Source organism: Mucilaginibacter sp. GW821-FHT07H05, assembly GCF_059418485.1.
Genome location: NZ_JBWKPY010000002.1, coordinates 115,343 through 230,685, shown reverse-complemented (window position 1 = coordinate 230,685; position 115,343 = coordinate 115,343). Strand labels below are relative to the sequence as shown.

Below are 115,343 nucleotides of genomic sequence, written 5' to 3'. Positions count from 1 at the left end.
ATTTGAATTAAGGTTCCCGGTTGTATAACACACAAAACATGAAGAAAATATTACTTGTTGAAGACGACCCCAACCTTGGGATGTTATTGCAGGACTACCTGCAACTAAAAGGTAAGTTTGATGTTGTTTTGTGTAAAGACGGCGACGAAGGCCTGCGCGAATTTACCAGGCAAAGCTACGACCTGCTGATACTGGACGTGATGATGCCTAAAAAGGATGGCTTTACCCTGGGGAAGGAGATCAGGAAAATGAATGCCGATGTGCCGATTATTTTTGCCACAGCCAAAGGGATGATCGAAGATAAAACCATGGCGTTTAACCTGGGCGGCGATGATTATATCACCAAGCCATTCCGTATTGAGGAGCTATTACTGCGTATTAACGCCCTGCTGAAAAGAATGGGCAGCGGCGACAAAAAGGAAGAGGATAAACAAACCCATTTCAATATCGGCCAGTACGTTTTCGATTTTACATCGCAGATGATCACCATTGGAGCTAATCTGCAAAAACTATCTACCAAAGAGGCGGAACTACTGCGCCTGCTATGCCTGCGTAAAAACGAGGTGCTTACCCGCGAGGAAGCCCTGCTGAACATCTGGCACGATGACAATTACTTTAACGGCCGCAGCATGGATGTGTTTTTAAGCAAGATCCGCAAATACTTGAAGGATGACCCGACTGTAGAGATCATTAACGTACACGGTAAGGGGTATAAATTGCTGGTGAATTAATTTAAATCCAGGTAATTGCGAGTTTTGGAATCCCGGCGGGACTTTGAAGGTGAAATGACGTTAAAAAGATTGTCATTGCGAGCGATAGCGTGGCAATCTCGTAGCTGTTCGGGTCTGCATTATGATTGACAGTCTGCTCAAGGCTGAAGAGGTCTATTACTTTTTTCTTGAAAAAAAAGTAACAAAACTGAGCGATAGCGACCTCATGAACGCCTTAAAAAAAACAAACGAAAGTGAATAAATTCAAGACAGCAAAAATGCTTCCTTTGCCGCACGTGGCCTTTGCCCTGCAAACCGGACAGAACCACAGGGCCGCACCTTGATGCCCCGCTTCGCACCCACAAGCCAGCGCTTCAGCATCAAGCTAATGCCCTTTCCAACCGCACAGGCCACGCTTGTTCTGCCCGCTTTCACCCGAAAGCTCTTTTGCTGTCGGGAAAACTAAAAGACAAACACGTCATGGATAGCGATAGCGCAGCAATCCCGTAGTAAGTATTTCGCTGATGCATAGCTATGAGATTGCCACGTCGCCCCAACGTACACCCTCATTCGCTCCTCGCAATGACAAGATTTTATATAAGTCTTATTCCCCCTGCGCCGGCATCAATTAATCCTCATCATCAGCCGTACTTTCGCCAAAGTGGATGATGTTGCCGTTATTATCAAGTATGCTAAACTGCTTCATCTGCCAGGGCATTTCTTTTAATGGTCCGTTGGGGTGCACAACGCCTTGTGGCAAATATTCGGCATATAGTTTTTCAACCTCGGTCACTCTCACATAACAGCCGGTGTTTTTGGGGATTTCCACATCGTTGGTAGGCCAAAGGTGGATATTAACACCATCGCGACTTAAGATGAGGTAACCATCCCAACTATTATGAAAGGTAAAGCCCAGCTTTTCGGTATAAAATTTAACGGTTTCTTTTTCATTTAACGAGGCAAGAATAGGTATGGCAAATTTTAACATGGTTATGGATTGTTGTTAGAAATAAATGTCGGCACTTTAGTTGAGATTTTGTTCGGTAATTTCAAAATGCACGCAAGCCTAAATATTAACCATTGCCACTTCCCTGTAACAAATTTGTTAGCCCAATTATAGCAATAGTGGGCACCCGTTTTTTTAAGTTTGTTTATCGCTAACTAAAACTGACAAACAAAATGAAAAAATCTTTACTTTTTACTTCCCTTTTGCTTGCTGCCGGTATTACGGGCACCGCCTTTGCGCAGGAACCTGTTGATGCCGCCATGAATGCAAAACTACGCGAGGAAGGATTGAACCACTCGAAGGTGATGGACATTGCCTTCCACATGACTGACGTTGCCGGTCCGCGTTTAACTAACTCGCCCGGCTTAAAAAAAGCGCAGGAATGGGCTGTTAAACAATTAACCAGCTACGGCCTGGTAAATGCCAAACGCGAACCATGGGGCACCAAATTTGGTAAGGGCTGGGAAGTGCAAAAAAACTATGCCGCTATTACCGTGCCTTACTATCACGCCATTATTGCGATACCTAAAGCCTGGACAGCTGGTACCAACGGCCCTATTAAAGGCGAGGTGGTATTAATGAAAGCTGATACCGTTACCGACCTGGAAAAATACAAAGGTAAGCTGGCCGGTAAAATTGTAATATTTGACGCAGCCGGATTACCTGAGCGTGCTATCCGTGCAGACATGTCGCGCTATACTGATGAGCAACTGGCCGAAATGGCTAAAGCAACCCTGCAGGGTGGTGGCCGCGGACAAGGCGGTGGCCCACGCCGTGGGGCGCCGGGCGCTCCGGGTGCTAATAACCCGTTTGCCGCTGCCATGCGTGCACGTGCGTTCCGTGGAACTCTTAATACATTTCTGGCGGGCGAAAAAGTTGGTTTAATATTAAGCCAGGGCCGCGGCAGCGATGGTACTACTTTCACTACCAATGGTGCATCGTACCTGGATACAGCTAAAATTGCAGGCGCTGAACTGGAAACCAGTACCGAAGATTACCAACGCATTTTACGCCTGGTTAAAGCCGGCGAAAAAGTGGTAATGGAAGCCGACGTTAAAACCCAGTTTTTCACTGATGATGCGATGGGTTATAACGTAGTAGCAGAAATACCGGGTACCGATAAAACCCTGAAAGAACAAGTGGTGATGATTGGTGGTCACTTCGACTCGTGGCATGGTGGTACCGGTGCAACAGATAACGCTGCCGGTAGCGCTGTAATGATGGAAGCCATGCGGATATTAAAAGCTGTAGGCTACAAACCCAAACGCACCCTGCGCATTGCTTTATGGAGCGGCGAGGAGCAAGGCCTATTTGGTTCACGCTATTATGTTGGCCAGCACTTTGGCGATCGTACAACCATGAAATTAACTCCTGAGCACGCTAAAATCTCGGCTTACTATAACCTGGATAACGGTACCGGGAAAATCCGCGGTATTTACCTGCAGGGCGATTCGGCTGCGCGCCCAATTTTCCAGGCCTGGTTAGATCCCTTTAAAGACCTTGGCGCAGGCACGGTTACCGTAGGCAACACAGGCGGTACCGACCACCAATCGTTCGATGCGCTGGGTATCCCGGGCTTCCAGTACATACAGGATGGTATGGACTACAACACCCGCACCCACCACAGTAACCAGGATACTTACGACCGCCTGGTTGAAAACGATTTGAAGCAGGCGGCTACCATTGTAGCATCATTTGTATACCATACTTCAGAGCGTAAGGATATGATCCCGCGTAAAGCATTACCTGCGGTGCCAACTCCACCGGCACCAGGTGCAGCAGGCGGCAGATAATATTTAGCCGAAAGCTAAAAAGACTAAAGCGAAAAGCTTTATCTGTATTAACACAAAGCGTCCCGATAACCGGGGCGCTTTTGTGTTTTTAAAACCTTTCGCCTTTAACCTTTCAGCTTTTACCTCCCTAAAAATTTATTTTATTTTTCTCTTGCATTTAAATAACTAAAGTATTAGTTTTGATTAACTAATCAATTAGTTATTGATTTCAATTAACTATTAAAACTAAAGACAATGAAACTACCTTCTTTTAAAAGCAGCCTGTTAGCCTTAATAGGCATGGCTTTATTTACCTTCAATGCGTCGGCACAAAAAAAGGCGAAGACCGATCCTAACCAGGTTTACACCGCGGTAGAACAATCGGCCGAGTTTCCGGGCGGGCAAAACAAGTTTGCATCGTATTTAGCCAAAACCATCCATTATCCCGCGGCTGCCCGTAATGGCAATGTACAGGGAAAAGTATTTGTGAGCTTTGTTGTAGAAAAAGATGGCTCGCTGGGACAATTAAAAGTAGTACGCGGCATAGGCTCGGGCTGCGACCAGGAAGCCGTTAGGGCATTAGCTGCCGGTCCCAAATGGAAACCCGGTAAACAAAATGGCAAGGTAGTAAGGCAACAATACACCGTCCCTATCAACTTCAGCTTAGTTAAAGCATAAAATATTAAACGCTCCACCTTAACCTAAACTTTACGTCTGCCTCCCGCCTCTCTGCGAAAAAGAGCAAGGTAGGGTGTAGAAAGCCGCTTTACCGGGATGGTAGGGCGGCTATTTTTTTATACCCCCCGCCCCCTAAAGGGGGGGCGTGAAACTAAAAATGCACTGTTCCGGTTCCCCCTTTAGGGGGTTAGGGGGCATTTCTGATGCTGAAAAGGTATCTCCACATTTTCGAAACCCTTTTCCTTCAACTTCGCGGCAAAATGCTGCTGCACTTCATATTCGCCGTGTACTAAAAATATCTTCTTTACCTTATCCGGGTCCTGGCCCGCGATGAAGTGCAGCAGGTCCTCGTAATCGCCGTGGGCACTCATAGATCTGATGGACTGCACATCGGCTACCACATCATACATTTCACCAAAGATATATACCTGTTTATCGCCGTTGATCAGGTGGCCGCCTAAGGAGCCCGGCTCACAGTACCCTACCATCAGGATGGTATTTTGGGGCTTACCGATATTGTTCTTGATATGGTGTTTTACCCGCCCGGCCTCGGCCATGCCCGATGAGGAGATAATCACACAGGGGCGCGGGTCGTTATTTAAAGAGATCGACTCCTCGGTCGATTCGATAAAACGCAGGCCCGTAAATGAAAAAGGATCGGCATCTGTTTTTAAAACCTCATTTACATTTCTGTTAAAAACTTCGGGATGGTCTTTTAACACCTGGGTAGCTTTGGTTGATAGGGGGCTGTCAACAAAATACGGCACATCGGGTAAAACGCCTTTCTGTTCCAGCGCGTTCAGGGCAAACAAAATTTCCTGCGTGCGGCCAACACTGAAAGCCGGGATAATCACTTTTCCCTTGCGTATTATACACGTTTGCCGGATGATCTCCAGCAAAGCGTCCTCTATCGGCCCGATATCCTTATGCAGCGAATCGCCGTAGGTTGATTCCAGCAGGATATAATCCGACTGGCGGAAATTCTGCGGGCTTTTCAATATCATATCGCCATAGCGGCCCACATCGCCGCTAAAGGTAATGTGGGTATCCTTGCCGTCTTCGGTTACGGTAAGGTGCATTACAGCGCTGCCTACTACGTGGCCCGCATCGGTAAAATAAAGCTTTACATCGGGCGTGATACTAAACTCTTCGTGGTATTCAACTATTTTAAACTGGCGCATAGCCCGTATGGCATCTTCCTCGGTATACAACACTTCCAGCGGGGGGAGGCCTTTTTTAGCGCGGTGCTTGTTGGTAAAACTGGTATCCTGCTCCTGTATCTTAGCCGAATCAAGCAACAGGATCCGGGCCAGGTCCATCGTTGCCGGGGTGCAGTAAATGGGGCCGCTAAAACCTTCGGCTACCAGGCGGGGTATTAAGCCGCAATGATCGATATGCGCGTGCGATAATACCAGGTGGTTCACCTTTTTGGGGTTAAACCCAAAATGCTCGTTCATATCGCCGGTTTGCTCGCCCATGCCCTGGAACATGCCGCAATCCAGCAAAATATTAGTGCCGTTATTTAACTGTAATAAGTGTTTACTGCCGGTTACGTGGCGGGCAGCGCCATGAAAGGTTATATGCATAGTTGGTAAGGAATAATTGGAACGACAAAATTGTTTGAAATGTGCAAATAAATTTGCGAAACTAAGATATTAGTTTTATGTTTATTTAATATTCTGAAATCCCCGTGCAATATGGGGAATTAAATTACTGATATTATGGAAATTAAAGAATTAACCCGTGCCGAAGAACAAATTATGCAGGTACTTTGGCAGCTGAAAAAGGGTTTTGTAAAAGATGTGATCGATATTTTGCCGGAGCCTAAACCTGCTTACAACACGGTATCCACCATTATCCGGATATTGGAAACTAAGGGGTTTATAGACCATACCGCGTTTGGCAAAAGCCACCAATACCATCCCATCATCAGCCGCGAGCAATACCAAAACTTTGCTACCGATAAACTGCTGAACGGATATTTTGACAATTCGGTAAAACGAATGTTCAGTTTCTTTGTACAAAAAGAAAAGATAGACCTGAAAGAAGCTGATGAAATTATGAAACTGATAGAAAGACTTAAAGAGAATTAATAAATAATTTATGACCTGGTGGCATTATTTATTACTGGCTAATGTGTACCTCACATTGTTTTTCCTGTTTTACGCATTGTTTTTGCGTAAGGAAACCTTTTTTAACCTGAACAGGGTTTACCTGGTAAGCTCGGCCTTATTGTCGTTCTTTATCCCCATTATCCAGTCGAGCTGGATAAAAAACCTGTTTATTACCCAACGGGTAAAAGAAACGATTTACCAGGTTGGCCCTACCGTAATGCATAGCTTTAAAGTAACCGCCAATGCCGCCACACACCATCAACAACTTACCTTAGGTCAAATTTTATTAGGCATTTATGTAACCGGGATACTGGTATTAACCGTTAAATTTATTTACCAGCTGGCTGTTATCAATTATGTCATCAGTCAGCCTAAATCAGATACATCCTATTCGTTTTTTAACCGCATCAGGATAGAAGAACGGGATACCGATAACGATGCCATAACCGCGCACGAACAGGTGCATGCCCGCCAGTGGCATTCGGCAGATGTGCTGCTGCTGGAAACCATCATGATCCTTAACTGGTTTAACCCGGTGGTATACCTTTACCGCAACGCTGTAAAATACATCCACGAGTTTATTGCCGACCGGGACGCCCTTAAAGCCGGCTTAAACAAGGCCGATTATGCGATGTTGCTGGTTAGCCAAACCTTTATTACGCCGCCTTATCACCTGGTTAATCCTTTTTTTAACAGTAGTTTGTTAAAGCAGCGCATCCAAATGCTGCATAAAGATAAATCGCACTGGGCCATGCTGATGAAGTACGGCCTGTCGGCGCCATTGTTTGCTTTGATGCTGGTATTATCATCGGCCACGGTAAACAACAGTAAAACCATCCAGGTTATAAACCAAACCGCATCTGATGTTTTTAAAACCCCCGCATCGCAAACCTTTAGCACAGGTGTGATATCCGAAGCCGATCAGGAAGATCTGGAGGCGGTAATTAAACAGCACCAGCAAGGCGCCGCTATGGCAGCAGTAACTGCCGATGGCACACAAACCGATGCATCCGGCAAGCAAATCGTATCCCGTATTGAACGCGGCGCCGAATTTCCCGGCGGCATCCAGGCTTTTGGCGATTATTTATCCGAAAATATCCGCTACCCGGTAGAGGCACGGCAAAAAAATGTTCAGGGTAAAGTATTCTGCAGTTTTATTGTAGAAAAAGATGGCAGTATCAGCGGCTTAAAAGTAGTGAGCGGTATTGGCAGCGGCGCTGATGAAGAGGCGATAAGGGTACTATCGGCTATGCCAAAATGGGAGCCGGGTACCCAAAACGGCGCCAATGTGAGGCAATTGTATACCGTGCCCATCAGTTTCTCCTTATCGGATACCCCGGCAAAACCGGTGAATGATACCGAGGTATTTACCGCGGTAGAGCAATCGGCTATGTTCCCCGGCGGGATGGATGCTTTTTCCAGGTATTTATCTAAAACTATCCGTTATCCTATGGAAGCCCGCGAAAAAAGGATCCAGGGTAAGGTGTTGTTAAACTTTATCGTTGAAAAAGACGGTTCCATATCTGATATCCGCGTAGCGCGCGAAACTGGCGGTGGTTTAAGCGATGAAGCCGTAAGGGTTGTAAAACAATCGCCCAGGTGGGTGCCGGCCATGCAAAACGGCGTACCGGTAAGGCAGCGTTATACTACCCCTATCAGTTTTTCGCTGACGGATGACCTGGTTGCCGATACCCGTAAAGATGCCGCTATGCAACCCAATACATTTATAATACCTGCTATTAACGAAAGGCTTGCTGATACCAGCAGCATGGAGGCCCGTTTTGTATCGCACATTAAAAGCCAAACTGCACCGGTAACCGATGCTAAAATTAATCAGCCGGTCGCTAAAGCTGGCGGCATTAAACCCCTTAATATATTAAAGGATAAAGCGGCAAAAAGCATGTTTAGTGAAAAAGCTACCAACGGCATTGTTTTGATGCTAACTAAACGCAAGCCCTTTTACGATCAGGAAAGCCTGGCAACCGACCGGTAATTAGTAACGATTGTGTTACATGTATGTTGATATATTAATACCTATCTTTAAGTATTAACCTCAATCATCATCATGAACCTTAAACTAATTATCCAACTATCCCTTTTTGGGCTTATTATGGCTTTTGCCACAGTTTCGCTGATCCCTGAAAAAATTGAATGGGTTTTCTGGCTCTTCATATTTGTGTTTGTTGCTTATGTAATTGCTAAAGTAGGCACGGGCAAATATTTTTTACACGGGCTGATGGTGAGTGTTTTTAACAGCATCTGGATAACGGCAGTACACTTTTTCTTTTTTAACAGCTGGGCGGCGCATCATCCGGATATGGCGCTGATGGGGAGCAATTCAGCCTATTTCGGTACCCACCCACGTGTTATGATGCTTTGCATGGCTTTACCCTTTGGTGTAGTGTTTGGCATTTTCCAGGGTTTGTTTGCACTCATTGCCTCTAAAGTGGTGAAACCGCGTGTGGTTTCATAGTCGGGTTTTACAATTAACTGCTCATAAGAACAAACACTGATCTATTATTTATCGGGTGCAGGTAATTGTTTTACAATTTTTCTAAGTTTGGGTGTATTCTTCAAAACACTACAAATTGCCGATATGCAACATAATATACTGATCATTGATGATGAAAGGAAACTGAATGGCCTGCTAACGCGCATTATTGGCTTAGAGGGCTATCAGGTTTTTCAGGCATACACCGGTAAAGAGGGTTTAAAAATAGTTGAGCAGGAAGATATCCATGTAGTGATCAGTGATGTTAAACTCCCCGATATTAACGGGATAGAACTGGTTAAGCTGATCAAAACAAAAAAGCCATACGTCGAAATTATTAACCTTACCGCTTTTGGCACCATAGCCGACGGTGTACTGTCCATCAAAAACGGCGCTTTTGACTACATCACCAAAGGCGATGATAATGATAAAATATTGCCCATGCTAAGCAAGGCAATGGATAAGGTATTGCTGCAATTGCGGGTATTGGAGCTGCAAAACAAAATAGTAAAGCAGTATACCTTCGAAAGTATCATCGGCCAATCAAAACCTATACTTGCCGCTATCGACCTGGCCAAAAAAGTCTCGGTAACCGATACTACCGTGATGCTGTTAGGCGAAACCGGTACCGGGAAAGAGGTTTTTGCAAACGCTATACACTACAACAGCCCGCGTAAGGCTAAAAATTTTGTAGCAGTTAACTGTAGTTCATTTACTAAAGAATTACTGGAGAGCGAATTATTTGGCCATAAGGCGGGCGCGTTTACCGGTGCATTAAAAGATAAAAAAGGATTGTTTGAAGAAGCCAACGAAGGCACGCTTTTTTTAGATGAGATTGGCGAAATGAATATAGACCTGCAAGCCAAAATACTAAGGGTAATTGAGCATGGCGAGTTTATAAAAGTAGGCGATACCAAAACCACAAAGGTTAATGTGCGCATGATAGCAGCTACCAACAGGGACCTGGAAGGAGAGATTGATGCAGGCAACTTCAGGCAGGACTTGTTTTACCGCCTGGCGGTTTTCCAGATCACGCTGCCATCCTTAAACAACCGGAAAGAGGATATTGCTTTACTGGCCGAGCATTACCTGGCCGAATATACCCGTAAAGTTGACCAAAAGATCTCGGGCATGGCCCCCGGGTTTGTAGCCTGTTTAGAGAAACATCACTGGAAAGGCAATATCAGGGAACTGAAAAATATGATTGAACGAGCGGTTATTATTTGTGATACCGATACCCTGACACCGGATTTGCTCCCGCTTAATTTTTATGATGAACCGGGCAACTCACCGGCATCGCTTAGCCTTGCCGCGGTTGAAAAGCATCACATTAGCAAAATCCTGCAGTATACAAATGGTAATAAAACAGAAGCGGCCCGCTTATTGGCCATCGGTTTAACAACCCTATACCGCAAAATAGAAGAATACCAGTTAAACTGATCCCCGTAAACTACTCGTCTCTACCGCCCCATTTTGAAAGGGACCATACCATTTTGAAATGGTTTGTCGCCGGTTAAAAAATTAAATATGCCGCTCAATGCGCTTATTTGCGGTTTTTAGATACTGGCATTGGGCTTGCCATGCACTTTGCTTATCATAAGCATTTGTACTAAAACATGAACACCCATCTAAAAAAATTATCCCTTGCGGGGATGCTGGTTACCCTTGGTATTATTTTCGGCGATATCGGCACATCTCCTTTATACGTTTTTCAAACCCTGCTGATAGAGGGGGGCAAAGTAGATACCGCGCTGGTATTGGGCTCTATCTCCTGCATCTTCTGGACACTCACCCTGCAAACCACCTTTAAGTACATCTTTATTACGCTGCAGGCAGATAATAAGGGCGAAGGCGGTATCTTTTCGCTTTATGCACTGGTTAGGCGTTATGGTAAATGGCTGGCCATACCTGCCATTATCGGCGCCGGTACTTTACTGGCCGATGGTATCATTACACCGCCTATATCTGTTACATCGGCCATTGAAGGTTTAAGTCTGGTACCGGCCCTGTCCACCGTTATTGTACCGGGCAACCACCTGGTATTGGGTATAGTAATTACCATTATGGTACTGTTGTTTGCATTTCAGCAGTTTGGCACTAAGGTAATTGGTTCGGCATTTGGCCCGGTCATGTTAATTTGGTTTGTTATGCTGGGCACCTTAGGCACTATACAGATACTGCATTACCCCGAAATATTTAAGGCTTTAAACCCTTATTATGGTATCAGGCTACTGGTTGATCATCCAAAAGGGTTTTGGCTGTTAGGCGCGGTTTTTTTATGTACTACGGGTGCCGAGGCCTTGTATTCAGACCTGGGCCATTGCGGGCGTAAAAATATCCAGGTAAGCTGGATGTTTGTTAAAACCACCTTAATGCTAAACTACCTGGGGCAGGGCGCCTGGGTATTAATGCAGCCGGCCGCTAAAGATTTTACCGGCGTAAACCCGTTTTTTGAAATAGTGCCGCATTTCTTTTTAATCCCCAGCATTGTCATAGCCACCTTAGCTACCATTATAGCCAGCCAGGCGCTCATCAGCGGCTCATTTACCCTCATCAGCGAGGCCGTGAGCATGAATTTCTGGCCGCGTATCACCATTAAATATCCGTCAAACATCCGCGGGCAAATATATATCCCCAGCATTAACTGGATATTGTGTTTTGGCTGTATAGCGGTTTCGTTGTATTTCCGCACATCGGTGGCCATGACGGCGGCCTACGGCTTCTCTATCACCATCGCCATGCTGATGACCACTATCCTGATGTCGTACTATATGCGTTATGTAAAGCACTGGCCGTTTTGGGTTGTAGTGCTGTTACTTTGCATTTTTTTAACTGTAGAATGCTCGTTCTTTGTAGCCAACGCGGTTAAAATAGTAAAAAGGCTGTTCTTCCTGGTATTTGAAGTTGGGCTGATATTCACCATGTATATCTGGTTCAGGGCACGGAAGATCAATAACCGGTTCCTGCATTTTGTAGATCTGAAAGATCAGTTGCCCATATTAAATGCCCTGACTAATGATGTATCTATTCCCAAGTACTCAACGCATTTAATCTATCTTACCAAAGCAAATAACAGTAAGCAAATTGAACAAAAGATCCTGTACTCAATCTTAAGCCGCAGGCCTAAGCGTGCGGATACTTATTGGTTTGTACATATTGAACGTACCGACGAACCATACACCATGGAGTATAGCGTTAACCCTATTGAAGAAGGAAAAGTGATCAGGGTAGAGTTTCGCCTGGGCTTCAGGATCCAGCCAAAAGTTAATGTGCTGTTCCGTAAGGTAGTGGAAGACATGGTTGTCCGGGGCGAGGTTGATATTACCAGCCGTTACCCATCATTACGGCATTACAACGTAGCCGCCGATTTCAGGTTTATCATTATGGAAAAATTCCTGTCGTACAATAACCTGTTCAGCGTTACCGAAGGGTTTATTTTACGCAGTTACTTCGCCATTAAAAAACTGGCGCAGTCAGAAGCAAAAGCATTTGGATTGGATACCAGCGAAACCCGGGTTGAAAAAATACCTTTGGTTGTTAAGCCGGTAACTAATATCGCGTTAAAAAGAGTTGACCCGGCTTTATAAAACCGAAGCAATAAATATCGATCTTGTAAATATTTCAAGTCATGAGCATTAAAAATAAATTGCGTGTGGGGATTACCTTTCTCTTTTTACTGGCACTGCTATGCTCGGGCTTCGCTGTTTACTACCTGCAAAAACTATCTGATGAAGCTAAAGTTATTTTGAAGGATAATTACAGCTCATTAAATTATGTAGAAAATATTGCTTCGGCCTTAGATAATCCCCAAATAACCAGGCAGCAGATTATCCAAACCATTAGTAAGGATTTAGCGGCCCAGCAACATAATGTTACCGAACACGGCGAAAAGCAATTAACTGACTCACTGCAGGTTTTATTTACACAATATAAAGGCGCTAATGATGTGGTAACAGTATCGGCTTTAAGTTTAAAAATGAGGCGCGTTATTTATGCTATTATGCAGCTAAACCGCAATGCCATTATGCAAAAAGGCAAAACGGCTAATGATACGGCTAACCACGCGCTCATCATCGTATCCATGATAGGGGCGGGTTGTTTTATGATAGGCTTTACCTTTATGGTTAATTTCCCGGATTATATAGCTACGCCCATTGATAAGCTTACCGATGACATGGAAGATATAACGCTAAAAAATAATGCTAAAACAAACTTTATCGCCACCATATCGCATGAACTGAAAACGCCGATATCGGCTATTAAAATGAGCTTGAAATTACTGGAAGATGAACGGGTGGGGCATATCAATATCGAACAAAGGCAATTACTGGAAAACATAAATGATGATACGCGCCGCCTGCTGCAAATTACCGGCGAACTGCTGGATTTGGCCCAGGCCGAGACGGGTAATATTAAACTTAATTTTGGTAGCACCCACCCGCAAAACATAGTTGAATATGCCGTTAAGGCCGTGAAATTTATTGCCGACCAGCGTAACGTAACCATCAGCACCCGCTATGATGAGGATTTACCCAACGTATTGGCCGACCTGGATAAATCAACCTGGGTATTGATCAACTTATTATCAAACGCTATTAAATACAGTCCCGAAAATGTTCCGGTTGAATTAAGTGTTTACCAAACGGGGCGCAGCATTGGGTTTGAAGTGAAAGACCACGGCCCGGGGATAGAGCCACAATACCTATCCCGGATATTCGACCGGTTTTTTAAGGTCCCGGGGGTAAATGCCGGACTAACCGGTACGGGGCTTGGTCTGGCCATAGCAAAGGATTTTATCGAGGCGCAATCGGGCAAAATCAGCGTAAAAAGCCAGATAGGCGCGGGCAGTACCTTTTGTTTTTTATTACCCGTAGGATAAAAACAATTGGCTTAAGCCGCAAAAACCTACCTTTGCCCTTATGATTGATGTTTTATTAAAGAAAGGTAAGGAGAAAGCAGTTTTACACCGCCACCCCTGGGTGTTTTCGGGCGCGATAGAAAAGGTAAAGGGCAAACCAGCCAATGGCGATGTGGTGCGGCTTACCGATGCCAAGGGTGTGTTTTTAGCTTACGGCTTTTATAACGATCAATCGCGCGTAGCGGTACGTTTATTGGAATGGGATGAAACGGCAGACATCAACGACGACTGGTACCGTGCGCGCGTGGTACAGGCCGTACAAAGCCGTGCCCATTTATTGGCTGATAAAAGCACCGATACCTGCCGCCTCATTTTTAGTGAGGCCGATTACCTGCCGGGACTGATCGTTGATAAATACGCCGCTTATCTTTCGGTACAGATCCTTACTTCGGGCATGGAACGGGTGATGCCGGTAATTATTGACGAATTGCAAAAGCTGCTAAAACCCGAAGGCATTTTTGATAAAAGCGATACCTCATCCCGCGCCCATGAAGGCCTGGGCGAATCTTTTGGTGTATTGGCCGGAAACCCGCCGCCTGATATAGTAATGGTGAAAGAGAACGACATTGAATACGGTATTAACATAGCCGAAGGGCAAAAATCAGGCTTCTATTGCGATCAGCGGGATAACCGCCGGATCCTGGCTGGTTATGTTGATGGTAAAACCGTGCTGGATTGTTTTTGCTATACCGGTGGCTTTACGCTGAACAGTTTAAAACAGGGGGCTACGGCCGTTACCAGCGTGGATAGCTCGGCATTGGCTATTGAGACTTTGAACGAAAATATTGTATTAAATAAGTTGGATGCTGCTAAGCATACCGCCATCAAATCCGACGTAAATAACCAGTTGCGCAAGTTCCGAGATGAGGATGCCCGGTTTGATGTGATCGTTCTCGATCCACCCAAATATGCGCCCTCGCGCTCGGCGCTCGACAGGGCATTGCGTGCTTATAAGGATTTGAACCGCCTGGCCATGTTGCTGCTAAATAAAGGTGGATTGTTGGCCACCTATTCCTGCTCAGGCGCTATGGATATGGAAACCTTTAAACAGGTGCTGGCCTGGGCCGCGCTTGATGCCGGCAAACAGGTGCAGTTTATCCACCAGTTTTGCCAGCCCGAAGATCACCCGGTAAGGTCGTCCTTCCCCGAAGGAGAGTATCTGAAAGGTTTATTGTGCAGGGTGTGGTAGGGTTTTAAGTTAACCTATAAAATAAAGCAGGTTACTTTGTATTTTGGAGCAAGTTTCATAGCATCAAACGTTCTGATGGAGCGTAAAAATGTATAATTAATAGTGTAAACTTTCTTTAGGGCGAGACATGATCTATTGTTCATTGCCGTCCCATTTATGGGACGGATAAACAGGTATCAACTATTGGCTTTAGCCAAACTGAACACCAGGTAAGGATAGAGGTTTGGCTAAAGCCAGGACTACTCGCATGTTATCCGTTGGCTGAAGCCAACGGCAATGAATAAGAACATGCAAGGAAATTCATTGCGGTTATTTATGGGTTAACTTAAAGGTAGGGTAAGCCGCGTAATCAGCCCTTGGCCAGCCAGTTCAAAAACTGGGAGGCTTTCCCCTTACTTACAATAATTTTATCGTTAAAGGGGATATTGAGATTTAACGACAGTTTTCTGGAAAAAAAGCTGGATACATCTATAATCGCCTTCCGGCAGATCAATGATTGCCTGTTTGCCCTGAAAAAGATATTGCCCGAAAGCTTTTCCAGCTCGTCCAGGTTTTTATTGGGAAAATAGCACTTACCCGAAAACGTTAGCAGATGAGTGATCTCGTTTTCGAGGTAAAATAATGCGATGTCTTCCATTTTTACAGGGATGATCTTATCCTGATGATAAACCAGCACCGACGCTGCCGTTTGGGTACCCCTGCCGGTAAGCATTTGCATCAGTGCGTCATATTGCGGGGTTTGATCGGCCGAGAATATCTTTTTAAGCTGCCTGTACTTTTGGAGCGCGCTATCCAGGGTTTGCCGGGTAAATGGCTTTAAGATATAATCTATCCCGTTCGCTTTAAATGCATCTAAGGCGTACTCGTCATACGCGGTACAAAAAATAACCGGCACAGCAACAGGTTCGGCCACAAAGATCTCAAAACTGAGCCCGTCCCCTAACTGGATATCACTGAAGATCAGATCGGGCGCATCGGCTTTTTTGAAGTAGGCAATCGCTTCCTTTACAGATTTAAGCTTGACGATCTCTACCGGCTCATCTATCAGTTTTTTAATATCCGCCTCCAGCTCATCGGCAACAATCGCTTCGTCCTCAATAATTACTATGTTCATTTTTTAATAATTTAATACTTACCGAAAAAGAGTTTTCATCTTCTTTAATCATAATGTCGTCCCCCGACCATAGGCGGTATCTTTCTGCCAGATTAGCCAAGCCATAATGGGTTGAAGCGGCCTGCATTTTCTTCTTTTGTATATTGTTACTGATAACCAGCCATTCGGCCGCCTGGCTGATGTTTACGATCAGTGGATCCTCCTGCGTGAAATTGTTATGCTTAATAGCGTTCTCCAATAACGGCTGCAGGGAAAATGAAGGCAGGTAGTAATTTTTTAAAGTTATATCCGGCAGGGCGATGGTGCAAACCAACGCTGTACCAAACCTGATCCGTTGCATCTCAAGGTAATCAGATAACAGCCTTACCTCATCTTCCAGCTTTGATACGTTAGACGCATGGTGAAAAATAGACGCCCTTAAAAAATTGGCCATGTGTACAATGTAAATATCGGCAGTTTGCGTGTCTTTGTGATACAGTGCCTTAAGCGTATTCAGCGCGTTAAACAAAAAATGCGGCTGGATCTGTTGCTTTAAAAGAATGTTAGAAGCCTCGGCATTGGCTGCTTTTAACCGTGAAAGCTCCAGCTCGCTATACAATTTATGTTCGTATAATAAAACCGAATCGTGCAGGATGATGATCATGGTGTTGATGACGATGCCCGATCCGACGAAGGCAAAAAATAAACCAACATCCTTAAACGACCATGCCGAGCCGGCCAGGCGGGCAAAAATTGGCCACAACACCAGGTAGATCATTATGCTGACAGGGTAAGTTAACAGACGCCGGTATAGCGTAAACTGCTTTGATCTGAAATTGAACTTTTTTGCTAAAAGAATCATAAAGCCAACATCGGCATAACCCACCGATACGATACCCAAAACCGTGAACAGCGTATAAACATAGATATGCTTTTGAGACCCATCGTGCGAAATAATGATATAAAAGATAATGCCAATAATGATTGACAGTAACCAGCTGAGGCGATTTAAACGTTTTACGGGTAAATTTTCGTCCATAAAGATAAAGTTACCTAATAGATAGCAGGTTAATTACGTTTTTAAACCAAAACGGGCAAATAGGAAGCCGGATGGTGCAAAACTCCGGTTGAACCAGTGAAATTTTATCAGGCCAAATACAGTTGTAGAAAATATACATCTAAACTCAATTCCAACAAAAAAGCCGCCTCATATACCTACGAGGCGGCTTTTTATTATATGCTCAACAATTAGTTATGTCCGTGTCCCCTGTTTGGGCGGCCATTACCTTTGCCGTGGTCATTGTCGTTACGGCCACGGTTATCACCCTTCCAATGGTTGCGGTATTTGTTGTCGCGGCTATCACGGATGATGGTTTGTCCCCTTTTACCTTTATAACGGGCATATTTGGCACGGATAGCTGCCTGGTTACGCCATGGCTCGGGCTGGTTAACTACTACTTTGTAACTGTTATACACATCAAAGTTGCGGTAACGGCTTGGTAAGTTAGTAGTACGTATCCAGGCGTTATTTTGCAGGTACACATACTGATGGCCCGGAACATAATAATAGGCATCAATATCAGGCATATAGTAATATTCTACGTGGTCGTAACCGGTTGGGCCCCATTCGGGCTGGCTGCCAATATTTAAATTAAAATTGACCTTTAACTGGGCATCGGCCTTAAAGGCGAAGCTGCTTAAAAGTAAAGCGGCCCCTAAAATTAACTTTTTCATAGTTTTGAATTTATTTGAAGGTATGACAATCAAACCCTGCAAAAGGTTTAGAAGATCTATTGTATAGGTTTGGTTACAAACGTCAAATTCACATTACTTAATCTCAAAAAGCTTGAAGTTGGCTGTATTATGTATTCAAAAATTTAGTTTACTTTATAAAAAACAAGGTAATGTAATACAATGGATCAAACGTTAATTGATTATCTGCAACTATTTAAGCCAATACCCGAACCCGATCAACAATTAATTGCTGCAGCTTTTACTCCAAGGATAGTAAAAGAAGGCGATACACTTTTTAACGGTGGTATATGCCGCGAGCGCTATTTTATCTGCCGTGGAATACTACGTATTATGGTGAATACCGAAGATGGCAGGCCGGTAACGCACTACTTTTTAAAAGAAAACCAATTTTGTACTATACTAAACAGTTTTAATAAACAGGAACCGGCCGAAGAGATCATTCAGGCGGCTTGTGACGCAGAAATTTTAGTAGCTACGCGTAACCGACTTCTGAAATTATATGAGCAGGTACCTTACTTAAAAGAACTGATGGATCAGATTATTCAGCAAGCTTTATTGGATAAGATCCGCATCCGTAATACTTATTTAGGGCATGATGCCACCACTCAATACAAACTATTCCTCATACAGCAGCCGGATATTGCTGCCCGTATATCGCTGAATGATATTGCATCATACCTTAGTATTACGCCCCAATCATTGAGCCGCATCCGTAAAAATATCCGCTGATCTTGATTTTTTACCATTTGGTAATTGCCGCCGGTTTTCGTGTGCCGAACTTTGCTGGCACAAACAATATCAAAATGAAAGACCAAACAACCAACGGATTATTGATTAATAAACGGGTTATCATATTAGGTGGTAGTTCGGGGATTGGGCTGGCTACGGCCAAAGCAGCCACAAATGAAGGCGCGAAAGTGATCATTGTATCCAGCAACCAGCAGCGCATTAAAGATGCGCTTAGTCAGTTACCGGCAAACAGCGAAGGTTATGCCACAGACTTAACCAGCGAAGCAGCGATTAAGGCGCTTTTTGAAAAAACGGGGAAAATTGATCACTTAGTATATACAGCAGGCGAAAACATTAAGTTAGGGGTGTTGAAAGACACTTTGATGGATGATGCCCGACATTACTTTACCCTGCGTTATTGGGGCGCTGTTACTGCGGTTAAATATGCTGCACCCCATATTAATACTAACGGATCAATTACATTAACAAGCGGCATAGCCAGCGTGCGGCCGCAAGCTGGCTGGGGCATGGGTGCCAGTATGTGCGCCGCTATGGAGGGATTTATGCGTGCTATGGCTATTGAATTAGCGCCCGTGCGGGTAAACCTGGTATCCCCGGGTTTCGTTCGCACGCCGCTTTGGGATGGCTTCCCTGAAACCGAACGCGAAGCAATGTATGCTTCGGTTGCTAATTCGCTGCCGGTTAAACATGTAGGCGCAGCCGATGAAATAGCGCAGAGTTATTTATACTTGATGAAGCAAACATTTAGCACCGGGCAGGTGGTAGTGGTTGATGGCGGTGCGGTATTAGTATAATGCGCAAGTTTTTAGCTGTCATTTTTACTGACAGACCAGGAAGGTAATGGCTGGTAAAGAGAAATCTTTTTCTTTAGATAGTGATTGTAAAAAAATTCTCTTTATCAGCCAACTTGCCAATGATATCTGATAACATTGTTATTGTTAAGATTAATTTTCGTTAGTCTCCGCCTTCTTACCCGCCATGGCCAAAACAGGCTTGCCAATTACCTTATAAGCGCCATCGCCTTTTAGTATGGCGGCTACCTGGTTTTTGTCCTGCATGGTTTTTACGGCGGTGGCCAGTTCCTTATCGTATTTAAAGTTTACCTGGTAACGGCCTTTTTCAAAATAGTAGCGGGCTACAATTTCGTTCTCCAGCACCTGCCTTATTTCTTCCTTATGCTGTTGCAGGTCGTTCTTTTTGCTGGCCATTAATTTGGTTTTCAGGGCATCATATTCGGTTTGTACCTCGGCAAATTGCTTGTCTTTGGTGGCCTCGGTTTTCAGGCTGGCCAATACTTTTTCGGTAGTGGTGCTGTAGGTGTAATTTTTATCTGCCAGGTATTTTACAAAATCGGCATAATCGGCATCGCTTAAACTAAATGATTTTACATCTGCAATTTGCGGATGGCTGTTGCGGTACTTATTGGCATAATCAAATATCAGCATTTTGCCAACCAGTGTTTGGGTAATATCGGCAAATTTCTCCTGTTTGATAAACAGGTCGGGGTAAACACCGCTGCCATCATAAACAGACCGGCCATCCCTGGTTTTAAACTCATGCATCAGCGAATCGGCAATTTTAGACAGGCTGCCATCATCTTTACGGTGGGCATAATCAATTTCCTGCACACAACGGCCCGATGGGATAAAGTACTTGGCGATAGTGATCTTTACCAGGCTATTATAAGGCAGGTTAAACGTTTGCTGTACCAGGCCTTTGCCATAACTGCGCTGACCGATAATAACGGCGCGGTCCAGGTCCTGCAATGCGCCGGCCACAATTTCTGATGCCGAGGCCGAGTGCCCGTTAACCAATACTACCAGCGGCAAATTGGGTTCCAGCGGTTCGCTAACAGTGCGATAGCTGTAATTTTTCTCCTTTACTTTTCCTTTTTGCGATACCACTTCCACATCCCTGGCCACAAAAAGGTTCACAATTTTTACAGCCTCCTGCAAAATACCGCCACCGTTTGATCGCAGGTCGAGGATAATACCGTTGGGGTTATTCTTTTTCAGGGATATCAATGCGCCGGTCACTTCATCGGCCGAGTTTTCCAGGAATTTATCCAGTTTGATATACCCCATATTGCCATCAACCATACCCGAATAGGTTACGTTGGGTTGTTTAATTTCTTCGCGCACCAGGTTCTTTTCAACCGGCGGGGTGGCGGCATCGCGCTTTAATAATACTTTAATGGCGGCGCCTTTAGCGCCTTTTAACAACAGGCTTACCTGATCGTTATTTTTACCGTTAAGATCGATGTCGTTAATTTTCAGGATCTGGTCGCCGGGGCGGATATCGGCTTTTTGGGCCGGGAAACCTTCAAATACTTCGGATACCAATACTTTATTATCGCGCACAAAAATACCGGCGCCAATACCACCATACTGGGTGCTTACATAACGCAGCTTATAGTCTTCAATTTCCGATTCGGGGACAAACTCGGTATAGGGATCCAGGTTATCCAGCATGGCATCTACGCCATTCTTCAGCATTTTTGCCGAATTGATATCATCAACATAATTAATATTTACCTCTTTGTACAACGAGGCAAATACATCCAGGTTTTTAGAAACCTGGAACAGATCGTCATTAAAACTCCACACCAGCAGGGCTAAACCAATTACCCCGCCCGAAAATCCAATCGCTTTATAGCTGCTTTTTACCTTTGCTATCTTTTTCATGCTCAATGCCTTTATCCTGAAAGATAAAGTTACAAAAAAGCATTAAGTTTTAATGATGTGATTAATTATCATCAAAATCATTACAATTAAATTAACTCGGCAGCGCGTTTGCTTTTGGTGCCCCGGAGGGGCTACCTGTTTGTAGCATTTGATCGAAGACAACGTCACAGCTCCGTAGGTGCTGCCCTCAATTGCAAATCGAATCATACATTTCGATATCGGGTAGCCTCTCCGAGGCATTTTCGCTCTTTTTTACTTACTACAAACAGGTAGCCCCCTACAGGGGCATGAAAAAGATATGGGTACATAGCAGCTTTCAAGAGGGAGAATCGCACGGGTCTCCGCGCTTAATAGATCCACCTATTTATTTTTAAACGCGTTCCATCCCTGTGCTTTTAATTCGTGTACGATACCTGTTTTGGTTATCAGGTTACGCCCGGCGGATGCTTCGGTGATATGGCCGATGATACTGATATCTGGGTGGTTTTTGATCTTATCGTAATCCGTTTGTTTAATGGTGAACAGCAGTTCGTAATCCTCGCCGCCGCTTAGCGCGCATACGGTAGGGTCGAGGTTAAACTCACGGGCCGTATCATAGGTCATGGGATCTATCGGGATCTTTTCTTCGTATAAATTACAGCCTTTATTACTTTGGGTACAAATATGTAATAACTCTGATGCCAGGCCGTCGGATATATCTATCATAGCGGTTGGCACTACTTCCCAGGCCTTCAACAGGTCGATGATATCTTTGCGCGCTTCCGGCTTTAGCTGGCGCTCAATAATATAGTCCTTACCTTCCAGGTCGGGTTGTATTTGCGGGTTTTCCAGGTAAACCAGTTTCTCGCGCTCTAACAGCTGCAGGCCGGTATAAGCCCCGCCCAAATCGCCGGATACGCAAATTAAATCGCCTTCCTGCGCGGTGTTGCGGTAAACGATATCTTTTTCATCGGCATAGCCTAAAACGGTTACGCTGATAATTAAGCCTTGTTTTGATGCCGATGTATCGCCGCCTATCAGATCTACATTGTACTTATCGCATGCCAGGTAAATACCCTGGTATAATTCTTCAACAGCCTCCAGCGGGAATTTGCTGGATACGCCTATCGTTACCGTAACCTGGCTTGGCGTGCCGTTCATGGCATAGATATCACTCAGGTTAACCTGTATAGCTTTGTAACCCAAATGCTTGAAAGGGGTATAAGCCAGATCGAAGTGGATGCCTTCCAGCAAAATATCGGTAGATACCAGTACTTTTTTGCCGCTGAAATCAAGCACCGCGGCGTCATCGCCAATACCTTTCAGGGTGCCGGCTTGTTTTATTTCTATATTTTTTGTCAGATGATCTATCAGGCCAAATTCGCCTAAATGCTCAATCCCTGTTGTTCCTTTATTATCAAACATATCCATTGCGCAAAAGTACAAAAACCTGCCTGTTATTGTTGCAAAGCGTAACCTTATGAGCCAAAGTTTCGTAATAGGATAAGTTATATTTACAATTTTGTTGCATTATTTTTTGCTAAAACGCATTTTGTTAATTGTAAGTTAATATTAAAACCACAAATTTGTAACCGGATACACTTTACCCATATTTATGAAATTAAACAAACTACTCATTTACCCCGCCGTCCTAATTGTTTTAATTGCAGCAAGTTGCCGTAAAAGCGACAACGGAATTCCAAACCCAGTCGATACTACACACACACCGGTTGTACCAAAATCTTACAAAATAACCGAAGATTTTGAAAGCGGTGTTAAAGCAGCTTATGCCGATGGCGATATTAATTTAGCCACCGGCATATGGGATTTTAACGATGCCCTGGTAGGCAGCACTGCCCCTGATGTTAAAAACGGCACCAAATCAGTCAGATTACGCACCGGCAGCATCACCATGAAATTTGATATCAGCGGTATTAAACAGATCAAGATCTATCACGCCAAATATGGCACGGATGCAACCTCTACCTGGCAGTTGCAAATGTCGGCCGATGGCGGTACTACCTTTACGGCATTAGGCAGCGCCATTAACGAAACATCAACCACGCTGGTGGCCGATTCATTCCAGGTGACCGCCACCACTAAGGTGCGTTTCCGGATCTTAAAATCAACCGGTACTACCCGCGTTAATATTGATGACGTGGTATTTACCGGCACCGGCGACCCGGGCTTTATTGTTGGCACGCCTGATACCGGCGGCGATACCGATACCGGCGGCGGCACCCCCGCAGGCTCAAGGCCTGTAGTGATTGGCGCGGATGCCCCACCCGCAACCGGCGATAACAGCAATATGCTTTTCGGGAACCCGTCGGGGGCACAGACTACGCTGGTTATGGGCGATAATTACCTGATCGATCAGGGATACTATGTAGAATCATACAACGCTACCCGGGGCGAACCTAACTGGGTAAGCTGGCACCTGGACCCAAGCAATACCACCAACGCAACCGGCCGCCTGGATAACTTTGCCGCCTGGAGCGGTTTACCAACCGGCTTTTACGCGGTGCAAAGCAATAGCTATTCGGGTTCGGGTTTTGACAGGGGGCACAATTGCCCGTCGGCCGACAGGACAAGCTCTGTCGCGGCTAATGGCGCTACTTTCCTGATGACCAATATGATTCCGCAAGCCCCGCAAAACAACCAGCAAACCTGGAATAACTTAGAATCGTACCTGCGCCTGCAAACGCTGCAGGGTTTCGAGGTTTATGTTATTATGGGCAGCTACGGTAGTGGCGGCACAGGCAGCAATGGTACAGCCACTACGATTAACAGCGGGCATATCACCGTTCCATCCAATGTGTGGAAGGTGGCGGTAATTATCCCGGTTGGCAATACCGATATCAACCGTGTAAGCGCTACTACCCGCATCATAGCGGTAAATACGCCAAACATCAACACCATCAACTCCGACTGGACCAAATACATTGTAACCGTGCGCAGTATTGAGCAGGCTACAGGTTATAACCTGCTTTCGGCCCTGCCACAGTCTGTACAGGATGCAGTAGAAGTAACTAAGGATTCGGGCTTGTAAGAAGACTTTCGATCTGATATTTTTTAAAGGCCTCTGATATTGATCAGGGGCCTTTTCTATGATCATATCTACGCCATAACAGCGTGGCCATCCCTGAAAACAGGACGGCTTTGCTCACCCAGCACAACATTTCAGAAATTTTAACGTCTTTTGATTTGATGAAAGGCCCCTTCCTGTCGATTGAACCGTGCGATGCGCTAAAGCAATATATAGCCTGCTATTATTTTATTAAGAGCGATGATTCCGGCTTTGTCAGCAGGCATTATTCCTTCCCGCATACGTATAACGCGCTGAATATTTATAAAGACAGTGCTTTTGAGGCTACCCCACTGCACTTTAAGGTGACCGAAAGCGCTATCCCCAATTACAGCACATTTATCCAAAAGAAGCAACAAGCCCCACTGATGGTGGATATTTCAGGCCGGATAAACCGGGCTACCATTTTGTTTAAGGATTTTGGCATTAACCATTTTATCAGTCAGCCTTTGGCGGGGGTAATGGGTTATGATGATAAACGGTTCAGGGAGTGGGACAGCGACCTACTATTTGCCCCGTTTATCGTCGACCTTTTTGCCACCGATGATATTAACCGCAAAAAGGAGATCCTGGACCATTTCCTGCTTCAAAAGCTAAACCCGGTTAACCTGGCCGACCTGGAGCAGGCGGTAGCGCTGCTTTGCAATTTTGAGCAAAACTGGTCTGTTGACGCCATTGCCCAACAGCTGGCGGTATCGATACGTACGTTTAACCGTTATTTTAAGGAAGCGCTTGGCGTTTCGCCTGTGGAGTACCGGCGCATTGCCCAGTTCAGGCGGTCGCTGAACGATAAGCTGCTGGTCAACCAGTTTAAAAGGCTGACCGAGATAGGCTATAACAGTAATTTTTACGATCAGTCGTACTTTATTAAGATGTATAAGAAACTAACCGGCAGCAACCCCAAAGCATTTTTTAACGCGGTAGAGAAATTAGGCGACGACCAACTGATCTTCCAATTTGTAAAAAAGTAAGCTGGCCGAAAAGTACAATTTTGTCGGCTTGCTGTATGCTTGTTTTGTATCAACTTAAAAACAAAAGCATGAACAAACTAATATTATTCTTCTCCCTCATCGTACTCTCATTCACCTCATTTGGTCAAAAAAAGATCAATCAAACGCTATCCAAACAAATCGATAGTCTGCGCGACGAAGACCAAAAACCGGTAAGCATGAAACCGGCAGACCGGGCCGCGGCCGAATTTCAATTGGTGATCCGCCGTAATTTCCCGCTGGTGAAAAGTATTATAGACCAATATGGTTTCCCGGGATATGATCTGGTAGGCAAGGAAAGTTCGCACAATTACTGGATGCTGGTGCAGCACAGCGACTTTGATCTGCCCTTTCAAAAACGCGCCCTAATATTAATGAAAGTACAACTGGATAAACATAACGCTTCGGGCCAGGATTATGCCTACCTGATAGACCGGATTGCCCTGAACGAAGGCCACCAGCAAGTTTACGGCACCCAAATTAACATGAGCGAAAAGGGCACTACCATAAAGCCTTGCATAGATACCCTTAACCTTGATAAAAGACGGTTATCGGTAGGGTTAAACCCGATAAAGGATTACTTAAAACGCTGTGATTCCGTCTATCATGAAATAAATAAGAAGCAGTAAAGGCATGGCTACCGCAGGTTTAGCATTGTGTAACCGTGGTAACATTGCCGGAAGTCTCAGACTTCAGGCATTCCCGGGCACAAGTTAACCTAGCGCACATTCCCGCCCTTAAACTTGCGCCAGCGGCGGTTGAACATTAGCTCCCCCTTTAGGGGGCCGGGGGGGTTAATGCGCTTCCAGCCAGTTTACGCCTGTACCAATTTCTACCATAATCGGCACTTCGGTTTTAATGGCGTTTTTCATGTGGTGTTCAATAATGGGTTTAATCTTTTCTACCTCGTGATGCGGTACGTCAAAAACCAACTCATCATGCACCTGCATGGTCATGCGGGCATCCATGTTTTGGGCTTTCAGTTCGCGGTGGATATTGATCATGGCTATCTTGATCATATCCGCGGCCGAACCCTGTATGGGGGCGTTAATGGCATTTCGTTCGGCAAAACCTCGCACGGTTTGGTTGGCCGAGTTAATATCGCGCAAATAGCGGCGGCGGCCCATCAGGGTACATACGTAGCCGTTCTCGCGGGCAAAATTCATGGTATCGGCCATGTAGTTTTTAATACCGGGGAACTGCGCGAAGTATTGCTCAATAATATCGGCAGCCTCCTTGCGGGGGATCCCCAAACTTTGCGACAGGCCAAAAGCTGATTGCCCGTAGATGATCCCGAAGTTAACCGCTTTGGCATTACGGCGCATGGTGCCGTCCACCTGATCCAACGGTACGCCGTATACGTTGGCGGCAGTTGCGGTGTGAATGTCCAGGTTATCAATAAATGCCTTGCGCATGTTCACATCTTTACTGATCTCGGCGATAATGCGCAGCTCTATTTGCGAGTAATCCGCAGATACCAGGATGTGGTTCTCATCGCGCGGAATAAAGGCTTTGCGCACCTCACGGCCGCGTTCGGTACGGATAGGGATATTTTGCAGGTTGGGGTTATTGGAGCTTAAGCGCCCGGTTGCTGCCACCGCCTGGTTATAGGAAGTATGCACCCGCCCGGTTTTTTTATTGATCATCAGCGGCAGCGCATCCACATAGGTTGATTTGAGTTTTTGCAACTGGCGGAAATCCAGGATATCGCGCACAATATCGCTTTTGTTGGCCAGGGCCAGCAACACATCCTCACCGGTTTGGTATTGGCCGGTCTTGGTTTTTTTAGCTTTTGGATCCAGCATCAGCTTCTCAAACAATACCTCGCCCAGTTGTTTTGGCGATGCGATATTGAACCGCACACCGGCTTTCTCGTAAACAGTTTTTTCCAGCACAATAATGTCGGTTTCCAGCGTTTTTGAGAAATCTTTCAGCGCGTTTTGATCTATCCGCACACCCTCGTATTCCATATCGGCTAAAACATATATCAGCGGATGTTCAATCTCGTGGATCAGCTTTTCGGCCTCGGCTTCTTTTAGTTTGCTTTCAAAAATACTTTTCAACTGCAGGGTAATATCGGCATCCTCGGCAGCATATTCTTTGATCTTTTCCAGTTCCACATCGCGCATGGTGCCCTGATTTTTGCCCTTGGGACCAATGAGCTCGGTAATGGAAACCGGTTTGTAACCCAGGTAATTTTCCGACAGGATATCCATATTATGCCGCGTATCCGGATCAATGATATAGTGCGCCATCATGGTATCAAACAGGTCGCCTTTTACCTCCACGCCGTACCATTTCAGGATCATGATATCGTATTTGATATTTTGCCCGGTTTTGGCAATGGCCGGGTTTTCCAGCACGGCCTTAAACTCGTTCACAATGTTTTGCGTCTCCGGCTGATCAACAGGAACCGGTACGTACCAGCCCTGCCCGGGTTTAATAGCGAACGACAAGCCCACCAACTCGCAATTATTGGCATCGGTACCGGTAGTTTCGGTATCAAAACAAATATGTGTTTGTTGAGCAAGCATCGTAATCAGTTCGGCGCGTTCGGCCGGGGTGTTCACTAAATGATATTCGTGCTCCACATTGTTAATGTTTTTAGCGGCATGGGTAGGGCTTTCGGCAATATCGGTCAGCTCCACCGTCATGGTGGTGCGGCCTTCGGCTACAGGGGCGCCAAACAAATCGGTTTGCATACCCACCATCCGGGTTTCGGTAATGCTAAAATCATCACCAAAAACACGGCGGCCCAGCGTACGGAATTCCAGCTCGGCAAAAAGCGGCTCTAACAGATCTTTGCTTGGGGCGCACATTTCCAACCCGGCCTCATCCAGTTCAACGGGCACGTTCAGGTTAATGGTGGCTAAACGTTTGGAGAGCAGGCCTTGCTCTGCAAAGTTCTCTACATTTTCGCGCTGCTTGCCTTTTAGCTCGTGGCTGTTGGCAATGATGTTTTCCATCGAGCCATATTGCTTAATGAGCGCCTTGGCTGTTTTCTCGCCAATACCGGGGATGCCGGGGATATTATCTACCGCATCGCCCCAAAGGCCCAAAATATCTATTACCTGTTCTACCTTTTCAATCTCCCATTTCTCCAGCACTTCCTTTACACCCAATATCTCCATATCGTTACCCATGCGGGCAGGCTTGTAGATAAAGATATTGTCGGACACCAGCTGGGCAAAATCCTTATCGGGGGTCATACAATAAACCTGGTAGCCCTTTTGCTCGGCCTTTTTGGCCAGGGTACCAATGATGTCGTCGGCTTCGTAACCGTCGGATGTGATCAATGGGATATTAAAGCCCAGCACCACTTTAAATATATAGGGCAGCGCCTTGGCCAGGTCTTCGGGCATAGATTCGCGCTGGGCCTTGTAACTTTCAAACTCGATATGGCGTTCGGTTGGGGCTTCGGTATCAAAAACCACGGCCATGTGGGTTGGCTTCTCTTTTTTCAGTACATCCAGCAGGGTATTGGTAAAGCCCATTACAGCCGATGTATTTAACCCGCCCGAAGTAAAGCGGGGAGTTTTACTTAAAGCAAAATGCGCCCGGTAAATAAGGGCCATGCCATCCAGCAAGAATAATTTTTTCATAAACCGATCTTATTGTTTTTGCTGCCCGTATCCGGCAGCTACTGCAATTATAAAGCAAAGATTTGTTAAAAATATCAGATTATTATCCTACTATTTGCTTAGTTGCTATTTTATGCTAATCTTCATGCCAGATTTTTTATGAAGACCGCAAAATTATTGATTCCCCTGGTGCTTTTGGCCATTGCCGCAAAGGCACAAACTAAACCTGCCACCAAAGCTAAACAACCTGCTGCAAAAACCCAGGCACCGGCTGCTGTTGTAACCGCGCCTGTTACCGGCACGCCATCCGATGCGTTTTATGAGTATATGGTGTTAAAACATGCCGATACCCCTGCCCCCGAAGGCTATGGCTTAAAACCCGAACTGCCGATACCCGTTGGATCGTACGTGGAGGACCTGAGCGACCAAAAGAAAATAAGCCTGCAACTGAACCGTTTTTACAAAGCGCTGCTTTGGGCCGATGGCTCGCAAATCATCTGGCTGTCGCGAAGCAGTTCGATGATCAACAATGTTAATATCGACCAGTTCCGTGTAACTAAAGCCGGCACCAAGGATACTATTACGCTGTATACCGATCAGTACAGCAGCGCGCCTATTTTGCTGCCTAGAGGTTTTAAGTTTTATACCAAAGAACAAATGTTTGCCGATTTAAGTCCGGTTGTGACAGAAATGCGGAAATACAATGCTACGCCCAATAAGTATAGCAACGCCGACGCTAAAAACAACAGTTTTAAACTACTGGGTTTAATGCAATCAATTGTAGGGCTTGATTATTTGTTAGATAAAGATTACCTGTCGCCCCTGCTAAATGATGTAGGTGTAGACCTTGATCTGAAAGCTTTCCTGGTAAGGTCGTACATTTTCCACAAGTTTGAGTACGAGCTGACCGGCCAGCCCGATCCGATGATTAAAGCCAATAATGCCATGGTTGATGATTATCAGGCAGCTATAAAAACCAATAACATATTTGCAAAGGGCAATTTGGCTACCTATATGGTGAAGAAATAGCATAACCGGTAGCAAACCGGCTGACTTAAAACTGCCCTCTGAAATGGCAATTAACCCGCCAGCGGCCCTGTATACACATGGTCCCATCTTATCCTGAATTGCCCGCCTTTAAAAACTACGGTTCCCGGATACGTGTTTGTTCCATAGCCATAGGTCAGCTTAAAGTTAAGCTCAAACGTACCTTCCATTAGGTCATTAGTATTTGTAATTGTGCTGAATGTATTGCTTTTCGACGTGTCCAAAATATAGGTAGCCATAATCACGTCCCCGCCCAGTAATATGGTGAAATGGGCATCGATCAGGGTATAACCATCACCTGTTTTTTTGAACTGCATAGTCAGTGATTCATCGCCTTTAGTTCCCCACAGTAATACCGTATCCTTGCGCGCATGGTACTGGGTCAAATACCCGTCCGTACGCCATTCGGCATTGTTTTTTAGGGCGACGATAGTATTGGTTTCCTTGGGCAGTGTACAGCATTTGTTATTTTTGCAACCGAAAGAGATAGCCAAAATGGCAATGGCAGCAATAAGGAAGGTTAGTTTGGTTTTCATATTATGGCTTTTGTAATATTACGAATAGTTTGCTGCGAACGCTACAATACGTTTATAAGGTGGTTTAAATTGTGGATTAGCGTGGAAAATTATGTTAAGTTTAAGTAAACAACCCTACCCATTTTTGCCCTACATTTGTGGTTGACGCATGATTTTAAAAAGCACCGTAGACCGAATAATGGAAGCCACAGATATTGTGGAGGTTATAGGTGAATTTGTACAATTAAAAAAACGCGGGGCCAATTATATCGGGCTGTCGCCTTTTGCAAACGAGCGGACGCCGTCGTTCACGGTATCGCCGGCTAAGGGCATTTTTAAAGATTTTTCGTCGGGTAAAGGCGGTTCGGCCGTTACGTTTTTAATGGAGCTGGAAAAGTTCACCTATCCCGAAGCCCTGAAATGGCTGGCCAAAAAGTACGGGATAGAGGTTGAGGAAACCGTAGTAACCGAAGAGAACAAGGAAGAAGAGAACCGCCGCGAAAGTTTGATGATCGTATCGGGCTATGCCGCTAAGTTTTTCCAGGATAGCCTGTGGGAAACCGACGAAGGGCAAAGCATAGGCCTCAGCTATTTTAAAGAGCGCGGCTTTACCAATGAAACCATCCGCAAATTTGAACTGGGCTACTCGCCCGATCAGTGGGAAGCGTTTTCGGCCCAGGCCTTAAAGGAGGGTTATTTAGAAGAGTTTATTGTAGAAAGCGGCCTGTCGGTTAAACGGGAGAATGGGAGTTTGTACGATCGCTACCGCGGCCGGGTAATGTTCCCGATACATAGCTATACCGGCCGGGTAATTGCCTTTGGCGGCCGTACGCTGAAAAGCGATAAGAACGTACCAAAATATGTGAACTCGCCAGAGAGTGAGATCTACCATAAATCGAACGTATTATACGGACTGAACTTTGCCAAAAAGTCCATGCGCGATGAGGATAACTGCTACCTGGTAGAGGGTTATGCCGACGTGATATCGGTACATCAGGCGGGGATTGAGAACGTGGTGGCATCGTCGGGCACATCGTTAACGGTAGAACAGATCAGGCTGATCGGTCGCCTCACCAAAAACATCACCATTTTATACGATGGTGACGCGGCGGGCATCAAGGCATCCTTACGGGGATTGGATTTGATATTAGAGGAAGGACTGAATGTAAAGGTTGTACTGTTCCCCGATGGGCACGATCCGGATACCTATGTGCGCTTGTTGGGCAGCAGCGCCTTTAAAAAATATATAGACGATAACCGCAAGGATTTTATCCTTTATAAAACCGATATCCTGTTAAAGGAGGCTGGTAAAGACCCCATCCTGAAGGCCGGCGTGATCCGCGAGGTGGTGGAAAGTATTGCCAAAATTCCCGACTCGATCAAAGCATCGGTATTTATTAAGGAGTGCAGCAACCTGATGCAGATTGATGAGCGCGCCTTACTAACCGAGCTGAACAAAATGCGCCAGGCCAAAGCCCGCAAGGATAGCCAGGGACATACGCCGTTAACACCATTTGATGACGCTCCGATAGCTACCGAACCTGTACCAGAACCTGCCATCGCAGATGGTGAAAAACAAGAAAGAGATATAGTGCGATTGATGATTTTATATGGAAATCAAATAATTAATTTAGATGGTAATGCCAATACATATATAGGCCCATTTATCACAACTCAAATTAATGACGTAGAGTTAGTTCACGAAAATTATAAAAAATTTGTAGAGTTATATAGTGAACAAGTGGAAAAGGGAATTATACCAGATGATCAACATTTCATTTATTTAGATGACAAACCAATAGTTGATATGGTGATAGATTTTCTAACTCCTATGTATATTTTAAGTGAGAATTGGGCTGAAATGCATAAAATTTCAACCAATGATGAACAGAAGGACTTGAAGAGAACTGTGATGAAGGCTATATATCATCTTAAAAAGCAGAAAATAGGAGTAATTATTGATTCTCTATGGAAAGCAATGAAAGACGTTACAGACCCAGCAATAATAGAAGACCTTCAAAATAAGCATAAATATATGAAAGGTATAGAGAAAAAAATTGCTGATGAATTGGGAATTACGATTCTTAAATAATGGCCACGCATAATGATCTTGGCCGCCGTGGCGAAGCTTTAGCCAAAACCCATCTGGAAAATGCCGGTTATGAAATAATGGACGAGAACTGGTGCCACGGCAAAGCCGAAGTAGACCTGATCGCTTACAAAGATGGCGTGATCATTTTTACCGAAGTGAAAGCCCGCACCGGCACCGGCTTTGGCCAGCCCGAAGATTTTGTTGATCTGCGTAAGCAAAAGCTGTTAGCCAAAGCAGCCGGCGAGTACATCTATCTGATGGGCCATAATGGCGATGTGCGGTTTGATATTATCGCTATCCTGTTTAATGCCGGCGGGAGCTACCGGTTAAACCATATTGAAGATGCCTTTTGGCCCAAACCCGAATAGCAGAATTTAGATAATAGTAAAGGCAGGATATCGCGAAAGTTTATTTATTAACTATTAGGATTTTGAAATTAATGTGCACAATTTTATTGTTTTAAGTAAAAAAAAACTACATTTATCACTATGGTTTTGAATAAAATTTAATTGGTTTTGAAGTCTGTAATTTTACGTGCAGGTGTATTTCTGCTTGCGCTGATATCCTTTTTTTCCTCGTGCACTAAACCCGGTAAAACCAATATTCATGCTAAGCAATCGGTGTATATTGATTATAGCAAGGGCAAGTACACCCTTTACCGCAACGGCAAACCTTTTATTGTAAAAGGGGGCGCGGGTTATACCAACTTAAAAAAACTAAAAGAGGTAGGCGGCAATACCATACGCACCTGGGATACCTTAAATATTGACCGGATACTGAATGAGGCAAAAGATAACGGACTGGCCGTAATTATACAATTACCCATGCCTTATAACGACGACATGGAAGCTTTTTATAAAAAAGACAACCTGGTTGCAGCCCAATATAAAGCCTATAAGTCGCTGGTTAACAAATACAAAAACCACGAAGCGTTATTGAGCTGGTGCCTGGGTAACGAGCTTGCCTTCCCCATTAAGCCTAATTATAACAAGTTTTATAAGGTGTTTAACGCCCTGGTTGATATGATCCACCATGATGATCCTAACCATCCGGTTACCACCACCATGAATAACTTTCACCGGAAAGACCTTTTTAATATCAAACACCGCACAGATATCGATTTCCTTTCGTTTAATGTTTTTGGCGGACTCAGGACGTTGGGGGCCGAACTGGAGAGCTTTAGCTGGGCCTGGGACGGGCCGTTTTTAATAGCGGAATGGGGTATTGAAGGGCCCTGGCCGGGGCGCGATCAAACCGCCTGGGGCGCTTATATTGAAAGCCCAAGCAATAAAAAAGCCGAGCAATATTTATCTACCTATAAAAATTTTATGCCGGTAAAAAATCCCCGGTATTTGGGTGCCATGGTGTTTTATTGGGGGCAAAAGCAGGAATCTACACCTACCTGGTTTGGCCTGTTTGATGAAAAAGGCAACATGTCTGAAGGGGTGAATGTGATGCAGTATTTGTGGACGGGTACCGAAGCCACTCAACACGCACCCTCCATTAACTATATGCTTGTGGATGGCAAGGGTGCAAAGGATAATATTATTTATAAGCCCGATAGCATTGTAAATGCCCGGGTTTTTATGCTTAACGATGCCGGCAATAAAGACCTGCGGTTTGAATGGCAAATACAGCCCGAAGACTGGTTCAGGCTGCAGCATATCCATAACCTGAAACCCCTGAAGCCTTTAACCGATCTGATTGTTTCAACAAACGGGCCGTCGGTTACATTCCGTACCCCGTTAGTAGAGGGGCCTTACCGTGTTTTTGTTAAAGTGTATAATAAAAATGGCTATTTCGCTGCGTGTAACACGCCTTTTTATGTAGTGGAAGACCAATAATTAATATTGATGATAGCAACACCGACCAAAAAACAATTACTCAATCTGCGATTAATGATCTTGATCGGGATATGTTGTATGGCGTTTTTTTTATTCAGCTTATTTAACAAAACGGTAATTGGTTATCGCCCGCTCTACTATTTATTGGTTTTTACCTTCATATATACCTCGTTCAAAATCCTGTACGAGTGGTATCATTACTGGTCTATTATAGTCCCGGTTACTCCTGTTGCCCAAAAAACCTATACGGTTGATATTTTTACTACTTTTTGCAAAGGCGAGCCTTACGAAATGATTGTGGAAACGCTGGAGGCTATACAGGCTATAACCTATCCGCATCAAACCTATTTATGTGATGAGGCCGATGATCCTTATTTAAAGGATATCTGTAAAAAATTAGGCGTTAACCACGTAACACGTATCAAAAAAATTAACGCGAAAGCGGGTAATATCAACAATGCGCTAACCCAATCAAACGGTGAACTGTGCCTGGTGCTTGATCCCGACCATGTGCCACAGCCCGATTTCCTTGATCCCATTGTCGGGCATTTTAATAACCCCGAGGTTGGGTTTGTACAGGTAGTTCAGGCTTACTCAAACCAGGACCAGGGCTGGATAGCCAAGGGCGCGGCCCAGCAAACCTACCAGTTTTACGGCCCCATGATGATGACCATGAACGCCTATGGCACCGTGCAGGCCATTGGGGCAAACTGCACGTTCAGGCGCACGGCGTTAGAGTCGATAGGCGGCCATGCCGCGGGCCTGGCCGAAGACATGCATACCGCCATGCAACTGCACGCCAAAGGCTGGAAATCGGTATACGTGCCGGCCGTATTAGCAAGGGGACTGGTGCCGGCAACCATATCGGCTTATTATCAGCAGCAGCTAAAATGGTCGAGGGGGGTATTTGAGTTACTGGTTACCTCGTACGTTACTTTGTTCACCAAATTTAGCTGGCGGCAAAAACTGCATTACGGCCTTATTCCCTTGTTTTATTTATCGGGCTTTGTATTCCTCATCAACTTTTTAATTCCCATTGTTTCGCTGATTGCCGATGTGTATCCGCTTTATATGGATTTTTCGGCCTTTGCCATTATCAGTTTGCCTTTGGTTACCTCCATTATATTAATCAGGCATTATGTGCAGCGATGGGTCACGGAAGATGCCGAACGCGGCTTCCACGTAATTGGCGGGCTATTGCTGATTGGTACCTGGTGGGTTTTTATTGTGGGCTTTGTTTATACCATCATCCGTAAAAAAGTACCCTACATACCCACGCCTAAAGGTATTGAAGAAGAAAAGAACCTGAATATCAATCTCCCCAATATCTGCGTACTGGTGTTATCCATCATCGCCATTGTTTATGGTTTATATAACGATTGGAACCCCTTTACCTTTGTAATGGCCTGGATCTGCAGCATCAACTGCTTTTTTATGATTTTTATGCTGATGGCCAGCGAGCAGTTAAAATTCAGGTCGTACAGTAAGCGGCACAGGTATCTTTTTATAGTTGGCAATTACATCAGCCTGGTAAAAAGGCGTTTCTGGCTGTTCAGGCGCAGACTGTATTCGGGCATGCGGAGCGTCGGGCTTATGCTCATCGTGCTGATTATCAGTCTTAGCTACGTAGTTAACCGGTCGGACGATGATGTTGACCCAACTGTATATGTTGGCAAAAAGGACATCTTTTTGACAGGCCTGTTTGCGCCCGCGCAGGCCGATGACGGCCTTACGCCAATGGATACGGTAAAAGCTTATCAATCAAAATATAAGCTGCATTTTGATATCGTATCGTTTTATATCCCCTGGGGCGATGAACAGAAATGCTTTGTGCCGGTGGCGGATATGCAAAACGTTTATAAAAACAACTCGGTACCCATGATCTCCTGGGAGCCCTGGGAAACCTTGTTTGCAGGCGGACAGGCCGATAACGAAAAACATGTTTTTGCCAATATCGTAAAAGGGCGCTTTGATAATTATATCCAACGCTTCGCCCTGCAATTAAAAGCTTTGAACCGCCCGGTATTTCTACGTTTCGCACACGAGGCCGATAACCCTTTTTACCCCTGGTCGGCAACCGGCGGCAACACGCCTGAACAGTTTAAAGCCGCGTGGAAATATGTGCACGATGCCTTTATAACCCATAAAGCTTATAACGTAGTTTGGGTTTGGAACCCCTGGAAGCCTGAAGCTGCCGAGGCTTATTTCCCGGGTAAAAACTATGTAGATTGGATAGGCATTACCGGTTTAAATTATGGCCAATACAACCCTGATAAAAAATCATATTCTTTTGAAAAGTTGTATCGCCCATTCCATTTATTACCAGTGATGAAATTGGGCCTGCCGGTAATGATTGCCGAGCTGGGCAGCCTGCAGCAAAACGATAAACAGCAGAACTGGTTAAACAGCAGTGTTAAAATAATGAACAAAAACTTCCCCGAGATAAAGGGGATTGTGCTGTTTAATTCGGGCTTTGATAAAAACGTGCCCGATGGTTCGGGAGGGATCCTCAATTGGCGCGCCGCGCACCTGAAGGGCCTGGGGCAATTGCTAAACAAGCAGGCTAAAACAAAACAGGTGATACCGGCTAAGCCTGCCTTGCCTGTTACAGCCGCGGTAAATCATTTGCCAGGCAAAAACACTTTTAACTCGGTGCATGGGGTGCTGTATACCAAAGGGCAAAATTGGTATGGTAATACTTACGCGCTCACTAAAAAGATTATCACCGCCGACTTTATTAATATAAAAAAGGTGGGTATTAACACCATCAGGTTATATGGCCCTAATGTGTATGACCGTACCACGCTTGAATTAGCGGCAAAACTGGGTTTAAAGATCCACTATAGCTTTTGGGTGCCCGACCCTAATAATTTTATAGATGATGCATCGTACCTGGATAAGCTTGCCGATAAAATAAAGAAAACGGTTAAAAAGAATAAAAACAACAAACAAATTGTTGCCTGGAATATTGGCAACTGTACCCTGCAACAATTAGCCGATTATTATTACAAACCCGACTTGTTTTACCGGCAGCAGGCCTATATGGGCTGGTTAAAAAAATTAATAGCTGATATCAAAACTATTGACCCGGAAAGAATGGTTACTGTTGATGTACTGATATCGCCTACGCTGAAAGAAACCGTTGCCATGCTGCATGATGCCGTGCCGCAAATAGACTCGTATGGCCTGATCCTGGAGAGGAGCCTGAAAGATACCGCGCAGATCCATCAATTAGATCAGCCTTATTATTTCAGTAATGTTGACGCGCAGCAGTATTTTAAATTAAAGCATAACAATGCCGGGGTGTTTATTGGTAACTGGCAGGATCAGCAAACCGCATCAACCGTAACCTTTAACGGCTTAAAAGATATATGGGGCCGCAATAAGCCCGAGTTTTACCAGGTAGTGAACCATTGGCGTGGAAATGTGGCTTATAACCACCTGCCGCAGATAAAAATATTGCGCCCGGCAGTGACTACAATACCTGGACAAACCTTGCCTTATTTTGCCCTGATAAACCAAAAGAATAACTGGCATTTGGCGCAATACATGCAGACAGATCTCAATTTTGAATGGTACCAGGTACGTACCGATGGGTGGGGTAACCCCATAGCTATTAACCTGGTAGGCAAGGGCGCAGCCTTAAACTATACGGTGCCTGGTTACCCTGGTTATTACCGGCTATACCTGATAGGTACAAAGGGTAACGATATTACAACCGCGTTTTCCATATTAAATATCCCGCTAAAATGATATCGACGGCAAAAGGCAAAAGATCGGGACTATATGTCATTATCTGCATCCTGGTAGTGGTGTTAACCGGGGCTTATATCAAAGGGCAGCCCTATATCCGGTCGGTTTTTTATAACGATTATTATGAAAGATTGACCGAGCCGGTAGTAGGCATTTATGACAGGGAGCACCCGGCTGTTTCCTTAGCGCCGGTTAACCTGGCGCATTGTACCGTAGTTTGGAAAAGTACGGCAATCAGCTTCGACAAAAAATTACTGACCGAAGAATTAAAGAAAGGCAATACCCTGATAACGGTTGAAGTCTGGCTAAAAAAATACTTTGGAGGCGAGGAGACAAGAAACGTTTTATACGAGACCATAAAAGGAAAATTTGATAGCGATATTGAGAGCCTGGGTAAAGTAATAGCCAACAGCCAGCACCAGGTATACGTACGCTGGAACCCCGATATGGATGTGCCGGCCTACCAATACCCATGGCAGTTGCAGGGGCCCGAAATGTATATCCAGGCATTTAATTATGTAGCCGTAAAGCTTAAGCATGTGGCCCCCCGTGTAAAAATAGTATGGGGTCCCTCCGGTTTCCCCGGCGATACGGAATACTGGCCCGGACCGGCCAATGTAGACTATGCAAGTATTACCCTGGGGAGTGTTTCTGAAAAAAGCACCGACGCCTACAAATTTAACCCCAATGTGCCCGAACTGCTGCGGTTGAAACTGCACCGCATGCGTTTTATAAATAAGCCGGTACTCATCATTGGTTCTCCTGCTGCTAATGCCGGTAATTTTTACCGCGATTTGCTTACCTGGGAGTATGCTTACATGGATAAGTACAAAACCACCGTTTATTCGCCGCAAAATTATAGCGACAGCGCGGCGGTTAAAGCCGAAAGGACCGGTTTTGTCATAGGCGTTTTTGACCCCGCCAGGCGCTTGCTTCATGATCCGAACGTATCGGTAGAGCACATGTTTGTTGATTTGGGCGAGGTAGAACGCGGAGAATTTAAACTGCGGTTTGATTCTGTTTTAGCCCGTCACCATGATGTGATCGTAACCATGGAACCCTGGAAAGATGTAGGTAATCAACCCGACTCCAACGCGCTGCAAAGCACGCTGGATGGCCGGTATGATGCCCGGATAAAGAAGTTATACAGCATTATCTCTGATTGCGGGCAAACGGTTTACCTGCGCTGGGCGCATGAAATGGAGATCCCTATCCACCGTTATGCCTGGCAAAGTAAGGACCCGGTAACCTATATTAACGCTTTCAGGTATTTTATGCTGTTTGATAAAGGGCATGCAAAAAACATACGTAGGGTTTGGGGCCCGGCGGGCGACCGCGGATCGGCAGACTGGTGGCCGGGCAGCGATGTGGTTGATTTTATAAGCGTTGCCATTTATGGCCTGCCCGATAAAAACATTACCGACCCTAATAAGCAGGAGCCCTTCAGCACCATATTTAAACGCAAATATTACCGCATGCGCTTTTTAAACAGACCATTATTTGTAACCGAAATAGGCGTAAAAGGCCCCGAAGATTATCAAAGGAATTGGCTGAAAGGGGCTGCCGAAACCCTTAAAGCTAACAAGCATGTTTTTGGCGTATGTTACTTTAACCTGTACGATAACCCCAAAGCCTGGGGAGGCATTAAAGCGCCCGATTGGAGCATATCACCCCAAAACATGAAGATCTTTTCGGGTTATTTTAAAGATACCGGCAAGCAGGAATAAATTAAATAGCTGTATAGTTTAGTTATGCCGTACTGTAACCGTTAATCAATCGTTATAAAAGGCGTTTACGGGATAGGGTAAATACAATATATTTGTGCAATGCCCTTGCGGGCTAATTCATTAAAAACTACATGAAGAAGTTATATATTTTAAGCCTCGGCATAATCACCCTGCTGGCTTTTGGCTGTGGGGATAAAGATAAAGGCGGGCAAGGCATTACCATCAGTCCCGAGATGGGTAAAACCTATAATGCCGGGCAACCGGTGAGTGTAAAGCTGAATTATCCATCGGATATCAAACCCGATTCTATTGTTTACGAGTTAGATTCGGTGCGGTTTGCTTCGGCTAAGGATTCGGCAACGGTGGTGTTAAAAACGGATAGCCTGCACCTGGGCTCGCGCCTTATCACCGCCAAAATATACCAGGGCGGCAAAAGCATAGATATTGCTACCAACTTTATGTTGTTAGCGGCAAAACCGCCCGAAGAATTGAAATTTGTACTGGAAAAAACATTCCCGCATGATACCGCCAGTTATACCGAAGGTTTGGTGTACCAGGACGGCATACTTTACGAAAGCGATGGTGGCCGCGCGGGCGAATCTACCGGGCAAAGCAGCCTGCGTAAGGTGGACCTGCAAACCGGCAAAATCCTGAAAGCCGTAAACGGCGATCCAAAAGTTTTTAATGAGGGCATTGCGATAGTAGGCGATAAGCTGATTATGATGACCTATACCGAAAGGATAGGGTATGTGTACGATAAAAACACGCTTAAGCTCCTGAGCACTTTCACCAATAACGTAGGCAAGGAAGGCTGGGGCATGTGCTTTGACGGCAAACAACTATATCTTGACGATAGTACCAACCGCATCTGGTTCCTGAATAAGGATACCTACAAGGCACAGGGCTATATTGATGTATGCGACGATAAGGAGCAGAAAATGGAGATCAATGAGCTGGAAATGATTGACGGCAAGCTATACGCCAACGTTTATCAGAAGAACGATATCCTGGTGATAGACCCTAAAACCGGCGCCGTACTGCAGCATGTGGACATGACTGACCTGTGGCCGTTAAAAGACCGCCCGGCTGATTTTGACAGCAGCGATAAGGTATTCAACGGCATAGCCTGGGATGCCGCCGGCAAACGCCTTTTTGTAACCGGCAAAAAATGGCCGCATTTGTACCAGGTAAAGCTGGTGAAAAAGTAGGAGACCTTTTTCAGTTTGAAGTACAGGGCCTCATGTTGAGCTTATTGAACCTTGGTGGGCAGGACCTATACACGCACCCTTCGATAATCCGAAATGGCATAGTCTATATTTGTTTTTTATGACCAAAAAACTCCTTCGCCAGCAATACCTTGCCAAACGCCGGCAATTAACGATGGAGGAATATGATGCGCTTAATCACCAGATCCTGCAACAATTTCAGCAGCTGGATCTGTCCCATGTCCGCTGTATTCACCTGTTCCTTCCCATCCGCGAAAAGCGTGAACCGGATACTTACCTGATCTGCGACTGGTTAAAGGCTAATCATCCCGATATTAAAATAGTGTTCCCCAAAACAAACTTCGGGACCTTAGCTATGGAAAGTTATGCCGATGATGATTCCCTGCAATTAGCTAATAACAAATATGGTATCCCCGAACCGGTAACCGGTAATATGGTTGATGTAAAAGAGGTAGACCTGGTGCTGCTGCCCTTATTGATTTTTGATACGCTTGGCTACCGTGTTGGCTATGGTAAAGGCTTCTACGACCGCTTTACAGCCTTGTGCAAACCGGGCACACAGTTTATCGGCCTATCGTTTTTTGAACCGGTGCCGGCAATTGAAGACGTAAATGAATATGATGTTTGGATGCACGCCTGCTTAACGCCGGAGAAAAAATGGACCTGGCAGAGAGGCTAAACGTTAATTAGCAACGGCCCAGCTACCCTGCATTTTAAAACATACCACACCGTTAGCGCTCAGGCTGCCGGTAACCTGCAAGTCCGCTTCTATCTGTTTATAGTTTAATTTTAGATCCAGTTCATCAACCATGCGAGGATCAACCGGGGCAATGAATTTCAGGTGATCGGCTTTTTTTAATTGATAGTCTATATTGAGCGCATTGTTCAAAACCTCCTTAACCATTTGCAGCATACAAGCGCCCGGCACTACAGGCTGCCCGGGGAAATGCCCGCCGAAGATAGCGTGATCCATATTCAGCTGCAGCGTTACCGCGATGGTATGATCCTGGTGATTGGTGGATATGATGTGGTAAAAATGATCTTTCAGCATGGTACAGATTTAACAGGCCGAAACCAGCATCAGCGAGTGATATTTATTTTGATAGCGGTTATAGATCAGCACTTTTTTAGGCGCTTTTACATTCATAGCTTCTTCCAATAAAACAGCAGGGACCGTTTGCCGATAGATCATATTAGCCGCCAGCCATAACGCGAAGGATGATGAGGTTTGATACTCGCCGCACAGGTGTTTGTAGTTAGCGCAGGTAGTGTTGCTGAATAAGCCTGTTTTTAATTGATCGTATGGTCCATCATTATTAATATCCCCATTTTTACCGATGATTACCAGGTCGATATCGGCTATAGCCAAACCCTGCTCTTTTAAAAAGGCGGTGATGGTATCGCTGATATCCAGCGTAGTATCGGGCTTGTAAAAGAATTTCAGGCTGGATAACTCCGCCATGCAGTCTGTACCAGGCTCATTGCTCAGCACAAAAAATGCCGCGCCCTCTCCGCCTATGGTCCCTTTTGATTTTTCCTGATAGAGTGAAAGATTTGATACCGGCCCTCTTTTGTATAAGCCCAGGCGGGTAAGCACCGTAAAACTGGTATCAATCATTTCATCAATGCCGCCTACCAAAACGTTGGCGGCCTCGCCTTCATTCAGCAGCATTAGGGCATCCAGCAGGGCGTTCTCAAACGATACGCCTTTATGTACAAAGGTGTTGTTGTAATTGTGGCATTTCAGCATCAGCGCTATCTGCGCGGCAACCGTGTTATGGGTAGATTGGATGAAAGCCGTAGGCGGCAGCATTTCTTCCTGCATTTCAATAATACGGGTGAGGAAGGTCACCGTATCTTCCATAATCCCGAAGGCCGTGCCGGTAATAATGGCATCAGGCTGATCAACCCCGGCCTGCTTCAAACTTTCCATAGCCGCGGCTACCCCCATTTTAATCACGTGGCTCATCCGGCGGATCAGTTTCGGGTCGATATAGGCCTTATAATCGGGTTCAATCGCTTTTAGCCGTGTGGTTTGATATGCCACCACATCAGTTAAAAAGTCCTGATCGCCAAAGGTATTTTGGGCGGATATGCTGGCTGCTGAACGGATATACGCCTTCATCATACTTTCGAAAATATTAACGAGGTGCAGTTACCGCCAAAGCCAAACGAGTTAGACATGACATGATCTGTTTGTTGTTCTTCCATAAAATGTGTTACCGGCCCAACGGGCAGCTCTTCCATTTGTGTTTGAAAGCGCAGGTTTGGATAGATGATGCCATGCTTAACGGCCAGTGCCGAAAACACAGCCTCGATGCCCCCGCTGGCCCCCAGCGTATGCCCGGTGAAAGATTTAGTAGAGCTCATAGCCGGATAATGCGGATCAAATAACCGCCGGATAGCCGTACCCTCGGCGCTATCATTATTAGGTGTACCTGTGCCATGTACATTAATGTAATCAATATCTCCGGGCTGTAAACCTGCCTTTTTTAAAGCCCCCTGCATAGCCATGTACGATCCGGTACCTTCTGGCGATGAGGCTGTTTGATGATATGCATCGTTACTGTTGTTATAGCCGCTTAGCCGGCAATATGGCTGCTTGTTTAGAGTCTTGGCAACTTGTTCTGATACCAGTACCACATAACCCGCGCCTTCGCCTAAATTAAGTCCGCCCCGGTTTTGGTCGAAGGGTTTGCAAAACTCCTTATCCAAAATCATTAAGGTATTAAAACCGTTCAGCGTGAACTTGGTCAACGCATCGGCGCCGCCGGCAATCACCACATCCAGCAAACCATTACGAATCAATCTCGCGCCGTAGAATACCGCGTTAGCCGATGAAGAACAGGCGGTGCTAAGGGTGGTCATAAAATCGGTAATCCCCAACTCATTTGCCACAGCTTCGGTAATGCTGCCGCACTCGTGATCGTACACATTCCGGAGTTTGCCCTTGTTGTTATCCTTTAAAAACCGGATAAAAAAATCTTCGCTACGGTCCATACCACCTACGGTATTGGCTGACACAAAACCAAGGCGCAGGGAGGTAAGGTTTGGGATCTCCGCATCAGTCAAAGCCTCGCGGGCAGCTAATAAACTTAATAGCGTGGTGCGACTGGCATCCAGCGGCATTCCGGCTTTTTCGGCCAACTCGTGGTTAGTCATTTTTACCTCGGCTACGGGTATTATACCCCGGTGCACCGATTCAAAATGGGTAATGTCGCCCATCCCCGCAGCCTCGTTTTTAAACGCGGCCAGATGCTCCTGCACATTGTTACCAATGGCGGATATCACTCCTAAGCCTGCTATGTAAATGGGTGCGTTCATTTTATATTTTTTCTTGTCATTCTGAACGTAGTGAAGAATCTAACGCCAATGCATTAATGTGTGCTTTGCAAACTGTAGATTCTTCGCTATCGCTTAGAATGACAAGTGTTTTTTAATTTATATACTCTATGGAAAACGCGAAAGCGTCTTCCTTTTTAACTTTCTCCACCAAAAATAATTTAGCCTCGTATTCCTGCCCCAACACATCTACCCAACCGCAAATGCAGGCCTGCAAAATGTTTTTATCCAGTAAATAATCAACCTGCTGCTTTATAAATGCGGTATCAAATTTCGGTTGTACAAAAAAAGCATTTTCTCCCTTAAAATGATGCCGGATACAAATTTCTCCGGCAACAATATTTGGCAGCGTATATACAAACAGCGATGGACTGGGCACATCCTTCATACTGTCGTAGTATTTCAGGTCCATATCCAGGCTGCTGTTGGCGTTGGCCAAAACCGTGCCTACCTGCTCGGGATGGTAATACGTTTTATCCAGGTCTTTCAGTAAAACTTCAGCCGCCAGCCAGCCCAGTTTGCTTAGGTTATCCATTTTATAAAACTTGGCGTAGCCGGGCTGCAAATACTGGTAAACAGACAGCAGGAAATCGTCCAAAGAGCCTGTCTCGCCTGCAAATACCTGTTCCCCGTTATGGTAAACCCGGTTGTTGCTGATGCGGCAAGTGCTGGTGATATATTTTGCGGCTGCCATCTTCTATTTACTAAATATCATTGCTGCATTGCATCCCCCAAAACCCGATGCCGTTTTCAGCGCGTGTTTGATTGGCTTTTCTGTCAGCCTGGTACAAATATTAATGGGTTTACTTACCCCGTTTTCCTCAAATCCTAAACTTGGGAAAATGATGCCATCCTTAATAGCATGTATGGCGATGATCGATTCAATGATTCCCGCCGCGCCTAAGGTATGGCCGTAATAACCCTTTAAACTATTAGCCGGCACATCCTGCAAGCCGGCATGATGGATGGCATTGGCCTCCATTTCGTCGTTATAATTGGTGGCTGTTCCGTGTGCTGAAATATAATCAACATCGTGCGCGGTGATGCCCGCATCCAGCAAGGCTTTTTTTATAGCAAAAGCCAACTCCTCTCCTGTACGGGACGGGCCTGAAATATGGTTGGCATCGTTACTGATAGCGCCGCTGTGCACTTTAACATCATGATCGCTTTGCTTATGGGCAGACAAAATCACTGTGGCGGCCCCTTCGCCCAGGTTTAAACCGGTTCGGTGTTTATCAAATGGCTTACAAGCTGTACTGCTTAGGGCTTGAAATGACTGGAAACCTGATAGCACAAATTTTGATACTACATCGGCCCCGGCAATTACCGCGTTTTCATATTGCCCCGATTGCAGCAGGCGCATGCCGGTTAGCATAGCCATCACGCCCGATATACAGGCGTTGGATATCACAATGGGCTGGTTCGCAAATCCAAAATAATCGGCCACTAATTGTGCCGAGGTATGCAAGGCCATACGGGTATTTAAAGCCTCGGTATGCTCTTCTGTTTCCAGCAAACTGATATTGCCCTTTGTAGAAGAAATAATTAATACTGTTTTTTCGCTTAGGTAACCCGTTCCCAATCTACTTAATGTATCTTTTATTGATAAAATCAATAGGTTTTCAAACTTTGTATAGTTTTTATCTATTTCAATAAAATTAGCTTCAAATAATGCTGCTGCGATAGGGTCGGGTGTAATATCTATATTAGTATGGTGCTTTACGCCGGAGATGCCCAGCTTTAACGAATCCATATTTTCGGCAGTAGTACGGCCAATTGGCGACAGGATATTATCGGCAACAATAAAAACTTCGGGAATACTACCGGGGTTGTTGACTATCATCTCTCGCGCTGCTATTCGTCCGCATTTAAAAAAACTTTCATTTCGCAGCGTGCGGCCAATTCATGATTACACCACACACTCCCCGCAATAACGCTTACGTTGAAGATTTGGTTTTCGATCTTTATCTCAGTCAATAAATCCTGACCAACCTGTGGCAAAAAGAATACCTCGAAATCCTTCACCGCGCCGATATAGCCACCTGCAATGGGCTTGTTTGCTATCTTAGCCAAATAACCTACCCGTGCCGCCGCTGTTTGCGCGATGTTTTCCATCAGGCCGCCTTCGCTGAAAAAACCGTTATCCACCATACAATTATCTGCCGCTATGGTAAAGGTACTGCGGGTCAGCAACTCGTCCGACCAGGTAAGCTGCCCTGCCATTACAAAAGGCGGTGCCTGCGGTATCAGTTCTAAAATATTTTGCGGGGCTAATTGCATAGCTACAGGATCAGGAATATAAACCACCATTAACCGATAGTACCTGCCCGGTGATGTACCCTGCCTCGGGCGCGGCCAAAAAGCCGGCAGCAAAGGCTACTTCTTCCGGCGTACCGAAACGCTTGGTAGGGATCAGGCCGCGCAACTCTTTTTCATCCAGGCCTTCGGTCATATCGGTTTTAATAAAACCGGGGGCCAATGCGTTTACAGTAATGCCCTGCCGACCAACTTCCTGCGCTAAAGCTTTGGTAGCGCCAATAACGCCCGACTTGGCAGCCGAATAATTAGCCTGACCGGCCAGGCCCTTTAATCCCGAAAGGGAAACCACGTTAATAATGCGGCCGTACTTGCGCTGCAGCATACTGTTCAGCACCAGGCGGGTGACGTAAAAGAAACTGTCTAAATTGGTTTTGATCACATTCTCCCATTGCTCCTCGGCCATCCAGGCCATCAGGCTATCATCGCGGATACCCGCGTTGTTCACCAAAACATCAATATGATAGTCTTCGTTAGTGGTGATCCAGTTGCCCAGCACATAGCCAATGTTATCCTTATCGGCTACGTCAAAAGGTAGCAATTCGCCATTACCGCCATTTTCGCGGATGAGCGATAATGTCTTTTCGGCCTCGGTAATATTGCTTTTATAATTAATGAGCACATAATAACCCATAGCTGCCATTTTTATACAAATAGCACGGCCTATGCCCCTTGATCCACCGGTGATTAACGCGCACTTCATGATATTAGAACGGGATAATCAAATCAGTATTTTCCAGGTATTCCTTCACTCGCTTGGCATCCTTGTATTTAGGCAGGTCTTCCACAAATTTAGGGAAGATAGCCCTGACAGCCACATAAACCCCGTGCGATGCAGAGGATAGTTTATCCTGGCATTCCAGGTAATCAATCGCTTGTAAAATGGTCATCAGCTGGATACTGAGTACCTCGAACGAGTTATCGATCACCTTTTTAGCAATCAACGCCGCGTTGGTACCCATGCTTACAATATCCTGGTTATCGTTATTATTAGGGATGCTGTGCACATACATCGGGAACGATAGCGTTTGGTTCTCGGCCACGGTTGAGGTGGCGGTGAATTGCATGCCCTGCATCCCAAAGTTAAAGCCTAAAATACCCAGATTTACAAACGGTGGGAATTTCTGGTTCAGCTTACTGTTTAGCAGGTAGTTCAATTGGCGCTCGGCTAACATGGATAGTTTGGTGATCGCTATTTTCAGCTTATCCATCTCCAGGGATACATAATCGCCATGGAAGTTGCCACCGTGGAAGATGTTCTCATTTTCATGATCTATCACCGGGTTATCGTTCACCGAGTTCAATTCGTTCACCACAACTTCCTGCGTGTATTGTATGGTATCGTATATCGGCCCTAAAACCTGGGTAACGCAGCGCAGCGAATAATATTCCTGCACCTTGTCTTCAAATACTTCCTGGTCGAGGTTATCGGGATTATATAAATGCTCGGAGCGGTCGCGGATCATTTTACTGTCCTTCAGCACCTCGCGCATCATAGCGGCAATTTTATTTTGGCCTTTATGATGTTTAACCACATTCAGCTCAAACGAGTAATGGTCGTCAAAAGCCTGCACCACCTCGTTGATCATGGCCGACAGCATTACCGACCAGCTCAATAGTTTACGGGCACGGATGATATTCACCATCCCAATCCCCGTCATAGCCGATGTACCGTTAATAATGGCTAACCCTTCGCGGATATGGATACTGAGCGGCTTAATATTAAAGCGGTTAAAGATCTCCATGGTAGGATGGATACCATCCTCAAACATCACTTCGCCTTCGCCTATCAGCACCAGGCCTAAATGGGCCAGCTGCACCAGGTCGCCGCTGGCGCCTACGCCGCCATGCTCAAAAACGCAGGGGTTAATGTTATGATTAATAAGTGCGGTCAGCAGTTCAATCACATCGGTATGTACGCCCGAATAGGCCTGTATAAAACTATTCAGCCGGGCAATCATCAGGGCCTTCACCAGTTGCGGAGCCATCAAATTACCACTACCCGAGGCATGGCTGCGGATAAGGTTATACTGCAATTGCAGGATATTATCCTCGCTCACCTTGTATTGTGCCATGGGCCCAAAACCGGTGTTGATACCATAGATCAGTTTATTGGACGAGAACTTTTTAAGGAAGTTATAATTAACATCAACCTTATCCAGCGCGGCCTTATCTACGGCTACATCCTGATGGTTAAATATAATTTCGGCAAAATCATTTAGAGAAAGCGCACTTTGTCCAATAAGTATCATGGGCAAAAATTAGTTTTTATTATAGATGATTAACAAGGCGTTAAAAGTAGGAAAATTAAACCAATTAGTCCCTGCCATTATGCCGATATCGGTTACGTTTAAGCCGGAAGGTATTTGTAGTACTCCGGCTTTTTCAATAGCTTTATGTGAATCATCAACACATATGTACCGATACTTGTTTGTAGTCCTGCTATTATTACTTTTTGCCGGCGCTTGCAAGCATAAGCAACAGAGCGCCGGTAGTTCTCAAATTAAGAAAGCCTTAAAAGTGGCACGAGTGGAGGAGAAATATATCGATACAACTGTTATGTTATTTACCGATACTTCATACCGATTGCAATTGAGATTCTTTAATCCCGATTTTAAGGATTCGGCCCCGAACACTACCCTGGTTTTTTCATACAAGCATAAAATAATTATGAAAGAACAGTTGGCTTGCATGTTTCTCATTGTTGATCTGAAAGATATGAATAATGATGGCATTAAAGACCTACTGGTGTTGAATTACAGTAGCGCCCGATCAAACGAGGGGTTTTACCTTTATATAGCAGACAGCACAAATAAAAAGTTAAATAAGGTAAATGGATTTGAAAAAGTGCTAAACCCGGTACTTGATACTGCGAATAACATTATAGCTTCATTTGCCTTGTGGGGTGGTAGCGAAAGCTGTTCTTTTTATAGGATCGACCGTCAAAACAAGCTGGTAAATTTAGGGTATGGCTTTGACCATCTGGTAGACGAGGATAAACTATACAATCGGTCTATCAATCGGATCGTTAAAAAATGGGGGCGCAAATAGTTGTGACCTTCCATTTTGTCAATGACCTTTCGTTTTAACCCTCCCCTTCTGGAAGAGCCGGTAAGGGCCTCTTATCCACAAACTTAACCGCTTTCCGCCCCGCTTCCGGGAATTGGATCTTAACCATCTCCTCTGCCGTTAAATATTTAATATGCGGACTAACCCTTAACCGGGCCTGCAAATAAGCACGGATCCGATGGTCGCATTCCTCGCTGGTATCTGATGGGACTAAATAGAGCTGCACCTGATCGAGGCCGATCTCGTTCGAATAGATCTCTACCACAAAATCCAGGATCTCCTCGCGCTCGTTCAGGATATCGAAAAGGGCTGGGGGGTAAAGTGTAGTACCCTTAAATTTAATCATCTGCTTTTTACGGCCAATAAGAGGCGACAAGCGCAAACTCGTGCGGCCGCAGGTGCAGGGTTCATCTATATGAGTGCAGATATCGCCCGTTTTATAACGCAGCAACGGCATACCCTCTACACCCAAAGTGGTAATGGTTACCTCGCCGGGGGTATGGGGTGGGACGGGCTGATTGTTCTCGTCCAGCAATTCCACAATAACCAGTTCGGGTTGATGGTGGCCGCCGTTCCCTGCTGTGCATTCGGTAAAAGCCGTTTGCATTTCGGTAGACGCATAGGTGCTGAACAATTGGATATTCCATTCCTCGGTGATCTTTTTGCCGAGCATGTTGAGCGAGAAATCGGTATTACGGATATTCTCGCCAATGCATATCGCTTTTTTAACCGAAGTGCTGTTCATATCGATCCCATTGGCTTTAGCAAAGCCAATGAGTTTTAAGATGAACGACGGCACCGCTACAATAGCCGTAGGTTTTAACCTTTGGATGGTTTCCCATTGCAGCGATGGTACACCCGGCCCCAAGCGGATAATACCCGCACCCATTTTACGGATGCCCGAATAATAGGCTATGCCGGCCATAAACTGCCTGTCTAAGGTCAGCATCAACTGGTAAATATCTGCGGCCGATCCATCAGCGCACATAAACGAATTATACTCGTTTTGCGCCAGGCGCAACAGGTCGTTCTCCGTAAGCGGGATGGTGACCGGGCTGCCTAAGGTGCCCGATGTAGATGTATACTCAATGATCTTACCCGGCGGTACGCACAAAAAATCGTTATTACGTTGCTGCAAGTCGTCCTTTTCGGTGGTGGGCAGCAGGGTTAAATCCTGCAGGGTTTTTATGGTGGAGATATCAATACCGTGTTTGCCAAACAATTCCTGATAAAAAGGGGAATTTTTGGAAAGGTATAGCAGCAGGTCCTGTAATTTCTGTTCCTGCATGGTAGTAATTTGGTCCCGGGAAACGTTATCGGTAAATGCCATTATTTTTCGATGATGACCACGGCCGATGCCATGGCTTTTAAGTGCGTTAACGAAACCTGGATATTTTTCAATTTCAGCTTCTTGATAGTTGTTGCTGTTAAACCCAAAAAGTTGATCTGTGGTTTGCCATTAGGCAAATTAATTATTTCCACCTCGTTAAAGGCCGTGCCGTCCAGCCAGCCGGTGCCCAGGGCTTTAAAAAAAGCCTCCTTAGCGGCATAGCGGGCGGCATAGTGTTCAAAGCGGTTGGCTTTGGGCTGACAGTAAGCAATTTCATGCTCCGAAAATACCAGCTCCCGAAAGCCGCTTTCCTTTTTCATGCTGTCCTTTACCCGGTCAACTTCAATCATATCTATGCCTACACCTGTTACCATTTCTGTTTTGTTATGACTCCAAATCTAATAAAAAGCGGGAGAATTGAGGATATGTTGTAGGCAGGCTTCTTGATAGACTATTACTCTTGCGGGGGGGCAAAACAATCCCGTCATTCCTATGTTGATAACTTATCAACTCATTTAACCTCAATTAAAAAATGAAGATCACCAAAATAATTGTAGCGGCGCTGGTTATGTTAACAACCACCGCGTCGGTAAATGCAGAGGTTACGGAAGTAACCGCCCCTGCCGAAGTAACGTATGTACAATTGCCGCCACCGCCGCCTCATCCGCCGCGCCCGCGTATTACAGTACGTCGCCCGGTAGCGCACCGCAGGGTAGTACACCGCCGCCGTCGCCCGGCTATTACGTTGCCGCATATCAAGCTGCCACGTCATCCCGGCCCGCCACCTGCACCGCCAAGGCCGTAATAAGCCCCATGTCATTGCGAGCGGTAGCGTGGCAATCTCGTAGTTTGATTTGCACACTACGAGATTGCCACGTCGCTACGCTCCTCGCAATGACAATATATAATAAACAACAAACGCCCCGGATTTCCGGGGCGTTTGTTGTTTAACTTATTTCATACGCACATCTGCATATCCGCACATTTGCACATCCATTCCCCCTTCAGGGGGTTAGGGGGACTTATGCCGCCAGCACTTTATTATACTTATTCCTATACTCCACCGGCGATAGGCCGGTCACCTTTTTAAATATGGTACGGAAGGCTTTGGTATCGGTATAGCCAACATCATACATTACTTCGTTAATGTTTTTACGGCTGCTTTCGAAGCTTTTTTTGGCGGCCTCCATTTTTACACGCTGGATATATTCGGTAACCGTATTGCTGGTAGCGTGTTTAAAACGGCGCTCTAAACTGCGGCGGCCAAGCGCCAGCATATCTGCCAGTTGGTCTACCGTTATCTTATCGGCAAAATTGCTTTCAATAAACTCCTGCGCTTTTTTCACCGGCGCGTCCTCGTGCGCTTTTTGCCCCTGGAAGATGATAAAGGGCGACTGGCTGATGCGGTCGATATCGATCATAAATAGTTTAGAGATAAGGATGGCGATATCGCGACCGGCAAATTTCTCCACCAGGTATACCAGCAGGTTCAGATACGAGTAAGCCCCGCCGCTGGTATAAATGCCGTCGTCTTCGGTCATAATCTTATCGTCAACCAAATTCACATCAGGAAACATCTGCCTGAATTGCGAAGCTAAGGACCAATGTGTGGCCGCCTGCTTGCCCTTTAACAAACCCGTGCCGGCCAGAAAGAACGCGCCAACACAAAGACTGGCCACTTCGGCGCCGTTATGGTATTGCTCCACTATCCATGGGGCAAACGCCTGGTTGTTTGCTAAAGCTTCGGCTATATCGCCATGCATAGCCGGGATGATGATCAGGTCGGTTTTATGCACTTCGCTTAGCAGCACATCGGGTTCGATAGTGAAAAGGCCGTTGCGCTGCACCGTTTGTTTGTTTAATCCAACCAACTGGATGTTAAACAATGGCGCGCGGCCCATGTCGGCCATAAAGGTATTTACCTGTGCTAATATCTGATGACTGCCATCAATATTAGGCAAGCTGGTGTGCCCCAGCGGTACAAGGATGGATACATGCTTCATAACGCTAAAGTAAAAAACAATTGTCGCATTTACCTCCTGATATTGCCGTATTTACACCCTTTTTTAACCGGGTGTTTACACTAAGTTTGTATTGTTCAAGAGTTTATAGATATGGAACTGTATAAATTGAAGCATGATATCAAGGTGTTTTACGTAGAAGCAAAATCCTTCCCAAAAGGTATCAGGGATGCTTTTGACAGCCTGAATAAGGTTACAAACCTGGAGGGGCGGCACATCTTCGGCATCTCCAAACCGGGGAAAGACGGGGCAATCCGCTACCGGGCTGCCGCTTCAGAGAACTTTGACGGCGAGGGGACGCAATTAGGCTGCCCTACCTTCCATATTCAAAAAGGGGTATACCTGGGCGAAATCTTAGCCGACTGGCAAGAGAACGAAATGATGATCATGAGCATATTTAACCGGCTGGTAGCCGATAAGCGGCTGGACGGCTCGGCGCATTGCATAGAGTGGTATAAAGGCTCGAAAGAATTGCTTTGCATGGTATTAATGCAGGCCGATAAGGTAAGCAGCGAAACGGAAGAATTAACATTATAAATCATAACTTACATAAACCAAAACATGATGAGCACACTAAGTCCTTACATTAGCTTTAACGGCCAGTGCCGCGAAGCAATGACCTTTTACAAAAATTGCCTTGGCGGCGAACTTACATTAATGGAAGTTGGCGGATCGCCGATGGAGGCACATGTAAGCGGCCCGAAAGACCAGATCTACCATTCGGAATTACGCGCGGGTACGTTTTCTATTATGGGTACCGATTTTACAGACCCTAATGGCGGTTATACCAAAGGCACTAACGTGTCACTGGCCTTTGCCTGCAGCAGCGAGGAAGATATTAAAAAGTTTTATAACAACCTGGCCGAAGGCGGTACCATTGTTATGCCCTTAGGCAAAACTTTTTGGGCCGATCTTTTTGGTGGTGTAATAGATAAATACGGTATTAACTGGATGTTTAACTATGATAAGAACGATAAGCGGTAATCCATTAAAAATCACGCAAAACAATGAAACCTAAAACAATTAAAACTACGTACTGGGTGCTTGTTAGCATCCTGTGCCTGTTCACTATTATGGATGCCTTTGGCGGTATTACCAAACAAAAAGCGGGCGTAGATGCTTTAAACCACCTGGGTTACCCCACTTATATTATGCCCTTGTTCGGGGTGCTGAAACTGCTTGGCGTTGTGGCCCTGCTGCAAACCAAATATGCGGGTATTAAGGAGTGGGTATTTGCCGGCTTATCTTTTACTTTTATAGGCGCCCTGGTATCGCACATTTGCGCGCACGACCCCGTTAGCATTACCATATTGCCTGTTATATTTTTGGCTTATGTGTTTGTCACTTATTATTTCTGGAACAAATACGAAGCACTGAAAAATATTGCATCAAATCAATCACCTAAAAATATCGTATCATGAAAAAGATTAACATCATTTATTGGATCTCAACCATCCTGATTTGCCTGGTGATGGGTGCCGGCGGCGTTATGGACGCCATGGCCACTCCCGAAGCTGTTAAAATGGTTCACGACCAATTAGGTTACCCGGTATATTTTGTACCGTTTATTGGCGTAGCTAAAGTATTAGGCACCATTGCTATATTGGCTCCCGGCTTCCCTAAATTAAAGGAATGGGCTTACGCCGGCTTCACTTTCGATTTGATTGGCGCTACCTATTCGGGGATGGCCATTGGCGCTACCGTAGTGCAATCGTTACCTATGCTGGCATTCTTCGCGCTGCTGGCGGTATCTTACATCTATCACCATAAAAGGCTGGCTGCAAAACAGGCTGTTTAATCATCACCATTAAAAAATATAGTCATGAGCATATTAGTTATCATCCTTATTATTATCGGCGCCTTGTTAGCCGTATTGTTTATCGCGGCAGCGCTATCGTCCGACGATTATTCGGTTGAGGCCGATGTTGTGATCAACAAACCTGTTGCTACAGTATTTGATTACGTTAAGTATTTAGACAACCAGTCCCATTATAATATATGGGTAATGAAAGACCCCAACGTACGCAAGGAATTTAAGGGCACCGATGGCACCGTTGGCTTCTTTTATGCCTGGGCCAGCGATAATAAGCAGGTAGGCAAAGGCGAGCAAACCATTACGGGCATTACCGAAAATAAACGGGTTGATTACGGCCTGCGGTTCATTGAGCCCTTCCAGGCCGAGTCTGAATCGTACATTGAAACCGAAGGACTTACCAATGGGCAAACCAAAGTTACCTGGGTATTTAAGGGTAAGCGCAACTTTATAATGAAGGTAATGCACGTGGCCATGAACATAAAAAAAATGCTGGGTAAGGATTTGGCGGCCAGTTTAAATAATTTAAAGGGCGTGCTTGAAAAAAGCTGAATATGACCGACGTGGAGAAAGTGAACGCCTATATGGCCGCAATAGAGCATCCGCTAAAAACGGAGATAGAAGCCCTGCGCGATATTATTAAAAACGCCAGCAGCAAAATTGCGGAACGCGTGAAATGGAACGCGCCCAGCTATTATTACCGGTATGATATGGCAGCCTTTAACCTGCGGAACCAAAAGTTTGTCCATTTGATTATGGTATTCCCTAAGGGTACTACTATAAACGATAGCACCGGCCTGCTGGAAGCCGACCATAAAGACAGGCGCGAGCTTAAGTTTTATAATATGGCCGATGTACTGGCCAAGCAACCGGCGCTTGAAAAAATAATAAATGCCTGGGTAAAATGTGTAGACGAAACCCCGCAGGGCAACGCTTATATATTCAATAGCTAAATGATAGAAGTTTTTAAAACAGATGTACAACAACCGGGAACAGCCAATTTGCTGATAGCAAAGCTATTGTTGCTGTTCCCGGGAAGCCGGATAAACTTCGATCTGGAAGATTGCGACCGCGTATTGCGTGTGGAAGGCGAAAACATCTGTTACGAAAAAATAGCTCAGTTACTTAAAGCCAGCGGATATTGTTGCGAGATTTTGGTGTGATACGCGATTAAGTCATCCCGAACTTGTTTCGGTACCCCATATTAAAAGTAAAAAGACTTGCATGGTTACCTTGCAAATGAGGTGCTGAAACAAGTTCAGCATAACTTAATATTTGATGCCTGACTACACTAAGCTTTGTGCCCTCTGTGAAAAATCTTTGCGTACTTTGTGGTTAAATTAGCCACATTCCCTATTTTGCACTCATGATGCAAGTACGCCGCGCCACCTTAAATGATATCCCTAAAATTATGCAGCTCATAACCGAAGTTGTACCGCTAATGCAGGCAGCCGGTAACTTCCAGTGGGATAGTACTTACCCCAACCCGCAGGTTTTTACCGAAGATATTGGCCTTAACCAGCTTTGGGTAGCCGATATGGATGGCGATATAGGCGGCGTAGCCGCCATAACAACCGACCAATATGCCGAATACGCGCAAGCCGGTTTAGATACCGCCCAAACCGCAATAGTGGTGCACCGGCTGGCGGTTAGTCCGCGGTACCAGGGCCGGGGTATTGCACGCGCGTTAATGCAGGAAGCCGAGGCCGAGGCTTTGCGCCGTGGCATCCATATCATGCGTATCGATACCAATATTGAAAACCAGATGGCCCAGCAACTTTTCCCTAAGCTGGGGTACGTATTTGCCGGCGAAATAGGGCTGGAATTTCGCCCCGGATTACGGTTTGTTTGTTATGAAAAAGTACTATAGCGAAACTATCTTTCAAACACCACCGAATCAGGATCAGCGCCCAGCTCTTTTAACGTGGTGGTAATTTGCGCTACCATTTCATCGGGCCCGCAAACATAAAAAGGTTTGGTAAAATCCTTTACATGTTTAGTTAAGTATGCTTTATCTATACGCCCGGTGTCGTATTTACTATTTTGCTCGCTGCTTAAAATGTATTGGGCATTTTTACCCAGCATGGCATCCAGCTCATCGTGATAAATAATATCCGCTTCGGTTTTATTTGCAAAAAAAAGCTGGTTGGTACGCAGTTTACGGTCTTTATGCAAATGCCTTAGTATGGCTATAAAAGGAGTAATGCCCGCGCCGCCTGCTATAAAATAACCGTCTGTTTTATATTGGATAGCGCCCCAAACGTCCCGTAATATCAATTCGTCGCCAATATTTAACTGGTGTAATTGCTTAGTTACGCCGTTATGATCATCATACCCTTTAATGGTAAACTCAAGGTAGGGCCACTGGTTAAGGCTGGTAAATGTAAAAGGCCTTTTCTCATCTTTCCATCCCGGTAAATTAATAGATACTTCGGTAGCTTGCCCCGGTTCAAAATGATAGCCTTCCGGCTTTTCTACCCTAAATGATTTTACATCATGGGTAACACTTTTAATACCGAGTATCTTAACAATATTTTCCATAGGGTATATGCTTGCAGGAGGCACCATTTAAAAACAACGTAATATATAAGATAAATCAGGTACATTTTGTTTTATATGCAGCTATTCGGTAAAAAATGTGGTTATAACATATCTATCCCAATATAAGCCCTCGAAAAACAAAGCTGTTTAAACCCTATTTATTATCATTGCATTGATTTAACGCTGATTATAATGGATATAAAAGTAATAGCCTTTGATGCCGACGATACGCTTTGGGTGAACGAACCTTATTTTAGACGTACCGAAGAGGCCTTTTGCGAATTGATGAGCGGTTACCTGTCTCAGCATGATCTGGAACGCGAACTGCTGAAGATTGAGATAGGCAACCTGCCGCTATATGGTTATGGCGTAAAGGGCTTTGTATTATCTATGATAGAAACTGCCATGTCCGTATCCGACAAAACCATCGGTATTGACATTGTTGACCGGATATTACAGTTAGGCAAAGCCCTGCTTGATGAGCCCATTGAGTTACTGGCCGGCGTGGAAGAAGTGCTGACCGCGTTAAAAGGCAGGTACCGCCTGGTAGTAGCTACCAAGGGCGATTTGCTTGACCAGGAGCGCAAGTTGCGCAAATCGGGCCTGAGCCATTATTTTCATCATATCGAGATCATGTCTGAAAAAGATGACGCCAATTACCTTAAACTACTGCGCCATCTGGATATACAACCGCAGGAATTGTTAATGGTAGGCAATTCGCTAAAATCGGATGTGTTACCTGTGCTGAGTATTGGCGGCTATGCGGTGCATGTGCCCTACCACATAACCTGGGCACACGAGCATGTAGATCATACCATTGAAAGCGAAAGGTTTAAAAGCGTGGAAAGCATTAAACACGTGCTGGAAATGCTTTAGGATCTCTTGAAATATAATCCACAATACATGCAGTGGCCCCTGTATGCCCGGCTATATATTGCTTTATTGTATCGGCTGCAAACGCCCGGTATCCGGCATCATTCATCAGCAGGGCGGCCGCTTTTTTCAAATCTTCGGGTGTATCAATACTGATACCCGCTTTCAATTCGATCAACTCCCGCGCTTCCCTGAATTTTTGATAATTGGGCCCGAAAATAACAGGTAACCCAAAAGCCGCCGCTTCAAGCGTGTTATGTATGCCGGCACCAAAGCCACCGCCAATGTAAGCTACTTCGCCATATTGATACAGGGATGATAGCATCCCGATGTTATCGATAACCAGGATCCTTAAGTTAGAGATGTGAGACGTGAGATTTGAGATTTGAGAGAACCGTGCACTTTCATTTGGTGGTAATAATGCCATTAAACGGTTGATCTTATCCTCGTCTATTTCATGCGGGGCGATAATAAACTTCCAATCCGCGTACAGGCTAATCAAACCGGCCAGCAGTTCTTCGTCCTTTGGCCAGGTGCTGCCTGCTATAAATACTTTTTGGCCCGATTTAAACTGGGCAATTACAGGCAATTCCTTAGGCTGCCGGGCATTGGCCCAAACACGGTCGAACCGCGTATCGCCGCTTATAGTTACCTGGCCGGTATTTAAATTTTGCAATAATTGTTCTGATGCTTTATCCTGCACAAAAAAGTGGCTTACCATACCCAGCATTTTGCGGTGCAGACCTCCATACCATTTAAAAAACACCTGTCCCGGACGAAATATACCCGATATGATATACAAAGGGATCTGTCGCTTGTTCAATTCATTAAAAAAATGATACCAGTATTCATACTTGGTAAATATGGCCATTTCGGGTTGCAGGGTATCAATAAAGCGGCAGGCGTTAGCGGCGGTATCCAGCGGCAAATAATAAACCGCATCGGCTAATGGCGTGTTTTTTCTGATCTCATAACCCGAAGGAGAAAAGAAGGTAACCACAACAGGTTTGTCGGGATATTTTATTTTTAAAGCCTCCAGCACCGGGCGGCCTTGTTCAAACTCGCCCAGCGATGCAAAGTGAAACCAGATACAGCCTTTGTGCGGTTTTATTACCTGCTTTTTGCGCCCATTTATCCATAAAGCCGCTTTTTTATTAAAAAAAGAAGCCAGGAAAATTAAAGCATAATAAAACCTGATAACTATAGTATACGTAAACAACATTTAGTGCGAAATTACTATCTTCGCCGTAAAGATCACCCTAAAAAAAATTAGCAAATGAAAATAGCCGTAGTTGGAACTGGATATGTAGGCTTAGTTACCGGAACTTGCCTTGCCGAAACAGGTAACCATGTAACCTGTGTTGACATTAATGTAAAAAAAGTAGAGGCCATGAAAAATGGCGAACTACCTATTTATGAACCTGGTTTAGAGCTATTGTTCCTGCGTAATATTAAGCAAGAACGCTTATCGTTTACAACCAACCTGGCCGAAGCTATTGAAGATGCCAAAATCATATTCCTTGCACTACCAACCCCTCCAGGTGCCGATGGCGCTGCAGATCTGAGCTATGTACTGGGTGCAGGAAAAGATATCGCGCTATTATTGAAGGAATATAAAGTTATTGTAACCAAATCGACCGTTCCGGTGGGTACGGCTGATAAGCTGACTGCTGTTTTAAAGGCTAACACTAATGTGGAATTTGCAGTAGTATCAAACCCCGAGTTTTTACGCGAAGGTGTGGCCGTAGACGACTTTATGAAGCCCGACCGTGTGGTTGTAGGTACCCGCGACGAACGCGCACAAAAACTAATGGCCGAACTTTATGGCCCATACGTGCGCCAGGGTAACCCAATCATCTTTATGGACGAGCGCTCGTCTGAATTAACTAAATATGCCGCTAACTCATTCCTGGCAACCAAAATATCATTTATGAACGAAATAGCCAACCTGTGCGAACTGGTAGGCGCCGATGTGGATATGGTACGCAAGGGGATAGGCTCTGATGACCGGATTGGTAAACGTTTCCTTTTCTCGGGCATTGGCTATGGCGGTAGCTGCTTCCCTAAAGATGTACAGGCTTTGGCCAAAGCATCCGAAGAAAACAAATACGATTTTAAGATCCTTAACGCGGTAATGGATGTAAACGCCATCCAGAAAACGGTATTGGTAGAAAAGGTAAAGAATTACTTTAAAGGCGATTTGAAAGGCAAAAAATTTGCATTGTGGGGACTGGCATTTAAGCCGGAAACCGATGATATCCGCGAAGCGCCGGCATTATATATCATTGACGATTTACTGAAGGCTGGCGCGACGGTTGCCGCGTTTGACCCTGAAGGCATGAACAATGTTAAAGCTTTAATTGGCGATAAGATTGCCTACGGCGAAAACCAATACGATGTATTGAAGGATGCCGATGCGCTGCTGATCGTTACCGAATGGTCGGTTTTCCGTACTCCGGATTTTGACCAGGTAGAAGAGCTATTGAAAAACAAGGTAATTTTTGACGGACGTAACCTGTACGATCTGCAAAAAATGATTGACTGCGGTTTCTATTACAACAGTATCGGTCGTAAAATCGTTAGCTAATATGAAAGATCGTAAACGAATACTGATAACCGGGGCTGCCGGCTTTTTAGGCTCGCACCTGTGCGACAGGTTTATTAAAGAGGATTACCATGTAATAGGCATGGATAATCTGATTACGGGCGACCTGCGTAACATTCAACACCTGTTTAAGCTCGAAAACTTTGAGTTTTATAACCACGATGTTTCAAAATTTGTGTTCGTTCCGGGCGAGTTGGATTATATCCTTCATTTTGCATCTCCGGCCAGCCCTATCGATTATTTAAAGATACCGATACAAACACTTAAAGTAGGATCGTTAGGCACACATAACCTACTGGGCCTGGCCCGCAGCAAGGGTGCCCGGATGTTGATCGCTTCTACATCTGAAGTATATGGCGACCCAAATGTTAACCCACAGCCCGAAGAATACTGGGGCAATGTGAACCCGGTTGGCCCACGTGGTGTATATGACGAAGCTAAGCGTTTCCAGGAAGCTATTACTATGGCTTATCATACTTTCCATGGCTTGGAAACCCGTATTGTGCGCATCTTTAACACCTACGGCCCTCGTATGCGTCTGAATGACGGCCGTGTATTACCGGCCTTTATTGGCCAGGCTTTGCGCGGCGAACCGCTGACCATGTTTGGCGATGGCTCACAAACCCGTTCGTTTTGCTATGTGGATGATTTGGTAGAAGGTATTTACCGCCTGCTGCACAGCGATTATGCACAGCCCATGAATATTGGCAACCCCGATGAGATCACGATAAAGCAATTTGGCGAGGAAATTATTAAGCTGACGGGTACCGATCAGGAAATGATTAGTTTGCCTTTACCAACGGATGATCCAAAACAACGCCGTCCGGATATCACCAAGGCAAAAAGCATTTTAGGCTGGGAACCAAAAGTATCGCGTAGCGAAGGGTTAAAGATCACTTACGATTACTTTAAATCGCTGCCCGAGAAAGAGATTTTACATAAAGACTTTACTTACTATAATAAATAATAATGGCTAAAATATTAGTAACCGGAGGATTGGGTTTTATTGGTTCGCACACGGTTGTTGAACTGGTAAATGCAGGTTATGAACCGGTTATTGTTGATGACCTGTCCAATTCGCAAGCCGGGATATTAGAGCAGCTGACTAAAATTATAGGCTTTACGCCTATTTTTTACAAGCTTGATCTTACCCTTGATGCTGATATACAAAGCCTTGCCCTGGCCGAACCGGATATTGAAGGCATTATCCACTTTGCCGCTTTTAAAGCCGTTGGCGAATCGGTGAATTTGCCGATGAAATACTATCGTAATAATTTTTATTCGCTGATTAACCTGCTTGAGGCTTACTATACCAAGTCTGTCAACTTTGTTTTTTCATCAAGCTGTACCGTATATGGGCAGCCCGAGGTTTTGCCGGTAACCGAAGATGCACCGGTACAACCGGCGCAATCGCCTTATGGCAACACCAAACAGGTAGCCGAGGAAATTTTAAAGGATATGATCGCATCGGGCGGGAGTAAGTATAAAGTTATTGCCTTACGGTATTTTAACCCGGTAGGTGCGCACGAAAGCGCTTTAATTGGCGAATTGCCTATAGGCGTACCGCAAAGCCTGGTCCCTTTTGTTACCCAATCGGCTATTGGCAAGCGCGGGCCTATCACCGTTCACGGTAGCGATTACAACACGCCAGATGGTACTGCCATCAGAGATTATATCCATGTAGTTGATTTGGCAAAAGCACACGTATCGGCATTAAAGTTAATGGAGCGGGAAACCTTTACCGGTTATGATATGTTTAACCTGGGTACAGGTAAAGGCACATCGGTACTGGAAGTTATAAACGCTTTTGAACAATCTACAGGAGTTAAATTAAACTATAAAATTGGCCCCCGCCGCCCGGGTGATGTGGAACAGGTTTGGGGAGATGTAACCAAATCTGCCGAAGGACTGGGCTGGAAAACCGAATTAGGGATTGATGTCATGATGTCATCGGCCTGGGAGTGGGAAAAATATATTGCACAAAACCCATTATCGTAATGGATATTAAAAAGATTATCATTACCGGTGGCGCCGGTTTTATCGGCTCGCACGTGGTGCGCCGGTTTGTAACGCAGCACCCCGAATATCATATCATCAATCTTGATAAGTTAACCTACGCAGGTAACCTGGCTAATTTACGTGATATTGAAAACGCGCCTAATTATGAGTTTGTAAAAGGTGATATTGTTGATGCCGCTTTTATAGACCGGCTGTTTGAAACATACCAACCCGATGCGGTAGTGCATTTAGCTGCCGAATCGCACGTAGACCGTTCCATTACTAATCCGCTGGAATTTGTGATGACTAACGTGATAGGTACGGTAAACCTGCTTAATGCCGCTAAGCAACACTGGAAAGGCCGTTATGACAGCACCCGCTTTTACCATGTATCAACCGACGAGGTTTACGGCACCTTGGGCGACGAAGGTATGTTTACCGAAGAAACCGGCTACGATCCGCATTCACCATACTCGGCATCAAAAGCCAGTTCCGATCATTTTGTACGGGCCTATCAGGATACTTACGGCTTAAATGCGGTTATCTCTAATTGCTCCAACAATTATGGATCGTATCACTTCCCCGAAAAATTGATACCATTGGCCATACACAATATCAAGCAAAACAAACCCATCCCCGTATATGGCAAAGGTGAAAACATCCGCGATTGGCTGTGGGTAGAAGACCATGCACGCGCCATTGAATTGATATTTCACAAAGCAGAATCGGGTACTACTTATAATATCGGCGGGCACAACGAATGGAAAAATATAGACCTGATCAGGCTGCTGTGCCAGATCATGGATAAAAAACTGGGCCGGCCAACCGGCGAATCAGAAAAGCTGATCACTTATGTAACCGACCGCGCGGGGCACGATTTGCGTTATGCCATAAATGCCTCCAAATTAAAGAATGAGTTAGGCTGGGTACCCAGCATTACTTTTGAAGAAGGCCTGGAAAAAACCGTAGACTGGTACCTTAATAACCAGGAATGGCTGGATGATGTAACATCGGGCCATTACCAGCAATATTACAGTGAACAATACACTAATCGCTAACTATGTTCGGGCTTTTCAAAAAAAAGGAGAAAATTAAAAAGGTAAGAACCTTTGACTACAGCGCGTTACAGGTAGATATGCACTCGCACGTGCTGCCCGGAATTGACGATGGTGCGCAAAATACCGAAGAGTCTATTTTTCTGATCAGGCAAATGATGGAGGTGGGCATAAAAAAAATAATTGCCACGCCGCATATCATGGCCGATTATTACCGAAATACCCCCGAAACGATTAATAATGCCTTAGCTGTATTAAAAGAAGCCTTAATTGTAGCTGGTATTGATATCCCGGTAGAGGCTGCGGCCGAACACTTTTTCGATGAGACGTTTGAAGAACGTATTGAAAAAAACGGATTAATGGTGATGAAGGGCGGATACGTGCTTTTTGAGCTTTCATTTATTACCCCGCCGCCCAATCTTTTAAATATTATACAAAAATTAACAAGCAAGGGTTATAAACCCATATTGGCCCATCCCGAAAGATACGGTTATATCAGTATTGATGAGTTAAAAATGTACCGCAGCTGGGGTTGCAATATGCAATTAAATACCATATCCTTAACCGGGTATTATGGCGGCGAAATAAAAAAGGTGGCCGAGCAATTAGTGGATAACGAGATGATTGATTTTATTTCGAGTGATATGCATCATCCGCGGCACGCGGCAGCATTTCACAGCGCCTTGCTGATGCCCTACCTGGAAAAACTAATGACCGAACAACCGTTGAAAAATATTATGCTGTTATAATGTGCAAATACGGAGATGTGCAGATGTGCAAATGACCGCATATTCCATTTGATATTTACCTTCTTTCATTTGCAAATCTGCATATACGCACATCTGCACATTCACTACTCATACCTCAGGGCTTCAACCGGATCAAGTTTTGATGCCTTTTTAGCCGGGTAAAAGCCGGATACAAGGCCTATTGTAGTACAAAGTACTATGGCGCAAAACAGCCATAGCCACGGGATGATAAATGTACCGCTGATGTTTACAGCGATCAGGTTACCAACGGCCATTCCTAAAATAATACCGCCTATCCCCCCAATGAGGCAGATCACGATAGCTTCGATTAAAAATTGCTTGCGGATAATGGCCGGGGTAGCGCCAATAGCTTTACGCACACCAATTTCGCGGGTACGTTCGGTAACCGATACCAGCATAATATTCATTAAGCCAATGGCAGCGCCAATAAGTGTAATAATGCCGATGCCAAAACCCGCCGCCTGTATGCCGTTTAATTGGGTAGCCAGCTGTTCTTTCATAGAATCGCTGCGGGATATTTCAAAATTATTATCCTGCCCCATGCGTAAACCACGGATATTGCGGAACAAGGAGGTTGATTCGCCGGTTGCGGCATCCTGCTCTGCAGGCGTATCAACCATTACCGATATGGTATAGCTGGCATTAGGGTTGGTAGATATTTGCTTGGCGCGATAGAGCGGTATGATACATTGCTGATCGCCGCCGCTAAAGCCCGAGCTTGATCCCTTGGTTTGTGTCAGTCCGATTACCCTGAATTTATTGGAACCGATTAAAATCATCTTGCCAATCGGGTCGCCTGTTTTAAATAAGCGGTTACGGATATCATCACCAATAATAACCACATTAGCCGCGTGCTCCAGTTCGGACGGCGAAAAGTTACGGCCTGCTGCCAGTTGGTAGCCGGCGGTTTTTAAATAGTTTTCATCGCCACCCAAAATAGAAATATTGGGATTGGTTTTCAGGTCGCCGTACTTAACGGTCGCTAAGTTAGACGCGTAGGTAGTTACAGAAACAGTAGCGGGTATTTTAAGCCTTTGCTTAAAACGTACAGCCTGCTCGTATTTTATGGGTGTCCAGGTTTTACGCTGGCCGCCGCCGCCAAATTTAATGCCTGTACCCCGGTTACGTATGGTAAACGAGTTGGCCCCCATTTGCGAAAATATATCGTTAGTGCGTTGCTTTAAGCCTTCAATGGCGGTTAATATACCTACCAGCGCGGTAATACCAATGGCAATAATTAGGGCCGTAAGGGAGGTGCGCAGCCTGTTGCCACCTATTGATTGCAGTGCAATTGCCACGTTTTCCCTGAAAGTTGTTTTTACCGCCATGTTATAAAGATAGTGAAATCCGGGGATTAGACTGTGGATAGGAGCGCTTTGTTACAGCGCGTGGGGAATTTATTAAGGGTAGTAATAAATATAACCCTTGCCTATTTAAAATGTATAGCGTAATTTAACCACAACTTAAATCCACATAATGAAAAAGGTTATCCTAAGTCTTATTTTATTGGTTTTTGCAGTTATTACCCGTGCACAAACTAACAGCACTACCCGCCGCATCACATTAACTGAAACAACGGTTGTAAAGGATTCGACAGGTTCCCAATACCCTTATGTTGTTTGGCAAAAGCTGCTGGCCAGCGGCGACTACTCGGTAAAGCCGGTTGATCCCCGTAAAGATGATACCGAGTTTTTACTGGTTAAGTATACCGAACAACAAAAAGTCGCCCGTTTAAGTAAAATGGGCCGCCCCATGGATAGTAAGTTTTTTACTACCGGCGAAGCTATTAAGCCATTTAAGATAAAGGATATTGACGGTAAAAAAATTGATGTGAAGGATTGGGCAGGTAAAACCGTAGTGCTTAACTTTTGGTTTATCAACTGCCCGCCGTGCCGTGCCGAAATACCCGATTTAAACAAGCTGGCCTTAAAGTATAAAGATAACCCCAATGTGATATTTATAGCCATAGCCCTTGATGAGAGCTGGGAGGTAGCCGACTTTATGAAGAAAAATCCATTAGCTTACCATTTGGTAGGCGATGGACGCTATTATGCCAAACTGTTTAATATTAATTTGTACCCCACAAACGTAGTGATAGATAAACAAGGCAAAGTACAGCTGCATTATTCGGGTGGGTATATGAACGGGCCTTATTGGCTGGATAAAACCATACAGGAGAGCGACAAGATCACTTTATAAACAGTCCTTGCAGATAATAAGAAAGGCTTACCTAAAACGGTAAGCCTTTCTTATTATATATCCTTTATTGCTGCGTCCCGGCGGGCAACAATTAAACGGCAAACGAAGTACCGCACCCACAGGTGCTGGCAGCGTTAGGGTTATTAAATGTAAAGCCCCGCGCGTTTAAACCATCCTGAAAATCAATTTGCATACCGGCCAGGTATAGGCCGTGTGCTTTATGCATATAAACCTTTACCCCGTCTATCATGTAAACCTGGTCGCCATCTTTTGGCTGATCAAAACCAAGCACATAGCTCATGCCCGAGCAGCCGCCACCCTCTACACCAACACGCAGGCCAAACTCATCGCCCAGGTCTTGCTGGTCTTTCAGTTTATGGATCTCTTTCACTGCACCTTCCGTAAAGCTGACAGGCGCCATCGCAGTTTCAACAACAGTACTCATCTTAATTTTAATTAATGTGCTCAAATATAAGGTAAAATGTCCAAATTTGTTCCCGCTAACCTATTTATGACCTCTGATTAACATTTATAATTAACCATGAATATCTATCTTTTTTTTATCGAGGTTGTAAAATTCACTTTAGCGGGCACAGGTATTGTTATGGTAGCTTTTTACCTGGCCAAACCTTACCTGGAAAATAAAGAGAAGCTGCAATTGCTCGAACTGAAAAAAGCCACCTCGGCACAAACCCTGCCGCTGCGTTTACAGGCCTACGAGCGTATTGCCTTATTAATAGACCGTATTAACCCATCAAACTTATTGGTGCGCTTAAACGCGTCGGCTTATACCGCTGCCGAGCTGCAAAGTTTAATAGTAACCGAAGTGCGTAACGAGTTTCAGCATAATGTTACCCAGCAATTATATGTAAGCAGCCGTGCCTGGGCATTAGTAAAACGCATTAAGGACGATTCGCTTAATCTGGTCAACGGCGCCAGCAAAAGCCTGCCCGAAGGAGCCAGTGGGTTAGACCTTGGGCGGGCCATATTAGCGCATTTAAGCAAAATGGAGCACGACCCTTATGATGTTGCCATTAATATGATCAGGGCCGACCTGGAAGAACTGTTTTAATTATGGCCGAAGAAAAGCGCGTGGATACCACATCGGGTATTATTATAAAGGAGGTTTATACCGAACCATCTGGCATGGACGAATTGCCGGGGCAATTCCCTTATACCCGCGGCATCCAAAAAGATATGTACCGCGGCCGCCTGTGGACCATGCGCCAGTATGCCGGTTTCAGCACCGCGGCCGAATCAAACAAACGCTACCATTATTTACTAAGTCAGGGTACCATGGGCCTGTCGGTAGCCTTCGACCTGCCTACGCAAATAGGATATGATTCGGACCACGCCATGTCCGAAGGGGAGGTGGGCAAGGTTGGTGTGGCTATCGATTCGTTAAAAGACATGGAAATCCTTTTTGATGGTATCGAACTGCAAAAGATCACCACCAGCATGACCATTAATGCTACGGCACCCATCCTGCTGGCTATGTATATCGCGTTAGCAAAAAAACAGGGGGCCGATCTGAAGCTATTATCCGGCACTATCCAAAATGATATATTAAAGGAGTATGCCGCGCGCGGTACTTATATATACCCGCCAACACCATCCATGCGGCTGATTACCGATGTGTTTGAGTATTGCAGTAAAGAAGTGCCTAAATGGAATACCATATCCATTTCAGGCTACCACATCCGCGAAGCAGGATCAACCGCCGTGCAGGAATTAGCTTTTACCCTGGCTAATGGCAAAGCCTATTTAAAGGCCGCGCTGGAAAAAGGCCTGGATATTAACGTATTTGCCCGCAGGTTATCGTTCTTTTTTAACTGCCATAATAACTTTTTCGAAGAGATAGCCAAGTTCCGTGCTGCCCGCCGGATGTGGGCGCATATTACTCAAGAGCTGGGCGCCACCCATCCAGATGCGCAAAAACTACGCTTCCATACCCAAACCGGGGGATCGACACTGACCGCACAGCAGCCTTATAATAATATTGTACGGGTTAGTCACCAGGCCATGGCTGCAGTTTTAGGCGGCACACAATCGCTGCATACCAATGGTTATGACGAGGCTTTATCGCTCCCGACTGAGGCTGCAGCCAAGATAGCCCTGCGCACCCAGCAGATCATTGCTTTTGAAAGCGGGGTGACCGATACGGTAGACCCGCTGGCGGGATCGTACTTTGTAGAAGCGCTGACCGACGAGATGGAAGCAGCCGCGAAAATCTATATAGATAAGATAGATGCCATGGGCGGATCGGTAAAAGCGATTGAGCAGGATTACATTCAGCAGGAGATAGGTGCCGCCGCTTATGATTATCAAACCGCCATCGAATCGGGCGAACGTGTAATTGTTGGTGTAAATAAATTCACCCAGCCGGAGGAAGATCATGGGGATGTTTTCAGGGTTGACGACTCCATCCGGAAGCAGCAAACCGCTCAAATTGAGGCCCTTAAAAATAGCCGTGACAACACCCTTGTAAACCATAATTTAGACCGTTTAAAAACGGCCGCGAAAGGCCCCGAAAACCTGATGCCGTACATCCTGCAGGCAGTAGAAAATTACGCCACTTTGGGCGAGGTTGCCGATGCCCTTCGCAGTGTTTTTGGAGAGTATTAAACAACTGTCTGTCTGCGTTTTATCGCCAAACTTATCAACATTTTATTTTTACGAAAGCTAAATACAACTACATTTTACGTTGGTAAATAATTAATAGTCAATAATTTATCATTTTGGTTAAATGTTGAAAATTGAAAACTACTTGTAAACAATCTGCGTATAACGGCGTTGATAAAGCGGGTGCTTTCCCGATAATGGAACGCCCGGAAGCCCGCCAACCCCTGGGTTACCAGGTGAATTTTCAAAACAAAAAAAGAGTCGAAAACACCCTTAATTGGGTCAATTCTGACAATTAAAATTTATTTCAAATTTTAATTTTTTAATAGCTTTTTTTTTTGAATATTCGATGTTCCGTAACCGTCGCATCGAAAGCTTCTGTGGGAGGTGTAAATCAATATTTTAAGAAAACCGCATGGAAAAAACTTGTACTAACGTTTGGAATAGTTGTCTGCAAATCATTAAAGATAATATACCTGCCCAGAGTTTTAAGACCTGGTTCGAGCCTATAAAATCTTTAAGGCTGGAGGGTAGCATCCTGACGATACAGGTGCCAAGTTTGTTTTTTTATGAGTGGCTGGAGGAACACTATGTGGGCCTGTTGCGCAAAACCATAAAAAAACAATTAGGCGAGGACGGACGCTTAGAATATAATATAGTGGTAGAGCAATCATCATCAAGCAAACCTTACACTACCAATATGCCATCAAATGGCAATGGTGCCGAAGGGAAAAATCAATCGATGCCCATTCCTATTTCTATTAATAAGGATATCAAGAACCCTTTTGTAATACCCGGGCTTAAAAAACTGAATGTTGACCCGCAGCTTAACCAAAATTATACCTTTGATAATTTTGTGGAAGGCGATTGCAACCGCCTGGCCCGTTCGGCCGGATACGCGGTAGCGGCCAAACCGGGCGGCACATCATTTAACCCCTTAATGATATATGGCGGCGTAGGTTTAGGCAAAACCCACCTGGCGCAGGCCATTGGCAACGAGATCAAACGTTCGCTGCCCGATAAGGTAGTATTATATGTATCGTGCGAGAAATTTACCCAGCAATTTGTTGACGCGCTGAAACATAACAACATTAACGATTTTGTTAATTTTTACCAGGCTATTGATGTACTGATCATGGATGACGTGCATAACTTTGCCGGTAAAGAGAAAACACAGGATTTCTTCTTCCATATCTTCAACCACCTGCACCAAACCGGTAAGCAGCTGATCATTACATCAGATAAAGCGCCGAAAGACCTGGCTGGATTAGAAGAACGTTTATTGTCGCGTTTTAAATGGGGCCTATCTGCCGATTTGCAGGTGCCCGATCTGGAAACCCGTATGGCTATCCTGAAAACCAAAGTTTACCAGGATGGTATCGATCTGCCAAATGAGGTATTGGAATACGTTGCGCATAACATTGATAACAACGTACGTGAGCTGGAAGGCGCTATGGTATCGTTGCTGGCACAATCAACCCTTAACCGCAAGGAGATAGATTTGAACCTGGCCAAGCAAATGCTGAAAAACTTCATCAAGAACTCAACCAAAGAGATTTCGATGGAATACATCCAGAACCTGGTTTGCGAGTATTTTGAAGTACCTATTGAAATGGTAAAATCGCAAACACGCAAACGCGAGATCGTTCAGGCCCGCCAGATTTCGATGTACCTGGCTAAGGCACATACCAAAAGCTCTTTAAAATCAATCGGTCATTTCTTCGGCGGCCGCGACCACTCTACCGTGATCTATGCCTGCCAAACCGTGGAAGATCTGATTGATACCGATAAGAAATTTAAAGGCTACGTAGCTGATATTCAGAAAAAATTGAAGATGTCGTAAAAGGCATATGCTATAAAAAAGGGCTGCTTTCGAATGAAAGCAGCCCTTTTTTATTATCTTGTCATTGCGAAAAGCGTAGCGCCGTGGCAATTCCATAGGCAGCTCGGGTATGATTGTCCTATGGAACTATTAATGGCGTCTTACTTTTAAGGATTTAATAAACTCCCGTTGGTTGGGAGCCCACGCTATTGTTTGCAATTGCATTTTTAACTCCACTAAAGTCACCCGGCTGGAGCCAGATGAGTACAGCAGTACTTTTTTATCCGCAACGTGTCATCATATCTTCCGGACTTCCCGTCTTTCTTACTTCCCGACTTTCCCTTACTCATTCCATTTGCAATTTACAGCCCTATTGCGCATCTTTGCACTGCTTATAGAGAAAGACGGAGGGATTAGACCCTGCGATGTCTTAGCAACCTGTACTTACAAGGTGCTACATTCTACTCATCAGCCAAAAGGCAATGGGAAAGATAAGCGAAAGTCAACCACAACACCCGACTTTTCGATATAAGCCGCTTTTTAAGTCCGAAGTTTTAAGTCTTTAGTCGACAGTCTTTTTGCTGCTTGATTTACCGTACTTATTACTCCTGACTTAAGACTTACGACTTGCAAAGAATGGACATTAGAAAAGAATTAGAAAAACGCATCCTGATTATTGACGGGGCTATGGGTACCATGATACAGCGGTACGACCTGACGGAGGAAGATTTCCGCGGGGAACGCTTTCGTGACCATCCGTCTGATCTGAAAGGCAATAACGACCTGCTGAACCTGACCCGGCCGGACGTGATCAAAGCTATCCATGCCGAATATTTGGAAGCCGGCGCGGATATTATCGAAACTAATACCTTCAGTACACAGGTAATATCGCTGGCCGATTACCACATGGAGGACCTGGCTTACGAAATGAGCTACGAAGGTGCTCGCATTGCCCGCGAGGTAGTGGATGAATACAACCTGAAAACACCGGAAAAACCACGGTTTGTAGCTGGTGCCGTTGGGCCCACTAACCGTACAGCATCACTATCGCCTGATGTGAATGATCCGGGTTACCGTGCTGTTAATTTTGATATCCTGGCTGATGCTTATTACACACAGATCCGCGGATTAGTGGATGGCGGCTCGGACCTGCTCTTAATCGAAACCATATTTGATACCCTGAACGCCAAGGCCGCCCTGTTTGCCGCCAAGCGTTACGAGGATGAACTGCGTCATAAAAACCCGGCTTACAAAGGCTTGCCACTGATGATATCAGGTACCATCACCGATGCATCTGGACGTACCTTATCCGGACAAACCGTTGAGGCTTTTTGGGATTCGGTGCAACATGCCAACCTGCTTTCGGTAGGCTTAAACTGCGCTTTGGGCGCTAAAGAAATGCGCCCGCACTTAGAGGAACTGGCCGCTAAAGCCGATGTGTATGTATCGGCCTACCCTAATGCCGGCTTGCCGAACGAGTTTGGCCAGTACGATGAAGTCCCGCATGAAACCGCCCATTTGATAGAGGATTTTATGCTCAATGGGATGGTCAATATTGTTGGCGGTTGTTGCGGTACCACGCCCGACCATATTCGTGCTATTGCCGAAAAAGCAGCCAAGGTAACGCCGCGTAAAAGGCCTGAAATTGAGCCATATATGCGCCTGAGCGGCCTGGAAGCTGTAACCGTTACCCCCGAAACTAACTTTGTGAACGTGGGCGAGCGAACCAATATTACCGGTTCGCCAAAATTCAGCAAGCTGATCTTAGCTGAAGATTTTGAGGGGGCGCTAACCGTTGCCCGCCAGCAGGTAGAAGGTGGCGCGCAGGTGATAGATGTGAACATGGACGAGGGCATGATCGATTCGGAAGCGACGATGGTGAAATTTTTGAACCTGCTGGCATCCGAACCGGATATTGCCAAGCTGCCTATCATGGTCGATTCATCAAAGTGGACGGTTATCGAAGCCGGCTTGAAATGCCTGCAGGGGAAAGGTATCGTAAACTCTATCTCCCTTAAAGAGGGCGAAGATAAGTTTAAGGAATACGCCCGCAAAATCCTGAGCTATGGCGCGGCAACCGTGGTAATGGCTTTTGATGAGCAAGGCCAGGCCGATAGCTTTGAGCGCCGGATAGAGATCTGCAAGCGCAGTTATGATATCCTGGTAGATGAAGTAGGCTTCCCGCCGCAGGATATTATTTTCGATCCGAACATCCTGACTGTAGCTACCGGTTTAGAGGAGCATAATAACTACGCGGTTGATTTTATAAAAGCTACCAAATGGATAAAGGAAAACCTGCCGCATGCTAAAGTGAGTGGTGGGGTAAGTAATATCTCATTCTCGTTCCGCGGTAATAATAAAGTACGAGAAGCCATGCACTCTGCATTTCTGTACCACGCTATAAATGCTGGAATGGATATGGGTATTGTGAACGCCGGGATGCTGGAAGTTTACGAAGAGATCCCTAAAGACCTGTTGGAACTGGTGGAAGACGTATTGCTGAACCGCCGCGAGGATGCAACCGAGCGCCTGGTAGCCTTTGCTGATACCATTAAAGGCGGTGCTGGTAAAGAGATCGTCCGTGATGAAGAATGGCGCAAAGACCCTGTGGAAAAACGCTTATCGCACGCCCTGGTGAAAGGTATTATTGAATACCTGGACGATGATGTGGAAGAAGCCCGGCAAAAATACGCCAAACCATTGGAGGTGATTGAAGGCCCCTTAATGGACGGCATGAACGTAGTAGGCGACCTGTTTGGCGCCGGGAAGATGTTTTTGCCCCAGGTAGTAAAATCGGCCCGGGTAATGAAAAAGGCCGTGGCTTATTTGCTGCCCTTTATCGAACTGGAGAAACAACGCGTAATTGATGCCGGCGAGGATAGCAGCGGCAGTCGCGCCAATGCTGGTAAAGTATTAATGGCTACTGTAAAAGGCGATGTGCACGATATCGGTAAAAACATAGTAGGCGTAGTGCTGGCCTGTAACAACTTCGAGGTGATAGACCTTGGGGTGATGGTGCCCGCACAGCGTATTATTGAAGAAGCGAAAAAACAACAGGTAGATATTATCGGTCTGAGCGGTTTAATTACCCCATCGCTGGATGAAATGGTGCATTTTGCCAAAGAGATGGAACGCGAAGGCTTTACCATTCCGCTGATCATTGGCGGGGCAACTACCTCACGCATCCATGCGGCGGTAAAAGTGGCGCCAAATTATTCGGGCGCGGCTATCCACGTGCTGGATGCATCGCGCAGCGTAACGGTTTGCAGCAGCTTGATGAACAGGGAAACAAGTCCCGCTTACATCCAGGGTATTAAAGACGAATATGCCAAAGCCCGTGAAGCGCACCTGAATAAAAAATCGGACAAGCGTTTTGTAACGATTGAGGAGGCCCGTACCGGGCAATTCCAGATTAGTCTGGATGGCGATATAGCGCCGAAACCAACCTTTACCGGCACCAAAGTAATTGAAGCTTATCCGTTAGAAGATTTGGTTCCGTATATCGACTGGACACCGTTTTTCCATACCTGGGAGTTGAGGGGCAGCTATCCCAAAATATTTGACGATAAATACGTGGGTGTTGAAGCCAAAAAACTGTTCGACGACGCGCAGGTACTGCTGAATAAAATTGTAAATGAGAAATTGCTGCAAGCCAATGGGGTTATCGGCTTTTGGCCGGCCAACAGCGTGGGCGATGATATTGAACTGTATACCGATGATAGCCGCAGCCAGGTTTTAACCACCATTTATACCCTGCGCCAGCAAGCCGAGAAGGTTAAAGGTGAGCCGTATTATGCCCTGTCGGATTTCATCGCGCCGAAGGAAAGCGGCGTGCCCGATTATTGGGGCGGCTTTGCTGTTACTACGGGCTTAGGCTGCGATGAACTGGTGGCCGAATTTGAAAAAGACCATGACGATTATAACAGCATTATGGCCAAAGCCCTTGCCGACCGCCTGGCCGAGGCCTTTGCCGAAAAAATGCATGAACTGGTACGCAAAGAGTACTGGGGTTATAGCAAAGACGAACAACTGGATACCAACGGCCTGATCAAGGAAGAATACCAGGGCATCCGCCCGGCACCGGGTTATCCGGCTTGTCCTGATCATACGGAGAAGACTACACTGTTCGAGATCCTGCAAGCGGAAGATGCCGCCAAAATGCACCTGACCGAAAGTCTGGCCATGACACCGGCCGCATCGGTAAGCGGGTTTTACTTTGCGCATCCGCAAGCCAGGTATTTTGGCCTGGGTAAGATCAGTAAAGACCAGGTAGAGGATTATGCCGTACGTAAAGGTATGCCGCTGGAAGATGTAGAGAGATGGCTGGGACCTAACCTTAACTACTAAAGCCCCCCAGCCCCCTAAAGGGGGAGAAGGAGGTGCATCTAAATATTATATTTGTAACACAACTTAACCAAAATTCCCCCTTTAGGGGGTTAGGGGGTATGAAAATAACCGAACACATAAAAAAAGCCAACGGCAAAACACTTTTCTCATTCGAACTGATCCCACCTTTAAAAGGTCAAAGCATACAGGGAATTTATGATGCTATAGACCCGCTGATGGAGTTTAAGCCGCCGTTTATTGATGTAACATCGCTGCGTGAGGATTATATTTATAAAGAGCACGAAAACGGCCTGTTAGAGAAACTGAGCTACCGCAAACGCCCGGGCACTATTGCTATCTGCGCGGCTATTATGAATAAGTATCATGTAGATACCGTTCCGCATTTGCTGTGCGGCGGTTTTACTAAGGATGAAACCGAGAACGGTTTGTTCGACCTGCAATTTTTGGGTATCGAAAACGTATTGGTATTGCGTGGCGATGCCCGCCGTGGCGATGCTTCGTTTATCCCAAACCCTAACGGGCATAACTACGCTACCGATCTGCTGCAACAGGTGGTGGATATGAATAACGGTATTTACCTGCACGAACATAGCGAGGATAACCTGAAAACCAATTTCTGTATCGGCATAGCCGGTTACCCCGAAAAACATTTTGAGGCCCCTAATATGAAAACCGACTTTAAATACCTGAAGAAAAAGGTAGAGATGGGCGCCAATTTTATTGTTACCCAAATGTTTTTTGATAATCAGAAGTATTTTGATTTTGTAAACAACTGCAGGGCCAACGGCATCAATATGCCGATAATACCAGGCTTGAAACCACTGGCTAATACCAAACAGCTAATTGGCCTGGCTAAAACATTCCATATTGATATGCCCGAAGACCTGTGCGACGCGGTGCATGCCTGCAAATCAGAAAAAGAGGTGAAGGATGTGGGTATTGAATGGACCATTAACCAATGCCGCGAACTAATCAAATTTGGCGCGCCAGTGCTGCATTTCTACACCATGAGCAACGCCGGGCCTACCAAGCGCATTGCCGAGGCGATATTTTAACCCCCCCCTGGCCCCCTGAAGGGGGAGCAGGATACCACTTTATGTATTCGCAGGGGATTTAGCGCTGGGGTGACGTGGCAATCTCATAGGCAGGTAAAGTTTGATCGTCCTATGGGATTGCCGCGCTATCGCTTGCAATGACAAATTGTTTATTACTTCTTCACCTTTATTAAATACTGCCCGTTTATAAAATTAATGTGGTCAACCTTCGTGGCTTTGTCCACTTCAAAAGTGATAGAGTTAATATTTAGCATTACCTCAAAATGGGTTGTTTTTTGGGTGATATTCAGCACCGCCTGAGGCATGGTGTAGTGCCTTTCAAACTCAGTGACATGAGCAGTATCCTTATATTTTGCTAAAGCCTTTTCGTCTTTTAGCAGTTCATTTACTTTTGCCTTAATATCAAAAACCATTACCTCTTTATTTAAACTAAGCGTACGGCTGTCGTTATTTTTGGCGCGTTGGCTGATATGTAAAGTACCGGTCTGCGTTTCCAGTGTATCATTATTAACCTGGCGCCCCATTAATACATAATCATACCCTTTTACATTTAGCAGTTCATCGTCTATCGGGGTAAACTGATAACTGCTGATCATCACAGGTTCGTCCATATCATAACCATAGCCCGAAAAACGGGTTAAATGTAAGTACTGTTTAACCCGGTCCAGTTTATCCCATCTATAATCGTACCCCGTATACATCATAACTTTACCAAACCTGGGGTTTTTGGTCGCTTTGCTTTCCATGCTGAACTTGGCAGGCATATAAGGTATTATTGATGCCATATCGTGATGGGCAATCAGATAGTCCAGCGTAGCTACAGCCCTGTTACCATCCTTCCGGTTAACCCTAACGCTGTCTACCGGCTGTAGTTTGCCATCTTTAAAGGCATTCATCCGTTTAAAGGCATTTACCAAAATATGCTGTTGCGAATACATGGAAACCGTAAATGCACTTTGTGGTCCATAAACCGACAACAGTGTAATTATGCAGAGCGATATCGGGATCAGCTTGATATTCTGCTTTTTCGAGACCAGGAAGTAAATCGTTATAAACAACAGCCAAATAGCCAGTACCATTAAAAAGTAACGGTCTTCGGTTATGCCATAGCGCGAAACCCTTGTGCCAACGGCCAGGAATAATAAAACCAGCAGCGGCAGCATTAAAAAGTAAAAACTGCGGGCATAGGTTTTTATCCATTTATTCTCTTCGCGCTCGCGCACCGGGTAAACCAATAATATCGATAGGATACCAAAAACAGCATAACCCAAAATCAGGTTGGATACCAGTCCCTTGGGCAGGTTCCATTGCACCAGTATCTTGGTTTCGTAAGCCAGTAAGATCACCACGTAAAGCGTAGCCAGGGGGATCAGCACATATTGGGTAAATATCTTTAATCCTTTAGGATAGCTTTCGTCGGCATCCAAAGCGGGCATATCATCGGGCACACCCGCTAAAAAGAACAGCGTATTAAATAAGCCGACTATGCACACCCATAGTATGGCAAAACAGTCCCATTCAAAATCGAAATTAAACAGGAAATTCATGGCCCCAATGGCCGCCGATATCCCGGCAAACAGTACCACGCTGTACAGCACGCTGGTTAAAAACCGCAAAAACAATGTTTTATTAAACTGCCAGAAACCCTGCACATGCCCCTTATTGGTAAATGCCGCAAACGCCACCAGGAGGTGAAATGCCAGGCTCAGCAGAAAAAACCGCGTACGGTCGGCTTCCCGGGCGTATGGGTTGATCATAAAGATAAGCGCTACCGCAAATATGGCTGCCACCAGCTTTAACAGCAAGGTATTACGGACAGATAGCTTTTTGCTGCCTGCGTACAAGGTAACCGCCAGGCTAAGCAATAAACCCAGGTTGGCCATCATCAATATCCGCACGCTCCAGCTTTCGGCAGTGGGTTTAATGTATTGTAGTTCGATATAGCAGATGCCCGCTATAGTGCCCGTTAGGGCAAACAACATTTCGAAAGGGAAACGTTTGATAACGGCCGATGCGCTTGCGATTAGGTTTTTAATAGATGGAAGTTTCATTGCGATGTATAGGTTATTGATAGCTAAAGGTAATGATAATAGTAACTGTTGTTTGTTTTTGCAGATATTTATTAGTGAAGCATCGTTTCATTTACATAGTTGTACATCCCTGCATTTGCACATTCATTGCCCTGTTTTGTAAAATATTATTCTGCTGTTTTTGCGCTTAGCCATTTAATGTAACAGCAATTACAAACTTTGCTTATCCCGGCCCTTTTAGCGGCGATAGCCCCTGTTTGTAAAATATTTATTCGCCGGTTGTTTATCGTTACAGGCCGATTGTTTTTAACACTTCATTACTTATATTTGCGTTCGAAAAAATGTTCATTTAAGATATAATGAGAGAAATACAATTCAGGGAAGCGCTTCGTGAAGCAATGAACGAAGAGATGCGCAACGACGATACTATTTACCTGATGGGCGAAGAAGTTGCCGAATACAACGGCGCCTACAAAGTGAGCCAGGGTATGCTGGATGAATTTGGCGCCAAGCGCGTTATAGATACCCCTATATCTGAATTAGGCTTTGCTGGTATCGGCATTGGTTCGGCTATGAACGGCCTGAAACCGATTATCGAATTTATGACCTTTAACTTCTCGTTAGTGGCTATAGACCAGATCATCAACGGCGCGGCCAAAATAATGAGTATGAGCGGCGGCCAGTTCTCGGTGCCAATTGTATTTCGCGGCCCAACCGGTAACGCGGGTATGCTTAGCTCGCAGCACAGCCAGTGTTTCGAAAACTGGTATGCCAACTGCCCGGGCTTAAAAGTGGTTGTTCCATCAAACCCTGCCGATGCAAAAGGTTTATTAAAATCAGCTATCATTGATCCTGATCCGGTTATTTTTATGGAGTCGGAATTAATGTACGGCGATAAAGGTGAAGTACCTGAAGAAACCTATTATATAGAAATTGGCAAAGCCAGCGTAACCAAACAAGGTACCGATGTTACTTTGGTAGGTTTTGGCAAAATTATGAAAGTAGTTAACGCCGCTGCAGCCGAACTGGAAAAAGAAGGCATCAGCGCCGAGGTGATAGACCTGCGCACCGTGCGCCCTATTGATTACCCAACCATTATCGAATCGGTTAAAAAAACCAACCGTTTGGTATTGGTAGAAGAAAGCTGGCCTTTAGGTTCTATCGCAACCGAGATTGCCTTTAAAGTACAAAAAGACGCGTTTGATTATCTTGATGCGCCTATCCTGCGTATTATGGGCGGCGACGTACCATTGCCTTACGCGCCAACTTTGATACAGGAATACCTGCCAAATGCCGAACGTGTAATTAAAGCGGTAAAAGAAGTATTATACGTAACCAAGTAATTGGGAATACCGATAAAAGTAAAAAGCCCTTCTGCAAAACAGAAGGGCTTTTTATTTACATATGCAAATCAAAATCCTCGTGTCATTTCGATAGAGCCTGGGGGGATGAGCATTGGGGCGAAAGAGAAATCTTATACGTGCGATAAGCAAGTCGTATAAGATTTCTCCTTACCCCTTCCCTTCACCCACCGCTGTTCGTCGAAATGACATGGGTTATATCCTGGGATATGGTATCTAAACGCGCACTTTGAAAACAAACAAAAAGCCCCTCTGTTTGCAGAAGGGCTTTTTTATGCTTAAAGATATTTGGTGATATCTTCGGACATCGGGGTTGTTTTTGAGCGGAAGCGGTGGATCAGCGTACCGTTCTCGTCTACCAAAAACTTCTCGAAATTCCATTTGATCTCGCCGGTGAAATCAGGGTTTGGCGCTTCGGTAAGGTATTTAAATAATGGTGCGATATCATCGCCCTTAACACTTACTTTTTCGCTCAGCGGGAAGGTTACGTGGTATTTACCTTCGGTGCAAAAGCTTTTAATCTCGGCAGCGGTACCCGGTTCCTGTCCGCCAAAGTTATTGGCCGGGAACCCAATCACCACCAGTTTGTCTTTGTAAGTTTCAGATAAAGTTTGCAAAGCCTCGTACTGCGGCGTGTAACCGCATTTTGATGCCGTGTTAACAATCAGGATCTTTTTGCCTTTGTACTTTTTCAGGTCAAAGTTTTTACCGTCGATGTTTTTCAGTTTAAAATCGTAAACCGAACTGGGTGCAGCCGCAAACAGCAGCGCGAATAAAACAACAAGTATTTTCATGATAATTTAAAATGGGTTTTAGTAAATACGTATAAACTTGTTAAAAGGTAGCGCAAGTTATAAACTTATTTTATCCAGATACTTATCTTCCATTTGTGTCATTAACTTTTTACTTGCGGCGCCCTTATCTTTATAGCCCAGTAAATGCAGCGCGCCGTGTATCATTACCCGGTGCAGTTCGGTAGTTTCGGGTACGTTAAACTTTTTGGCGTTCTCTTTAACCCGTTCTGCCGAGATAAAAATATCGCCCACAATGGTTTTCTCTTCTTCCGAATTATCGAACGTAATGATATCGGTATAGGTATCATGATCCAGATACTGCTGGTTAATGCGCAGCAGGTAGGCATCACTGCAAAAAATATAGTTCAGCTCATTCAGCTTAAAACCCTCGGCTATTATGGTATCTTTTATCCACTTACGTAACGCTATTTTATTTTTCAGCGTGTACTTAATATCCTCCTCAAAAAAACAAATAGCCGGCATTAAATCTTAAAATGAAGTTCCAGCTCATTACCCTTATCGTTAAACACGCACTGATCGGCTAAATGTTTAATAATAAATACACCCCTGCCTGTTAAACTTTCCAGGTTTTCGGGCGCGGTTGGGTCGGGGATATGGTTGGGGTCAAAGCCTTCGCCTTCGTCGGTAACGGTCCAGATAATACGGCGGCCGTCAACCTCGGCATTTACAATTACCTTTTTATCAGCATCCTGCTTATTGCCATGCAGTATGGCATTATTAACGGCCTCGCTTAGGCAGGTCATCATATTGGCAAAGGTATCTTCGGTAATCTGGTATTTATCCGCTATCTCCTCTATCAAAACTTCCAGCTGGGCAATACTATCCGGTTGCGACGGCAGTTGCAGCGTAAAAAGTTCGGTAGTGGGGAAATTCGATTCTTGCATACTATTTTGCATTAAGTTGATCAAAGTAAGATTTTATTTTTTGCTTATAATACAAATTTAGTGCCGCCGGTACTGTTTTTATCTGTTCGGTTTGTTTTGCCTTTGCCTGCTGGTAGTTTTGCAATGCTTTAATATATCCCGGAGGTATATCCTTGCCTGCATGGCTGTCCCGCTTATTATCCTCGTCCCGCTGTTGTTCCGCCTTTTCTGCCTCCAGTAGCCGTGTTTGTATCTGTTGCTGACGTTTTATTGATTCATCAGTTATTCTCCTGTTTACGAGATCATTTTCAGTTTGTTCCATTTGTTTAGAAATTTTATCCAAATCGCCTAAACCTTTGCGCCCATCCTTGTTCTCTTCGCGACTGATCCGCTCTAATTGCTGGCGTATTTCCTGCTGCGCGCGGGCCATGCGGGCCAACTGTTCGCTTTGGCTTTGATGCTGGCTTTGCCCCTGGTTGGGGTTATTGCCCTGCTGCTGTTGCTGCTGCATCTGGTCGCGCATTTGCTGCATGTTCTGGTTCAATTGCTGCTGCATTTTGCTCAGCTGCTGCATAGATTGTTTCGACTGCTTTTTCCCTTTGCCTTTACCACTTTTGGAGTTTTTCATCGAGCTTTCCAGCTGGTCTTTCGCATCGCTCAGCATCAGGGCCAGGTTGTTCATGCTGGTCATGGTGTATTGCTGCTCGCGGTTAGCTTCGCCTGTCCGGCGGTCGCCCAATAGCTCCAGCGCCTTGTCGATATGATCGTTAATACTCGCAATTTCGGTATTTACAGTCGATTGGATCTGCGGAATACGGCGACTGATGGCATACAGCGTATCCTCGGCTGTTTTTAAATTATCCTTGATATCCTTTTGCTTTTGCGCCAGGGTAACGTAATTAGGGTCGTTAGTGCTGGTGGTCTTCAGTGTTTGCATCACTTTTTCCTGATCGAACGAGCTGTTTACCAAACTCTTTAATAATTCGCGCAGTTGCTGGGCATCCATGGTGTTCTGTTCCTGCTCGCTTTCCTCCTGGTCCTGCTGCATTTTTTGCGCCATCTTCTTCATTTTGGCAGCAGCCTGCTTTTGCGATTTTGATGCTTTGGATTTATTATCCTTTTGGATCTGCTCCTTACTGTCCTGCATATCCTGCTCCACACTCTGCTGATCCTGTTCCTGCTTGTCAAAATTCTGTTTTTCTTCCAGCTGATCGTTCTCCTTCTTCAGCTCGTCCATGGTTTTTTCAATATCCTTGAAATCCTTGTTCAGCTTTTCCTGCTCCTTTTGCAATTGTTCCTTATCGGCTTTTTGCTGGTCGGCGTTCTGTTTGTCAGCATTTTGTTTATCCTGCTGGTCTTTATCCTGCTGCTGGGTTTTGTCCGCCAGTTTGTCCTGTTGCTCGGCCAGCTTATTCAACTGGTTTACCGTTTGGTTCAGCTTTTGGTCAAAGGCCAGTTTTTTGTACAGCTCCTGCATGCGGTCCAGTTCCTTTTTCAGGTTCCGGTTCTCGTTCTTCATCTGGTTAACCGCATCGCGGGTTGGTTCCTTACGCTCCATTTCCATTAACTGCTGCAGCTTATCCATCAGTTCCTGGGTTTTAGGGTCCAGGATGTTTTTCAGCAGCTCGTCCATTTGCCTTTGCTTATCGGTCAGGTCGGGGTTTTGCTGCTGATTTTCCTGGCGATTGGTCTGGTTCTTTTGATTTTCGTCACGGATGTCTTTGATCAGGTCGTTCAAATCCTTTTTCTTTTGCAGCAAGTCTTCCACCTGTTTCTTTTCGTCAAAGCTCAGCGTGTTCTTGTTCAGCAGCAGCTGGTTTAATTTGGCCGATTCCTTTTCCAGCTGACCTGCAATTTTCACCGCCGATGACAGTTTAGATTTTACCGATTCCGTCCCCGCGTTTAGCTGATCGGCCAGTTCCTTTTCTGTCGGCACTTTCAGGGTACGCTCGGGCGTGCGTGCTTTTTTAGGGCCTGATACCGCGTCGTTATCGCTCACTTCAAAATAGTAGCTTAACTCATCGCCCGGTTTAACGGCCAGGTCTTTCATATCCCAATAGTAAAAAAAGTCGGCCTGGGTTTGGCTCAGGTCTGCTTTAACTGCTTTGGTAATGGTTTTCTCATCTTTGTTAGTACCCGGCTGACCGGCCTTGTAATGGAAAGTTAAGGAGGTAAAGCCATGATCGTCCTGAATACGGCCGTTAAAGTAAATGGCCTTCGAGCTGATGGAATCCTGCTTTTCTATCGCTGTAATGGCCGGCAGTTCATCGGCAATTACATTAATGCGGTAACTTGCCGAATCGCCCCGGACCACGGTATTGCTCTCGGGTTTAAGTGAGTAGATAGCGTTGGCACGGATATGCTCGGTATGTTCAAACAGGCCATTATTGCTGTTACTGATCCGCATAGGTTTGCCATCCAGCGCAAACAGTACGCGGTCGGCGTTTTGGGTATGCAACTGCCATTTCACGGTGGTGCCTGCCGGGATGGTCAGGTCGCCGGCATTGAGCAGGGTTTCATTTTTTTTGTGCAGATAGAATGGATAGATTAGCTCCACATCAAAATTAAGCAGCGATGGTTTCAGGTTCACCTTAATTTGGTAAGGCTCGGAGTAAAAACCATTGGCGCTCAATCTAAAGGTAGTATTCTGCTGCAAATTGCTGAACAGGTAATGGAAACGTGCCAGGTTTTCTTTATCCAGCTTAAAGGTATTGCCATTGGTTTCCACATACACATCGGCGGGGAGCTTGCTGCCGGTCATTTTCAATTCCAGCTTCACATCTTCGCCCTGTACGGCCGAAAGATTGCTATTTAAAACCACAAATTGGAATGGCGCCAGCGGGGTATAATATTTATTATGATGGATTAAACGCTTGGTGCTTTCGGTTAAAATAGAAGGCGCGGCAAAAGCCAAAATACAGATCACCCCGGCAGGGAAGATCAAAAACTTGAGGTATTTATTATTCTCGCGCAGGTTAATGGCCGAGGGGAAGCTAACGGGCTTCAGCGTTTCTATCTTTTGGTCGATACTGGCTTCAATCAGCTGACTGTGCTTAACATCCTGATCGGCTAATTTTTTTAATTGCAGCGTGTTCAGCAGCTTATCGCTTACATCGGCAAAATGCCTGCCGATGATCTCGGCGGCTTCATCGTGTGTGAGGGTTTTGCCCACCCTTAACCAGGCCAGCAGCGAGGGTACCACCAGCCAAAATAACAAGCCCGAATTCAATAAAATAAAAGCATAGAACAGTATGGTACGGGCTACTGTATTAAAGTTGCCAAAGTACTCGCTCACGGTAATGACGACGAAGGCCGAGAAAAGCCCCGCCCCTAAAAAGATAAGCCCCCGCAGCAGATTATTGAAATAATACTTGCGGATAAACAAGTTGATCTTGCCGATCAGTAATTCGTAATTGCCCTGTGAGTCCATACCTAATACTAATATAGTGAAGATATGATGTTAAACGAAAATTTAACGGCAATAATTGTGATTGGTGATAAAAGCGTTACAAAAGGGTACAAGCAGCATAAAAAAAGCCTGGCACATAGCGCCAGGCTTTAATATCTATATAACCATTTGCTTATTGTACCCCTGGTGGTTTAGCAGGTGCAGGAACTGGAGTTGCTGGCCCTGGTGGCGGTGTAGTGCCGCCCAGTTTTGGTGCTGGCCCTGCTGGTGTAGTGCCGGCCGGTTGTGGCCCTGTTGACCCGGCCGGTAGTGTTAGCGGTTTTGGCGCTGTTGGCGGCGGCGGTGTTGGTGTTGACGGCGCTGTACCAGCTGGCAAATAGCCAAATGAACCCGGAGCTAAACCAGGGGCAGGCGTTGGGCGTGGTGATAGCGTCACTGGTTGTGGGGTGGGTGGCGGGGGTTGTGACCCGTTTGTTTTTGGTGGGGGCGGAGGCGTATTGGGGGTGGCGGGTGTTTCAAAACCTGGTGATACTACTACAGGTGTTGGTACAGGTGTTGGTTTTGCTGCCGGCGGTGGCGATGCCGGCGGTTGTGTTTGTGCTTTAGCGTTTATAAAAAACGCGCTGCCTGCACATAAAATGGCAGCCAAAAGGATTTTTTTCATAAAGTTTTGTGGGATAGTGTAATTGTGATAATAATTTCATCAAAGAAAGCGAAAAAAACCTTGTTTAAAGCATAGTGGTCCACTTATTTATGGAACGATGTAAAAATTAAAATAAAACGGTGTTGCCCGATATGCAAATGGCTATCTGCGTTGGTTGCCCGGTCATAAAAGTTAATTAAATTGATTATGACTTGTGGCTAATGTATTATAAATCTGTTATTTGCTTTTATTACCATATATTCGCGGCCTTTACCCTTATCACTGTGAATAAAAAATATCTGTATGGATGTTTAACGCCATGCATCATCTGCCTCCTATTGTGTATTTGCAGTTCGGTACAAGCGCAAGTAAACGATACTACCTCCAAAAAAACAATTGATTCCCTTGCCGGAAAAATCCACGTCCAATCGGGTGCCGATAGCATTGTTAAAGCACCTGTCAATACAACTGTTGCCGCTACAGCGGTAGTACCACCGCCCCAGCCGGCTGTGCAGTTTGGCGGTGGTATACAGGCCACTACCATAAATTATGCTGCGCGCGGTATTGAAAACCGCCAGCAACCTTTTACCTATTATATTACAGGTAACCCCTGGGTTTACACTAAGGGGGTGTATATCCCCATCGCTTTTTCGTACACCAGGCCCGATCCTTTATTGGCACAGCCCTACAATCAAATTGGCGCAAGCCCTACTTATAAATGGTTAACCCTGCATTTAGGTTATCGTAATATACAATACACCCCTTACACGCTTGCCGGCCATACCATGCTGGGGGCTGGGTTTGATATAAAGCCCGGTAAACTGCGTGCCGGCTTTATGTATGGCCGCTTAAACAGCGCCGTAAAAATCGATACCGCCCGTCAGGCACTGGTTCCGTACGGCTTTTCGCGCAAGGGTTACGCAGCCAAACTGGGATATGGCACCGATAGTAATTTTGTGGAGTTTAGCTACCTGCGCGCCAGGGACGACAGCAACTCGGTTGACAGGGATATCCCTAATTACAATTATTATATTACACCTGCCGGTAACTCGGTGCTGGGTTTTGCTACCAGATTTACTTATAAACATTTTTTTATTGGGGCCACCGGCGCGGGCAGTGTTTTCACCAACGATCTAAATTCTCCTATCCGTATAGATTCGGTAAAGCAGGCCATTTTAAAGATCATTAAAAAGCTGGCCCCGTTTAATGGCACCAGCCAATTTTTTACCGCTTTGGATGCCAGCGTGGGTTATGCGGCAAGGCTGTATAATATAAAAGTGCAATACAGGCGCGTGGATCCTAATTTCCAAACGATGGGAGGGTATTATTTTGAAAACGACGTAGCATCGTGGTCATTAGTGCCGGCGGCAACGCTTTTTAAAGGCAAAGCGAGGTTTAGCGGCAGCATTGGTTTGCAGCACGATAATTTGAAGCAACAAAAGGGTTCGGAAACGCACAAGGTCATCGGCTCGATGGTTGCTGGTATAGACCTTAGCCCCAGGCTTGCGCTCTATGCTAATTATACTAATTTTTTAAACGATCAGCGGCCGGCGCTGGTGCAATTCCCCGATTCGCTACGGATTGTGCAATCAACCAATAACCTAATGATAGCGCCGCGATATACCATTACCACGGCGGATATAGTGCATGTTTTTACCCTTACAGGAACCTATAACCGTTTAAAAGATTTTAACCAGATCATTACCAGCAGCAACTCCACCAACCGCTCGGTTGAAACCAGGCAGTATTCATTGAGCTATGTGATCAGCTTCCCTAAAAAGGGGTTAGGCAGCTATATTACCCCCAGCCGCACCGAGTTTATCAGCCCCGAATTAAACTATAAATATCAAGGCATTATGGTAGGGGCGTATGGGGCATTTTTTAAGCAAAAACTAAACATCAATATCAGTAATTCGCTTATGCAAAGTGTTTTAGAAACAGGAAATACTATTATTGATAATATTACCAGTAACATTAGCTACAATGTAGGCAAGCACCAGGCTTTAAAAGTGGTTACCTATATAACTATCAATAACCCGCCGTCAGGCTCGTTTGACGCACGCTTTCGCGAATACAGGAATGAAGTGAGTTACATTTACAATTTTTAATATGCAAGATATATCAAAACTAACCCGGCTAATTATTTTAATGTTATTACTGGCTATGCCCGTATATGGTTTTGCACAGGTGAATGTAACCATACAGATATTGCCCCCTTATTATACCCAAATAACCGACTACGCATCGCACCCATCACAAATACTGGTAACGATAACCAATTTAACCACAACAACTCAAAATATACAGTTGCGGGGAACAGTAAGCGGCGATAACGGCATTAGCATAACAACCAACGGGGGCTACAAAAGCCGCGCGCCCATTATTGTAAATGCTAACGCTACAAGGGTAATGACCGGGAATGATATCCCTGCTTTTTTTGATTATAGCCTGCTTAGCCAAGGTTTGGCAGTACTTAACGGCTATACTAAACAGGATTTTGTGCGTAACGGCGGCTTCCCCGAAGGCAACTACCGTTTTTGCCTGCAGGCCTTTGATTATTATACAGATGCTCCTTTAAGCGTGGGGCAGCCCGTGGGTTGCAGTAATTCGGTAAGCACTACCGCTTTCGAGCCACCAACTATTATCAGCCCATATAACAATCAGGAAGTTTCTACAAATTCAAATAACATTGTAGTAATCAACTGGAGCACGCCGGCCGGCGCACCGCCATCAACTTATTATCACTTGCGCATGGTAGAGATGCGTGGCACATCCGAAGATCCCAATATCGCGTTTGCTACCGGCAGATTGTTTTTTGATAAGAATAACATCATGACCAATACTTATGTATACAACCCATCAGACCCGCGGCTGAACCCCGGCAAAAAATATGCAGTAATGGTACAAGCTGTTGATCCTAATACCAGCGTTAACTTTAAAAATCAGGGCAAAAGCGTTATTTACAGTTTTAGCTACGTAGCCCCGTTGGTTGTTTATGATAACCCTGTGCTGGTTGCACCAGGAAATAATGAACAAATAAATGCAACCAATATCCAACCTGCCAAATTCACCATTAAATGGACAAAACCACTGGGCCTGCCCGATAATATCAGATCAAAATTAATGATTGTGCAGGTGCCTGATGGCCAATCGGCAGCGGATGTTATGGCAAATCCCAAACCACCTTTTTTTTTGAACTATGAGGCTTCTAATACCTATTCGTACGATTATGATATCAGCAGGGGCTCGCCGGCCATGATATCGGGTAAAACTTATGCTGTTGTAGTACAATTTATAGATCCGCAAAATACCGTTAAGTTTAAAAATGGTGGGAAAAGCGAGGTCATCAGCTTTATATACGTAAAAAGGAACCGGCCAAATCAACTGTAACAACAGGTTAAAGGCAGTAAGTTTAATTATAGATCAAAAATGAATGGTAAAGACCGTGCAATTTGCAGCCGTAGTTTTTAACGAAAACTCAAAACCATGGCTTAGCAGGATCTCGCGCACAAGGGTAAGGCCAATACCCTGACCATCCTTTTTGGTACTGAAAAAGGGCGAGAACAGGTTCTCACTATCCGCGGCGCTGATGCCCTGGCCGGTATCGGTAATAGTGAGTATCTTTTGCCGCGGCTGGATAGCAAAGCTAACCGTGCCTTCCTGATGGATAGCCTCTATACTGTTCTTCACAATATTGATCAGGGCCTGCTCCAGTAATTGCTCGTCCGCTGCAATTATTAAACTATCGCCGGGCATATCAAACTTAAAAACTACTTGTTTTTCCTGGGCCTTTATGGCCATCAAACCCGCTACCGAATTGATCGTCTTATATACATCTACAGGAAGTTTTTTTGGCGCGGGCAGCTTTACCAGTTCGGCAAAGTTGCGCATAAACAGGTTTAAGTTTTGGTTGCGGTCCATTGCTACCTGCAGGGCATCTTTCAGTGTGTTAAACTGGTGGTTTTCCCAAAGCTGGTGCGTAGTTAAGGCCGATTGCATAATAGAGTTTACCGGGCCAATGGTATTGTTTACCTCGTGCGCCATCATGCGGATCACCTTGCCGTAAACATTCTTCTCGGCGGCTAATATCTCGGCGGTCAGTTCCTCTATCATAATAAACTGGCGCGAAAACCCCCTGTCGATAAAATGGGCCTTTTGCAGTTTATACGTGCTGATACCATCGGGCTTAACCACCAGCGATTCGCCGGACTGCAAATGCCTGATCTGTTTAAACAGGGGGTGCGGCAACTCGTCAATTAAAAAGCCGTTTATCTGTTTGGCATCTGCCGCTAATATTTGCAGCGCTTTGGGGTTAAGGTGCTCTATGCGGTGGTCGTAATCTAAAATAATAATGCCTGTGGGCGATGTATGGATCAGCTTTTCCAAAAAAAAGTGCTGCTGTTCCTGCCGGGTACGTTCAATCCGCAGCTCATCTATCATGTGGTTATACACATCTATCAGCTGATCTACCTCGTGTTTGCCGGTGCTGAGAAACTTTACATTAAAATCGCGGTCTTTAATAGCTTCCAGTCCTTGCATTAAATATTTAAGCGGCAGTATCAGCTGGCGGTATAGCTGGGTTGCAATTACCAGCGAAATAATCACCAGCACCTCTGATGCGATAAAGAACACCTTATCCTCCTTAAAAATAAACCAGGTAAGCAGCAGTGTTACCACATGCAGTATTACTACAAACAGGATATACTTAGTGCTCAGCTTCATCATAAGGGATCTGGTACTTATCTAAACGCCGGTATAACGCGCTTCGTGTTAAGCCCAGCGAGGCGGCGGCCTTTGAGATCTTATTTTTATGATATTCCATCGCCCGTTTAATCATGGCTACTTCCACCTCTTCCAGCGTTAATGTACCTACCCCGGGCAATTGCGTATCGCCCTTTTTAACCGGCGACAGTTCCAGTTGCGCGCGGAAATCCTCGATTTCCAGTTCATCCTTTTTGCTGATCAGGATGGTACGCTCTACCAGGTTTTTTAACTGCCGGATATTGCCCGGCAAAGGTAATTGCTGCAGCCATTTAATAGCACTGCGACTTACCGTTAAATGCGGCCGGTTGTAGATCTCTTTTAAATTATTTACAAAAAAGCCAACCAGCAAAGGGATATCTCCCGGGCGCTCCCGTAAAGGGGGCAGGTAAACGGTGATGAGGTTGATGCGATACAGCAAGTCCTCGCGGAAAGTGCCGCGGTTTACCATCTCGTTCAGGTTTTTGTTGGTGGCGCATACTACGCGTACATCCACGGTTTTGGTGCGGCTGCTGCCTAATACCTCGTAGGTACGGTCCTGCAATACGCGCAGCAGTTTTACCTGGCTGCCAGCATCCAGGTCGCCTATCTCATCTAAAAATATAGTGCCCTTATTGGCCATCTCAAAGCGTCCGATACGATCAAACCGGGCATCGGTAAACGCCCCGCGCATGTGGCCGAACATCTCGCTTTCAAATAACGAGGTCGAGATGCCGCCGAGGTTAACTTTGATAAAGGGCTTATTGCGCCGGTTCCCGTTTTGATGGATGGCCTCGGCAATCAGTTCCTTACCTGTGCCGCTTTCGCCCATAATCAATATGGAGGCATTAGTATCGGCTACCCGGCCTATGGTTTCTAAAATGGTGAGTACTTGCGGGTCTTCGCCTATAATGTGCTGAAAATTATAAGTTTTATCTAATTGCTTACGGGTTAGGTGCGTGGTTTTTTTATCCTGCAGATCGAGCAGTGTCCGTACCGATTGCAGCACATGGTCGTTATTCCAGGGCTTATTAATAAAATCGTTGGCCCCGGCTTTCATGCCCTGTACGGCCAGTTCAATACTGCCCCAGCCGGTGATCAGGATAATGGGTACCGCGCTGTTGATCCGCTTGATCTGATTCAGCAATTCCATCCCTTCCTTTCCGGAGGTATCGACAGAAAAGTTAAGGTCCATGATGATCAGTTCGGGGCTTTGCTTATTCATGATTTTCATGGCTTCGCCCGGCGACGCAGCACCCATAACCTCGTATCCCTCACCTGTTAGCAACAGTGTGAGGGAAGTTCGTACGGCAATATCATCGTCAATGATCAGGATCATATTTATTTATAAAAGTAACACAATCGCGTTTTATTTTAGCCCTCTCCAAAGGAGAGGGTTGGGTGAGACCTATTCTTCGTGCAGGGCTACCGCCGGATAAATTGCCGCAGCCTGCCTGCCCGGATAAAGCGAGCATACCAGCACCAGCAAATAAATGAATAATATCGCTAAAAATATCGCGGTAATGTAAACACCCGCCGCTAAATCAAACACATGCAATAACGGAAACTGGACGGCAAAGAACGAGCCGATTATAAGCGACAGGGTAGCCAGTACCAAAGCCTCGGTAACTATTTGTGTTGAAACAGCGCTGCCGCTGGCCCCTACGGCACGGCGCAGGCCAATCTCGCCCCGGCGTTTGTTAATGTTGTACCAAAGCACGCCAAATATGCCTAATGCTACATTAATAATAAGGAATGCGGCCACGATAGAAAGAATGATAAGTGGTACCAGGGTAAACTTATTGTAGGCCGTCAGTTTATTATCCAGATGCTCTATCTCGATATTGGAACTTTTAAATGTGTTGGCCATTAATTTATAAAGCTTAGTTTCGAAGGATGCATCAGCATCGGGACTCACCTTTACCAGTATTTTACCCAGCCATTTGTACGCAGAGGTATCGTGCCGGTTATAAATTCCGCTGTTGGCAGCCACGTAATCGCCGTCGGTTTTAATATCGTCTATAACGCCAATAATTTTGCGCTTGTGTTTATCGTCGTCGCCGCCAAACAACTTGCCTGTGGCATTGGCTTTGCCAAAAAGTTTTTCTTTAAGGGTTTTATTGATCACAACAAGTTCGGTTTTTGAAGCTGCATCGCCCTTATTATACCAGCGCCCTTCCAGCATTTTGGCGCCCATTGTGCTCACATAGTTATCATCCATAAAAAAGTTGTTAATGTTGTGTATCTGCTGCCCGTTACTTGTTATGCCGGTACTCATGTGGTTATTAGAAAAAGGAATATTACCGCTGGTATAGCCGGCATCCATTACCTGCGGCATGGATTTGATGCTGCTGAGCAAACTCTGGTAAACCAGCGTTACCGAATCGGGGTTTTTGGTTGTTAGCGTATGGTTGTAGCTTATTGCCCAAACGTGCTTATAATTAAAGCCCATTGGCTTTGCATAATTGTTATAGGCATTCAATGCAAAACTAAACACTGCGAATATGACCAGGAACGAGATCAGGATCTCGGTAATCAGCAATGAGTTTTGCTTCTTTTTATTCCAGATCATTTTAAGTAAATGCTTGAACATGATATTTTAATATTAAGGTTGATAAATTTATTGGGCTTTTAAAGCCGTTACAATGTTTAACTTAGACATGCGCCAGGCCGGATATACCCCTGATAGTAGCCCGAAAATTATACAGGTTGCAAAGGCGTATAAAAGCACAGTAATATTTAAACTCAGATGCAGGTTGGCTATCAGTTGCGCGCGGTTAATCACATACATAACTACTACCGATAACATTACACCAATTCCCCCGCCCAGGAATGTCAGGATCAAATTCTCTATAATAAACTGGTAAACCAGTGTTTTTGATGAAGCGCCGAAAGCCTTGCGCACACCAATTTCTGACGAACGCTCCATAATACGCGTAATATTTATATTCACCAGGTTAAGCGTTGGTAACAGCATTACAAACAATGCAAAACAGGTGATAGCCGTTATGGCATAAACCATCCCCGATTTTTGTTCGTTCCCGCTGTTCACATAGCCTTCAATATAAGTATCGGCATGGCTGTAAATATGATCAAATTCTTTACTGGGCATAGGCAACTTGGCTATAATGGATGCATACTCCTGTTTCATTTTGGGTACATCGCCCGGTGTTTTTGCCAATAGTACAGCCGTGAAATTGCCCATGTAGCCTTTGCCGGCCTCCAAATTTGTTTTAGATGTTGTGATAGGCAGGTAGATATCGGCATAAAAAAGGTACGATGTGATGGGCAAGCTTTTAACTACGCCGCAGATGCGATATTTTATATTATCGGCCTCAATGTATTTACCTACCACCGGCGTATTATCATCACCAAAGTATTCTTTTTTCATATCTGCTGATATCACGGTAACGCGTTCGGCATTATCTATCTGTTGTTTGCTGATGGCTTTGCCTTCTATAAAATCAAACTCCAGCACGTTCCAGAAATCGGTATTGGTGTATTTATAGTTAATCACAATTTTCCGGTTGTTTACATAGGTATTGGTAGAGCCGAATTCCGATGATATAGCCACCATTACCGGCGTTTTCATTTTGCCAACGTAATGCTTTAAGAAGTAATAACTCAGGGGACTGCTGTTCATCGACTCTTTACCCCGTAACTCTATTTTATTGGCGTATAAGGAGCGGTCGCGTTTTTTATCCGGGTAATTATCGTTCACCACTTTATCAATAAAAGCAGTGAGCACCATTAATATCGTCAGCGTAAAGCTGATACCAAACAGGCTGATAAACGTAAAGAACTTACGCCTCCGTAATACCGCTATGGCTATTTTAAAGTAATTTTTAAGCATGATCTTTTAATATTTAGCGGTTAGTTACTGAACCTGCGAACCATCAAATAAGCGCACCAGGCGATGTGTTTTTTGCGCCATGTGCTCATCGTGCGTTACCATTACAATGGTTGTACCTTCTTCCTTATTCAGGCGGATCAGGATATCCATAATTTCGTTACCCATGGCGCTGTCCAGATTACCGGTAGGCTCATCGGCCAATATAATTTCGGGGTTACCGACTATAGCGCGGGCAATAGCTACACGTTGTTTTTGCCCGCCCGACAGTTGGGTTGGGAAATGCTTCATCCGGTTAGCAAGGCCTACCTTTTCCAGCGCTGCGCTGGCCAGTTTCCGGCGTTCGGCAGCGGTGGAGTTGCGGTATAACAGGGGCAGCTCCACGTTATCCAGCACCTGCAGATCGTTAATGAGGTGATAGCTTTGGAAGATGAACCCCAGCTTGGTATTACGAAACTGCGCCAGTTGCTTATCGGTAAAATGATCGATCTTCTGATCGGCTATTTTGACCTCGCCTTTTGATGGGTTATCCAGCAGACCCATAATATTCAGCAGCGTGCTTTTGCCGCAGCCTGATGGGCCCATAATGGATAAGAATTCGCCCTTGGCAATATCCAGACTAATACTGTTTAGCGCCAGGGTTTCAATGGTGCTGGTGCGGTACACCTTTTCAATGTTTTGTAATTGTATCATCGGGTTTTATTAATTATTGATTTATCGAATTATTGAATGATTGATTTTACTTGTAGGTGATCTTTTGTTGTTTTTCAAAATCGTAAAGCGACAGGTAGCGTAACTGGTAATAGGCGCTCCAAAAATCGCGCAGACTGGCTACGTAATCGCGTTTGGCCTGGTCGTTTTCTTTAAAGGCGATGCTCAGGTCGGTAATGCTCAGGTCGCCCAATACGTAGCGCTCGCGGGCTATCTGGTACTTTTCTGATGCAATGCTATCGGCCTTAGCGGTAAGTTTTAGTTGTTCCTTCATCATGTTGAACAGGGTAACCTGGGTTACAATTTGCTGCTTAAAGGTTTGCTTATCCTGTTCAACGGCGTAAGTTGTAAATTGCTCGTTAGCTTCGGCCGTTTTCGCGCGCGATTTCGACCTTCCCCAATCCAGTATCGGTACCGAAAATTGCAGCTGCACCACCTGCTGGTTTTGCGGCGAACGGTACACATCGGGGATATTGGTAGCGCTGTTAGAGAAACCAATATTAGCCGATAAGGTGGCTACCAAGCCGTTCTGGCCTTTTGCTTTCGCCACATCGCGCTTAGCCTCGGCCACACGGCGTACAAATGCAATCGCGTCCGAGCGGTTCGCTAATGCTTCGGATAATACCTTATCTGTCGATACCGTCATATCGCTGATAGCGGTGGGCACTTCCAGCGCTATCTTTTCGTTGCCTTCCTGCCCGGTATAACTGCGCAGGTCAAGCGTGGCTATTTCCATATCGCGCATAGCGGTGCCTACGGCCTTTTGGGCGTTCAGCTGCTCTAATTGCAGTTGCAGGATCTCGTTTTTTGATACCTTACCCAATTCAAATTTTAGGTTAGCTACCCGCAAAATATTTTCGGTATTGGTGAGGTTCAGTTCGGCCACATGCAGGTTTACCTGTGCCAGCAGCAGATCGAAAAAGTACCCCGCTACGTTAATGGCTATCTTTTCCTGGGCCTCAATATAAGCCTGCTTGCTTTCGTTGTATTTCAGCGGCTCTATCTTTTTATCCCAGCGCAAACTATTAAACTGAAATAATGGCTGGCTATAGCCGATAGCATAAGGTACGCCGTTGTATAAAACATTGTGGCGGTCAAAATCGTCAAAGCGCTGTAATTGCGTAGTGCCGTAAACGGTGCCGCCGGTAGCGGTAATACTCTGACTGAAATTCATCGTCAGCGACGAGTTGTCGTTATGGATCGGCTGAAACAGGATGGTACCGTTGGGCTGCACAATTTGGGTATAGGTTTTACTATAGCCCGGTAAAATGCCGCTTAAAGATAACTGTGGCTGATAGTTAGAGCGGAAGGTGCGCCATTCCCAATACCGGGTTTCGCGCACGGTGGCGGCTTGCTTGGCAGCTATAGCATTTTTACGGGCCAGCTCAACCACCTGTTGCAGGGTAAAGCGGATGGTATCCGTGCGCGATATGCACCAGCCCTTTACGCTTAGGCTGATGAATACCATCGCAAGGAAATATTTTAAGTATGATATGTTAAATAGGCGCCGCATCTTAGTTCTTGATCGTAAGTTCGGGTGAATTTTTATACTCGCTCATGTCTGATGTGATCACCATATCGCCGGGTTTCACGCCGTCCAGCAGTTCCACATAATCAAAATTGGTGAGGCCAATGTGTACGGTGCGCCGTTCGGCTTTCCCGTTTCTCACTACAAAAATATCCTGCACACTTGGCCCCTTAAATGCCGGGCCATTAGCAACCCGCATAATTTTGCTATGAGTAGCGGTAACCAGGAACACATCTACCTTCATATTAGGGCGCAACAGCTTATGGTTACGCTCATCTAACTGGATATCAAAAGAAACAATCCCATTTTGCACGGATGGCGATACGTTGGTAACGTGCCCGCGCAACTGCGTTTCGTTAATACGGATGATGACCGGGGTGTTGGTATGCAATTGATCCAACGAGTTATCGGCTATGCTGCCCGCAACTTTAAAGCTGCCCAAATCGGCAATACGGGCCAGGGTTTCGCCGGCATTAACGTTAGCGCCTATATTTTTATTGACATAGGTAACTACCCCGTTGCGGGTAGCTACAATATTGGCCAGGTTGAGTTTGCGCTGCAACTCCTTCAGATCGTTCCGCTGGATATCGGCCGCTATCTGCGCCTCCCTGATCTCGATCTGCATGGTTTGCTGTTTACTTTTGATCTCGTTTTCCAGCTGTTTTTTTTCCAGCTGGGCTACTTTCAGGTTCAGCTCGGCCTGCTCAATCCCTTCGCGGGTACCACCGCCGGCCTTAAACAAGCGCTTGGCATTCTCTACAGCATCGGTAAGGTTAGCAATGCGCAGCTGCTTAATATCGTTGTTTGATTTAATATCGTAAAAGCTTTTATCCAGGTCGAGTTTCAACTTACTGATCTCGTTTTGTTTGGTTTCCAGCTGGAAATTGAGTTTTTCAAATTCGGTTTGGGAAGCCGATTTATCAAGCGTAAGGATAGATTGCCCGGCTTTTACTTTATTACCGGCATCCATCAAAGCGCTTTTGACAGAGGCGTTGATTGGACTGGTCAGGATCTCTTCAAACTCGGGCAAAACCTCGCCCGATGCATTGATGGTATTTTCGATATCACCCATCTCTACCTTAGCGGTAAGGATATCAGCGCGGTTAATTGATGATTTCAGATAGCTGCGCAACAGCCATACGCTTATGGCCAATACGGCTACGCAGGTTACGGCAATAATGATGTTTTTGTTCTTTCTTTTCGCGACGATCTCCGGCGCCAGTTCCTTGTCCATTTACCTTTTTTTGAACAAGACTTTGCAAGCGCCGTACCAAAGTTAAAACTTTGATATATAGCGATTTGATTGTTTTGTGAAATTCAAAAAGTGATCGATATCGGACAAAGAGATCGATTTAGCAAGGATATCCTATTTTGTATCGCTTCTTTTAAACATCGTTTTCCCCTTTAATACTATTTTCATCCGCTGGCGCTTTAAGGATATATGCGTGGTAGCGGTTTCATTTTCGTCAAAGTGTTGTTTATAGCTCGATATGATGTTCCGGTAGCTTAATATGCCCACTACTTTATGATTGGCAATTACGGGTAACGCTTCAACATCCTGCTGTGCCATTAATTCAACAGCGCTGCGCAGGGTGTCGCTTGCTTTTATGGCATAGCTTATTTTTTTCGAGATCCTGGCAATCTTAAAACTCTCGTCGTTCTTTATAAAATAGATATCCGACAGTTTTACAATTCCCTGAAATTCTGATTGATCATTAACAACGGTAAGGCAACTATCTGTAACCGGGTTAACCGCTAACCATTCCTTTACTTCGCGGATACTCATACCGGCGTTTAGTTTAACGTTTTCTTTGCTCATTACCTGCGATACGCTGATTTTTTGAAGCGCATCCGGCTCGTACGAATCGGGTGTAACAACACCGCGCCGCGCTATCTTTTCGGTCATAATGGTATTTTCCATCAAAAAGAAAGAAACGATGTAGGATGCCGTGCATGCGCCTAATAAGGGCAACAGGGCATGCGATTGCATGGTGGCTTCCAAAGCGAAAGTAATACTGGTTAAATAGGCGCGTGATGCCCCTGCAAACATGGCCGACATGCCGATTAATGCCCCCATGGGTATGCTGATACCGATATGCGGAAACAACACCAGTAAAACGGTGCTGATAATTGCACCGGCAGCTCCGCCAATGGTTAACAAGGGGGCCAGCGTACCACCTGATGTTCCGCTGCCTAAAGCAATAGCCCAGGAAAGGAACTTAAACAGGCATAAGCTTAAAATAAGGGCTAAGGGCACCTGCCCCGAAAGCAAATTGGTAATATTATCGTACCCAACGCCTAAGGTATGCGGATAAAAATAGCCGATGAGACCAACAGCCAAACCGCCCAATGCCGGCCACCACATCCAATGGATAGGTAATTTTTCAAACCAGTCCTCTATCAGGTAAACAGCTTTTGTTAATAGTAAAGAAAGAAAACCAATGAGTATCCCTATAAAGCTGTAAACCCCTAATGCCAGGTTGGATGGTGTTTCCAGGCTGGGCATAGGGAATACCGGCCCTGCCTCAAAAAGTAAATGATGCCCCGCCGCGCCTGTAATACAAGCCAGGGCAACGGGCAGGATTGCTTTAGGCGAAAACTCAAACAGCAGCAGTTCAATCGCCAGAAAAACAGCGGCGATAGGTGTACCGAATATGGCCGACATACCAGCTGTAGCGCCTGCCGCCAATATAACCTTACGCTCGCTTGAAGTGATTTTTAAGAGTTGCCCCAGTGTTGAACCCAGGGCCCCGCCGGTAGCGATGATCGGTCCTTCTGCACCAAAAGGCCCGCCGGTACCAATGGCTATAGCCGACGATATAGGTTTTAAAAAAGTAATAGACGGCTTGATTTTGCTTTGGTTAACTAAAATTTGTTCCATGGCTTCGGGGATGCCATGGCCCCTGATGGCTTTTGAGCCATATAAGGCCATTAAGCCCACCAAAACGCCGCCAATTGCCGGTATAATAATCACCCATAACCCCAGGTGATTGCCAGCCGGGCTATGAAAGCTTAGATCAAATGAGCCGTAAAAAGCAATATTGGTGACGAAGTTGATGAGCAGCACCAAAAATTTCGCGATAAAACTGATGGCGACAGCTACCAATACCGCATAGGCGGATATTTGTATTAAGCGGCTTTTTTTAAAGCTGACATATTTTACGTCCTGTTCTTCTAACGATGTTAAGATTGGAGAGATGGGGATACGTGCGGACTGCTTATTGTTAATCATTGATGGTTAATATTGTTTTAACAATATTTAATTGTTAATTTTAATTACAAAAATAGTTTATTTTATTGTATAGGCAATACCAATGAATATAAAGCAGGTGCTATTACGGCACCTGCACTTGTCTCACATTTATTTTTTGCAACTTAGCCTCTGAATGAAGGAAACAAAACACGATTGTGATTTAACCAGCTGCTATCTGTGTACGCATTGCACGGGAGATTGGAAGCACGCTATTGCCGTGCATAAAAAAAACTTCACTATTAAGAAAGGGCAGCGGATCTTTAGCGAAGGCGATCCGGTTACCGGGATCTATTTTATTTTCTCGGGGAAAGTAAAAGTGCATAAACGCTGGGACGATGATAAAGAGATCATACTTCGTTTTGCAAAATCGGGGGATATCCTGGGGCATTTAGGCTTAGGGAATGAGCCCGTTTATCCGGTATCGACCACCGCGATCGAGCCAGGCGTAGTCTGCTATATCGACCTGCCTTTTTTTGAATCTTCCTTAAATGTGAACCCGAAGCTTACTTATTCGCTGATGAAGTTTTTCGCCAACGAATTGCAGGAGTCTGAAAAACGGATGCGGAATTTAGTCCACATGCCCGTAAAAGAACGCATCGCGTTGGCGTTACTGACCTTAAAAAATCAATTTGGAGCTGACGAAACCGGCGCGTTGAATATTGAGCTTACCCGGCAGGACCTGTCTTCCTTTGCCGCCGTTTCCTACGAGACATTTTTTAAAGTCACTAACGATTTTATTCAAAATAACTGGATAGCGGTTAATGGCAAATGCATCAGGATTGCCAACGAGGAAGTTTTAAAGGAAATGATCCGCAACGCGAATTTCAAATAGCTCGCACTTTCAAGTAATCCACCTTACTGTAATAAGCGTTTGATCATCTATCGCCATGAAATGATTAAAAAGGCATAAGTGTTACTTTTGTTCTACATATAAATGCGTATTATTGTGATTGAGGTAATATATAATGGCTATAGAAAATTTAAGTAAGGACCTGGAACGTATTTCAACCGAAACAATGGCCGACATTGTGGAACTGCGCCTGCGCGAGTTTTTCAAAAAGAAATCTTTTAAACCAGGTGACGCGCTGCCCAAAGAGATGGAATTGGTGGAGGCGCTTGGAGTTAGCCGTAATGTAGTGCGCGAGGCCCTAAGCCGTCTGCGGATGCTTGGAATGATTGAAACCAAGAAAAAAAGAGGCATGATACTGGCCCGCCCTGATGTATTGGGGACTTTTGAGCGGGTGCTTGATCCGCTGATCATCGATGATCATATTTTACAGGACCTTTTTGAACTGCGCCTGGTATTGGAAATGGGTCTGGCCGATCTGCTTTTTTTAAGAAAAACAGATAAAGATATTGCCGAACTGGAAAAGATAGCTAAAAACGAAAACAAAGAGGAGGTTAAAAAATTCAGGGTTAAAAACGAAATAGCCTTCCACGGAAAATTATACGAGATCACCGGTAACGATACCCTAAAACGTTTCCAGGTGATGCTGCTGCCTGTTTTTGGTTACGTTACCTCTATGGAAAAAGGCGAATACCGCACCGGGAAGGTAAATCACCTTGATTTGGTTAACATCCTTAAAACCGGGACTAAAGAGGATTTTAAAGCAGGCATGTATGCGCATTTATTGCCGCACTTTGATAATCTGAAAAAGTAATCCGGGCGATAAGGGCTGATAGTTACGCGACGTAAAAATCTTTTTTTACGTTATTATGTTCTACATAATAAATTAATTTTACATTTGTGGTATAAACCTGTACTTGTGCCCTAACAGGCATCCCTGTACCATGAATGAAAAACTAACTGCCGGAAATTTAAAAGGTAACTGGGCAACGCTTTTGCTGCCCGTAAATGCTGATGACTCGTTCAACTATCCAAAACTGGCTGCCGAGCTGGATATGTTGATAGCCGCGGGTGTGGATGGTATATACTCAAATGGTACCGCCGGAGAGTTTCATAATCAAACTGAAGACGAATTTGATACCATTAACCAACTGCTGGCCCAAAAGTGCCTGCAGGCCGGTATGCGTTTCCAGATAGGCGCCGGCCACCCTTCGCCGGTTATTTCACTGGAGCGTGTAAAAAGGGCAGTAAAATTAAAGCCTGATGCGATCCAGGTTATTTTACCCGATTGGGTGATCCTTACCCCCGCCGAACAGATCAGTTTTTTAGCGCGCCTGGCAGCTGCTGCGGGCGATATCCCCTTAGTATTATATAACCCGCCCCATGCCAAACAGGTATTGCAGCCGGCAGATTACCGGGCTTTAAAAGTAGTGCCGCAGGTAATCGGTGTAAAACTATTAAGCGGAAACGATGCCTGGGTTGCCGCCATGAAGCAATATGCATCGCACTTGTCTGTTTTTGTTCCGGGGCATTTTTTGGCTACCGGGGTAGCCAGCGGGATAGCATCGGGCGCCTACTCCAATGTGGCCTGCATTAATCCTAAGGCCGCGCAAAAATGGTGGGATATGATGCATACCGATATGGAACGCGCACTGGAGATACAGCGGGAGATCCTGCATTTCTTTTCTGTTTGTATAGCGCCGCTGCAGCAGCAAGGTTATTCAAATCCCGCGCTGGATAAATTTTTAGCCACAGTTGGCGGCCATTATCAAACAGGCCTGCGTTTACGCTGGCCATATAAATGGATACCCGAACAGGAGGTAGCGCCCGTGCGCGAAAAAGCGAAACAATTGATCCCGTATTTTTTTGAACAGCACCAATGAAGTGGAGTTTATTAGCCGTCAGTTATTTTATTATGTCAGTTTTTACAGTTAGCCAGCAGCCCCGGGTACCACTAAAGCTGCAATGGGGGCAGTTGCCGGCAATACCCGACAATTATGGCTTTGCCGGATCTTTTGCAGGGACATCGCACGGCGCGCTGATCGTAGCGGGCGGTGCAAACTTCCCCGACGGAGGTGCGCCGTGGACAGGTTCGAAAAAAGTGTGGAGCGATAAAATATTTGTACTGGACAAACCCACAGGCCAATGGAAAATAGCCGGTAAACTGCCACAGCCAATGGGTTATGGCGTTGCCGTTAGTTATCAGGATCAGTTGATTTGTATTGGCGGCAGCAACGCGGGCGGGCACCTGGCAACCGTGCTGGCCATTAGTTATGTACATGGAAAAATTAAGATAACATCCTGGCCTGATTTGCCCCAGCCCCTGGCTAACGCCTGCGGTACATGGATAGGACATACTGTTTACATTGCCGGCGGCTTATTTACACCCGATGCTAAAAGCACGGCCCATATTTTCTGGTCGTTTGATCTAAGCAGGCCTCAAACTGCCGCTTGGCAAAAACTACCTGCCTGGCCCGGCCCGCCGCGCATGCTTGCAGCAGCGGGAATGCTGCCCAATAACGCGTTCTTCCTTTTTAGCGGGACAGATTTAGAAGATAAAGCTGGTGCACCACATCGTAAATACTTAAAGGATGCTTATAAATATACCATAGGCAAAGGCTGGGAGCGGCTGCCGGATATGCCGGCTGCAACGGTGGCGGCCCCAAGTCTGGTTGTTAACACACGTAAAAATAGCCTGCTCATTTTTGGCGGCGATGATGGCCGCCTGGCAGACGATGCCGCCAACCTGAAGGAAAAACACCCCGGCTTTTCAGATCATATATTGATGTATCAGCAGGACAAAAATACCTGGCTGGATGTGGACGGGTTAAAGATACCAACCGATAAAAAGCCCGATGCAGCAACCAATCCTAACGGAAGCGTTTGGGCGCCGGTAACTACCACATCGGTAATATGGCGGGGAATGATCGTTTTCCCCGGAGGGGAAGTGAGGCCGGCTGTACGTACACCGAGGGTGTTAACAGCTGTTATTAAACAATGGATTAAGTAAAGATCATAGATCAATTAATGATGAATATAACAAATACCAAACCGGTTAGCTGGTTTTACCCCTGGGCAATTGTAGGTGTATTATGGCTGGTGGCGTTCCTGAATTATTTCGACCGCAACCTGATCGCGTCTATGCGCGACCCTATTGTAAGCGAATTTACCCTGACCGATGCCCAGTTTGGCCTGCTTACTACCGTGTTTTTATTCTCATACGGGATCTTAAGTCCATTAGGCGGCTATCTTGCAGATAAATACGGACGCAAGCGGATCATCATTTTCAGCGTATGTGTATGGTCGGCGGTAACGCTGTGGACAGGCTTTGTAACGTCATTCCCCGAAATGCTGATTGCCCGGGTAATTATGGGGATCAGCGAAGCTTGTTATATCCCGGCCGGTTTGGCTATGATAGCCGATTATCATAAGGGTAAAACACGGTCCTTAGCTACCGGGCTGCACATGAGCGGCTTATACGCGGGCCAGGCACTTGGTGGAGTGGGCGGTTATATGAGCATGCATTGGGGATGGCGGTATGGTTTCCAGGTTATTGGATTGGTTGGGGTAGTATATGGCTTAATCCTGATCTACTTTTTGCGCGAGCATAAAAACAACCCCGAGCCTGAAGCGGTTGCGGCAAGCCATGCGCCGGAAAAACGGCTGGGCCTGTTCCCAACTATTAAAATGCTTGTGTCAGAAAAATCTTTCCTGGTACTGATGTTCTATTTCTGCGTATTGGGCGTTGTAAACTGGATGATTTACAGCTGGCTGCCCACTTTTTTAAAGGAGCACTTTGTGCTTGATTTAGGCAAGGCCGGGCTTTCGGCAACAGGCTATATACAAATCGGGTCGTTTATAGGCGTTATGCTGGGGGGCCTGCTGGCCGGCCGGTGGTACCGCAGCAATAAACGCAGCAGGTTATATCTGATTATCGCCGGCTTTAGTTTAGGCGCACCGTTCCTGTTCCTGATGGCATCAACTCAGATATTTGGCATAGCCATCATCGCCATGATCGTATACGGATTAGCACGCGGCATTAACGACAGTAACCTGATGCCCATCCTGTGCCAGGTGATAGACGGGAAATATATCGCTACAGGCTACGGCTTCCTTAATTTTTTGAGCACGATTATCGGCGGATTAATGGTTTACATTGGCGGCATGCTGATGGATGCCCATATCAGTCTATCCATCATCTACCAGATCTCAGCCGTACTGATGGTGATAGCGGCATGGTGCTTATTAGCCGTAAAGGTAAAAAACGAATAAAGTGTACGATGGTTAACTGTCTTTTTTAATAATTTATAACAGGTGGTTAAGCATCATCCAGTTATATAAATGGTCCAACCATTTATCTTTCGTTTTGCTGTTGTTTAAACCAAAGCCATGGCCACCGGCCTGATAGATATGCATTTCGGCCTTTACGCCATTTTTTTGTAAGGCGGTATAATAATTAACGCTGTTGGCTACAGGCACCACTTTATCATCGCTGCAGTGTACAATAAAGGCAGGGGGCGTATCGGCGGTTACCTGCAGTTCGTTTGAATATTCCCTTACTTTATCATCAGCAGCGTTTTCACCGATCAGGGCTTTTTTCGATCCTTTATGTAAAATACTATCACGGAAAGTAATAACGGGATAAAGCAGCACCGAAAAATCGGGACGGAGCTTAATATGACCCGGATTGTCAATTACTGTCTTTTGGTAATGGGTTGATAATGTTGATGCCAGGTGCCCGCCGGCAGAAAACCCCATAATACCTACTTTAGCGGTATCGATGTGCCATTCGGCCGCGCGTTCGCGCACTAATTGTATAGCGCGCTGGGCATCCTGTAACGGCCCGATTTCTTTGTTTTGCATCGTCGCGTCGTTAGGCAAACGGTATTTTAAAACAAAGGCGGCAATACCTTTGGTGTTTAATTCTCGGGCAACGTTGCTGCCCTCGTCATTTACCACTAAGTATGAATATCCCCCGCCGGGGCAAATAATTACCGCTGTACCATTGGCTTTGGAGGCATCGGGTAAAAACGCGGTAATAGTTGGGTTTACCACCTGGCTTACCTTCCCCCTTTTTGAGGTCGTATCATTCAATTCCTGCACATCGCTTTTTTTGGCGTTGGGCACCGTTTTATACAGGTTGATAACCGTTTGCGCTTTTAGCGAATAATTGACAAATAATGCGGCAGCACAGATAGCCGCTATGGTTAATTTTTTCATTCGGGTAATCATTGGTCAAAACAAAAATAAAAAAATAAATTTGTTATTATGTAGTACATAACTATATATTTGTTTAGCAATCACCTATTGCGGTCCAGTTATAAACCAAATAAAACAAAAAATGAAGCTGCACTTTGCTAAAAGGGTACACCCTGTGTTTTTATATTTTACCGCGGCTCTTATACTTGCTGCACCTGTATCAACCATTTCCTGTAAAAAAGCGATCCAGGCATCCGGCAACGACGAACAAAAAGATGAGGCACAACAAAAAACGGATGCCGCGCCAAGCTTTACTTATCAAAAAATATTTACCGGCGGGCAGGAAGGTTACCATTCTTACCGTATCCCATCTATTGTACGCACCAATGCCAATACCCTGATCGCGATTTGCGAAGGCCGTACGGACAATAACCGCGATTATGGCAATATCAACATCGTATGCAAACGGTCTTCAGATAATGGGGCAACCTGGCAAGCGCTGCAGACTATCGCCGGCCCGGATAATTATACCGATGGCAACCCCACAGCTGTTGTAGACAAAACCAACGGCAAGATCTGGGTATTTATGATGCACAACGACTCAACCCATTACTCTAACCCCGATGGTAGCTACCTGGCTTTTCAACCCGGCGACCGTACCGTTTGGGCCTGTTATAGCACAAATGATGGCGTAAGCTGGTCGGCGCCGGTTAACCTGACCAGCAGCACCCAGCCCGCGGGCGCCACGCAGGATTATACCGGACCCGGTGTGGGGATACAAAAGGCCCACGGCAGCAATATAGGCAGGCTGATTATCCCGGCCTATGGGCGCAATATTTACAGTGACGACAATGGCCTTACCTGGCATAATGCCACCTATGCCAGCGGTACATCAAAATCAACAGAGGCCACCATTGTTGAAAAACTAAACGGCGATTTAATGCGTAACGACCGCGGCATATCAACCGCGCCTTATGAAAGGCAGGTATCGGTTGGCTTTATAGGTGCAGGGGGCTTTTCTACCTGGACGTCGGACCCGCACCTGCCCGACCCGAAATGCGAAGGTTCTATTATGCGGTACAATGATCCGAAACCCAATCGTATCATGTTCCTTAATTCGGCCAGCGCCACCACCCGCACTGCCATGAAAATCAGGATAACTTATGATGAAGGCCTTACCTGGGCAATTGACCGGAACATAACGATCAGCGCGCCGGCGCCGGCTAAATTTGGCGGTTATTCCAGCATGGTCAAAACAGCCGACTTTATGGTTGGCGCCCTGATCGAATTTAATGAAGATGGCGGTGATAGCAGCACCAGCCATCGCTCTATCGAGTTTGTGAAATTTAATTTACCCTGGATCTTAAACGGGGCTACCGAACCGGCAGGTTATTAATTATATGATGAAAAAATATTTTCAAAAAATTAGTTATTATGTACTACATAATAACTAATTTTGTTATACCAATTATATCAATAATGCTTTATACAATGATGGCAAGGAAGACTTTATCTGCAATGGCAATTTTAATGGCATTATTACTGGTTTTTAAAAGCGGTAGTGTGTATGCTAATCAACTGGGCCAGGCAACAGACGAAACACCTTTAAATTATATTTATAAACCCGGCGACAATGGGTATAGCTGTTTTCGTATCCCGGCTATGATCACGACTAAGCGTGGGGTTTTACTGGCCTTTGCCGAAGGCAGGAAAAAAGACTGCGGCGATTCGGGAGATATCGATTTAGTGCTGCGCCGATCAACCGATGGCGGGAAAACCTGGAGCCCTATGCAGGTAGTATGGAGCGATTCTACAAACACCTGCGGCAACCCGGTACCTATACAGGATATCAGCACCGGTAAAATATGGCTCATCAGTACCTGGAACCTGGGTACCGATCATGAAAAAGAGATCAGAGGGCAAACCAGTAAAAGCGGCCGTTGTGTGTATGTACTTTCATCGGCTGATGAGGGGTTGAGCTGGTCGGTTCCAAAAGAGATCACCAGGGATGTAAAAATGCCCGATTGGACCTGGTATGCCACCGGCCCATGCCATGGCGTACAAATTTCGACCGGGAAATATAAAGGCCGCCTGGTAGTTCCGGTAAACCATGTGGAGGCTGCCTCGGCCAAAAACTTTGCCTGTATCATATACTCCGACGACCATGGCGCTACCTGGAAGTTAGGGAATAACACCCCGCAGGATAAAACCAACGAAACAACCGTTGCCGAAATAAGTCAGGGCAACCTGATGCTGAACATCCGCAACAGCGACCGTACCCATAAAACAAGGTTAACATCCATCAGTACCGATGGGGGGCAAAACTGGGGAGAGGTACAAACCGATACCACCCTGATAGAACCTATTTGCCAGGGCAGTTTACTAAACTATGCCTTATCAAAAAAACAGCCGGTATTATTGTTTATAAACCCGGCCAATAAAGCAACGCGGTCGAATGTAACGCTGCGGATTAGTTTTGATGATGGCAAAACCTGGGCAAATAGCGTGGTAGTGCACCCCGGCCCATCAGCCTATAGTGATATAGCCGTATATCATAAAGAGGTAGCCTGTTTATACGAAGCCGGCATAGCAAAGCCCTATGAGGGTATTGCGTTTAAAACAATCAGTTTAAAACAGCTCATCAACCCTTAGTTTAAAAAAAGATAACGCCAATTAAGCACCAAATTATAAACCAATTATATGTAGTACATTACTACTAAACCACCAATTATGAACAGAAAAATTATTTATTTATGGCTCTTGATCTGCAGCCTCGCCGTAAACCGGGTGTACGCGCAGACAAACAGTTTCACAGTTTCGGGGATAGTCACCGATGGGACTAAAAATGAAACATTGCCCGGCGTAAGTGTATCGGTTAAAGGCACTACAATAGGGATCACCACAGGTGCTGACGGTAAGTACACCCTAAAAGTGCCATCGCCTGATGTTACCCTTGTGTTTTCGTTTATCGGTTACGACCGGCAGGAACTCCCCTTAAAAGGACGTGCCACCTTAAATGTAACCATGGCTGCCGGCAATCAGTCGCTTTCGGAAGTTGTGGTAGTGGGCTACTCGCAACAAACCCGTGAAAAAAACACTGCCGCGGTATCTAAGATCGATCCTAAACAATTAGTGAATACGGCCAATGCCGGTCCGATTGCCGCCCTTCAGGGGAAAATAGCGGGCGTATCTATCCCAATTTCAAACGGCCAGCCGGGATCGGCGCCCGCTAACATCATTATTAGGGGTGGATCTAAACTGAACGTATACGGAACAGGCACCGGCAACTCGGGCGGCGATCAGGTGCTTAGCGCCGATGCTGCAAGTCCGCTGGTCATTGTCGATGGCGTTTTCAGGCCGATGAAGGATATTAACCCGGATGATATAGAATCCTTACAAGTGATGAAAGATGCTGCATCAACCTCTATTTATGGTGCACGTGGCGCCAACGGGGTAATTGTTATCAAAACTAAAAGCGGCAAATTCGGGTCGGGCAAGGCCAATATCACCTTTAATTACCGTACCAACTGGGAGGTGCCAACAGGTGCGCAAAAATATCTGAGTGCGCGCGATTACCTTACACTGGCACGTACAACCGTTAAAAACACCTTTGATGGGATAGATAAAAACACCCTGCTGAATAACGGCGGATTTTCGGCCGGTACAAAGGTGTACACCGCTAAAGGCCAGTACGGGGTTGCTACCAATCTTACCGCTTTATATAGTAATATAGTAGCGGTTGAAGGCCAGGCTTATGTGGATAACCTGCTGGCCCATGGCTGGGAAACCATGGATGACCCTATTAACCCGGGCACAAAACTGCTTTTTGCCGATAACCACTACCAGGACCTGCTTTGGAACACCGCTATGACCAACAACTACAATGTTGGTGTAGATGGCGGCGGGCAAACGGCTAACTACAATGTATCGTTTAACTACATTAACCAGGCCGGCACCTTTGTGGGGACTAACTACAAGCGTTACAGCGCGTTAGGTAACTTTAGTTTTAAAGCAACCAATAACGTGCAGATTAACGCTATGCTTAATTACTCGAACGTATTGCCAAATTATGTAGACGCGTATACGAACGACCTGGTAAGGGCAACCCGTATTACACCGCTGATCAGGATCTTTAAAGATGACGGCACGCCTACCACCGGCGAAAACCTAACTACACGCAACCGTTTCCATACGTTGGCTTATGATAATACCAATGTATCAACAGAACGGGTAGTATCAAGAGTTGATGCCGACTGGAACATTGTTAAAGGCTTGCATTTCAGGCCCGCCGTATCATACCTGATAACCGATGGCCGGACGCTTTTTTCGAGGAAAGCATTTCCCGACCCGATACAGTTTGCCACATCGCGTTTAAAAACCGAGAATGAAAACAATACCCGTCAGCTAATGGTCGACCAGATTTTGCAATACGATTTTACCTTTAAGCAAGATCATCACTTTATGCTGTTAGGCGGGTTTAACTATACCCGTAATACAGGCAATGTAATAGATATTGGCTCGCAAAGGGGTACTAACGATTATATCACTACCATTACCGAACCAACAATAACAACCATAATAGTTAATGGCGTGCCAACCGTGGTATCCAATGTCACCAATTTTAGCACCAGCTTAAGCGAAACAAGATCGACCAGTTTTTTTAGTCAGTTTAGTTACGATTATCAATCTAAATACTTGTTAAGCGCGGTAATCAGACGAGATGGCTTCTCCAATTTCGCGCCCGAAAACAAGTATGGTACTTTCCCATCAGTATCAGTAGGCTGGAACATTCATAAGGAGGCATTCTGGAAAGAAAATCCTACTGTGAGTATGTTGAAACTACGCAGCAGCTGGGGTACAGCCGGTGGAAACGACCTCAGTTATACCGATACTTATGGCGGCTATACCGATAATGTTTATAACCAGCTTTCGGGCATACAGCGTGCCAACTTATCAAATCCAAACCTGAAATGGGAAACCACGCAAACTACAGATATAGCTGTGGATGCAGGGTTTTTTAAAGACCGGATTAGCTTAACGGTGGATTTTTATAATAAACTGACTAAAGACCGGCTTGATTTAAAACCACTGCCTGCCGAAGCCCCGTTTTCAACCATCAAATTTAACAACGGCACCATACAAAATAAAGGCGTTGAAATTGAACTGGGGGCCACCGTGCTTCGCCTGAAAAACTTTAACTGGCACACCAATGTATCTTTTGCTTATAACGCGCAAAAAGTAATATCGCTGCCCTATAATGGGCGTAATAAAAACCGCCAGGGTGGCGGGGTAGTAATTGACCCGAACACCGGCAAGGAAATAGAAGTAGGCGGTTATGCCGAAGGCGAGCGCCCGTTTGGTTATTATGCCTGGCAGGTAGTAAAAGTGTTTTCTACCGAAGAAGAAGCACGGGCCTGGTCGGCTACCCATGTCGACCGTATTGCTACCGCATCCGGTATTACGGTTGGTAAGCACGCCGGCGATTATCAATTTGCCGATTTAAATAACGATGGCATTATCGATAGCCGCGACCTTATTTTTATGGGATATAAAACACCAAATAAAACAGGCGGTATGCAAAACACCTTCACCTATAAAAACTTCTCGATGCGGGTGAATGTCGACTTTTCTTTGGGTAATATGATAGATAACGGCTCGCTTGGGCGCGAACTGGGGCAGGGCCGTGCCTATAACGAAGGCGCGCCTGTTGAAGCCCTGGGGCCGGATATCTGGCAAAAACCGGGCGACGAAGGTAAAAAGTATGCCCGTTTCTCATTTGGCGATGCCGATTTTGGACAAAAGAACTTCATCCGCCAGGCTGCCAGTGATGTTGGTACCGGCAGCGCTTATAGTGCCGATGTATCTACCCTGATATCTAAAGGCGATTACCTGGCTTTCCGCGAAGTTTACGTGAGTTATGATCTGCCTAAAGAGTTGTTAAAAAAGATCAAAGCTACAGGCCTGACCATTTTTGCCAGCGCAACCAATTTGGGATATATAACCGCCTATAAGGGGCAAAATCCGGAGGTTACTACCGGTTTTGATCCGGGTGGTTATCCGCGTGCAAAGCAATTCACAATAGGCGCATCATTGAAATTTTAATTTTTATCATCATGAAAATAAAAAATATATATACGGTAGCCGTTATAACTGGTTTAATATCAGTTAGCCTGGCATCATGTAAGAAATTGCTGGAAGTTACCCCCAAATCGCAAATTACCGAGCAGGTTTATTTTAAAAACGAGAGCGATTTTGAGCCTTATGTAATTGGTACCTATACTTCCATACGGGCATTCGCTAATTCCATATTATATGGCGATGAGCGCAGCGAAGAACTGATTAACGGTACAAACGCCCGTTTAACTACAGCCTGGTCGCAAATATTAAGCCCTACGGTTGGCGCCATTAATTATAATGGCCAGTACAAAGCCATTGGTAATGTGAACTTACTGCTCGACAAAATGGACGGCTTCAACTTTACCAATACCACTTTAAAAAATAAATTAAAGGCCGAAGCGCTTTGCCAGCGGGCTTATACTTATTTCTTTTTGGTGAGGGTAGTTGGCGATACCCCTTTAATGCTGCAGGCCATTACCGATGATAATGTACCCTTGCTGCCGCGTGCCAAAGCGGTTGATGTAATGAAACAGATCTTTACCGATCTGGACCTCGCTATCAGTTTGTTTCCCGATAAAACCTACTCCAACAAATACCGCTTTTCCTATGGTGCAGCGCAAGCCTTAAAAGCCGATGCCAAGCTTTGGAGCGCGAAAGTTTTAGCCGGCGGCGCGCCCGATTTTAATGACGCCCTGACAGCGGCAGCAGCCGTTGAGGCAACAGGCGTTAGCTTACTGCCAAACTTTAAGGATGTTACCACTACCCGTGCCAATGCCGAGGTAATTATGTCGGCCTATTACAGTCGCGATGAAACCGGCGCCAATTACGGTTTGAATGCATTGCCGTTTTTAACCGCTATATCCAACGCTACCAACCTGGATAGTATTGCTTATTGCTTAACATCGGTTAACGGACAGGGTGGGTACCAGATCAGTCCGCTAAGCCGTACGCTGTTCAATGGTTTATCAAACGATAAGCGTATCCCTTATACCTATATTATCGAGCGCCAGGGTACGGTACAAAAAAGCGCCTGGATAACCAAAATGCCCGGCACAAAGTATGCTGATGATCGCGTATCAGACAATGATGTGATTATGTGGCGTTTAGCCGATATTTATCTGATGGAAGCCGAGGCCTACGCCGGTATTAATAATACCACGCAAGCTATTAACTATTTAAATAAAGTGCGCGTGCGTGCCGGCGATGGTAATTATACCGGCGCTACCGATAAGGCAACAGTTGAGCGCGCCATATTTGATGAGCGTGGCCGCGAGCTGTTTTTTGAAAACAAGCGCTGGTATGATGTGGTGCGTTTCCATTATGGCGGCACTATTGATGCTTACAACTACGTACCGAATTTGAAGGGTAAAACCACGCCATTGTTTTGGCCATTAGCCACAACAGTGTTGGCGGCAAATCCCAACCTGGTACAAACACCTGGTTATTAACAGCTAAATTAAAGGAGTAATAAACACTAACCCGGATGAAAAAGCAAGAGATGTTTAACTATAACAAGTTAACGGCGGAAGAACTGGAGAAATTTAAGGATGAAGGCTTCCTGATTATAAAAGGGATACTAAAGCCGGAAGGACTGGCGAAGATGCGGGAGGAATGCATGGCAGCATGGGCAAAAGAAAAGGAAGCGTTTGATCCCAATAAAAGCTGGTTACAAAACTCGCTGTTGGTTAATATTCATCATCAGGCGCCGGCCGTGCGCGATTATTATTTTGACGGGCCGATGGTTGATATCGCTGCGCAAATCATCGGGCCTAACGTAAAAGGCGCTACCTCGCAGCTTACGTTTAAAATGAAAGGAAATACCAAACCCTTTGGCTGGCATCAGGATAACGGTTATGGCGAGTTAGAGCCCTACAACGCTTTAACAACGTTAACTGCGCTTGACGATACCGACCGCGGCAATGGCTGCTTGTGGTTAATTCCCGGCAGCCATAAGCAAGGGCAGATCCGTGTTAAACAAAGCGAAGAGCAAAAAAAAAGCCAATCGGAAATTGTGGTTGAGGCCGACGAGAGCCTGGCCGTGCCGATGGAAATGAAGGCCGGGGACGCCTTGATATTTAACTGCTGGATGCTGCATAAATCTGACGGGAATTATTCGGCCGACCGCGACAGGCGGATCCTGTTTTTAAGATATGCCGATGCCGACGCTATTGAAGTTTATAACAACGGGAAACCGCGCCTGGGCAGGCTGGTAAGGGGGAACACCAAATTTGATGAAGTAAAACAATTTGAAGCAAATATTTAATATCCAAATAATGACTGCCGCGTAAATAGATATCCGGCTATAAAAACTAATATATACATGAAAATACAAGGGATTGTTGCAGCAACATTTGCCGCTTATCATAACGATGGTTCACTTAATACCGGCATTATACCACTGCTGGTAGATAAGCTGATAGACGAAGGCATTTCGGGGGTTTACATTTGCGGCACCAATGGCGAAGGCCCGAATATGACGGTAGAGGAAAGAATGGCTGTAGCAGAGGCTTATGTTAAAGCGGCGCGCAAACGGGTGCTGGTACTGGTGCATGTGGGCCATACCTCTATCCACGAAAGTAAAAAACTGGCCGCGCATGCTGCACAAATAGGTGCGGATGCTATTTCATCGGTAGCGGCATTTTATTTTAAGCCGGTATCGGTACAAAATTTAGTGGATTGCATGGCCGAAATTGCTTCGGCTGCGCCCCAGTTGCCGTTTTATTACTACCACATGCCGGCATTAACCGGTGTAGGGATGGATATGGTTGAGTTTTTAATGCTTGGCGAACAGCGTATCCCAAACCTGGCCGGTATTAAATATACAGCATCTACCCTGCACGAATACCAGGCCTGCCTGAATTACAAGAACGGTAAGTTTGAAGTACTGTTTGGGTACGATGAAATGCTGTTGCCCGCATTGGTGGTTGGCGCGGTAGGTGCTATTGGCAGTACCTATACTTTTGCCGCCCCGGTTTATTTAGATATCATAAAAAACTACCGCAACGGCCATATTGATGAGGCCCGTCAATTGCAGGCAAAGGTAGTTGATTTTATCAGGTGCATTGTTAAGTATCCATCCATTGCCGCCCAGCGCGCTATTATGAAAATGCGGGGGATTGATATGGGCGATCCACGCTTACCGCTTACTGCCTTATCAGACGATGCCTATGCCCAGCTACAGACCGAACTGACCGAAGTAGG

Annotated in this window: 99 protein-coding genes and 1 riboswitch (2 of these 100 running past the window's edge); of the genes, 60 read left to right on the top strand and 39 right to left on the bottom strand. The window is 45.4% G+C overall.

The genetic code is table 11. From position 1 onward, the window contains the following. Nucleotides 1-28 carry the final stretch of a sensor histidine kinase gene (locus AC07M6_RS05035; RefSeq protein WP_494887831.1) on the top strand. Its footprint begins 1,757 nt before the window's first position, so only the last 28 of its 1,785 coding nucleotides appear in the window; its start codon lies beyond the left edge, outside the window; its stop codon occupies nt 26-28. A gap of 10 nt (nt 29-38) precedes the next feature. Beyond that, the gene (locus AC07M6_RS05030) at nt 39-731 is read left to right on the top strand and encodes a response regulator transcription factor (protein ID WP_494887830.1); all 693 of its coding nucleotides are present in this window, start codon (nt 39-41) and stop codon (nt 729-731) included. 607 nt (nt 732-1,338) lie between these two features. Here AC07M6_RS05030 and AC07M6_RS05025 read toward each other — a convergent pair. After that, nucleotides 1,339-1,698 carry a bleomycin resistance protein gene (locus AC07M6_RS05025; protein WP_494887829.1) on the bottom strand — a complete coding sequence of 120 codons (360 nt, stop codon included), beginning with the start codon at nt 1,696-1,698 and terminating at the stop codon, nt 1,339-1,341. Nucleotides 1,699-1,889: 191 nt separating this feature from the next. Here AC07M6_RS05025 and AC07M6_RS05020 point away from each other — a divergent pair, with 191 nt between their 5' ends. Together AC07M6_RS05020 and AC07M6_RS05015 are read left to right on the top strand one after the other, a co-directional pair. Next, a complete protein-coding gene (locus AC07M6_RS05020) occupies nt 1,890-3,509 on the top strand; it encodes a M28 family metallopeptidase (protein ID WP_494887828.1) in 1,620 nt (539 codons plus the stop codon). Nucleotides 3,510-3,743: 234 nt separating this feature from the next. Next, nucleotides 3,744-4,166: an energy transducer TonB gene (locus tag AC07M6_RS05015; RefSeq protein ID WP_494887827.1), complete on the top strand. Its 423-nt coding sequence runs from the start codon at nt 3,744-3,746 to the stop codon at nt 4,164-4,166. Nucleotides 4,167-4,345: 179 nt separating this feature from the next. On the opposite strand, the gene AC07M6_RS05010 is transcribed toward AC07M6_RS05015, so the two are convergent. After that, nucleotides 4,346-5,752: an MBL fold metallo-hydrolase RNA specificity domain-containing protein gene (locus AC07M6_RS05010; protein ID WP_494887826.1), complete on the bottom strand. Its 1,407-nt coding sequence runs from the start codon at nt 5,750-5,752 to the stop codon at nt 4,346-4,348. Nucleotides 5,753-5,887: 135 nt separating this feature from the next. On the opposite strand from AC07M6_RS05010, the gene AC07M6_RS05005 reads away from it, so the two are divergent. The 7 genes from AC07M6_RS05005 (at nt 5,888) to AC07M6_RS04975 (ending at nt 14,878) form a co-directional block, all read left to right on the top strand. Further along, nucleotides 5,888-6,259 (top strand): BlaI/MecI/CopY family transcriptional regulator, encoded by a 372-nt coding sequence (locus AC07M6_RS05005; RefSeq protein ID WP_494887825.1) that lies wholly within the window; start codon nt 5,888-5,890, stop codon nt 6,257-6,259. Nucleotides 6,260-6,269: 10 nt separating this feature from the next. Beyond that, entirely contained in the window at nt 6,270-8,273 is a 2,004-nt protein-coding gene (locus AC07M6_RS05000; protein ID WP_494887824.1) for a TonB family protein, read from the top strand. 72 nt (nt 8,274-8,345) lie between these two features. Continuing rightward, nucleotides 8,346-8,753 carry a hypothetical protein gene (locus AC07M6_RS04995; RefSeq protein WP_494887823.1) on the top strand — a complete coding sequence of 136 codons (408 nt, stop codon included), beginning with the start codon at nt 8,346-8,348 and terminating at the stop codon, nt 8,751-8,753. A gap of 123 nt (nt 8,754-8,876) precedes the next feature. Continuing rightward, nucleotides 8,877-10,211, top strand: a complete 1,335-nt coding sequence (locus AC07M6_RS04990) for a sigma-54-dependent transcriptional regulator (RefSeq protein WP_494887822.1) — start codon at nt 8,877-8,879, stop codon at nt 10,209-10,211. A 176-nt stretch (nt 10,212-10,387) separates the two neighbouring features. Further along, a complete protein-coding gene (locus tag AC07M6_RS04985; RefSeq protein WP_494887821.1) occupies nt 10,388-12,358 on the top strand; it encodes a KUP/HAK/KT family potassium transporter in 1,971 nt (656 codons plus the stop codon). Between the two features lie 41 nt (nt 12,359-12,399). Further along, entirely contained in the window at nt 12,400-13,650 is a 1,251-nt protein-coding gene (locus tag AC07M6_RS04980; RefSeq protein WP_494887820.1) for a sensor histidine kinase, read from the top strand. A gap of 40 nt (nt 13,651-13,690) precedes the next feature. Next, nucleotides 13,691-14,878 carry a class I SAM-dependent rRNA methyltransferase gene (locus AC07M6_RS04975; protein ID WP_494887819.1) on the top strand — a complete coding sequence of 396 codons (1,188 nt, stop codon included), beginning with the start codon at nt 13,691-13,693 and terminating at the stop codon, nt 14,876-14,878. A gap of 349 nt (nt 14,879-15,227) precedes the next feature. On the opposite strand, the gene AC07M6_RS04970 is transcribed toward AC07M6_RS04975, so the two are convergent. The 3 genes from AC07M6_RS04970 to AC07M6_RS04960 all read right to left on the bottom strand — a co-directional run bounded on the left by AC07M6_RS04970 (nt 15,228) and on the right by AC07M6_RS04960 (nt 17,705). Next, nucleotides 15,228-15,992: a LytR/AlgR family response regulator transcription factor gene (locus AC07M6_RS04970; protein ID WP_494887818.1), complete on the bottom strand. Its 765-nt coding sequence runs from the start codon at nt 15,990-15,992 to the stop codon at nt 15,228-15,230. Further along, a complete protein-coding gene (locus AC07M6_RS04965; protein ID WP_494887817.1) occupies nt 15,973-17,010 on the bottom strand; it encodes a sensor histidine kinase in 1,038 nt (345 codons plus the stop codon). Before AC07M6_RS04965 ends, AC07M6_RS04970 begins: the two co-directional genes overlap by 20 nt. Before the next feature lie 209 nt (nt 17,011-17,219). Further along, complete coding sequence (locus tag AC07M6_RS04960) at nt 17,220-17,705, bottom strand: hypothetical protein (RefSeq protein ID WP_494887816.1); 486 nt, start codon at nt 17,703-17,705, stop codon at nt 17,220-17,222. A gap of 180 nt (nt 17,706-17,885) precedes the next feature. On the opposite strand from AC07M6_RS04960, the gene AC07M6_RS04955 reads away from it, so the two are divergent. Next, nucleotides 17,886-18,455 (top strand): Crp/Fnr family transcriptional regulator, encoded by a 570-nt coding sequence (locus AC07M6_RS04955; RefSeq protein WP_494887815.1) that lies wholly within the window; start codon nt 17,886-17,888, stop codon nt 18,453-18,455. A 74-nt stretch (nt 18,456-18,529) separates the two neighbouring features. After that, nucleotides 18,530-19,270 carry an SDR family oxidoreductase gene (locus AC07M6_RS04950; protein ID WP_494887814.1) on the top strand — a complete coding sequence of 247 codons (741 nt, stop codon included), beginning with the start codon at nt 18,530-18,532 and terminating at the stop codon, nt 19,268-19,270. 150 nt (nt 19,271-19,420) lie between these two features. Here the strand turns inward: AC07M6_RS04950 and AC07M6_RS04945 are convergent, their stop codons facing one another. Together AC07M6_RS04945 and thiL are read right to left on the bottom strand one after the other, a co-directional pair. After that, on the bottom strand, nt 19,421-21,160 hold the full coding sequence (locus AC07M6_RS04945; protein ID WP_494887813.1) for a S41 family peptidase: 1,740 nt from the start codon (nt 21,158-21,160) through the stop codon (nt 19,421-19,423). Between the two features lie 360 nt (nt 21,161-21,520). Then, on the bottom strand, nt 21,521-22,564 hold the full coding sequence (thiL, locus tag AC07M6_RS04940) for a thiamine-phosphate kinase (RefSeq protein WP_494888447.1): 1,044 nt from the start codon (nt 22,562-22,564) through the stop codon (nt 21,521-21,523). Between the two features lie 190 nt (nt 22,565-22,754). Between thiL and AC07M6_RS04935 the strand changes: the two genes are divergently transcribed. The 3 genes from AC07M6_RS04935 to AC07M6_RS04925 all read left to right on the top strand — a co-directional run bounded on the left by AC07M6_RS04935 (nt 22,755) and on the right by AC07M6_RS04925 (nt 25,842). Then, on the top strand, nt 22,755-24,188 hold the full coding sequence (locus tag AC07M6_RS04935) for a DNA/RNA non-specific endonuclease (RefSeq protein ID WP_494887812.1): 1,434 nt from the start codon (nt 22,755-22,757) through the stop codon (nt 24,186-24,188). Nucleotides 24,189-24,271: 83 nt separating this feature from the next. Next, on the top strand, nt 24,272-25,195 hold the full coding sequence (locus AC07M6_RS04930; RefSeq protein WP_494887811.1) for a helix-turn-helix domain-containing protein: 924 nt from the start codon (nt 24,272-24,274) through the stop codon (nt 25,193-25,195). Nucleotides 25,196-25,263: 68 nt separating this feature from the next. Further along, nucleotides 25,264-25,842, top strand: a complete 579-nt coding sequence (locus tag AC07M6_RS04925) for a DUF6624 domain-containing protein (RefSeq protein WP_494887810.1) — start codon at nt 25,264-25,266, stop codon at nt 25,840-25,842. A 165-nt stretch (nt 25,843-26,007) separates the two neighbouring features. Here AC07M6_RS04925 and polA read toward each other — a convergent pair whose 3' ends face one another. Next, nucleotides 26,008-28,815: a DNA polymerase I gene (gene polA / locus AC07M6_RS04920; RefSeq protein WP_494887809.1), complete on the bottom strand. Its 2,808-nt coding sequence runs from the start codon at nt 28,813-28,815 to the stop codon at nt 26,008-26,010. A 138-nt stretch (nt 28,816-28,953) separates the two neighbouring features. Between polA and AC07M6_RS04915 the strand changes: the two genes are divergently transcribed. Then, entirely contained in the window at nt 28,954-29,823 is an 870-nt protein-coding gene (locus tag AC07M6_RS04915; RefSeq protein ID WP_494887808.1) for a hypothetical protein, read from the top strand. Between the two features lie 50 nt (nt 29,824-29,873). Here the strand turns inward: AC07M6_RS04915 and AC07M6_RS04910 are convergent, their stop codons facing one another. Beyond that, nucleotides 29,874-30,377 carry a hypothetical protein gene (locus AC07M6_RS04910; RefSeq protein ID WP_494887807.1) on the bottom strand — a complete coding sequence of 168 codons (504 nt, stop codon included), beginning with the start codon at nt 30,375-30,377 and terminating at the stop codon, nt 29,874-29,876. Nucleotides 30,378-30,525: 148 nt separating this feature from the next. On the opposite strand from AC07M6_RS04910, the gene dnaG reads away from it, so the two are divergent. From dnaG to AC07M6_RS04875, 7 genes are all read left to right on the top strand, one after another. After that, nucleotides 30,526-32,448 carry a DNA primase gene (gene dnaG, locus AC07M6_RS04905; RefSeq protein WP_494887806.1) on the top strand — a complete coding sequence of 641 codons (1,923 nt, stop codon included), beginning with the start codon at nt 30,526-30,528 and terminating at the stop codon, nt 32,446-32,448. Continuing rightward, nucleotides 32,448-32,816 carry a YraN family protein gene (locus tag AC07M6_RS04900; RefSeq protein ID WP_494887805.1) on the top strand — a complete coding sequence of 123 codons (369 nt, stop codon included), beginning with the start codon at nt 32,448-32,450 and terminating at the stop codon, nt 32,814-32,816. Before dnaG ends, AC07M6_RS04900 begins: the two co-directional genes overlap by 1 nt. Nucleotides 32,817-32,963: 147 nt before the next feature. Next, nucleotides 32,964-34,292, top strand: coding sequence for a glycoside hydrolase family 2 TIM barrel-domain containing protein (locus AC07M6_RS04895; protein WP_494887804.1), 1,329 nt, complete (start codon nt 32,964-32,966; stop codon nt 34,290-34,292). 78 nt (nt 34,293-34,370) lie between these two features. Beyond that, nucleotides 34,371-38,045: a glycosyltransferase family 2 protein gene (locus tag AC07M6_RS04890; protein ID WP_494887803.1), complete on the top strand. Its 3,675-nt coding sequence runs from the start codon at nt 34,371-34,373 to the stop codon at nt 38,043-38,045. Then, entirely contained in the window at nt 38,042-39,772 is a 1,731-nt protein-coding gene (locus AC07M6_RS04885; protein WP_494887802.1) for a glycoside hydrolase family 26 protein, read from the top strand. Before AC07M6_RS04890 ends, AC07M6_RS04885 begins: the two co-directional genes overlap by 4 nt. Before the next feature lie 131 nt (nt 39,773-39,903). Next, nucleotides 39,904-40,980: a glutaminyl-peptide cyclotransferase gene (locus AC07M6_RS04880; protein WP_494887801.1), complete on the top strand. Its 1,077-nt coding sequence runs from the start codon at nt 39,904-39,906 to the stop codon at nt 40,978-40,980. A 118-nt stretch (nt 40,981-41,098) separates the two neighbouring features. Then, on the top strand, nt 41,099-41,677 hold the full coding sequence (locus AC07M6_RS04875) for a 5-formyltetrahydrofolate cyclo-ligase (protein ID WP_494887800.1): 579 nt from the start codon (nt 41,099-41,101) through the stop codon (nt 41,675-41,677). 3 nt (nt 41,678-41,680) lie between these two features. Here AC07M6_RS04875 and AC07M6_RS04870 read toward each other — a convergent pair whose 3' ends face one another. The 8 genes from AC07M6_RS04870 to flxA form a co-directional block, all read right to left on the bottom strand. Then, complete coding sequence (locus tag AC07M6_RS04870; RefSeq protein WP_494887799.1) at nt 41,681-42,049, bottom strand: ApeI family dehydratase; 369 nt, start codon at nt 42,047-42,049, stop codon at nt 41,681-41,683. A gap of 9 nt (nt 42,050-42,058) precedes the next feature. Beyond that, nucleotides 42,059-43,126, bottom strand: a complete 1,068-nt coding sequence (locus AC07M6_RS04865) for a beta-ketoacyl synthase chain length factor (RefSeq protein ID WP_494887798.1) — start codon at nt 43,124-43,126, stop codon at nt 42,059-42,061. Next, nucleotides 43,123-44,322 carry a beta-ketoacyl-[acyl-carrier-protein] synthase family protein gene (locus AC07M6_RS04860; RefSeq protein WP_494887797.1) on the bottom strand — a complete coding sequence of 400 codons (1,200 nt, stop codon included), beginning with the start codon at nt 44,320-44,322 and terminating at the stop codon, nt 43,123-43,125. Before AC07M6_RS04860 ends, AC07M6_RS04865 begins: the two co-directional genes overlap by 4 nt. Nucleotides 44,323-44,434: 112 nt before the next feature. Then, nucleotides 44,435-45,034, bottom strand: coding sequence for a hypothetical protein (locus tag AC07M6_RS04855; RefSeq protein ID WP_494887796.1), 600 nt, complete (start codon nt 45,032-45,034; stop codon nt 44,435-44,437). Nucleotides 45,035-45,037: 3 nt separating this feature from the next. Continuing rightward, nucleotides 45,038-46,183 (bottom strand): beta-ketoacyl-[acyl-carrier-protein] synthase family protein, encoded by a 1,146-nt coding sequence (locus AC07M6_RS04850; RefSeq protein WP_494887795.1) that lies wholly within the window; start codon nt 46,181-46,183, stop codon nt 45,038-45,040. Nucleotides 46,184-46,194: 11 nt separating this feature from the next. Next, entirely contained in the window at nt 46,195-46,650 is a 456-nt protein-coding gene (locus tag AC07M6_RS04845; RefSeq protein WP_494887794.1) for a hotdog family protein, read from the bottom strand. Then, the gene (gene flxB / locus AC07M6_RS04840; protein WP_494887793.1) at nt 46,631-47,359 is read right to left on the bottom strand and encodes a flexirubin biosynthesis SDR family reductase FlxB; all 729 of its coding nucleotides are present in this window, start codon (nt 47,357-47,359) and stop codon (nt 46,631-46,633) included. The genes AC07M6_RS04845 and flxB overlap by 20 nt, the downstream gene beginning before the upstream one ends. A gap of 4 nt (nt 47,360-47,363) precedes the next feature. Then, nucleotides 47,364-48,908 carry a flexirubin biosynthesis tyrosine ammonia-lyase FlxA gene (gene flxA, locus AC07M6_RS04835; RefSeq protein ID WP_494887792.1) on the bottom strand — a complete coding sequence of 515 codons (1,545 nt, stop codon included), beginning with the start codon at nt 48,906-48,908 and terminating at the stop codon, nt 47,364-47,366. A 25-nt stretch (nt 48,909-48,933) separates the two neighbouring features. Between flxA and AC07M6_RS04830 the strand changes: the two genes are divergently transcribed. Then, nucleotides 48,934-49,707: an XAC2610-related protein gene (locus AC07M6_RS04830; RefSeq protein WP_494887791.1), complete on the top strand. Its 774-nt coding sequence runs from the start codon at nt 48,934-48,936 to the stop codon at nt 49,705-49,707. A 34-nt stretch (nt 49,708-49,741) separates the two neighbouring features. On the opposite strand, the gene flxY is transcribed toward AC07M6_RS04830, so the two are convergent. Beyond that, a complete protein-coding gene (gene flxY, locus AC07M6_RS04825; protein ID WP_494887790.1) occupies nt 49,742-51,055 on the bottom strand; it encodes a flexirubin biosynthesis putative acyl-CoA ligase FlxY in 1,314 nt (437 codons plus the stop codon). Continuing rightward, nucleotides 51,055-51,429 carry a holo-ACP synthase gene (acpS, locus tag AC07M6_RS04820; RefSeq protein ID WP_494887789.1) on the bottom strand — a complete coding sequence of 125 codons (375 nt, stop codon included), beginning with the start codon at nt 51,427-51,429 and terminating at the stop codon, nt 51,055-51,057. The genes flxY and acpS overlap by 1 nt, the downstream gene beginning before the upstream one ends. A 158-nt stretch (nt 51,430-51,587) precedes the next feature. Here acpS and AC07M6_RS04815 point away from each other — a divergent pair, with 158 nt between their 5' ends. After that, complete coding sequence (locus AC07M6_RS04815; protein WP_494887788.1) at nt 51,588-51,860, top strand: hypothetical protein; 273 nt, start codon at nt 51,588-51,590, stop codon at nt 51,858-51,860. A gap of 217 nt (nt 51,861-52,077) precedes the next feature. Here AC07M6_RS04815 and AC07M6_RS04810 read toward each other — a convergent pair whose 3' ends face one another. Then, complete coding sequence (locus AC07M6_RS04810; RefSeq protein ID WP_494887787.1) at nt 52,078-53,058, bottom strand: GlxA family transcriptional regulator; 981 nt, start codon at nt 53,056-53,058, stop codon at nt 52,078-52,080. A gap of 111 nt (nt 53,059-53,169) precedes the next feature. On the opposite strand from AC07M6_RS04810, the gene AC07M6_RS04805 reads away from it, so the two are divergent. The 8 genes from AC07M6_RS04805 to AC07M6_RS04770 all read left to right on the top strand — a co-directional run bounded on the left by AC07M6_RS04805 (nt 53,170) and on the right by AC07M6_RS04770 (nt 56,759). Then, the gene (locus AC07M6_RS04805) at nt 53,170-53,613 is read left to right on the top strand and encodes a hypothetical protein (protein WP_494887786.1); all 444 of its coding nucleotides are present in this window, start codon (nt 53,170-53,172) and stop codon (nt 53,611-53,613) included. 24 nt (nt 53,614-53,637) lie between these two features. Then, on the top strand, nt 53,638-54,060 hold the full coding sequence (locus AC07M6_RS04800; RefSeq protein WP_494887785.1) for a VOC family protein: 423 nt from the start codon (nt 53,638-53,640) through the stop codon (nt 54,058-54,060). Nucleotides 54,061-54,083: 23 nt separating this feature from the next. Then, a complete protein-coding gene (locus tag AC07M6_RS04795; protein WP_494887784.1) occupies nt 54,084-54,497 on the top strand; it encodes a DoxX family protein in 414 nt (137 codons plus the stop codon). Next, on the top strand, nt 54,494-54,874 hold the full coding sequence (locus tag AC07M6_RS04790) for a DoxX family protein (RefSeq protein ID WP_494887783.1): 381 nt from the start codon (nt 54,494-54,496) through the stop codon (nt 54,872-54,874). The genes AC07M6_RS04795 and AC07M6_RS04790 overlap by 4 nt, the downstream gene beginning before the upstream one ends. Before the next feature lie 24 nt (nt 54,875-54,898). Further along, nucleotides 54,899-55,441 (top strand): SRPBCC family protein, encoded by a 543-nt coding sequence (locus AC07M6_RS04785; RefSeq protein ID WP_494887782.1) that lies wholly within the window; start codon nt 54,899-54,901, stop codon nt 55,439-55,441. Nucleotides 55,442-55,443: 2 nt separating this feature from the next. Next, the gene (locus AC07M6_RS04780) at nt 55,444-55,842 is read left to right on the top strand and encodes a DUF1801 domain-containing protein (protein WP_494887781.1); all 399 of its coding nucleotides are present in this window, start codon (nt 55,444-55,446) and stop codon (nt 55,840-55,842) included. Then, nucleotides 55,843-56,052: a hypothetical protein gene (locus AC07M6_RS04775; protein ID WP_494887780.1), complete on the top strand. Its 210-nt coding sequence runs from the start codon at nt 55,843-55,845 to the stop codon at nt 56,050-56,052. It abuts the gene before it with no gap. Between the two features lie 203 nt (nt 56,053-56,255). Beyond that, complete coding sequence (locus AC07M6_RS04770) at nt 56,256-56,759, top strand: GNAT family N-acetyltransferase (RefSeq protein ID WP_494887779.1); 504 nt, start codon at nt 56,256-56,258, stop codon at nt 56,757-56,759. Nucleotides 56,760-56,764: 5 nt separating this feature from the next. Here AC07M6_RS04770 and AC07M6_RS04765 read toward each other — a convergent pair whose 3' ends face one another. Beyond that, nucleotides 56,765-57,430: an FAD-binding oxidoreductase gene (locus AC07M6_RS04765; RefSeq protein ID WP_494887778.1), complete on the bottom strand. Its 666-nt coding sequence runs from the start codon at nt 57,428-57,430 to the stop codon at nt 56,765-56,767. A gap of 192 nt (nt 57,431-57,622) precedes the next feature. Between AC07M6_RS04765 and AC07M6_RS04760 the strand changes: the two genes are divergently transcribed. Continuing rightward, nucleotides 57,623-58,306, top strand: a complete 684-nt coding sequence (locus AC07M6_RS04760) for an HAD family hydrolase (protein ID WP_494887777.1) — start codon at nt 57,623-57,625, stop codon at nt 58,304-58,306. Here the strand turns inward: AC07M6_RS04760 and AC07M6_RS04755 are convergent. After that, nucleotides 58,281-59,525, bottom strand: coding sequence for a 3-deoxy-D-manno-octulosonic acid transferase (locus tag AC07M6_RS04755; protein WP_494887776.1), 1,245 nt, complete (start codon nt 59,523-59,525; stop codon nt 58,281-58,283). The two genes, AC07M6_RS04760 and AC07M6_RS04755, sit on opposite strands and share 26 nt — an antisense overlap. Nucleotides 59,526-59,579: 54 nt before the next feature. On the opposite strand from AC07M6_RS04755, the gene AC07M6_RS04750 reads away from it, so the two are divergent. The 5 genes from AC07M6_RS04750 to AC07M6_RS04730 are packed head-to-tail and all read left to right on the top strand — an operon-like array spanning nt 59,580 to nt 64,710. Next, a complete protein-coding gene (locus AC07M6_RS04750; protein ID WP_494887775.1) occupies nt 59,580-60,890 on the top strand; it encodes a UDP-glucose dehydrogenase family protein in 1,311 nt (436 codons plus the stop codon). A gap of 1 nt (nt 60,891) precedes the next feature. Then, nucleotides 60,892-61,875, top strand: a complete 984-nt coding sequence (locus AC07M6_RS04745) for a UDP-glucuronic acid decarboxylase family protein (protein ID WP_494887774.1) — start codon at nt 60,892-60,894, stop codon at nt 61,873-61,875. Between the two features lie 2 nt (nt 61,876-61,877). Further along, entirely contained in the window at nt 61,878-62,906 is a 1,029-nt protein-coding gene (galE, locus tag AC07M6_RS04740) for a UDP-glucose 4-epimerase GalE (RefSeq protein ID WP_494887773.1), read from the top strand. A gap of 5 nt (nt 62,907-62,911) precedes the next feature. Then, on the top strand, nt 62,912-63,964 hold the full coding sequence (rfbB, locus tag AC07M6_RS04735; RefSeq protein WP_494888446.1) for a dTDP-glucose 4,6-dehydratase: 1,053 nt from the start codon (nt 62,912-62,914) through the stop codon (nt 63,962-63,964). A gap of 2 nt (nt 63,965-63,966) precedes the next feature. Then, complete coding sequence (locus AC07M6_RS04730) at nt 63,967-64,710, top strand: tyrosine-protein phosphatase (RefSeq protein ID WP_494887772.1); 744 nt, start codon at nt 63,967-63,969, stop codon at nt 64,708-64,710. A gap of 104 nt (nt 64,711-64,814) precedes the next feature. Here the strand turns inward: AC07M6_RS04730 and AC07M6_RS04725 are convergent, their stop codons facing one another. Further along, nucleotides 64,815-66,059 carry an ABC transporter permease gene (locus AC07M6_RS04725; RefSeq protein ID WP_494887771.1) on the bottom strand — a complete coding sequence of 415 codons (1,245 nt, stop codon included), beginning with the start codon at nt 66,057-66,059 and terminating at the stop codon, nt 64,815-64,817. A gap of 148 nt (nt 66,060-66,207) precedes the next feature. Here AC07M6_RS04725 and AC07M6_RS04720 point away from each other — a divergent pair, with 148 nt between their 5' ends. After that, nucleotides 66,208-66,930, top strand: a complete 723-nt coding sequence (locus AC07M6_RS04720) for a TlpA family protein disulfide reductase (RefSeq protein ID WP_494887770.1) — start codon at nt 66,208-66,210, stop codon at nt 66,928-66,930. Nucleotides 66,931-67,021: 91 nt separating this feature from the next. Here the strand turns inward: AC07M6_RS04720 and AC07M6_RS04715 are convergent, their stop codons facing one another. Then, on the bottom strand, nt 67,022-67,375 hold the full coding sequence (locus AC07M6_RS04715; RefSeq protein WP_494887769.1) for a HesB/IscA family protein: 354 nt from the start codon (nt 67,373-67,375) through the stop codon (nt 67,022-67,024). Between the two features lie 96 nt (nt 67,376-67,471). Here AC07M6_RS04715 and AC07M6_RS04710 point away from each other — a divergent pair, with 96 nt between their 5' ends. The 5 genes from AC07M6_RS04710 to metF all read left to right on the top strand — a co-directional run bounded on the left by AC07M6_RS04710 (nt 67,472) and on the right by metF (nt 76,776). Beyond that, nucleotides 67,472-68,002, top strand: a complete 531-nt coding sequence (locus tag AC07M6_RS04710; protein ID WP_494887768.1) for a DUF7935 family protein — start codon at nt 67,472-67,474, stop codon at nt 68,000-68,002. 2 nt (nt 68,003-68,004) lie between these two features. Continuing rightward, nucleotides 68,005-69,555 (top strand): acyl-CoA mutase large subunit family protein, encoded by a 1,551-nt coding sequence (locus tag AC07M6_RS04705; RefSeq protein WP_494887767.1) that lies wholly within the window; start codon nt 68,005-68,007, stop codon nt 69,553-69,555. Nucleotides 69,556-69,967: 412 nt separating this feature from the next. Next, nucleotides 69,968-71,395, top strand: coding sequence for a chromosomal replication initiator protein DnaA (gene dnaA / locus AC07M6_RS04700; protein ID WP_194104463.1), 1,428 nt, complete (start codon nt 69,968-69,970; stop codon nt 71,393-71,395). Nucleotides 71,396-71,763: 368 nt separating this feature from the next. Next, a riboswitch (SAM riboswitch) is annotated at nt 71,764-71,872 on the top strand. A 138-nt stretch (nt 71,873-72,010) separates the two neighbouring features. Beyond that, the gene (gene metH / locus AC07M6_RS04695) at nt 72,011-75,721 is read left to right on the top strand and encodes a methionine synthase (protein ID WP_494887766.1); all 3,711 of its coding nucleotides are present in this window, start codon (nt 72,011-72,013) and stop codon (nt 75,719-75,721) included. Between the two features lie 98 nt (nt 75,722-75,819). Further along, the gene (gene metF / locus AC07M6_RS04690) at nt 75,820-76,776 is read left to right on the top strand and encodes a methylenetetrahydrofolate reductase [NAD(P)H] (RefSeq protein WP_494887765.1); all 957 of its coding nucleotides are present in this window, start codon (nt 75,820-75,822) and stop codon (nt 76,774-76,776) included. 152 nt (nt 76,777-76,928) lie between these two features. Here the strand turns inward: metF and AC07M6_RS04685 are convergent, their stop codons facing one another. Then, nucleotides 76,929-78,827 (bottom strand): DUF4153 domain-containing protein, encoded by a 1,899-nt coding sequence (locus AC07M6_RS04685; RefSeq protein ID WP_494887764.1) that lies wholly within the window; start codon nt 78,825-78,827, stop codon nt 76,929-76,931. Between the two features lie 338 nt (nt 78,828-79,165). Here AC07M6_RS04685 and AC07M6_RS04680 point away from each other — a divergent pair, with 338 nt between their 5' ends. Further along, nucleotides 79,166-80,149, top strand: a complete 984-nt coding sequence (locus tag AC07M6_RS04680; protein ID WP_494887763.1) for a pyruvate dehydrogenase complex E1 component subunit beta — start codon at nt 79,166-79,168, stop codon at nt 80,147-80,149. Between the two features lie 296 nt (nt 80,150-80,445). On the opposite strand, the gene AC07M6_RS04675 is transcribed toward AC07M6_RS04680, so the two are convergent. The 5 genes from AC07M6_RS04675 to AC07M6_RS04655 form a co-directional block, all read right to left on the bottom strand. Further along, nucleotides 80,446-80,961: a glutathione peroxidase gene (locus AC07M6_RS04675; RefSeq protein ID WP_494887762.1), complete on the bottom strand. Its 516-nt coding sequence runs from the start codon at nt 80,959-80,961 to the stop codon at nt 80,446-80,448. A 57-nt stretch (nt 80,962-81,018) separates the two neighbouring features. Next, nucleotides 81,019-81,444 (bottom strand): rRNA maturation RNase YbeY, encoded by a 426-nt coding sequence (gene ybeY / locus AC07M6_RS04670; RefSeq protein ID WP_494887761.1) that lies wholly within the window; start codon nt 81,442-81,444, stop codon nt 81,019-81,021. Continuing rightward, on the bottom strand, nt 81,444-81,866 hold the full coding sequence (locus AC07M6_RS04665; protein WP_494887760.1) for an ATP-binding protein: 423 nt from the start codon (nt 81,864-81,866) through the stop codon (nt 81,444-81,446). Before AC07M6_RS04665 ends, ybeY begins: the two co-directional genes overlap by 1 nt. 1 nt (nt 81,867) lies before the next feature. Beyond that, a complete protein-coding gene (locus AC07M6_RS04660; RefSeq protein WP_494887759.1) occupies nt 81,868-85,275 on the bottom strand; it encodes a DUF4175 family protein in 3,408 nt (1,135 codons plus the stop codon). Between the two features lie 151 nt (nt 85,276-85,426). After that, the gene (locus AC07M6_RS04655) at nt 85,427-85,918 is read right to left on the bottom strand and encodes a hypothetical protein (protein ID WP_494887758.1); all 492 of its coding nucleotides are present in this window, start codon (nt 85,916-85,918) and stop codon (nt 85,427-85,429) included. Nucleotides 85,919-86,181: 263 nt separating this feature from the next. Between AC07M6_RS04655 and AC07M6_RS04650 the strand changes: the two genes are divergently transcribed. Further along, a complete protein-coding gene (locus tag AC07M6_RS04650) occupies nt 86,182-88,005 on the top strand; it encodes a TonB-dependent receptor (RefSeq protein ID WP_494887757.1) in 1,824 nt (607 codons plus the stop codon). 1 nt (nt 88,006) lies between these two features. Continuing rightward, nucleotides 88,007-89,287 (top strand): hypothetical protein, encoded by a 1,281-nt coding sequence (locus AC07M6_RS04645; RefSeq protein WP_494887756.1) that lies wholly within the window; start codon nt 88,007-88,009, stop codon nt 89,285-89,287. Nucleotides 89,288-89,320: 33 nt separating this feature from the next. On the opposite strand, the gene AC07M6_RS04640 is transcribed toward AC07M6_RS04645, so the two are convergent. From AC07M6_RS04640 to AC07M6_RS04605, 8 genes are all read right to left on the bottom strand, one after another. Next, nucleotides 89,321-90,622, bottom strand: coding sequence for a sensor histidine kinase (locus AC07M6_RS04640; protein ID WP_494887755.1), 1,302 nt, complete (start codon nt 90,620-90,622; stop codon nt 89,321-89,323). Beyond that, entirely contained in the window at nt 90,603-91,976 is a 1,374-nt protein-coding gene (locus tag AC07M6_RS04635; RefSeq protein ID WP_494887754.1) for a sigma-54-dependent transcriptional regulator, read from the bottom strand. Before AC07M6_RS04635 ends, AC07M6_RS04640 begins: the two co-directional genes overlap by 20 nt. A gap of 69 nt (nt 91,977-92,045) precedes the next feature. Beyond that, nucleotides 92,046-93,230 (bottom strand): ABC transporter permease, encoded by a 1,185-nt coding sequence (locus AC07M6_RS04630; RefSeq protein ID WP_494887753.1) that lies wholly within the window; start codon nt 93,228-93,230, stop codon nt 92,046-92,048. Between the two features lie 27 nt (nt 93,231-93,257). After that, nucleotides 93,258-94,490: an ABC transporter permease gene (locus AC07M6_RS04625; protein ID WP_494887752.1), complete on the bottom strand. Its 1,233-nt coding sequence runs from the start codon at nt 94,488-94,490 to the stop codon at nt 93,258-93,260. A 24-nt stretch (nt 94,491-94,514) separates the two neighbouring features. Continuing rightward, on the bottom strand, nt 94,515-95,180 hold the full coding sequence (locus AC07M6_RS04620) for an ABC transporter ATP-binding protein (protein ID WP_494887751.1): 666 nt from the start codon (nt 95,178-95,180) through the stop codon (nt 94,515-94,517). Between the two features lie 46 nt (nt 95,181-95,226). Then, nucleotides 95,227-96,666: a TolC family protein gene (locus AC07M6_RS04615; protein ID WP_494887750.1), complete on the bottom strand. Its 1,440-nt coding sequence runs from the start codon at nt 96,664-96,666 to the stop codon at nt 95,227-95,229. A 46-nt stretch (nt 96,667-96,712) separates the two neighbouring features. Next, nucleotides 96,713-97,960 (bottom strand): efflux RND transporter periplasmic adaptor subunit, encoded by a 1,248-nt coding sequence (locus AC07M6_RS04610; protein WP_494887749.1) that lies wholly within the window; start codon nt 97,958-97,960, stop codon nt 96,713-96,715. A 132-nt stretch (nt 97,961-98,092) separates the two neighbouring features. Continuing rightward, nucleotides 98,093-99,958: a chloride channel protein gene (locus AC07M6_RS04605; protein WP_494887748.1), complete on the bottom strand. Its 1,866-nt coding sequence runs from the start codon at nt 99,956-99,958 to the stop codon at nt 98,093-98,095. Between the two features lie 154 nt (nt 99,959-100,112). Here AC07M6_RS04605 and AC07M6_RS04600 point away from each other — a divergent pair, with 154 nt between their 5' ends. The 5 genes from AC07M6_RS04600 (at nt 100,113) to AC07M6_RS04580 (ending at nt 105,098) form a co-directional block, all read left to right on the top strand. Further along, entirely contained in the window at nt 100,113-100,811 is a 699-nt protein-coding gene (locus AC07M6_RS04600; RefSeq protein ID WP_494887747.1) for a Crp/Fnr family transcriptional regulator, read from the top strand. 133 nt (nt 100,812-100,944) lie between these two features. After that, entirely contained in the window at nt 100,945-101,640 is a 696-nt protein-coding gene (locus AC07M6_RS04595) for a FadR/GntR family transcriptional regulator (RefSeq protein WP_494887746.1), read from the top strand. A gap of 130 nt (nt 101,641-101,770) precedes the next feature. Further along, complete coding sequence (locus AC07M6_RS04590) at nt 101,771-102,709, top strand: dihydrodipicolinate synthase family protein (protein WP_494887745.1); 939 nt, start codon at nt 101,771-101,773, stop codon at nt 102,707-102,709. After that, entirely contained in the window at nt 102,706-103,836 is a 1,131-nt protein-coding gene (locus AC07M6_RS04585) for a galactose oxidase (RefSeq protein ID WP_494887744.1), read from the top strand. Before AC07M6_RS04590 ends, AC07M6_RS04585 begins: the two co-directional genes overlap by 4 nt. Before the next feature lie 17 nt (nt 103,837-103,853). After that, nucleotides 103,854-105,098 (top strand): MFS transporter, encoded by a 1,245-nt coding sequence (locus tag AC07M6_RS04580; RefSeq protein ID WP_494887743.1) that lies wholly within the window; start codon nt 103,854-103,856, stop codon nt 105,096-105,098. Between the two features lie 33 nt (nt 105,099-105,131). Here AC07M6_RS04580 and AC07M6_RS04575 read toward each other — a convergent pair whose 3' ends face one another. Then, the gene (locus AC07M6_RS04575) at nt 105,132-106,046 is read right to left on the bottom strand and encodes an alpha/beta hydrolase (RefSeq protein WP_494887742.1); all 915 of its coding nucleotides are present in this window, start codon (nt 106,044-106,046) and stop codon (nt 105,132-105,134) included. A 121-nt stretch (nt 106,047-106,167) separates the two neighbouring features. Between AC07M6_RS04575 and AC07M6_RS04570 the strand changes: the two genes are divergently transcribed. The 6 genes from AC07M6_RS04570 to AC07M6_RS04545 all read left to right on the top strand — a co-directional run. Further along, complete coding sequence (locus AC07M6_RS04570; RefSeq protein WP_494887741.1) at nt 106,168-107,421, top strand: sialidase family protein; 1,254 nt, start codon at nt 106,168-106,170, stop codon at nt 107,419-107,421. A gap of 134 nt (nt 107,422-107,555) precedes the next feature. Then, nucleotides 107,556-108,677: a sialidase family protein gene (locus tag AC07M6_RS04565; protein ID WP_494887740.1), complete on the top strand. Its 1,122-nt coding sequence runs from the start codon at nt 107,556-107,558 to the stop codon at nt 108,675-108,677. Nucleotides 108,678-108,755: 78 nt separating this feature from the next. Beyond that, on the top strand, nt 108,756-112,127 hold the full coding sequence (locus AC07M6_RS04560) for a SusC/RagA family TonB-linked outer membrane protein (protein WP_494887739.1): 3,372 nt from the start codon (nt 108,756-108,758) through the stop codon (nt 112,125-112,127). An 11-nt stretch (nt 112,128-112,138) separates the two neighbouring features. Continuing rightward, complete coding sequence (locus AC07M6_RS04555; protein WP_494887738.1) at nt 112,139-113,590, top strand: RagB/SusD family nutrient uptake outer membrane protein; 1,452 nt, start codon at nt 112,139-112,141, stop codon at nt 113,588-113,590. Between the two features lie 35 nt (nt 113,591-113,625). Continuing rightward, nucleotides 113,626-114,405, top strand: a complete 780-nt coding sequence (locus tag AC07M6_RS04550) for a phytanoyl-CoA dioxygenase family protein (protein WP_494887737.1) — start codon at nt 113,626-113,628, stop codon at nt 114,403-114,405. A 57-nt stretch (nt 114,406-114,462) separates the two neighbouring features. Beyond that, a protein-coding gene (locus AC07M6_RS04545) for a dihydrodipicolinate synthase family protein (protein WP_494887736.1) crosses the window boundary here: on the top strand, nt 114,463-115,343 show its 5' portion. 55 nt of this gene lie beyond the right edge of the window; only the first 881 of its 936 coding nucleotides appear in the window; it begins with the start codon at nt 114,463-114,465; its stop codon lies beyond the right edge, outside the window.

Bases quoted from the DNA above. Each gene is read 5' to 3' on its own strand.
- AC07M6_RS05030 (WP_494887830.1), top strand. From the start codon at position 39: ATGAAGAAAATATTACTTGTTGAAGACGACCCCAACCTTGGGATGTTA.
- AC07M6_RS05025 (WP_494887829.1), bottom strand. From the start codon at position 1,698: ATGTTAAAATTTGCCATACCTATTCTTGCCTCGTTAAATGAAAAAGAA.
- AC07M6_RS05020 (WP_494887828.1), top strand. From the start codon at position 1,890: ATGAAAAAATCTTTACTTTTTACTTCCCTTTTGCTTGCTGCCGGTATT.
- AC07M6_RS05015 (WP_494887827.1), top strand. From the start codon at position 3,744: ATGAAACTACCTTCTTTTAAAAGCAGCCTGTTAGCCTTAATAGGCATG.
- AC07M6_RS05010 (WP_494887826.1), bottom strand. From the start codon at position 5,752: ATGCATATAACCTTTCATGGCGCTGCCCGCCACGTAACCGGCAGTAAA.
- AC07M6_RS05005 (WP_494887825.1), top strand. From the start codon at position 5,888: ATGGAAATTAAAGAATTAACCCGTGCCGAAGAACAAATTATGCAGGTA.
- AC07M6_RS05000 (WP_494887824.1), top strand. From the start codon at position 6,270: ATGACCTGGTGGCATTATTTATTACTGGCTAATGTGTACCTCACATTG.
- AC07M6_RS04995 (WP_494887823.1), top strand. From the start codon at position 8,346: ATGAACCTTAAACTAATTATCCAACTATCCCTTTTTGGGCTTATTATG.
- AC07M6_RS04990 (WP_494887822.1), top strand. From the start codon at position 8,877: ATGCAACATAATATACTGATCATTGATGATGAAAGGAAACTGAATGGC.
- AC07M6_RS04985 (WP_494887821.1), top strand. From the start codon at position 10,388: ATGAACACCCATCTAAAAAAATTATCCCTTGCGGGGATGCTGGTTACC.
- AC07M6_RS04980 (WP_494887820.1), top strand. From the start codon at position 12,400: ATGAGCATTAAAAATAAATTGCGTGTGGGGATTACCTTTCTCTTTTTA.
- AC07M6_RS04975 (WP_494887819.1), top strand. From the start codon at position 13,691: ATGATTGATGTTTTATTAAAGAAAGGTAAGGAGAAAGCAGTTTTACAC.
- AC07M6_RS04970 (WP_494887818.1), bottom strand. From the start codon at position 15,992: ATGAACATAGTAATTATTGAGGACGAAGCGATTGTTGCCGATGAGCTG.
- AC07M6_RS04965 (WP_494887817.1), bottom strand. From the start codon at position 17,010: ATGGACGAAAATTTACCCGTAAAACGTTTAAATCGCCTCAGCTGGTTA.
- AC07M6_RS04960 (WP_494887816.1), bottom strand. From the start codon at position 17,705: ATGAAAAAGTTAATTTTAGGGGCCGCTTTACTTTTAAGCAGCTTCGCC.
- AC07M6_RS04955 (WP_494887815.1), top strand. From the start codon at position 17,886: ATGGATCAAACGTTAATTGATTATCTGCAACTATTTAAGCCAATACCC.
- AC07M6_RS04950 (WP_494887814.1), top strand. From the start codon at position 18,530: ATGAAAGACCAAACAACCAACGGATTATTGATTAATAAACGGGTTATC.
- AC07M6_RS04945 (WP_494887813.1), bottom strand. From the start codon at position 21,160: ATGAAAAAGATAGCAAAGGTAAAAAGCAGCTATAAAGCGATTGGATTT.
- thiL (WP_494888447.1), bottom strand. From the start codon at position 22,564: ATGTTTGATAATAAAGGAACAACAGGGATTGAGCATTTAGGCGAATTT.
- AC07M6_RS04935 (WP_494887812.1), top strand. From the start codon at position 22,755: ATGAAATTAAACAAACTACTCATTTACCCCGCCGTCCTAATTGTTTTA.
- AC07M6_RS04925 (WP_494887810.1), top strand. From the start codon at position 25,264: ATGAACAAACTAATATTATTCTTCTCCCTCATCGTACTCTCATTCACC.
- polA (WP_494887809.1), bottom strand. From the start codon at position 28,815: ATGAAAAAATTATTCTTGCTGGATGGCATGGCCCTTATTTACCGGGCG.
- AC07M6_RS04915 (WP_494887808.1), top strand. From the start codon at position 28,954: ATGAAGACCGCAAAATTATTGATTCCCCTGGTGCTTTTGGCCATTGCC.
- AC07M6_RS04910 (WP_494887807.1), bottom strand. From the start codon at position 30,377: ATGAAAACCAAACTAACCTTCCTTATTGCTGCCATTGCCATTTTGGCT.
- dnaG (WP_494887806.1), top strand. From the start codon at position 30,526: ATGATTTTAAAAAGCACCGTAGACCGAATAATGGAAGCCACAGATATT.
- AC07M6_RS04900 (WP_494887805.1), top strand. From the start codon at position 32,448: ATGGCCACGCATAATGATCTTGGCCGCCGTGGCGAAGCTTTAGCCAAA.
- AC07M6_RS04890 (WP_494887803.1), top strand. From the start codon at position 34,371: ATGGCGTTTTTTTTATTCAGCTTATTTAACAAAACGGTAATTGGTTAT.
- AC07M6_RS04885 (WP_494887802.1), top strand. From the start codon at position 38,042: ATGATATCGACGGCAAAAGGCAAAAGATCGGGACTATATGTCATTATC.
- AC07M6_RS04880 (WP_494887801.1), top strand. From the start codon at position 39,904: ATGAAGAAGTTATATATTTTAAGCCTCGGCATAATCACCCTGCTGGCT.
- AC07M6_RS04875 (WP_494887800.1), top strand. From the start codon at position 41,099: ATGACCAAAAAACTCCTTCGCCAGCAATACCTTGCCAAACGCCGGCAA.
- AC07M6_RS04870 (WP_494887799.1), bottom strand. From the start codon at position 42,049: ATGCTGAAAGATCATTTTTACCACATCATATCCACCAATCACCAGGAT.
- AC07M6_RS04865 (WP_494887798.1), bottom strand. From the start codon at position 43,126: ATGATGAAGGCGTATATCCGTTCAGCAGCCAGCATATCCGCCCAAAAT.
- AC07M6_RS04860 (WP_494887797.1), bottom strand. From the start codon at position 44,322: ATGAACGCACCCATTTACATAGCAGGCTTAGGAGTGATATCCGCCATT.
- AC07M6_RS04855 (WP_494887796.1), bottom strand. From the start codon at position 45,034: ATGGCAGCCGCAAAATATATCACCAGCACTTGCCGCATCAGCAACAAC.
- AC07M6_RS04850 (WP_494887795.1), bottom strand. From the start codon at position 46,183: ATGATAGTCAACAACCCCGGTAGTATTCCCGAAGTTTTTATTGTTGCC.
- AC07M6_RS04845 (WP_494887794.1), bottom strand. From the start codon at position 46,650: ATGGTGGTTTATATTCCTGATCCTGTAGCTATGCAATTAGCCCCGCAA.
- flxB (WP_494887793.1), bottom strand. From the start codon at position 47,359: ATGAAGTGCGCGTTAATCACCGGTGGATCAAGGGGCATAGGCCGTGCT.
- flxA (WP_494887792.1), bottom strand. From the start codon at position 48,908: ATGATACTTATTGGACAAAGTGCGCTTTCTCTAAATGATTTTGCCGAA.
- AC07M6_RS04830 (WP_494887791.1), top strand. From the start codon at position 48,934: ATGATTAACAAGGCGTTAAAAGTAGGAAAATTAAACCAATTAGTCCCT.
- flxY (WP_494887790.1), bottom strand. From the start codon at position 51,055: ATGGCATTTACCGATAACGTTTCCCGGGACCAAATTACTACCATGCAG.
- acpS (WP_494887789.1), bottom strand. From the start codon at position 51,429: ATGGTAACAGGTGTAGGCATAGATATGATTGAAGTTGACCGGGTAAAG.
- AC07M6_RS04815 (WP_494887788.1), top strand. From the start codon at position 51,588: ATGAAGATCACCAAAATAATTGTAGCGGCGCTGGTTATGTTAACAACC.
- AC07M6_RS04810 (WP_494887787.1), bottom strand. From the start codon at position 53,058: ATGAAGCATGTATCCATCCTTGTACCGCTGGGGCACACCAGCTTGCCT.
- AC07M6_RS04805 (WP_494887786.1), top strand. From the start codon at position 53,170: ATGGAACTGTATAAATTGAAGCATGATATCAAGGTGTTTTACGTAGAA.
- AC07M6_RS04800 (WP_494887785.1), top strand. From the start codon at position 53,638: ATGATGAGCACACTAAGTCCTTACATTAGCTTTAACGGCCAGTGCCGC.
- AC07M6_RS04795 (WP_494887784.1), top strand. From the start codon at position 54,084: ATGAAACCTAAAACAATTAAAACTACGTACTGGGTGCTTGTTAGCATC.
- AC07M6_RS04790 (WP_494887783.1), top strand. From the start codon at position 54,494: ATGAAAAAGATTAACATCATTTATTGGATCTCAACCATCCTGATTTGC.
- AC07M6_RS04785 (WP_494887782.1), top strand. From the start codon at position 54,899: ATGAGCATATTAGTTATCATCCTTATTATTATCGGCGCCTTGTTAGCC.
- AC07M6_RS04780 (WP_494887781.1), top strand. From the start codon at position 55,444: ATGACCGACGTGGAGAAAGTGAACGCCTATATGGCCGCAATAGAGCAT.
- AC07M6_RS04775 (WP_494887780.1), top strand. From the start codon at position 55,843: ATGATAGAAGTTTTTAAAACAGATGTACAACAACCGGGAACAGCCAAT.
- AC07M6_RS04770 (WP_494887779.1), top strand. From the start codon at position 56,256: ATGATGCAAGTACGCCGCGCCACCTTAAATGATATCCCTAAAATTATG.
- AC07M6_RS04765 (WP_494887778.1), bottom strand. From the start codon at position 57,430: ATGGAAAATATTGTTAAGATACTCGGTATTAAAAGTGTTACCCATGAT.
- AC07M6_RS04760 (WP_494887777.1), top strand. From the start codon at position 57,623: ATGGATATAAAAGTAATAGCCTTTGATGCCGACGATACGCTTTGGGTG.
- AC07M6_RS04755 (WP_494887776.1), bottom strand. From the start codon at position 59,525: ATGTTGTTTACGTATACTATAGTTATCAGGTTTTATTATGCTTTAATT.
- AC07M6_RS04750 (WP_494887775.1), top strand. From the start codon at position 59,580: ATGAAAATAGCCGTAGTTGGAACTGGATATGTAGGCTTAGTTACCGGA.
- AC07M6_RS04745 (WP_494887774.1), top strand. From the start codon at position 60,892: ATGAAAGATCGTAAACGAATACTGATAACCGGGGCTGCCGGCTTTTTA.
- galE (WP_494887773.1), top strand. From the start codon at position 61,878: ATGGCTAAAATATTAGTAACCGGAGGATTGGGTTTTATTGGTTCGCAC.
- AC07M6_RS04730 (WP_494887772.1), top strand. From the start codon at position 63,967: ATGTTCGGGCTTTTCAAAAAAAAGGAGAAAATTAAAAAGGTAAGAACC.
- AC07M6_RS04725 (WP_494887771.1), bottom strand. From the start codon at position 66,059: ATGGCGGTAAAAACAACTTTCAGGGAAAACGTGGCAATTGCACTGCAA.
- AC07M6_RS04720 (WP_494887770.1), top strand. From the start codon at position 66,208: ATGAAAAAGGTTATCCTAAGTCTTATTTTATTGGTTTTTGCAGTTATT.
- AC07M6_RS04715 (WP_494887769.1), bottom strand. From the start codon at position 67,375: ATGAGTACTGTTGTTGAAACTGCGATGGCGCCTGTCAGCTTTACGGAA.
- AC07M6_RS04710 (WP_494887768.1), top strand. From the start codon at position 67,472: ATGAATATCTATCTTTTTTTTATCGAGGTTGTAAAATTCACTTTAGCG.
- AC07M6_RS04705 (WP_494887767.1), top strand. From the start codon at position 68,005: ATGGCCGAAGAAAAGCGCGTGGATACCACATCGGGTATTATTATAAAG.
- dnaA (WP_194104463.1), top strand. From the start codon at position 69,968: ATGGAAAAAACTTGTACTAACGTTTGGAATAGTTGTCTGCAAATCATT.
- metH (WP_494887766.1), top strand. From the start codon at position 72,011: ATGGACATTAGAAAAGAATTAGAAAAACGCATCCTGATTATTGACGGG.
- metF (WP_494887765.1), top strand. From the start codon at position 75,820: ATGAAAATAACCGAACACATAAAAAAAGCCAACGGCAAAACACTTTTC.
- AC07M6_RS04685 (WP_494887764.1), bottom strand. From the start codon at position 78,827: ATGAAACTTCCATCTATTAAAAACCTAATCGCAAGCGCATCGGCCGTT.
- AC07M6_RS04680 (WP_494887763.1), top strand. From the start codon at position 79,166: ATGAGAGAAATACAATTCAGGGAAGCGCTTCGTGAAGCAATGAACGAA.
- AC07M6_RS04675 (WP_494887762.1), bottom strand. From the start codon at position 80,961: ATGAAAATACTTGTTGTTTTATTCGCGCTGCTGTTTGCGGCTGCACCC.
- ybeY (WP_494887761.1), bottom strand. From the start codon at position 81,444: ATGCCGGCTATTTGTTTTTTTGAGGAGGATATTAAGTACACGCTGAAA.
- AC07M6_RS04665 (WP_494887760.1), bottom strand. From the start codon at position 81,866: ATGCAAGAATCGAATTTCCCCACTACCGAACTTTTTACGCTGCAACTG.
- AC07M6_RS04660 (WP_494887759.1), bottom strand. From the start codon at position 85,275: ATGGACTCACAGGGCAATTACGAATTACTGATCGGCAAGATCAACTTG.
- AC07M6_RS04655 (WP_494887758.1), bottom strand. From the start codon at position 85,918: ATGAAAAAAATCCTTTTGGCTGCCATTTTATGTGCAGGCAGCGCGTTT.
- AC07M6_RS04645 (WP_494887756.1), top strand. From the start codon at position 88,007: ATGCAAGATATATCAAAACTAACCCGGCTAATTATTTTAATGTTATTA.
- AC07M6_RS04640 (WP_494887755.1), bottom strand. From the start codon at position 90,622: ATGATGAAGCTGAGCACTAAGTATATCCTGTTTGTAGTAATACTGCAT.
- AC07M6_RS04635 (WP_494887754.1), bottom strand. From the start codon at position 91,976: ATGATCCTGATCATTGACGATGATATTGCCGTACGAACTTCCCTCACA.
- AC07M6_RS04630 (WP_494887753.1), bottom strand. From the start codon at position 93,230: ATGTTCAAGCATTTACTTAAAATGATCTGGAATAAAAAGAAGCAAAAC.
- AC07M6_RS04625 (WP_494887752.1), bottom strand. From the start codon at position 94,490: ATGCTTAAAAATTACTTTAAAATAGCCATAGCGGTATTACGGAGGCGT.
- AC07M6_RS04620 (WP_494887751.1), bottom strand. From the start codon at position 95,180: ATGATACAATTACAAAACATTGAAAAGGTGTACCGCACCAGCACCATT.
- AC07M6_RS04615 (WP_494887750.1), bottom strand. From the start codon at position 96,666: ATGGTATTCATCAGCCTAAGCGTAAAGGGCTGGTGCATATCGCGCACG.
- AC07M6_RS04610 (WP_494887749.1), bottom strand. From the start codon at position 97,960: ATGGACAAGGAACTGGCGCCGGAGATCGTCGCGAAAAGAAAGAACAAA.
- AC07M6_RS04605 (WP_494887748.1), bottom strand. From the start codon at position 99,958: ATGATTAACAATAAGCAGTCCGCACGTATCCCCATCTCTCCAATCTTA.
- AC07M6_RS04600 (WP_494887747.1), top strand. From the start codon at position 100,113: ATGAAGGAAACAAAACACGATTGTGATTTAACCAGCTGCTATCTGTGT.
- AC07M6_RS04595 (WP_494887746.1), top strand. From the start codon at position 100,945: ATGGCTATAGAAAATTTAAGTAAGGACCTGGAACGTATTTCAACCGAA.
- AC07M6_RS04590 (WP_494887745.1), top strand. From the start codon at position 101,771: ATGAATGAAAAACTAACTGCCGGAAATTTAAAAGGTAACTGGGCAACG.
- AC07M6_RS04585 (WP_494887744.1), top strand. From the start codon at position 102,706: ATGAAGTGGAGTTTATTAGCCGTCAGTTATTTTATTATGTCAGTTTTT.
- AC07M6_RS04580 (WP_494887743.1), top strand. From the start codon at position 103,854: ATGATGAATATAACAAATACCAAACCGGTTAGCTGGTTTTACCCCTGG.
- AC07M6_RS04575 (WP_494887742.1), bottom strand. From the start codon at position 106,046: ATGAAAAAATTAACCATAGCGGCTATCTGTGCTGCCGCATTATTTGTC.
- AC07M6_RS04570 (WP_494887741.1), top strand. From the start codon at position 106,168: ATGAAGCTGCACTTTGCTAAAAGGGTACACCCTGTGTTTTTATATTTT.
- AC07M6_RS04565 (WP_494887740.1), top strand. From the start codon at position 107,556: ATGGCATTATTACTGGTTTTTAAAAGCGGTAGTGTGTATGCTAATCAA.
- AC07M6_RS04560 (WP_494887739.1), top strand. From the start codon at position 108,756: ATGAACAGAAAAATTATTTATTTATGGCTCTTGATCTGCAGCCTCGCC.
- AC07M6_RS04555 (WP_494887738.1), top strand. From the start codon at position 112,139: ATGAAAATAAAAAATATATATACGGTAGCCGTTATAACTGGTTTAATA.
- AC07M6_RS04550 (WP_494887737.1), top strand. From the start codon at position 113,626: ATGAAAAAGCAAGAGATGTTTAACTATAACAAGTTAACGGCGGAAGAA.